This is a genomic window from Streptomyces sp. CWNU-52B (assembly GCF_047444975.1).
Lineage (GTDB): Bacteria > Actinomycetota > Actinomycetes > Streptomycetales > Streptomycetaceae > Streptomyces.
Map to the genome: position 1 here is coordinate 57,672 of NZ_JBLFJV010000019.1, position 115,343 is coordinate 173,014.

General features: G+C 70.6%; 96 protein-coding genes, 2 tRNA genes, 3 pseudogenes and 1 riboswitch (1 of these 102 only partly in view). Of the genes and pseudogenes, 54 read left to right on the forward strand and 47 right to left on the reverse strand.

The window, feature by feature from the left end; all coding sequences use genetic code 11:
• Positions 1-780 carry the 3' portion of an SDR family oxidoreductase gene (locus tag ACLVWQ_RS18105; RefSeq protein ID WP_414109856.1) on the forward strand. It extends 123 nt beyond the left edge of the window, so 780 of the gene's 903 nt are visible here — the last part of the coding sequence; the start codon falls outside the window, past its left edge; it ends in the stop codon at positions 778-780.
• Between the two features lie 81 nt (positions 781-861).
• Positions 862-1,113, forward strand: a complete 252-nt coding sequence (locus ACLVWQ_RS18110; RefSeq protein WP_414109857.1) for a hypothetical protein — start codon at positions 862-864, stop codon at positions 1,111-1,113.
• Positions 1,114-1,338: 225 nt separating this feature from the next.
• Here ACLVWQ_RS18110 and ACLVWQ_RS18115 read toward each other — a convergent pair whose 3' ends face one another.
• Positions 1,339-4,638, reverse strand: coding sequence for a S41 family peptidase (locus ACLVWQ_RS18115; RefSeq protein WP_414110374.1), 3,300 nt, complete (start codon positions 4,636-4,638; stop codon positions 1,339-1,341).
• Positions 4,639-4,916: 278 nt separating this feature from the next.
• Here ACLVWQ_RS18115 and ACLVWQ_RS18120 point away from each other — a divergent pair, with 278 nt between their 5' ends.
• Both ACLVWQ_RS18120 and ACLVWQ_RS18125 read left to right on the forward strand, forming a co-directional pair.
• Positions 4,917-5,507 carry a TetR/AcrR family transcriptional regulator gene (locus tag ACLVWQ_RS18120; protein ID WP_414109859.1) on the forward strand — a complete coding sequence of 197 codons (591 nt, stop codon included), beginning with the start codon at positions 4,917-4,919 and terminating at the stop codon, positions 5,505-5,507.
• A 199-nt stretch (positions 5,508-5,706) separates the two neighbouring features.
• Entirely contained in the window at positions 5,707-7,965 is a 2,259-nt protein-coding gene (locus ACLVWQ_RS18125) for an MMPL family transporter (RefSeq protein WP_414109860.1), read from the forward strand.
• Between the two features lie 351 nt (positions 7,966-8,316).
• On the opposite strand, the gene ACLVWQ_RS18130 is transcribed toward ACLVWQ_RS18125, so the two are convergent.
• Positions 8,317-9,276, reverse strand: coding sequence for a hypothetical protein (locus ACLVWQ_RS18130; RefSeq protein ID WP_414109861.1), 960 nt, complete (start codon positions 9,274-9,276; stop codon positions 8,317-8,319).
• A gap of 4 nt (positions 9,277-9,280) precedes the next feature.
• Positions 9,281-10,390 carry an NlpC/P60 family protein gene (locus ACLVWQ_RS18135; protein ID WP_414109862.1) on the reverse strand — a complete coding sequence of 370 codons (1,110 nt, stop codon included), beginning with the start codon at positions 10,388-10,390 and terminating at the stop codon, positions 9,281-9,283.
• 294 nt (positions 10,391-10,684) lie between these two features.
• Between ACLVWQ_RS18135 and ACLVWQ_RS18140 the strand changes: the two genes are divergently transcribed.
• The 5 genes from ACLVWQ_RS18140 to ACLVWQ_RS18160 all read left to right on the forward strand — a co-directional run bounded on the left by ACLVWQ_RS18140 (position 10,685) and on the right by ACLVWQ_RS18160 (position 15,201).
• Entirely contained in the window at positions 10,685-11,242 is a 558-nt protein-coding gene (locus ACLVWQ_RS18140; RefSeq protein ID WP_414109864.1) for a YbaK/EbsC family protein, read from the forward strand.
• Entirely contained in the window at positions 11,239-12,084 is an 846-nt protein-coding gene (locus ACLVWQ_RS18145; RefSeq protein ID WP_414109865.1) for an EamA family transporter, read from the forward strand. Before ACLVWQ_RS18140 ends, ACLVWQ_RS18145 begins: the two co-directional genes overlap by 4 nt.
• Before the next feature lie 126 nt (positions 12,085-12,210).
• Entirely contained in the window at positions 12,211-12,975 is a 765-nt protein-coding gene (locus ACLVWQ_RS18150) for a hypothetical protein (protein WP_414109866.1), read from the forward strand.
• A gap of 46 nt (positions 12,976-13,021) precedes the next feature.
• Positions 13,022-14,095, forward strand: a complete 1,074-nt coding sequence (locus ACLVWQ_RS18155; protein ID WP_414109867.1) for a helix-turn-helix domain-containing protein — start codon at positions 13,022-13,024, stop codon at positions 14,093-14,095.
• 152 nt (positions 14,096-14,247) lie between these two features.
• Positions 14,248-15,201, forward strand: a complete 954-nt coding sequence (locus tag ACLVWQ_RS18160) for a phosphotransferase family protein (RefSeq protein WP_414109869.1) — start codon at positions 14,248-14,250, stop codon at positions 15,199-15,201.
• A gap of 92 nt (positions 15,202-15,293) precedes the next feature.
• Here ACLVWQ_RS18160 and ACLVWQ_RS18165 read toward each other — a convergent pair whose 3' ends face one another.
• Entirely contained in the window at positions 15,294-16,019 is a 726-nt protein-coding gene (locus ACLVWQ_RS18165) for a dienelactone hydrolase family protein (RefSeq protein ID WP_414109871.1), read from the reverse strand.
• Positions 16,020-16,460: 441 nt separating this feature from the next.
• Here ACLVWQ_RS18165 and ACLVWQ_RS18170 point away from each other — a divergent pair, with 441 nt between their 5' ends.
• Complete coding sequence (locus ACLVWQ_RS18170) at positions 16,461-17,015, forward strand: DUF3592 domain-containing protein (RefSeq protein ID WP_414109872.1); 555 nt, start codon at positions 16,461-16,463, stop codon at positions 17,013-17,015.
• On the opposite strand, the gene ACLVWQ_RS18175 is transcribed toward ACLVWQ_RS18170, so the two are convergent.
• From ACLVWQ_RS18175 to ACLVWQ_RS18190, 4 genes and pseudogenes are all read right to left on the reverse strand, one after another.
• Positions 17,012-18,217 carry a serine hydrolase domain-containing protein gene (locus tag ACLVWQ_RS18175; RefSeq protein WP_414110375.1) on the reverse strand — a complete coding sequence of 402 codons (1,206 nt, stop codon included), beginning with the start codon at positions 18,215-18,217 and terminating at the stop codon, positions 17,012-17,014. The two genes, ACLVWQ_RS18170 and ACLVWQ_RS18175, sit on opposite strands and share 4 nt — an antisense overlap.
• 46 nt (positions 18,218-18,263) lie before the next feature.
• The gene (locus tag ACLVWQ_RS18180; protein ID WP_414109874.1) at positions 18,264-19,049 is read right to left on the reverse strand and encodes an energy-coupling factor ABC transporter ATP-binding protein; all 786 of its coding nucleotides are present in this window, start codon (positions 19,047-19,049) and stop codon (positions 18,264-18,266) included.
• Positions 19,037-19,798: a cobalt ECF transporter T component CbiQ gene (cbiQ, locus tag ACLVWQ_RS18185; RefSeq protein WP_414109876.1), complete on the reverse strand. Its 762-nt coding sequence runs from the start codon at positions 19,796-19,798 to the stop codon at positions 19,037-19,039. Before cbiQ ends, ACLVWQ_RS18180 begins: the two co-directional genes overlap by 13 nt.
• Positions 19,799-19,830: 32 nt before the next feature.
• A pseudogene (locus ACLVWQ_RS18190) lies at positions 19,831-20,922 on the reverse strand (energy-coupling factor ABC transporter permease); the annotation flags it as partial.
• Positions 20,923-21,141: 219 nt separating this feature from the next.
• Between ACLVWQ_RS18190 and ACLVWQ_RS18195 the strand changes: the two are divergent.
• Positions 21,142-21,483: an SsgA family sporulation/cell division regulator gene (locus tag ACLVWQ_RS18195; RefSeq protein WP_414109878.1), complete on the forward strand. Its 342-nt coding sequence runs from the start codon at positions 21,142-21,144 to the stop codon at positions 21,481-21,483.
• A 14-nt stretch (positions 21,484-21,497) separates the two neighbouring features.
• On the opposite strand, the gene ACLVWQ_RS18200 is transcribed toward ACLVWQ_RS18195, so the two are convergent.
• The 11 genes from ACLVWQ_RS18200 to ACLVWQ_RS18250 form a co-directional block, all read right to left on the reverse strand.
• Positions 21,498-23,243 (reverse strand): penicillin-binding transpeptidase domain-containing protein, encoded by a 1,746-nt coding sequence (locus ACLVWQ_RS18200; protein ID WP_414109879.1) that lies wholly within the window; start codon positions 23,241-23,243, stop codon positions 21,498-21,500.
• Positions 23,244-23,337: 94 nt separating this feature from the next.
• A complete protein-coding gene (locus ACLVWQ_RS18205; RefSeq protein ID WP_414109880.1) occupies positions 23,338-24,972 on the reverse strand; it encodes a penicillin-binding transpeptidase domain-containing protein in 1,635 nt (544 codons plus the stop codon).
• A 161-nt stretch (positions 24,973-25,133) separates the two neighbouring features.
• A complete protein-coding gene (locus ACLVWQ_RS18210) occupies positions 25,134-25,610 on the reverse strand; it encodes a nuclear transport factor 2 family protein (RefSeq protein ID WP_414109881.1) in 477 nt (158 codons plus the stop codon).
• A gap of 98 nt (positions 25,611-25,708) precedes the next feature.
• The gene (locus ACLVWQ_RS18215; RefSeq protein WP_414109882.1) at positions 25,709-26,803 is read right to left on the reverse strand and encodes an alpha/beta hydrolase; all 1,095 of its coding nucleotides are present in this window, start codon (positions 26,801-26,803) and stop codon (positions 25,709-25,711) included.
• Between the two features lie 140 nt (positions 26,804-26,943).
• Positions 26,944-28,080 (reverse strand): ATP-grasp peptide maturase system methyltransferase, encoded by a 1,137-nt coding sequence (gene tgmC, locus ACLVWQ_RS18220; RefSeq protein ID WP_414109883.1) that lies wholly within the window; start codon positions 28,078-28,080, stop codon positions 26,944-26,946.
• Entirely contained in the window at positions 28,077-29,021 is a 945-nt protein-coding gene (gene tgmB, locus ACLVWQ_RS18225) for an ATP-grasp ribosomal peptide maturase (protein ID WP_414110376.1), read from the reverse strand. The genes tgmC and tgmB overlap by 4 nt, the downstream gene beginning before the upstream one ends.
• Before the next feature lie 17 nt (positions 29,022-29,038).
• Positions 29,039-29,713 (reverse strand): putative ATP-grasp-modified RiPP, encoded by a 675-nt coding sequence (locus tag ACLVWQ_RS18230; protein WP_414109884.1) that lies wholly within the window; start codon positions 29,711-29,713, stop codon positions 29,039-29,041.
• Positions 29,714-29,810: 97 nt separating this feature from the next.
• Positions 29,811-31,001 (reverse strand): helix-turn-helix domain-containing protein, encoded by a 1,191-nt coding sequence (locus tag ACLVWQ_RS18235; protein WP_414109885.1) that lies wholly within the window; start codon positions 30,999-31,001, stop codon positions 29,811-29,813.
• Positions 31,002-31,112: 111 nt separating this feature from the next.
• A complete protein-coding gene (locus ACLVWQ_RS18240) occupies positions 31,113-31,754 on the reverse strand; it encodes an HAD family hydrolase (RefSeq protein ID WP_414109887.1) in 642 nt (213 codons plus the stop codon).
• Between the two features lie 744 nt (positions 31,755-32,498).
• Positions 32,499-33,743, reverse strand: coding sequence for a transcriptional regulator (locus ACLVWQ_RS18245; RefSeq protein WP_414109888.1), 1,245 nt, complete (start codon positions 33,741-33,743; stop codon positions 32,499-32,501).
• A gap of 393 nt (positions 33,744-34,136) precedes the next feature.
• Entirely contained in the window at positions 34,137-35,879 is a 1,743-nt protein-coding gene (locus ACLVWQ_RS18250) for a dolichyl-phosphate-mannose--protein mannosyltransferase (RefSeq protein ID WP_414109890.1), read from the reverse strand.
• A gap of 61 nt (positions 35,880-35,940) precedes the next feature.
• Between ACLVWQ_RS18250 and rsmI the strand changes: the two genes are divergently transcribed.
• The 8 genes from rsmI to ACLVWQ_RS18290 all read left to right on the forward strand — a co-directional run bounded on the left by rsmI (position 35,941) and on the right by ACLVWQ_RS18290 (position 46,711).
• Positions 35,941-36,855 carry a 16S rRNA (cytidine(1402)-2'-O)-methyltransferase gene (gene rsmI, locus ACLVWQ_RS18255; protein WP_414109891.1) on the forward strand — a complete coding sequence of 305 codons (915 nt, stop codon included), beginning with the start codon at positions 35,941-35,943 and terminating at the stop codon, positions 36,853-36,855.
• Positions 36,856-37,125: 270 nt separating this feature from the next.
• Positions 37,126-37,584, forward strand: a complete 459-nt coding sequence (locus ACLVWQ_RS18260) for a hypothetical protein (protein WP_414109893.1) — start codon at positions 37,126-37,128, stop codon at positions 37,582-37,584.
• 33 nt (positions 37,585-37,617) lie between these two features.
• A complete protein-coding gene (locus ACLVWQ_RS18265; protein ID WP_414109894.1) occupies positions 37,618-38,487 on the forward strand; it encodes a TatD family hydrolase in 870 nt (289 codons plus the stop codon).
• Positions 38,488-38,625: 138 nt separating this feature from the next.
• The gene (locus ACLVWQ_RS18270) at positions 38,626-40,227 is read left to right on the forward strand and encodes a ubiquitin-like domain-containing protein (protein WP_414109895.1); all 1,602 of its coding nucleotides are present in this window, start codon (positions 38,626-38,628) and stop codon (positions 40,225-40,227) included.
• Between the two features lie 375 nt (positions 40,228-40,602).
• Entirely contained in the window at positions 40,603-41,532 is a 930-nt protein-coding gene (gene rsmA / locus ACLVWQ_RS18275) for a 16S rRNA (adenine(1518)-N(6)/adenine(1519)-N(6))-dimethyltransferase RsmA (RefSeq protein WP_414109896.1), read from the forward strand.
• Positions 41,529-42,422: a 4-(cytidine 5'-diphospho)-2-C-methyl-D-erythritol kinase gene (locus ACLVWQ_RS18280; RefSeq protein WP_414109897.1), complete on the forward strand. Its 894-nt coding sequence runs from the start codon at positions 41,529-41,531 to the stop codon at positions 42,420-42,422. The genes rsmA and ACLVWQ_RS18280 overlap by 4 nt, the downstream gene beginning before the upstream one ends.
• 420 nt (positions 42,423-42,842) lie before the next feature.
• On the forward strand, positions 42,843-44,657 hold the full coding sequence (locus tag ACLVWQ_RS18285; protein WP_414109898.1) for an ABC-F family ATP-binding cassette domain-containing protein: 1,815 nt from the start codon (positions 42,843-42,845) through the stop codon (positions 44,655-44,657).
• Between the two features lie 212 nt (positions 44,658-44,869).
• On the forward strand, positions 44,870-46,711 hold the full coding sequence (locus ACLVWQ_RS18290; RefSeq protein ID WP_414109900.1) for a PQQ-binding-like beta-propeller repeat protein: 1,842 nt from the start codon (positions 44,870-44,872) through the stop codon (positions 46,709-46,711).
• Between the two features lie 37 nt (positions 46,712-46,748).
• Here the strand turns inward: ACLVWQ_RS18290 and ACLVWQ_RS18295 are convergent, their stop codons facing one another.
• Positions 46,749-46,874: a hypothetical protein gene (locus ACLVWQ_RS18295; protein ID WP_414109901.1), complete on the reverse strand. Its 126-nt coding sequence runs from the start codon at positions 46,872-46,874 to the stop codon at positions 46,749-46,751.
• A 3-nt stretch (positions 46,875-46,877) separates the two neighbouring features.
• On the opposite strand from ACLVWQ_RS18295, the gene ACLVWQ_RS18300 reads away from it, so the two are divergent.
• Together ACLVWQ_RS18300 and ACLVWQ_RS18305 are read left to right on the forward strand one after the other, a co-directional pair.
• Complete coding sequence (locus tag ACLVWQ_RS18300; RefSeq protein WP_414109902.1) at positions 46,878-48,716, forward strand: PQQ-binding-like beta-propeller repeat protein; 1,839 nt, start codon at positions 46,878-46,880, stop codon at positions 48,714-48,716.
• A 275-nt stretch (positions 48,717-48,991) separates the two neighbouring features.
• Positions 48,992-49,699, forward strand: a complete 708-nt coding sequence (locus tag ACLVWQ_RS18305) for a helix-turn-helix transcriptional regulator (RefSeq protein WP_414109903.1) — start codon at positions 48,992-48,994, stop codon at positions 49,697-49,699.
• Positions 49,700-49,723: 24 nt separating this feature from the next.
• Here ACLVWQ_RS18305 and ACLVWQ_RS18310 read toward each other — a convergent pair whose 3' ends face one another.
• From ACLVWQ_RS18310 to ACLVWQ_RS18325, 4 genes are all read right to left on the reverse strand, one after another.
• Positions 49,724-49,882 carry a hypothetical protein gene (locus ACLVWQ_RS18310; protein WP_414109904.1) on the reverse strand — a complete coding sequence of 53 codons (159 nt, stop codon included), beginning with the start codon at positions 49,880-49,882 and terminating at the stop codon, positions 49,724-49,726.
• 19 nt (positions 49,883-49,901) lie between these two features.
• Positions 49,902-50,114 (reverse strand): hypothetical protein, encoded by a 213-nt coding sequence (locus tag ACLVWQ_RS18315; protein WP_414109905.1) that lies wholly within the window; start codon positions 50,112-50,114, stop codon positions 49,902-49,904.
• A 46-nt stretch (positions 50,115-50,160) separates the two neighbouring features.
• Positions 50,161-50,529, reverse strand: coding sequence for a hypothetical protein (locus tag ACLVWQ_RS18320; RefSeq protein ID WP_414109906.1), 369 nt, complete (start codon positions 50,527-50,529; stop codon positions 50,161-50,163).
• Between the two features lie 69 nt (positions 50,530-50,598).
• Positions 50,599-52,302, reverse strand: a complete 1,704-nt coding sequence (locus tag ACLVWQ_RS18325; protein WP_414109908.1) for a sodium:solute symporter family protein — start codon at positions 52,300-52,302, stop codon at positions 50,599-50,601.
• Here ACLVWQ_RS18325 and ACLVWQ_RS18330 point away from each other — a divergent pair.
• The 4 genes from ACLVWQ_RS18330 to galK are packed head-to-tail and all read left to right on the forward strand — an operon-like array spanning position 52,301 to position 55,696.
• A complete protein-coding gene (locus ACLVWQ_RS18330) occupies positions 52,301-52,477 on the forward strand; it encodes a hypothetical protein (protein ID WP_414109909.1) in 177 nt (58 codons plus the stop codon). The genes ACLVWQ_RS18325 and ACLVWQ_RS18330 overlap by 2 nt on opposite strands.
• On the forward strand, positions 52,474-53,535 hold the full coding sequence (galT, locus tag ACLVWQ_RS18335) for a galactose-1-phosphate uridylyltransferase (protein ID WP_414109910.1): 1,062 nt from the start codon (positions 52,474-52,476) through the stop codon (positions 53,533-53,535). The genes ACLVWQ_RS18330 and galT overlap by 4 nt, the downstream gene beginning before the upstream one ends.
• Positions 53,532-54,521, forward strand: a complete 990-nt coding sequence (galE, locus tag ACLVWQ_RS18340; RefSeq protein ID WP_414109912.1) for a UDP-glucose 4-epimerase GalE — start codon at positions 53,532-53,534, stop codon at positions 54,519-54,521. The genes galT and galE overlap by 4 nt, the downstream gene beginning before the upstream one ends.
• Positions 54,521-55,696 (forward strand): galactokinase, encoded by a 1,176-nt coding sequence (galK, locus tag ACLVWQ_RS18345; RefSeq protein WP_414109913.1) that lies wholly within the window; start codon positions 54,521-54,523, stop codon positions 55,694-55,696. Before galE ends, galK begins: the two co-directional genes overlap by 1 nt.
• Before the next feature lie 214 nt (positions 55,697-55,910).
• Here galK and ACLVWQ_RS18350 read toward each other — a convergent pair whose 3' ends face one another.
• Complete coding sequence (locus ACLVWQ_RS18350; protein WP_414110377.1) at positions 55,911-56,366, reverse strand: GNAT family N-acetyltransferase; 456 nt, start codon at positions 56,364-56,366, stop codon at positions 55,911-55,913.
• A gap of 258 nt (positions 56,367-56,624) precedes the next feature.
• On the opposite strand from ACLVWQ_RS18350, the gene ACLVWQ_RS18355 reads away from it, so the two are divergent.
• Positions 56,625-57,392 carry a LuxR C-terminal-related transcriptional regulator gene (locus ACLVWQ_RS18355; protein WP_414109914.1) on the forward strand — a complete coding sequence of 256 codons (768 nt, stop codon included), beginning with the start codon at positions 56,625-56,627 and terminating at the stop codon, positions 57,390-57,392.
• Here the strand turns inward: ACLVWQ_RS18355 and ACLVWQ_RS18360 are convergent.
• Positions 57,351-57,848 (reverse strand): MarR family winged helix-turn-helix transcriptional regulator, encoded by a 498-nt coding sequence (locus ACLVWQ_RS18360; protein WP_414109915.1) that lies wholly within the window; start codon positions 57,846-57,848, stop codon positions 57,351-57,353. The two genes, ACLVWQ_RS18355 and ACLVWQ_RS18360, sit on opposite strands and share 42 nt — an antisense overlap.
• A 144-nt stretch (positions 57,849-57,992) precedes the next feature.
• On the opposite strand from ACLVWQ_RS18360, the gene ACLVWQ_RS18365 reads away from it, so the two are divergent.
• A complete protein-coding gene (locus ACLVWQ_RS18365) occupies positions 57,993-58,811 on the forward strand; it encodes a trans-aconitate 2-methyltransferase (protein WP_414109916.1) in 819 nt (272 codons plus the stop codon).
• 4 nt (positions 58,812-58,815) lie between these two features.
• Positions 58,816-59,172: pseudogene (locus ACLVWQ_RS18370) on the forward strand (VOC family protein); the annotation flags it as partial.
• Between the two features lie 85 nt (positions 59,173-59,257).
• On the opposite strand, the gene ACLVWQ_RS18375 reads toward ACLVWQ_RS18370, so the two are convergent.
• From ACLVWQ_RS18375 to ACLVWQ_RS18405, 7 genes are read right to left on the reverse strand one after another with little or no spacing between them, the layout of a single operon-like run.
• On the reverse strand, positions 59,258-59,542 hold the full coding sequence (locus ACLVWQ_RS18375) for a hypothetical protein (protein ID WP_414109918.1): 285 nt from the start codon (positions 59,540-59,542) through the stop codon (positions 59,258-59,260).
• Positions 59,543-59,965 carry a hypothetical protein gene (locus ACLVWQ_RS18380; RefSeq protein WP_414109919.1) on the reverse strand — a complete coding sequence of 141 codons (423 nt, stop codon included), beginning with the start codon at positions 59,963-59,965 and terminating at the stop codon, positions 59,543-59,545.
• Positions 59,966-59,986: 21 nt separating this feature from the next.
• A complete protein-coding gene (locus ACLVWQ_RS18385; RefSeq protein WP_414109920.1) occupies positions 59,987-60,163 on the reverse strand; it encodes a hypothetical protein in 177 nt (58 codons plus the stop codon).
• 46 nt (positions 60,164-60,209) lie between these two features.
• Positions 60,210-60,461 (reverse strand): type II toxin-antitoxin system RelE family toxin, encoded by a 252-nt coding sequence (locus ACLVWQ_RS18390; RefSeq protein WP_414109921.1) that lies wholly within the window; start codon positions 60,459-60,461, stop codon positions 60,210-60,212.
• Positions 60,458-60,712, reverse strand: coding sequence for a type II toxin-antitoxin system Phd/YefM family antitoxin (locus ACLVWQ_RS18395; protein WP_414109922.1), 255 nt, complete (start codon positions 60,710-60,712; stop codon positions 60,458-60,460). Before ACLVWQ_RS18395 ends, ACLVWQ_RS18390 begins: the two co-directional genes overlap by 4 nt.
• Before the next feature lie 41 nt (positions 60,713-60,753).
• Positions 60,754-61,425 (reverse strand): TetR/AcrR family transcriptional regulator, encoded by a 672-nt coding sequence (locus ACLVWQ_RS18400; RefSeq protein ID WP_414109923.1) that lies wholly within the window; start codon positions 61,423-61,425, stop codon positions 60,754-60,756.
• Positions 61,422-62,435 (reverse strand): acyl-CoA desaturase, encoded by a 1,014-nt coding sequence (locus tag ACLVWQ_RS18405; protein ID WP_414109924.1) that lies wholly within the window; start codon positions 62,433-62,435, stop codon positions 61,422-61,424. The genes ACLVWQ_RS18400 and ACLVWQ_RS18405 overlap by 4 nt, the downstream gene beginning before the upstream one ends.
• A 319-nt stretch (positions 62,436-62,754) precedes the next feature.
• On the opposite strand from ACLVWQ_RS18405, the gene ppc reads away from it, so the two are divergent.
• Complete coding sequence (ppc, locus tag ACLVWQ_RS18410; protein ID WP_414109925.1) at positions 62,755-65,487, forward strand: phosphoenolpyruvate carboxylase; 2,733 nt, start codon at positions 62,755-62,757, stop codon at positions 65,485-65,487.
• Positions 65,488-65,592: 105 nt separating this feature from the next.
• Here ppc and ACLVWQ_RS18415 read toward each other — a convergent pair whose 3' ends face one another.
• The 7 genes from ACLVWQ_RS18415 to ACLVWQ_RS18445 form a co-directional block, all read right to left on the reverse strand.
• On the reverse strand, positions 65,593-66,123 hold the full coding sequence (locus ACLVWQ_RS18415) for a hypothetical protein (RefSeq protein ID WP_414109926.1): 531 nt from the start codon (positions 66,121-66,123) through the stop codon (positions 65,593-65,595).
• A gap of 117 nt (positions 66,124-66,240) precedes the next feature.
• The gene (pth, locus tag ACLVWQ_RS18420) at positions 66,241-66,864 is read right to left on the reverse strand and encodes an aminoacyl-tRNA hydrolase (protein WP_414109927.1); all 624 of its coding nucleotides are present in this window, start codon (positions 66,862-66,864) and stop codon (positions 66,241-66,243) included.
• Between the two features lie 123 nt (positions 66,865-66,987).
• Positions 66,988-67,572, reverse strand: coding sequence for a 50S ribosomal protein L25/general stress protein Ctc (locus tag ACLVWQ_RS18425; protein WP_414109928.1), 585 nt, complete (start codon positions 67,570-67,572; stop codon positions 66,988-66,990).
• Between the two features lie 183 nt (positions 67,573-67,755).
• The gene (locus tag ACLVWQ_RS18430; protein ID WP_414109929.1) at positions 67,756-68,727 is read right to left on the reverse strand and encodes a ribose-phosphate diphosphokinase; all 972 of its coding nucleotides are present in this window, start codon (positions 68,725-68,727) and stop codon (positions 67,756-67,758) included.
• Between the two features lie 121 nt (positions 68,728-68,848).
• Positions 68,849-70,342: a bifunctional UDP-N-acetylglucosamine diphosphorylase/glucosamine-1-phosphate N-acetyltransferase GlmU gene (gene glmU, locus ACLVWQ_RS18435; protein WP_414109930.1), complete on the reverse strand. Its 1,494-nt coding sequence runs from the start codon at positions 70,340-70,342 to the stop codon at positions 68,849-68,851.
• 116 nt (positions 70,343-70,458) lie between these two features.
• Positions 70,459-70,530 (reverse strand) — tRNA-Gln (locus ACLVWQ_RS18440).
• A gap of 14 nt (positions 70,531-70,544) precedes the next feature.
• Positions 70,545-71,420: a hypothetical protein gene (locus ACLVWQ_RS18445; RefSeq protein ID WP_414109931.1), complete on the reverse strand. Its 876-nt coding sequence runs from the start codon at positions 71,418-71,420 to the stop codon at positions 70,545-70,547.
• Positions 71,421-71,587: 167 nt separating this feature from the next.
• On the opposite strand from ACLVWQ_RS18445, the pseudogene ACLVWQ_RS18450 reads away from it, so the two are divergent.
• Positions 71,588-72,936 (forward strand): annotated as a pseudogene (locus ACLVWQ_RS18450) (sensor histidine kinase).
• A 61-nt stretch (positions 72,937-72,997) separates the two neighbouring features.
• Here the strand turns inward: ACLVWQ_RS18450 and ACLVWQ_RS18455 are convergent.
• Both ACLVWQ_RS18455 and ACLVWQ_RS18460 read right to left on the reverse strand, forming a co-directional pair.
• Entirely contained in the window at positions 72,998-73,504 is a 507-nt protein-coding gene (locus ACLVWQ_RS18455) for an SUKH-3 domain-containing protein (protein WP_414109932.1), read from the reverse strand.
• 104 nt (positions 73,505-73,608) lie between these two features.
• Positions 73,609-74,112, reverse strand: a complete 504-nt coding sequence (locus ACLVWQ_RS18460; RefSeq protein ID WP_414109933.1) for a YwqJ-related putative deaminase — start codon at positions 74,110-74,112, stop codon at positions 73,609-73,611.
• Positions 74,113-74,360: 248 nt separating this feature from the next.
• Between ACLVWQ_RS18460 and ACLVWQ_RS18465 the strand changes: the two genes are divergently transcribed.
• The 3 genes from ACLVWQ_RS18465 (at position 74,361) to ACLVWQ_RS18475 (ending at position 79,170) form a co-directional block, all read left to right on the forward strand.
• Positions 74,361-75,386, forward strand: a complete 1,026-nt coding sequence (locus ACLVWQ_RS18465; protein WP_414110378.1) for an SMI1/KNR4 family protein — start codon at positions 74,361-74,363, stop codon at positions 75,384-75,386.
• Positions 75,387-75,393: 7 nt separating this feature from the next.
• Positions 75,394-78,072: an SUKH-4 family immunity protein gene (locus ACLVWQ_RS18470; RefSeq protein WP_414109935.1), complete on the forward strand. Its 2,679-nt coding sequence runs from the start codon at positions 75,394-75,396 to the stop codon at positions 78,070-78,072.
• A gap of 207 nt (positions 78,073-78,279) precedes the next feature.
• Positions 78,280-79,170 carry a cellulose-binding protein gene (locus ACLVWQ_RS18475; protein WP_414109936.1) on the forward strand — a complete coding sequence of 297 codons (891 nt, stop codon included), beginning with the start codon at positions 78,280-78,282 and terminating at the stop codon, positions 79,168-79,170.
• A gap of 69 nt (positions 79,171-79,239) precedes the next feature.
• Here ACLVWQ_RS18475 and ACLVWQ_RS18480 read toward each other — a convergent pair whose 3' ends face one another.
• On the reverse strand, positions 79,240-80,394 hold the full coding sequence (locus ACLVWQ_RS18480; RefSeq protein WP_414109937.1) for a serine hydrolase domain-containing protein: 1,155 nt from the start codon (positions 80,392-80,394) through the stop codon (positions 79,240-79,242).
• Between the two features lie 157 nt (positions 80,395-80,551).
• Between ACLVWQ_RS18480 and ACLVWQ_RS18485 the strand changes: the two genes are divergently transcribed.
• Positions 80,552-81,244 carry a TetR/AcrR family transcriptional regulator gene (locus ACLVWQ_RS18485; protein ID WP_414109939.1) on the forward strand — a complete coding sequence of 231 codons (693 nt, stop codon included), beginning with the start codon at positions 80,552-80,554 and terminating at the stop codon, positions 81,242-81,244.
• Positions 81,245-81,275: 31 nt separating this feature from the next.
• On the opposite strand, the gene ACLVWQ_RS18490 is transcribed toward ACLVWQ_RS18485, so the two are convergent.
• Positions 81,276-82,766 carry an MFS transporter gene (locus ACLVWQ_RS18490; RefSeq protein ID WP_414110379.1) on the reverse strand — a complete coding sequence of 497 codons (1,491 nt, stop codon included), beginning with the start codon at positions 82,764-82,766 and terminating at the stop codon, positions 81,276-81,278.
• Positions 82,767-83,369: 603 nt separating this feature from the next.
• Here ACLVWQ_RS18490 and ACLVWQ_RS18495 point away from each other — a divergent pair.
• The 9 genes from ACLVWQ_RS18495 to ACLVWQ_RS18535 all read left to right on the forward strand — a co-directional run bounded on the left by ACLVWQ_RS18495 (position 83,370) and on the right by ACLVWQ_RS18535 (position 96,880).
• The gene (locus ACLVWQ_RS18495; protein ID WP_414109941.1) at positions 83,370-84,158 is read left to right on the forward strand and encodes an ABC transporter ATP-binding protein; all 789 of its coding nucleotides are present in this window, start codon (positions 83,370-83,372) and stop codon (positions 84,156-84,158) included.
• Positions 84,155-86,728, forward strand: coding sequence for an ABC transporter permease (locus tag ACLVWQ_RS18500; RefSeq protein ID WP_414109943.1), 2,574 nt, complete (start codon positions 84,155-84,157; stop codon positions 86,726-86,728). The genes ACLVWQ_RS18495 and ACLVWQ_RS18500 overlap by 4 nt, the downstream gene beginning before the upstream one ends.
• A gap of 416 nt (positions 86,729-87,144) precedes the next feature.
• Complete coding sequence (gene mfd, locus ACLVWQ_RS18505) at positions 87,145-90,699, forward strand: transcription-repair coupling factor (RefSeq protein WP_414109945.1); 3,555 nt, start codon at positions 87,145-87,147, stop codon at positions 90,697-90,699.
• A 404-nt stretch (positions 90,700-91,103) separates the two neighbouring features.
• Complete coding sequence (locus tag ACLVWQ_RS18510; protein WP_414109946.1) at positions 91,104-91,850, forward strand: HNH endonuclease family protein; 747 nt, start codon at positions 91,104-91,106, stop codon at positions 91,848-91,850.
• Between the two features lie 61 nt (positions 91,851-91,911).
• A complete protein-coding gene (locus tag ACLVWQ_RS18515; protein ID WP_414109948.1) occupies positions 91,912-92,691 on the forward strand; it encodes an N-acetyltransferase in 780 nt (259 codons plus the stop codon).
• Positions 92,692-92,907: 216 nt separating this feature from the next.
• A complete protein-coding gene (locus ACLVWQ_RS18520) occupies positions 92,908-93,531 on the forward strand; it encodes a hypothetical protein (RefSeq protein WP_414109949.1) in 624 nt (207 codons plus the stop codon).
• Positions 93,528-95,051 carry a protein kinase domain-containing protein gene (locus ACLVWQ_RS18525; RefSeq protein ID WP_414109951.1) on the forward strand — a complete coding sequence of 508 codons (1,524 nt, stop codon included), beginning with the start codon at positions 93,528-93,530 and terminating at the stop codon, positions 95,049-95,051. The genes ACLVWQ_RS18520 and ACLVWQ_RS18525 overlap by 4 nt, the downstream gene beginning before the upstream one ends.
• Before the next feature lie 175 nt (positions 95,052-95,226).
• Positions 95,227-95,874: a SurA N-terminal domain-containing protein gene (locus tag ACLVWQ_RS18530; RefSeq protein WP_414109953.1), complete on the forward strand. Its 648-nt coding sequence runs from the start codon at positions 95,227-95,229 to the stop codon at positions 95,872-95,874.
• Between the two features lie 19 nt (positions 95,875-95,893).
• Positions 95,894-96,880, forward strand: coding sequence for a nucleoside triphosphate pyrophosphohydrolase (locus ACLVWQ_RS18535; protein ID WP_414109954.1), 987 nt, complete (start codon positions 95,894-95,896; stop codon positions 96,878-96,880).
• Between the two features lie 125 nt (positions 96,881-97,005).
• Here ACLVWQ_RS18535 and ACLVWQ_RS18540 read toward each other — a convergent pair whose 3' ends face one another.
• Positions 97,006-98,259 carry a globin domain-containing protein gene (locus tag ACLVWQ_RS18540; protein ID WP_414109955.1) on the reverse strand — a complete coding sequence of 418 codons (1,254 nt, stop codon included), beginning with the start codon at positions 98,257-98,259 and terminating at the stop codon, positions 97,006-97,008.
• 170 nt (positions 98,260-98,429) lie between these two features.
• On the opposite strand from ACLVWQ_RS18540, the gene ACLVWQ_RS18545 reads away from it, so the two are divergent.
• From ACLVWQ_RS18545 to ACLVWQ_RS18585, 9 genes are all read left to right on the forward strand, one after another.
• Positions 98,430-99,725 (forward strand): cytochrome P450 family protein, encoded by a 1,296-nt coding sequence (locus tag ACLVWQ_RS18545; protein WP_414109956.1) that lies wholly within the window; start codon positions 98,430-98,432, stop codon positions 99,723-99,725.
• A gap of 200 nt (positions 99,726-99,925) precedes the next feature.
• Entirely contained in the window at positions 99,926-100,834 is a 909-nt protein-coding gene (locus ACLVWQ_RS18550; protein ID WP_414109957.1) for a transglycosylase family protein, read from the forward strand.
• A gap of 264 nt (positions 100,835-101,098) precedes the next feature.
• Positions 101,099-101,269, forward strand: a riboswitch (cyclic di-AMP (ydaO/yuaA leader).
• A gap of 4 nt (positions 101,270-101,273) precedes the next feature.
• Positions 101,274-101,990, forward strand: a complete 717-nt coding sequence (locus ACLVWQ_RS18555; RefSeq protein WP_414109958.1) for a transglycosylase family protein — start codon at positions 101,274-101,276, stop codon at positions 101,988-101,990.
• A gap of 402 nt (positions 101,991-102,392) precedes the next feature.
• Entirely contained in the window at positions 102,393-103,688 is a 1,296-nt protein-coding gene (gene eno, locus ACLVWQ_RS18560) for a phosphopyruvate hydratase (protein ID WP_414109959.1), read from the forward strand.
• Between the two features lie 242 nt (positions 103,689-103,930).
• Complete coding sequence (locus ACLVWQ_RS18565) at positions 103,931-104,407, forward strand: FtsB family cell division protein (protein WP_414109960.1); 477 nt, start codon at positions 103,931-103,933, stop codon at positions 104,405-104,407.
• Between the two features lie 43 nt (positions 104,408-104,450).
• Positions 104,451-104,987, forward strand: coding sequence for a DUF501 domain-containing protein (locus tag ACLVWQ_RS18570; RefSeq protein WP_414109961.1), 537 nt, complete (start codon positions 104,451-104,453; stop codon positions 104,985-104,987).
• A gap of 132 nt (positions 104,988-105,119) precedes the next feature.
• Complete coding sequence (locus ACLVWQ_RS18575; RefSeq protein ID WP_414109962.1) at positions 105,120-106,118, forward strand: exopolyphosphatase; 999 nt, start codon at positions 105,120-105,122, stop codon at positions 106,116-106,118.
• Between the two features lie 425 nt (positions 106,119-106,543).
• Complete coding sequence (locus ACLVWQ_RS18580; protein ID WP_414109963.1) at positions 106,544-107,929, forward strand: NAD(P)/FAD-dependent oxidoreductase; 1,386 nt, start codon at positions 106,544-106,546, stop codon at positions 107,927-107,929.
• Positions 107,930-108,308: 379 nt separating this feature from the next.
• Positions 108,309-109,598, forward strand: a complete 1,290-nt coding sequence (locus ACLVWQ_RS18585) for a class I SAM-dependent methyltransferase (RefSeq protein ID WP_414109965.1) — start codon at positions 108,309-108,311, stop codon at positions 109,596-109,598.
• A 162-nt stretch (positions 109,599-109,760) separates the two neighbouring features.
• Here ACLVWQ_RS18585 and ACLVWQ_RS18590 read toward each other — a convergent pair whose 3' ends face one another.
• A complete protein-coding gene (locus ACLVWQ_RS18590) occupies positions 109,761-112,289 on the reverse strand; it encodes an ABC transporter permease (RefSeq protein WP_414109966.1) in 2,529 nt (842 codons plus the stop codon).
• 414 nt (positions 112,290-112,703) lie between these two features.
• Positions 112,704-113,519 carry an ABC transporter ATP-binding protein gene (locus tag ACLVWQ_RS18595; protein ID WP_414110380.1) on the reverse strand — a complete coding sequence of 272 codons (816 nt, stop codon included), beginning with the start codon at positions 113,517-113,519 and terminating at the stop codon, positions 112,704-112,706.
• A gap of 342 nt (positions 113,520-113,861) precedes the next feature.
• Here ACLVWQ_RS18595 and ACLVWQ_RS18600 point away from each other — a divergent pair.
• Positions 113,862-113,944, forward strand: a tRNA-Leu gene (locus tag ACLVWQ_RS18600).
• A 198-nt stretch (positions 113,945-114,142) separates the two neighbouring features.
• A complete protein-coding gene (locus ACLVWQ_RS18605) occupies positions 114,143-115,318 on the forward strand; it encodes a 4-hydroxybenzoate 3-monooxygenase (RefSeq protein ID WP_414109968.1) in 1,176 nt (391 codons plus the stop codon).
• Positions 115,319-115,343 lie beyond the last annotated feature (25 nt).

Here is a 115,343-nt window from a genome sequence, read left to right on the forward strand (position 1 = left end):
CCCGAGGTGCTGAAGGACGTCAGCGAGCGGCTGCACGGCGAGAGCGGCCACTGGTACGCCGACGTCACCGACGAGGTGGCGATGGCCGAGGTCGCGCGGGAGGTGAAGGCGCGGTTCGGGAAGGTCGACATCGTCGTGGCCAACGCGGGGGTCGCCAGCGGCGGGCCGTTCGTGGACTCCGACCCGGGGGCCTGGCGGCGGGTCATCGAGGTGAACCTCATCGGGTCGGCCGTCACCGCCCGCGCCTTCCTGCCCGTGCTGATGGAGAGCCGCGGGTATCTGCTCCAGATCGCCTCGCTCGCCGCGATCACTCCGGCGCCGATGATGACCGCGTACTGCGCGTCCAAGTCGGGCGTCGAGGCGTACGCGCACAGTCTGCGGGCCGAGGTCGGGTACCGGGGCGTACGGGTCGGGGTCGGGTATCTGTCGTGGACCGACACCGACATGGTGCGCGGGACCGACAGCGACGACGTCATGCGGGAGTTGCGCGGCCGGCTGCCGTGGCCCACCAACAAGACGTATCCGCTGGGGCCGGCCGTCGACCGGATCGTGGCCGGGATCGAGCGGCGGTCCAGTCACGTGTACGGGCAGTGGTGGCTGCGCGGGATGCAGGGGGTGCGCGGGTACCTTCCCGCGCTCATCGGGGCGGTCGGGCAGCGGGAGATGCGGCGGTTCGCACCGCGGCTCGGAGGCATGACGAAGGGGCTCGTCGGGGCGGGTGGTGCGGCCGACGAGACGGAGCGCGCCGCGGGGCCGGACACGGCGCGTCACCGACCGTGACTGATCGAAATGCGCGAGATGTCCGTGCGTGTAACTCTGGTCGAGGCCCGATCCCCTCACCCAAAAACGGGAGTGAACCTCATGGCCATGAAGGACCAGTTCCAGGACAAGGCCGAAGAGCTGCAGCGGAACGCGAAGCAGAAGTTCGGTGAGCGCCGCGACCAGGAGAGCGAGCGCGGACAGCAGACGCCGGAGCGTGAGCGCCCCGAGCGTGAGCGTCCGGACAGCGACAGCGAGCGTCCGGAGCGTGGGCGTCCGGAGCGCACGCCCGACGAGTCGCAGCGGTCGCGTCGGGACGCTCCCCGTCCCGACCAGGACGACTTCGACGTCTGAGCCGACGCGCTGACGTGCTGACGCGCTGACGTTCTGGTGCTCGGCCTCGGCCGGCGCCGGCGTGGGGTGCCCCTTCTTCTCCGGGGCGCCCCACGCTTCTTTGCGTTGCCGCGTGTTGCCGCTTGTTCGCCGGGTGCCGGCCGGTGGGGGCTTGTCGCGCAGTTCCCCGCGCCCCTTACGGGGCGCCGGCTGTACGGGGCGTCAGCCGCGTGGGATGTCTGGAGGTCAGGAGCGGGGCGGCAGTGGCGGGCGGGACCGGTCGGGGAGGTCGTCGTAGGGGGGCGGGGTGGAGGCCGGGTGGCGGGCCAGGAGGTCCACGGCCAGCCGGATGGCGTCGTCCAGTTGGGCGTGGCGGCCCTCCGCCCAGTCCAGCGGGGTGCGCAGGATCTCCAGGTCCGGGGTGACGCCGTGGTTCTCCACCGACCAGCCGTACGTGTCGAACCAGGCGGCGTTCATCGGGACCGTGATCACCGAGCCGTCGCCCAGCCGGTGGCGGCCGGTCATGCCGACGACCCCGCCCCAGGTGCGCTGGCCCACCACGGGCCCCAGCTTGAGCAGTTTGAAGGCCGCCGTGATCATGTCGCCGTCGGACGAGGTCATCTCGTCGGCGAGGGCGACCACCGGTCCGCGCGGGGCGTTGGACGTGTACGACACCGGCTGCGCGTTGCGGGTCAGGTCCCAGCCCATGATCGTACGGGTGAGTTTCTCGATGACCAGCTCGCTGATGTGGCCGCCCGCGTTGCCGCGTACGTCGACGATGAGCGCGGGGCGGGACACCTCCATGCGCAGGTCGCGGTTGAACTGGGCCCAGCCCGAGCCGCCCATGTCGGGGATGTGCAGGTAGCCGCACCGGCCGCCGCTCAACTCCCGTACCACCTCGCGGCGTTTGGCCACCCAGTCCTGGTAGCGCAGCGGGCGCTCGTCGATCAGGGGGACCACCGCGACCCGGCGGGAACCCCGGCAGGAGCGGCCCTCGCCGTCCACCGGGACGAACGTCAGCTCCACCGTCGTGCCGCCCGCGCCCGCGAGCAGCGGGAACGGACCGGTGACCGGGTCCACGGGGCGGCCGTCCACATGGGTGAGCTCCGCGCCCTCACGGATGCCCGTACCGGCCAGCGGGGAGCGCGCCTTGGAGTCGGAGGAGTCACCGGGCAGGATGCGCTTGACGATCCAACCGTCGTCCCGGCGGACGAAGTTGACGCCGAGCAGGCCCTGGGGCCGCTGATAGTGCGGCGGGCCCTCGTTGCGCCGGGCGGCCGCGACGTACGCGTGCGAGGTGCCCAGTTCGCCCAGCACCTCGCGGAGCAGGTCCGCGAACTCGTCGGGGGACGCGACCCGTTCGACCAGCGGACGGTACTGGTCCAGGACGGCCGGCCAGTCGATGCCGCACATGCCGGGTTCCCAGAAGTAGGCGTGGATGAGGCGGCCCGCCTCGGCGTACGCCTGCCGCCATTCGGCGGCCGGGTCGACCTCGTGCAGGATGCGGCGCAGGTCGATCCAGACGGTCGAGTCGCTGTCGCCGGTCTCGGTGGACGGCACGGCCCGCAGCTCTCCCTCGTCGACCACGACGAGCCGGGTGCCGTCGCCGCTGAGCGCGAACCAGTCGAGGTGGTCGACGAGTTCGGACTTCTTCGCCTTGGCGAGGTTGAAGTACTCCAGGGTCGGCCGGCCGCTCATGTCGTCCGGGTTGGCGAACGTCTCGCCCAGCGCCCCCGAGATCGGCCAGCGCAGCCAGACGAGTCCGCCGCCCGCGACCGGGGACAGCGCCGAGTACTTGGAGGCGGTGACGGGGAACGGCGTCACCCGGCTCTCCAGGCCCTCGGTCTCGACGATGACCGTACCCGCCCGTCCCGCGCCCCCCTCGGTGGCGCCCGCCAGGGAGGCGCCCGGGTCCGGGTCGTCCGCGACCGGGTCCAGGCCGCCGGCCGCCGGGCGGCCCTCGGGGGTCAGCGCGAACGGGGACGGGGTCGCCGAGGACAGCGGTACGAGGTACGGGCGGCAGCCCAGCGGGAAGGACAGGTCGCCGGTGTGGACGTCGTACACCGGGTCGAAGCCGCGCCAGGAGAGGAAGGCGAGGAAGCGGCCGTCCCGGGTGAAGACCGGGTTCTCGTCCTCGAAGCGGCCGTTGGTGACGTCGACGATCGTGCGGGCGCCGGGCCCCTCGATCCGCGCCAGCTTGATCTGGCGCAGGGTGCGGCCGATGCCCGGATGCGACCAGGTCAGCCAGGCCCCGTCCGGGGAGAAGGCGAGGTCGCGCACCGGCCCGTTGACGGACCGGATGAGTTCGGTGACCTCGCCGTCGGGCTCCTCCGCCGCCACGGTGAGCAGGAGCAGCCGGCCGTCGTCCGAGGCGATCGCGAGCCGCTCGCCCTTCGGGTCGGAGACGAGTTCCAGGACGCGGCCCAGCCGCCCCGAGGCCAGCCGCCTCGGCTCCCGCTCGCCCGTCGCGCGCGGCAGATAGGCGATCTCGACGGCGTCCTCGCCGTCCGCGTCCGTCACGTACGCGACCTGTCCGCCGCTGCCGAGCATCTCCGGCAGCCGGACGCGGGCGCCCGGGGTGTCCGCGATGGTGCGCGCGGGACCGTCGCGGTGCGTGAGCCAGTACAGGCTGCCGCGTACGACGACGGCGCCGGCCCGGCCGGTCTCGTCCACGGAGATCCCGTCCACGTGCTGGGCGGCCGGCACCTGGTAGGGACGGCGTCCCGCGCGCGGCCCGCCCAGCCGTACGTCGAGCCGGCGGGGCCGCGAGCGCGGCGACAGGTCGTCGACGATCCACAGGTCGCCCGCGCACTGGTAGACGACACGGGCGCCGTCGCTCGACGCGTGCCGGGCGTAGAAGGCGTCGTGGTCGGTGTGGCGCCGCAGGTCCGAACCGTCGTGCAGACACGAGTACAGGTTGCCGATGCCCTCGTGGTCGGAGAGGAAGGCGATCCGGTCGCCGACGAACATGGGCGAGTCGAGATGCCCGTCGAGGTCGGCGAGGAGGCGCTGTCCGTGCAGCCAGAGCCGGCCGGTGGCGCCGCCGCGGTAGCGCTTCCAGGCGGCGGGCTCGTGCGGGGGCGTGCCGGTGAGCAGCAGGGTCTTGCGCTCGCAGCCGAAGTCCGCGACCGCGATGTCGGAGACCGGGCCCCACGGGAGCCGGCCGCCGGGGTCCCCGCTGACCGGCACGCTGTAGGCCCAGGTGAAGTACGAGAAGGGCTCGCCGTGGGAGGCGACGGCGAGGATGTCGCAGTTGCCCTCCGTGTCGGGCGGCGACCAGCCGCAGACCTGGGTGTCGGTGCTGCCCCAGTAGGTCAGCCGCCGGGCCGGGCCGCCGTCCACCGGCGCCAGCTGGATCTCCGGCACGAGACTGCGCCAGGTCGTGTACGCGAGGTGCCGCCCGTCGGGGGAGAAGCGCGGGTGGCTCACCTTCGTACGGTCGACGGTGAGCCGCCGGGCGCGCCCTGGCCCGTCGAGGGGGGCCACCCAGAGATCGTCCTCGGCCACGAAGCAGAGCCGGTCGCCGCTGAGGTGCGGGAACCGCAGATAGGCGCCGGAGTCGCCGCCGGCCGGATCGTGGGCGGCGCTCCCGTCCTCGTGCCGGTCCTCGTACTCGGCGTCGTTCTGGTCGTCCTTCGGGGTTCCGTACGTGTCGCTCACCTCCCCATGTTTTTCCGGGGGGCGGGGCCCGGCAACTCGTGGTGGCGGGGGAGCCGGGGAAACTGGTGACCCAGCACACGTACGAAACGGTTTCGTTTCGTTGACGCGCAGGGTATGTTTATGGCGTACGAGACAGTTTCGTTCGAGCGGAAGCGGTGAATGGGATGGCTGAGACAGCAACGACGCGTCGCAGCCGGATCAGTCCCGAGCGCGAGGCCGAGCTGTACGAGGCGGTGCTCGATCTGCTCCGCGAGGTCGGTTACGACGCCCTGACCATGGACGCCGTGGCGACCCGCACCCGGTCCAGCAAGGCCACCCTCTACCGCCAGTGGGGCGGCAAGGCCGAGCTCGTGGCGAGGGCGATCCGGCACCACAAGCCGGTCCATCTCGCCAACGTGGACACCGGTTCCCTGCGGGGCGACCTCCAGGCGCTGACGGCCCGCCAGGACGACTGCCAGATGGAACAGAGTTCCTCGCTGATGCGGGCTCTGAGCGCGGTGGTGCACTCGAACCCGGAGCTGCTGGCCGCCCTCCGGGAATGGCTGATCGAACCGGAACTGGCGGAGATGCGCCAGGTGGTGCAGCGTGCCGTCGACCGCGGTGAGGTCCGTGCGGACAACCCCGCGATCGACTACGTGCTGCACATGATCATCGGTGCCTTCGTGGCCCGGACGATGATCGACGACCAGCCACCGACCCAGGCCTTCGTGTCCTCGTACATCGACGCAGTGGTCCTCCCCGCCCTCGTCGCCTGACCCGCCTGCCCCGACCCGCTTTTCCGGCCCCGCCCCTTCCCTGAGGCGAGACCCTTCCGTACCTCCGCACGCCCGCGTGCACCCCTGCACCCCGGTACCTGACGCGACCGCTCACGTCGTCGGGCTGACACCCCCTGCCCTGATGCCCTGATGCCCTGTCCACCGACGGCATCACCGACCTGATCGGGAGTACGCCCTCGTGGCCACGTTCCTCTACAAACTCGGCCGAACGGCCTTCAGGCGACGGCACTTCGCCGTCCTGATCTGGATAGCGCTGCTGACACTCGCGGGAGTCGGAGCGGCCTCCGCGCCCGCCGCGGGCTCCACGTCCTTCTCCATCCCGGGCACCGAGGCCCAGAAGGCCTTCGACCTGCTGGAGCAGCGTTTCCCCGGCGCCAGCGCCGACGGAGCGACCGGGCGCATCGTGTTCAAGGCGCCCGAGGGCCAGAAGATGACGGACGCCGGCCACAAGGCGACCGTCGAGAAGACCGTCAGGACACTGGGCGACGGCTCCGAGGTCGTCTCCGTCACCGACCCGTTCACGACGAACGCGGTGAGCGAGGACGGGACGGTCGCCTACACGTCGGTGAAGTACGACGCCCCCGGAATGTCACTGGAGGACTCGACCAGGGCCGCCCTGGAGACGGCGGGCGACGACGCCCGGACCACCGGGCTGACCGTCGACGTCGGAGGGGACGCGCTGGAGGCCGGGGCCGACGTGGGCGGGGCGGGCGAGATCATCGGCCTCGCCCTCGCCGCGGTCGTCCTGGTCATCACGCTGGGCTCGCTGGTCGCGGCCGGACTGCCGCTGCTCACGGCGATCATCGGCGTCGGCATCGGTGTCTCCACCATCACCGCGCTGGCCAGCGCGTTCGACCTCGGCGACACCACGTCGACGCTCGCGCTGATGATCGGCCTCGCGGTCGGCATCGACTACGCGCTGTTCATCGTCTCCCGCTACCGGGCCGAGCTGGCCGAGGGCCGGGAGCCCGAGGAGGCGGCGGGCCGCGCCACCGGCACCGCGGGATCGGCGGTCGTCTTCGCCGGCCTCACGGTCGTCATCGCCCTGGCGGGCCTCGCGGTCGTCAACGTCCCGATGCTGACCAAGATGGGCCTCGCCGCGGCGGGCACGGTCGTGGTCGCCGTCCTCATCGCGCTGACGATGATCCCGGCGATGCTGGGCTACGCGGGCAAGAAGATCCGCCCGGCGAACGAGAAGCGCAAGGCACGGGGCCGGACCACCGGGTCCACGCCGTCACCGGTGTCCGAGCAGCCGACACGTTCGACGAGCCCGACGCGGCCGAACATGGGCACACGCTGGGCGAGCTTCGTCATCCGCCGCCCGGCCGCCGTACTGCTGCTGGGCGTGGTCGGCCTCGGCCTGATCGCGGTCCCGGCGACCCAGCTGGAACTGGGCCTGCCCGACGACGGCTCCCAGCCGACGTCCACGACGCAGCGCAGGGCCTACGACCTGCTGTCGGAGGGCTTCGGCCCCGGCTTCAACGGTCCCTTGCTGATCGTGGTCGACGCCCAGGACAGCGACGACCCGACGGCGGCCTTCGGCGACGTGGCCGACGGGATCAAGGGGCTCGACGGCGTCGTGACGGTCACCCCGCCGGCGTCCAACAAGGCCGGCGACACCGCGACGATCACCGTCATCCCGGACTCCAAGCCGTCCTCGGCGCAGACCGAGGACCTGGTGCACGCCATCCGTGGCCAGGGTGCCGACATCAAGGCCGGCACGGGCGCCGCCGTCCTGGTCACCGGCACCACCGCGATGAACATCGACTTCTCGCAGAAGCTCAACGACGCGCTGATCCCGTACCTGGCCCTGGTGGTCGGTCTCGCCTTCCTCCTCCTGATCGTGGTCTTCCGCTCGATCCTGGTCCCGCTGAAGGCGGCGCTCGGCTTCCTGCTGAGCGTGCTGGCCGCGCTCGGTGCCGTGGTCGCGGTCTTCCAGTGGGGCTGGCTGGCCGGACTGATCGGCGTGGAGGAGACGGGCCCGATCATGTCGATGATGCCGATCTTCATGGTGGGCGTGGTCTTCGGCCTCGCGATGGACTACGAGGTGTTCCTCGTGACCCGGATGCGGGAGGCGTACGTACACGGCGAGTCGCCGAGCCAGGCCGTGGTGACCGGTTTCCGGCACAGCGCCCGGGTCGTGGTCGCCGCGGCGATCATCATGATGGCGGTCTTCGGCGGCTTCATCGGGGCGAGCGACTCGATGATCAAGATGATCGGCTTCGGCCTGGCGATCGCCGTCTTCTTCGACGCCTTCGTGGTCCGCATGGCGATCGTCCCGGCGGTCCTGGCGCTGCTGGGCGAGAAGGCCTGGTGGCTCCCCAAGTGGCTGGACCGCGCCCTGCCGAACGTGGACGTGGAGGGCGAGGGCCTGCGAACCCTGGACGAGGCCCACGAGAGGAACCCGGACGAGGACAGGGAGTTGGTACGCGCCTGACGCGACGGCTCCGCTCGACGACGAGCCGGTAGGAACCCGGCCATGACCAGCCGGTGAGGGCTCCGTGGGGACGGGCGGCCCTCACCGGCTTCCTCTTGTGCCCACACGACCACGGCTAGATCGGCGCCCCACGGACGGAAGGGGCCGTGCCGGTACGTCGCAGTTCGCCGCGTAGCTTTTCCACACTGCCCCTGCCCTGGAAGCAAGGGGCAGTACGCCCGGCTGCGGCGAACTCGACGTACCGGCACGGCCCCGACCCGCTGCCGCCCGCCGCCGTTGCCGCCCGCCCCCCGGCCGTAGCTGTCCACCCCCGCCGCCGGACGCGACACCTGCGTGAGAGGGAGCGGCGGCCTACGAGGGGGACTCGGCAGCCCGACCGGGCCACCGGGTGAACCGCCGCATCCCTCGCCGCGCGGGCCTCAGGGGCACGTCCTCGGGAGCGAGCGACCCCTCACCCGCGGCCTGCCCGTGCCCGTGCCCTTGCCCCTGCACCTGCCCGGGAGGCAGCGCCGACATAGCGGTCGGAGCCGGCATGGACCGCACGCCCTGTTCGAGCCGGCTCCGCACGGTCCTGGCCATCGCCTGGTGAGCAGGCTCCAGCAGCAGCCCCTGCGAGGACAGCCGCTCCCACATGTGCAGCAACTCCTGCCCCCGGCTGGCGACCTGCCCCTCGTCGATCAGCCGCTGCCACGCCGCGGTGGCGCGCGCCACGTCGGGCGCCGCCCGGTCCAGGTCGGTACGGCAGCGGATGCGCGCGACGGTCAGCGCGAGGGTGATCGAGAGCGGGTAGTCGTTGCGCTGATACGCGATGTACGCCTCGATCGCCCGTGCCTCCAGCGACAGTTCGTCCTCCGCGCCCCTGCGCAGCGTCAGGTGCTCCCGCAGCGCGCTGGCGAGGACGAACGCCGCGTGCAGCTCGTCGTGCTGCGCGTGCCGGATGATGCGTTCGACGCGGGCGAGCGGCGGGAACGCCTCCTCCTCCGCGGCGGTGCGCTCCCGCCCGGGAGGCAGGTCGTCCTCGTCGGCGATGGTCCGGCTCGACCCGTCGGGGTACACCCGCAGCCGTGCCACCTGCATCACCGTGCGGTCGATGACGGTGGCCGCCACCGGCGCGCCCAGGGTGCGGGCGAACATGGCGACGGCGTCGAGGATCGCCTCGTTGGGCGGCCGCTTGCCGCCCATCTGCAGCAGGTGGCCGTTGACCACCGTCGACCCGTCCTCGGCCACGTAGGCGTCGAGCCGGACCAGCGGCGGTGCGCTGAGAACGGGCAGGTTCCTCGACGAGTCGCGAGGTGTCAGTGAGTGGGACATGTGCTCAGGCTCCGGGTCGGACGACACCGAGGATGGACATGGAGGCGGCCGGCGCGGTCGTTATCGTGCGTCCGGGCCGCGGGGCGTGAACGATCTGCCCGCCTCCGATGTACATGCCCACGTGGGTGGCGTCGTTGAAATAGATGATCAGGTCCCCGGGCCGCGCGGACGACAGGCTGACCCGGGTCAGTCCCTGCCACTGCGCCTGCGAGGTACGGGGTATGGGGTGTCCGGCCTGTGCCCAGGCCACGGAGGTGAGTCCCGAGCAGTCGTACGCCGAGGGGCCCACGGCACCCCACCCGTACGGCTTGCCGATCTGCGCCATCGCGAAGCTGACGGCCTTCGCGGCGGCGCCGGTCGCGTTCGTGCCGCCGCCCGGACTGCCGCCGCTCCCGCCTCCACCGCTTCCGCCGCCGCCGGTCGAGGTCCCGCCGCCGGAGCCCGTCCACTGGGCCTCGGCTTCCTTGTTCCGGTCCTTCTCCAACTGGGCCAGCTCGGCGGCCTGGTCCTTTTCGAGGCCGGCCTCGATCTGCTCGGCCTTGCCGATCTTCCCCAGGATCTTCTTCTTCGCCTCGGCCTTGTCCGCGCGGCTGGTCCTCAGCTTGCGCAGTTCCGTCTCGGCGGTGTCGGTCTGCCGGCTCAGCTCCGCGCGGGCGGCTCGCTGGCTCTCGGAGACCTTGGCGATGCTCCGCAGGGCCTGGCGGGCCTGGGACGCCTCGTCCAGGGCCTGGTCGGGGTTGTCGCCGAGCAGCAACTGGATGCCGGTGGCGGCGAGATTGCCCCCGCGGTACTGCGTCCGGGCGGCCGCGCCCCCGAGTTCGTGCAGATCGTCGACGCGGTCCTCGGCGCGGTTCAGGCCCTTGCGGAGATTCGTCAGCCGCGTCTCCTGCTTGGTCGCCTTCTCGTCCGCCGCGTTGTACGCCTCGGTGGCGACCTCCGCCTGGCGGTACAGGCCGTCCAGCTCGGTGCGGATGTCCTCGATCGACTTGTCGTCCTGCGGGCCCGGTTCGCCCGGGGCTGCGTAACTCGGCCCTGATATGAGGGCGATGGAAAGGACAAGGGTTGCTATGGTGGCCCGACTCCGCAGTCGTCTGCCGCCGGTCGACACGGTCATCAGCTCCACTTTCCGAAGTCACGTGCAGGCGGCTCAGACGGACGACTCGCCCATCGCAGTCGCCACCGCGGTTCATGCGCAGGGCAGTTCACCAAACACACTACCTTCCTCCGAACGCATGACCCCTATGTCCTCAGGCGTGTCAACCTGCCCGCGCCCAACTCTTCTCCCGCCGTCCTCCCACAGGCCCACACGTGTCCGCCCCGTCGAACGTGAGGCGCTGCCGGCCGGGCAACTGCATGGTGCACGTAATCGGGATGTGCCCTCGGAAGGGGACCGGCTAGCGTGCCGTCCATGACGGCAGCCGAAGAACCGACGACATCCCCAGAGCGGACCGCGACCGCGAACCGGTCCGCGACCGAAGGACAGACCGCGGCCAACCCCCGCTTCGCCGAAGCGGTGCGGAACCTGGGTCTCGACGATCTCCTCCCGCGGGTCCGCCGCTTCCCGGACGCCACCCGCACCGCCGCGGAGGCCGCCGCCGCACTCGGCTGCGAGCTCAGCGAGATCTGCAAGTCCCTGATCTTCGCGGCGGACGGCGTGCCGGTCCTGGTCCTCATGGACGGTTCGTCCCGAGTGGACCTCGGACTCGTCCGGGACGCGCTGGGCGCCGGAAAGGTCACCAGGGCCAACGCCGATCTCGTACGGGAGACGACGGGGTACGCCATCGGCGGCGTCCCTCCCTTCGGACACCGCAGCAAGACCCGGGTGCTCGCCGACCTCTCCCTCCTGGACCACGACACCGTGTGGGCCGCGGCGGGCACCCCGTACGCCGTGTTCCCGATGGCACCCAGGACGCTGATCGACCACGCCGGCGGCACCCTGGTGGACGTCCGCGAACGGACCGCGTGACTCCGCTGGTCACGGCGGCCGTCCTGCTCGCGGCGGTCACGCACGCCGGCTGGAACGCGCTGGCCCACCACATCACCGACAAGCTGGTCGGCTTCACGCTGATAGCGGGCGGCGGAACGCTCATCGGGCTGGCCATGGCCCCGTTCGTACCGTTCCCGGCCGCCGGGGCCTGGAAGTACCTCCTCGTCTCGGCGGTCATCCACGTCGCGTACTACGTCCTGCTGATGCGGTCGTTCCGGCTGGGCGACTTCGGCCAGGCGTACCCGATAGCGCGCGGCACGGCGCCCCTGGTGGTGACCCTCCTTGCCGCCCTCTTCGCCCACGAGGTGCCCGACGGCTGGGCGGCCACCGGCGTCGCCGTGTCGTGCGCGGGGCTGACGGGGGTCGCGCTCTGGGGGCTGCGCGGGAAGCGGCCCCACTGGGCGGCGATCGGCGCGGCGCTCGCGACCGGCCTGACCATCGCGGCGTACACCGTCGTGGACGGCCTGGGCGTACGCGCCTCCGGCTCGTCCCTCGGGTACATCGCCTGGCTGATGGCGGTGGAGGGCATGGCGGTCCCGGCGTACGCGCTGTACCGCTGGCGCGGCCGACTCCTCACCGTCCTGCGCCCGTTCGCCCCGGTGGGCCTCCTCGGCGCCGCGCTGTCCGTCGCCGCGTACGGCCTGGTCCTGTGGGCCCAGACGAGAGCGGACCTGGCACCGGTGGCGGCGCTGCGGGAGTCGTCGATCATCGTGGGCGCGGCCATCGGAGCGGTGTTCTTCAAGGAGAAGTTCGGGGCACCGCGCATCGCGGCGGCGGGCCTGCTGGTGGTCGGGATCGGCCTGATGCTGCACGCGGGTTAGCGACTTAGCGGGGGCTGATGCCCGATCGTGATCCACGGGTGCGCAACCCCGTAGGGATCCCGCCGGTCGGAAAGGCGCCGGAGGACGAGTATCCGGCGCCTTTCGGTACGGAGAATCGGGGATCAAGTGGGGAAGAAGCTCTGGAGAGCCGTCGTGGCCGGTGGCGCGGCCGCGGTGTTCACCGGTGTGGCCGCGGTTCCGGCCGGCGCGGCCGAGGGCGGGGTCTCGTTCACCCGTGTCCAGGTGAACGGCGGCAAGCCGATCGTGATCGGTGTGTCGAAGGAGGTCGCGGTGCCGACCTCCTTCCGGATGACGACCACACGTAAGTGGAAGTGGCCGGCGGTGTTTCTCTACCGCGACAACGCGGACGACCGGCTGTGGCACGCCATCGAGACGAGCGACTGCAACAAGGTGAGTTCGGGCGTCTGCGATTTCGACGAGACGATGTTCTTCGACCCGAGCGAGTGGGACATGCGCAACAGCGAGGCCGGGGCCTGGAAGGTCGCGGCCGAGGTGTTCTTCCAGGACGACGGCGGCGACACCGACGACGAGGGCCTCACGGCCTACGTCAAGCGCAACTCCCGCCTGACCGTGAACGCCTCACCCGAGCCGGTGACCAAGGGCGCCACGATCACGGTGACCGGAAAGGTCACGCGGGCCAACTGGGAGACCAGGAAGTACGCCTCCTACGCGGACCGGCTGGTGAGCCTGCAGTTCAAGCCCACCGGAGCGACCGCCTACAGCACGGTGAAAAAGGTGTCCGCGAACGGCTCGGGCGCTCTCAGGACGACCGTGAAGGCGGCCAAGACGGGCACATGGCGCTGGGTGTACTACGGCAACACGACCACCGGGGCGTCGACTTCGGCCGGGGACAACGTCGTGGTGAGGTGATTTCGGGGGGCGCGGTCGCGGAAGACCCGTGTGGTTGACTACCCGCGTGCTGCACGAGTCCGTTCTGCGAACCCTGGATCTGCCGGTGGCCGACCGGTTCGAGGCGTGGACGCAGCGGCTGGGACACACCCACGCGCCCATGCGGCTGGCCAGTGACCGAGCGGCGGACTACCACGGGCACCAGCGTGTCATCGGGCTGGGCGACGTGACGGTGTGGCCGGCGACCTTCGACCACCTGGTCTTCAGCCGGACCCCGAAACTCGTCCGGCAGTCCGACCCCGAGGCCTTCCACCTCTCCCTGCTGCTGCGGGGAGAGGGGGAAGCCGCCTGGGGGAGGCAGCAGGCCGCCTACCGGATCCGCGACTTCCACGTCAACTGCTCGTCGCGTTCGTACGAGATAGTCACCGGACCCGACCCGGTCACCATCGTCGGGGTCGAGCTGCCGCGGGAACTGGTCGCGCTGCCCGCGGGCCGGGCCGACCGGGCGATCGGGCGCCGGATCTCGGGCCGCGAGGGCACCGGCGCGCTGCTGGCCCAGTTCCTCGTGCAACTGGCCTCGGACACCGGCTCGTACCGGCCCTCGGACGCACCCCGGCTGGGCACGGTCGTCGCCGACCTCGTCACCGCGGTCCTCGCCGGCACCGCGGACGACGACCTCCGGCTGCTGCCGGCGGAGACCCGTGAGCGGACACTGGTCCTGCGCGTGAAGGCTTTCGTGCAGCGGCACTTGAGCGACCCGGAGCTGACACCCGCCGGGATCGCCGCCGCGCACCACGTCTCGCGCAGCCATCTGTACCGCCTCTTCCGGACCGAGGGCATCTCCGTGGCCGCGTACGTGCGCGACCGGCGCCTGGCGAACGCCCGGCGCGATCTCACCGACCCGGCCCAGTGCGCGACGCCGGTCCACACCGTCGCCGCCCGCTGGGGCTTCCCCCGCGCCCCGGAGTTCTCACGGGCGTTCCGTGCCGCGTACGGCCTCCCGCCGGGCGAGTTCCGCCGCCAGGCACTGTCCCCGGACTCCGCGGACCCCGGGGCGGACCCGCGGCACGGTGGACGCTCCGCCAAGCAGACGCGGACGGACGGCCAACGACAGACCGGTCCCCGCCGACCATCCTTGTGACCACCCGACCGGGGGACGGGAACGGGGGACGGGGAGACGAAGGCGCGCCAGGCCCGCGGGGGAGCTCTGGCGCGCCTTCGCCCACCACCTCCGCCCACCACCTCCGGCGAAATGCTTTGCGCGGGCCGTCGTCCGGATGCTGAGGTGGCGCGGTGACCGATCGTGATGAGGCTGCCGCCGTTCGACCGTCGACCTCGGCCTGGGTGAGTCGGCATCTGGAGGCCGGCGAACGGATCGTCGGCGTCGAGGCGTTGCACGGCGGCACCACCGCCGAGATGCGCAGGCTGACCGTCGGCAGGCGGGGCGGTGGCCTTCGGCGCCTGGTGCTGCGGAGCTTCGTCGACGTGGAGCACGCCGAGGACTCGCTGAACCGGGAGGCCGACGCGCTGACCCTGCTCACGGCGACCGACGTGCCGGCTCCCCGCCTGGTCGCGGTCGATCAGACCGCCGCGCGGTGCGAGTACCCCTCGCTCCTGATGACGCATCTGGCGGGCCGGACGGTCCTCGACGACGAAGGAGTGGCGGCGCGCGTGCCCGTGCTGGCCCGTCAGCTCGTGGCGATCCACGCGGTGCGGCCCGCCGAGCGGCCCCGGGCGTATGTGGCGTTGACGACCGCCGACACCGTCGTGGTCCCGAAGGGCGCCGACACGGCGGCATGGGCCGCGGCGATCGACGTGATCCGCAGGCCCGCGCCGCCCTACGAAGGACGTTTCCTGCACCGGGACTTCCACCCCGGCAACGTGCTGTTCGACGTGCCGTCCGCACAGCCCGAAGGCGCCCGGATCACCGGCGTCGTCGACTGGGCGGCGGCCTCCTGGGGCCCGGCGGATCTCGATGTGGCGCACTGCTCCACCAATCTCGCGCTGCTGCACGGACCGGCCTGGGGCCCGCGGTTCGCCGAGGCGTACGAGGAGGCCGGCGGGGTGCTCGCGGCGGCCGCGGGCGAGCGGCTGTACTGGCAGGTGCGGGACGGGCTGGCGTTCTCGGAAGAGGTGCGGGCGGTGTCGCGGCCATGGCGGGAGGCCGGGCGGACGGAGCTGACGACGCGAGCCGTGGAGGAGCGGCTGGACGCCTATGTCACCGCCCTGATGGACACGCTGGGCTGAGCGGACGAGCCCGACCTGACCCGGTCCGGTCCGGGGCGCGGGCGCGGCGGCGAACCGTCGGTGCCCGCGCCCCGGTGTGCGGCTGCCCGGCCCTACTTCAGGTGGCGGTCGAAGAACCGGCACCCGTCTTCCAGCTCGAACGACGGGGTGCCGGTGTGGCCGCCCAGGTTGGCGTGCAGCGTCTTCTCCTTGCTGCCGAAGGCGTCGAAGAGGTCCAGGGCCCGTTGCCGCGGGTTCCCCTGGTCGTCCCACTGCAGCAGGAACAGCAGCGGAACGCTGACCTGCCGGGCCTCCTCGCGCTGGGCGCGGGGCACGTAACCCCCGGCGAAGAAGCCCGCGGCGGCGATGCGTGGCTCGGTCACCGCCAGACGGATGCCGAGGGCGGCCCATCCGCCGGAGTACCCGACCGGGCCGCCGGTCTCCGGCAGTTCGAGGAGGGCGTCCAGGGCGGTCCGCCAGTCCGGGGCCGCCTTCTCGACCAGCGGGCCGATGAAGGACTCGAAGATCTCGTCGACCGGCTCGCCGGCCCGCATCGCCCGCCGGAGTTCGGCACGGGTCTGCTCGTCGGCGGCGGAACGGGGCCTGTCACCGCACCCGGCGGCGTCGATGGAGGCCACCGCGTAGCCGCGCGCCGCGGTGTACCGGGCCCGCGCCACCAGCCGGGGTTCCGCCTTGGGCAGGCCGTTGTTGTGGGCCATCAGGACCAGCGGGGCCGGTTCGGCGGAGTCGGGTGTCCACAGGGTGCCGGGGATCTCGCCGAGGGTGAATTCGCGTTCGAGGACGCCGTCGTCGAGGCGCTGCTCGGAGGTGAAGTGCATGGTCGTGCCTTTCGGGAGGGCTCAGAGCGGCGCTCCCGGACGACCTATCGCCCGACCGTGACCCCGGAGGGGAGCACCCATGTCGATACTGCGACTGCGTTCACGGGTACCACCTCCTCGTTCTCTCGCACGGCCTCCGGAAAGGTAGCAGCGGCCGCCGAGGCCCGCCAACGGATTTCTGCGGCCCCGGTCGCTCCCGGCTGCCGGTTGCCGGTGCCGGGCAGCCCGGACGGCCCGATGTGTCCGTACTCGGACCTGATGCGGGCATCCCGCGGTATTTACCCTGGTCGGCAACCGAACGGTACGGGACCTGAACAGGACCTGAGCGGAACAGGACCTGAGCGGAACAGGACCTGAGCGGAACAGGACCTGAGCGGAACAGGACCTGAGCGGAACAGGACCTGAGCGGAACAGGACCTGAGCGGAAAAGGACGGAGCCTGATGGCACGCGACGAGGACGGCGGACCGAGCGCGGGCGCGCCCAGCGTCTACCAGCTGGCCGCCGCGCCGACGACCCTGTCGCCGCGCGCGGCGGTGGCGTTGTCGTGGGTGATCGCGCTGCTGCTCGGGGCGCTGTCGGGGCTCGTGATGTTTCCCGCGGCCCAGCATCTGCGCTCGCTCGCGGACGGCGAGCGCGCGCAGGCGACGCTGACCCGGAGCGGCTCGTGCATGGCCGGGAACTGCCAGATCACGTTCGAGGCGGGAGGGCGGACCGTCGTGGCGGATCTGCCGGTGGGCAGCGGCGGCGGGAAGAACGGGGTCGGGACCGAGTGGACGGTGCGGTATCAGGCGGACGACCCGCGGACAGCCGCCCGTGAACAGGACGTCGGGGGCGGCGGCGCCATCGTGCTCGCGACGCTGTCCGGAGTGTTCGCGCTCCTCTTCCTGGCGTTGGGGATCTGGATGCCCTTCTACCACAGGGCGAGGCGGCGGCGTGCGGCCGACGACCCGGCCGGCCAGGAGGGCTCGGCCGGCCACGACCGCCCCGCGGGCTAGACCGGAAGTGCCGACCGCAGCGCCCGTACCAGTGCCTGCGCACGCGGATCCGCCGTCACCGTCTTGCGGAAGCCGTTCGTCACATAGCCGAAGGCGATGCCCGACTCCGGGTCGGCGAAGCCCAGGGAGCCGCCGCGGCCCGGGTGGCCGAAGGAGCCGGTGGCCAGGAACGGCGAGGCCGAGCCGTGGAGCATGTACCCGAGGCCGAACCGGGTGTTGATCACCAGGACCCGGTCAGGACCCGCCGACTCCTCGGCGCGCGCCGCCGCCAGCGTCCGCGCGGTGAACAGGCGCGTCCCGCCGTCCACTTCGCCGATCAGGGACGCGTAGAAGCGGGCCAGCCCGTCCGCCGTCGCGATGCCGTTCGTCGCGGGGAGCGCCGCCGCCCGGTAGGCCGGGTCGTTCTGGTCCGGGAACGGGGTGATCGCGGCGAACGCCCGGCGCGTGAGCGAGTCCGGGTCGTCGTACGCCTCGGCGACCGACCGCTTCGGCCGCGCCCGCAGACCGCCCCCGCCGCCGTCCCGCTCCGGCGTCTCGACGCGGCCCACCGTGCCCACCCGGCCCGCCTCGCCGGCCGGCAGCCCGACCCACAGGTCCGCGCCCACCGGCCCGGCGATCTCCTCGGCGATCCACTCACCGATACCGCGGCCCGTGACGCGCCGCAGCAGCTCAGCGACCAGCCAGCCGTACGTCAGCGCGTGATAGCCGTGATCGGTGCCTGGCTCCCACACGGGGGCCTGGCGGGCGACGGCCTCGGCGCCGCGCAGCGGGTCGAGCGACTCCCGCGGGGTCAACGGCCGGTCCAGGACGGGCAGTCCGGCCCGGTGTGCGAGCACCTGCCCGACCAGCACCCGCTCCTTGCCCGCCGCCTTGAACTCCGGCCAGTACTCGCCCACCGGGGCGGCCAGGTCCAGCTCTCCGCGCTGGTGGAGGAGAAGGAGGGCCGCCGCGGCGATCCCCTTGGTCGCCGAGCGCACGATCTGGGCCGTCCCGCGCTCCCAGGGAGCCGGTTCCGCTGCCCCTGCTCCTGCCTCAGCCGTACCGCCGTCGACGTTCTTCGTACCCGCCCACAGGTCGACGACCTTGTGCCCGTCCCGGTACACGGTGACCGCCGCGCCCCGTTCCCCCAGCGTCTCGAAGTTGCGTACGAACGCCGCCCTGACCGGCTCGAAGCCCTCGCCCACCGTGCCGCTCACGTTCACGTCGTCCACGTCGTTCACGTCCGCGCTCCTCGCCGCTCCTGTTACGTCAGGCGCCCATTGTCACCGAGCGCGGATCGAAGCCGAACGGCAGCTCCAGGCGGTGCTCCCGCATCAGCGCGTCGTCGGAGAGCAGCGCGCCCGTCCTCCCGTCCGCCGCGATCACGCCCTCGCTGAGGATCAGGGCACGGGGGCACAGTTCGAGGGCGTACGGCAGGTCGTGCGTGACCATGAGCACGGTCACGTCCAACGAGCGCAGGATGTCGGCGAGTTCACGCCGCGAGGCGGGGTCGAGGTTGGACGACGGCTCGTCGAGGACGAGGATCTCCGGCTCCATCGCCAGGACCGTCGCGACGGCCACCCGGCGCCGCTGGCCGTAGGAGAGGTGGTGCGGCGGGCGGTCGGCGAACTCCTCCATGCCGACCCGCTCCAGCGCCGTGCGTACGCGTTCGGCCAGCTCGGCGCCCTTCAGACCGGCGGAGGCGGGGCCGAAGGCCACGTCCTCGCGCACGCTCGGCATGAAGAGCTGGTCGTCCGGGTCCTGGAAGACGATGCCGACCTTGCGCCGGATCTCCGCCATGTGCTTCTTGCCGACGGGCAGCCCGGCGACCGTCACCGTCCCGGCGCCGCCGGTCAGGATGCCGTTGAGGTGGAGCACGAGGGTCGTCTTGCCCGCGCCGTTCGGACCGAGCAGGGCCACCCGCTCGCCGCGGGCGACGGCGAAGTCCACGCCGAACAGGGCCTGATGCCCGTCGGGGTAGGCGAAGGCCAGCCCGGCCACTTCGAGGGACGGCGGCGGGGACGAGAGGGAGGAGGGTGAGGTCACAGGGTCCATCCCAGCAGACAGACGACGAGCGCGGCGCACGGGAGGGCGAAGGCGTACGACCACTGGGCCCGGGACGCGGTCACGTCGTCGATGACCGGCATCGAGCCCGTGTACCCCCGGCTCACCATGGCGAGGTGCACCCGCTCCCCGCGCTCGTAGGAGCGGATGAAGAGCGCGCCGGCCGACTTGGCGAGGACGCCCCAGGAGCGGACGCCGCGGGCCTCGAAACCGCGTGACTCCCGCGCGATCCGCATCCGCCGCATCTCGTCCGTGATGACGTCCCCGTACCGGATCATGAAGGACGCGATCTGTACGAGGAGGGGTGGCAGCCGTAGCCGCTGGAGCCCGAGCAGCAGCTCGCGCAGTTCCGTCGTGGAGGCGAGCAGCACGGACGCGGCGACGCCCAGGGTGCCCTTGGCCAGCACGTTCCAGGCGCCCCACAGGCCGTTCACGCTCAGGGACAGGCCGAGTACGTCGACCCGCTCGCCCTGCGCCACGAACGGCATCAGCACGGCGAAGGCCACGAACGGCACCTCGATCAGCAGCCGCTTCAGTACGAAGCCGGCCGGGACGCGGGCCGCGTACGCCACGGTGGCCAGCAGCAGCGCGTACAGGCCGAACGCCCACATCGCCTCGCGCGGCGTCGACACGACGACGAGCACGAAGGCGAAGACGGCGGCGAGTTTGGTGTGCGGCGGCAGGGCGTGCACGGGCGAGTGCCCGTGCCGGTAGAGCCTGTGGGCGTGGCCCGCTCCCATGTCAGATCCCCATGTCGGATGTCAGCCCCATGTCAGACGGATTCCCCGAGCTGCGAGGACGAGGGCCCGCTGCCGGACGCGGACTCCGGCGTACGGCGCCTGCGGACGCTCCAGAAGACGCCCGTGCCCGCGACGATGGTGACCCCCACGCCGATCACGCCCGCGAGGCCGCCGGAGATCCGGCCGTCGGTGATGCCCTCGACGCCGTAGTCGGCGAGCGGGGAGCCGGCGGCGTCGTGGTCCTCGGCCTTGGCGTCGATGCCCTTGTCGGAGGCGACCTTCTCCAGGCCGTCGGGGTTCGCCGAGGCGTAGAAGCTGACGAAGCCGGCCAGGACGAGGGAGGTGGCCAGGCCCACCAGCCAGACCGTGCGGTGGGAGCGCGCGGCGACCGGGACGGGCCGGGCGGCGGGCTCGGTGGCGGGTCCGGCGGCCGGGGTGTCGACCAGTTCGCCGCCGATGCGCAGCTTCAGCGGTGTGGTCAGGCCGCGGGCCCCGTACACGAGGTCCGGTCGTACGGCGATGACGGCGCCGACCGTGAGGGCGGTGATCGCGGCCTCGCCGATGCCGATGAGGACGTGCACGCCGACCATCGCGGTGAAGACCTGCCCCAGGGGGACGTCCGTGGTGCCGCCGACCGCGTAGATGAGGGTGAAGGCCACGGCGGCGGCTGGGACGGAGATCACAGCCGCGATGAACGCCGAGACGGTAATGGATCGACGCTTGCGGGGCAGAAGTTTCACCAGGCCGCGGAAGACGGCGTAGGCCACGACCGTGGTGACGACCGCCATGTTCGTGATGTTCACGCCCAGCGCGGTGAGGCCGCCGTCGGCGAAGAGGATGCCCTGCATGAGGAGCACGACCGAGACGCACAGGACCCCGGTGAAGGGGCCCACGAGTATCGCGGCCAGTGCGCCTCCGAGTAGATGTCCGCTGGTCCCGGCCGCGACCGGGAAGTTCAGCATCTGCACGGCGAAGATGAAGGCGGCGACCAGTCCCGCGAGCGGGGCGGTGCGTTCGTCCAGTTCACGGCGTGCGCCGCGCAGGCTCACCGTGACCGCCGAGGCGGCCACGACTCCGGCGGCGACGGAGACGGGAGCGTTGATGAATCCGTCGGGCACGTGCATGGAGGGCTCCGCTTCCGGGGGCAGGCCGGCTGGCTGTGACCGTTCGATGATAGTGGCCTAATGCGAATCGGTTGCAAGAGCGAGACGGTCTCGAACAATCCGGGAGTGCGCCGACCGGACATGGGGCGCATAGCGGAAAATATGCGACATTAGAGAAGAATCGGTTCGAAAAGCAGTGTGAAGAGCGGTTCGAAAAACGGTTCAAAGAGGGAGCTGTCGATGTCCGCCGTTGAGCAGTGCGCGCGCGCCCACATCGTGACGGACGAGGCGCAGGATCCGCCCGCCGTTCCGGTGGTCCTCCGCTACGACCCGGAGGCCGACCCGCCCAGGGTGCACATCACGCTGCCCGGCCACCACGAGTGGGTGTTCGCCCGTGACCTGCTCGAACAGGGGCTGCGGGCACCGGCCGCCGCCGGTGACGTACGCATCTGGCCCTGCGGCCGGGTCCAGGCCGTCATGGAGTTCCACTCGGCGAAGGGTGTGGCGGTCGTGCAGTTCGACACGAAGACGCTGATCCGCTTCCTGCGCCGGACGTACACGGCCGCTCCCGTACCCCACTGACGGGCTCCGGCCGGTCAGCTGCCCGCCTTCAGCAGCGCCGCCACGATCGGGCCCGCGGTGTCGCCGCCGTGGCCGCCCTGCTGGACCACGCCCGCGGCCGCCAGGTCGCCCTTCCAGGCCGTGAACCAGCCGTTGGGCTTCTTCTGGTTGTCGACCTCCGCGGAGCCGGTCTTGGCGCCGAAGTCGGGGCCGAGCCCCGCCATCGCCTCGGCGGCCGTACCGGCCGCGGCCGTGTACTGGAGCAGCTCCTTGAGCTGCGACTGGGTCGAGGCGGACAGCGAGCGGGACGCCTTCGCGAGGGTGCGGTCGTCGACGTCGGGGGAGACCAGGTAGGGCTGGTGGAACGTGCCCGTCTTGGCCGTGGCGACGACCGACGCCATGTTCAGCGGGTTCATCCGCACGCCGCCCTGGCCGATCAGCGAGGCCGCCATCTGGGCCTGCGACTGCACCGGCACCGAGCCGTCGAAGGTCGGCACCCCGATGGCCCAGTTGTCCCTGCCGAGGCCGAACACCTGCTGGGCCTGCTTGGTCAGGTCGTCGTCGCTCAGCTCCTTGGCCTGGCTGATGAAGGCCGTGTTGCAGGAACGCGCGAAGCTCGCCTTGAACGTGCCGCCCTTGATCTGGAACTTGTCGTCGTTCTGGAACTTCCAGCCGCCGTACGTCGAGTACTTGGGGCAGGGGTGCTCCTCGTTCACCGACGCGAGTCCCTTGTCGATCAGCAGCGAGGCCGTGATGATCTTCATCGTCGAGCCGGGGGCCAGGGAGCCCTGGAACGCGGTGTTGAAGCCGTGCCCCGAGTTCGCGACGGCCAGGATCTCGCCGGTCGACGGCCGCATGATCACGGCCGACGCCTTGGACTTCGAGGCCACCTCCTTCTCGGCGGTCGCCTGGAGGGCCGGGCTGAGCGTCGTACGCACCGTGCCCGGCGTGCCCTTGCTCAGCTCCAGCAGGGTCTTGTCGGGGTTCTTGTCGGCGTCCGCGGACTTGGTGCTGTTCTTGCCGTCCTCGCCGCTCTTGCCCTTGCCGCCGTCGGAGTCCTCGGAGCCGGCGCGGATCACCCGCAGCTCCACGCCCGCCTTGCCGCCGGCCGTCTTGCCGAACTTCTCGCGCAGGCCGTCGAGGACCGTCCCCAGGGAGGGGTACGTGGCGGTGGTCAGCTCGCCGCCGTCCCGGTCCAGGGCCTTGACCGGGGGTGTCCCCGCCTCGCCGGTGACCAGCTTGTCGCCGTCCTCCAGGTCCGGGTGCACGACCGCCGCATGCCAGTCGACCAGCGGTTTCCCGTCCTTGGCGCGGCGCACGACGGTGAGCTCGGACTCGTACGCGAGGGGCTTGGTCAGGCCCTTGTACGTGACCGTGCCCTTGACGGAGAACGGCACGACGTCGCCGGTGCGCTTCTTGGCGGTGAGCGTCACGTCCTTGACGTACGCCTCCTTGCCGTAGCCGGTGAGCAGGGGGGCCGCCGCCGTGGTGTCGGTCGTCACGGACGAGGCCTTCCGCACGTTCCCGCTCTGCCAGGCCGTGAGGAACGCGGTGGCCGTGGACTTCACCTCGGCAGCCGAAAGCGGCCCGCTCTTCACGGACTCCTTCCCGGCGGCCGAGCCCTCGTCGGCGGCCGCCCCGCCGCCGAACAGCGCGTATCCGCCGAGTCCCGCACCGCCGACGACCACGGCGATCATCCCGCCGATGACGGCCGGCTTCGTCTTCGTCCCGGTCATCCTGCTCGACCTGCCGCGCTCAGGAGCGCGCCTTCTGTTCCCCACGGCTTCCGTTCCTTCGCTGCTACCTCGATGCCCTCGATGATTCTCTACGAGAACGCGAGTCCTGACTCTAGAGTCCCGCCCTGTGCGGTCGAGTTCAGCCACCTGTCCGTAGCACGGCTGCGACAATCGGCCCAGCCGCGTCCCCACCGTGACCGCCGGCCTCCGTCATGGCGGCGGCCGCGACGTCGCCCCGGAAACCGGTGAACCAGCTGTTGGACGTCTGCTGGCCGTCGACCTCCGCCGAGCCGGTCTTGGCGCCGATGTCACCGCCGAGCCCGGACATGGCCTGGGCGCCGGTGCCGCCGGTCGCGGTGAGCCGCATCATCTGCTTCAGCTGGGCGGCGGTGCCGCTCGGCAGGCCGCGGGCGCTCGCGAGCTGCCGGTCGTCGAGCTTCGGCGACACGAGGTAGGGCTGGCGGAACGTGCCGGTGATCGCGGTCGCCGTGACCGACGCCATGTTCAGCGGGTTCATCTGGACCTCGCCCTGGCCGATCGCGTTGGCCGCGCGGTTGGGGCCGCCGGAGGCGGGGACGCTCCCGTCGAAGGAGACGATGCCCGTCTTCCAGTCCTTGCCCAGACCGAACCGCTCCTGGGCCTCGGTGGTGAGCGACTCGTCCGTGAGGGGCTTCTCGTCGGAGCCGTCGATGAGCTTCACGAAGGCCGTGTTGCACGAGCGCATGAAGCTGTCGGCGAGCGTGGCGCCCTCATCGGGCTCCATACCCTTGAGGTTGTTGAACGTCTGGCTCTGCCAGGTCGCGCTCGGCGGACAGGGCGCGGGGCTGTTCATCGCGGTCACGCCGTTGTCGATGAACATCGCCGCGGTGACGATCTTCATCGTGGAGCCGGGGGCGGCCTTGCCCTGGAACGCCGCGTTGAAGTCGTCCTCGCGGTGGTTCGCGACCGCCAGCACCTCCCCGCTGCTCGGCTGCACGGCGACGACGGAGGACTCGGGGTACTGCTGGACCGCCCTCTCCGCGGCGGCCTGCGCGTTCGCGCTGAGCGTGGTGCGGAGCTTGCCCGCCTTGCCCTTGACGAGGGTCACCAGCGTGGTGTCTCCCGCGTTCTCGCTCTCGTGGTGGATCGCGAGTTCGACGCCGGGGGTGCCGCCCGCCTTGGCGCCGTACCGGTCGCGCAGGGTGTCGAGGACGGGGCCCAGTGACGGGTACTTCGCCTTGGTCAGGGCGTAGCCCCTCCGGTCCACCGTCTCGACGGGCGGGTTCGCCGCCTCGCCCGTGACCAGCGTGTCGCCGGTCCCCAGGTCCGGGTGCACGAGGGCCGGCCGCCAGTCGACCAGCGCCTTGCCCGTGGTCTTCCCGCGCACGACGCCCAGCTTGCCCTTGTACGCGAGAGGTTTGCTCGTGCCCTCGTACGTGACGGTGGCGGACACCGAGAAGTAGACGGTCGCGCCTGTCGTCCTGCTGGGAGTGATCTTCACCTTCGTGATGTGCGCCGGTCCCGCGTAGGCGGCCAGCAGGGTCTCGGCGGCGGTCGCGTTGTCGGTCAGCGCCGCGGCCGTGGTGGCGTCGCCCTTCTCCCAGGCGGCGAAGAACTTCTCCGAGGTCTCCTGGATCTCGTCGGCCGAGGGCGGCCCGGTCTTCGCGGCCTTGGTCTCAGCGGTGCCCCCGTCCCCGCTGACGGCGCTCACTATGTTGTAGGCGCCGTACCCCGCGCCCCCCACCATCACAGCGAACACCCCGCCGACAATGGCGGTCTTGGCCCCGTTGCGCATCGCGCGATCCCCTCCCCATGAACCGTCCCGAACGCACCCGAACACGTCCAGAACACGTCCAGAACATGTCACGGACGTCGTTCTGAACGCGTTCAGAACAGTGTCCCTGCGTCGCACTGTATGCGGGGAGAGTGACGGATGGGGGTGGTGTTCCCCGATCGTTAGGCGGCGCAGGCCTCGGCGATCGACAGGCTGTTCTCGTAGAGGTGGTGCCGGGTGATCCGGCCGTCCTCGACGGTGAGGCGCAGCGCGAACGGGCCCTCGAACGGCTTTCCCGTCGCCCGTACGGTGCCCGACAGGTGCCCCGTCAGGACGGCGTCGGTGCCGTCGACGAGGAGGACGTCGACGTGGGCGCGCGCGTCCTCGGCAACGGTGTGTTCCCTCAGCTCCGTGAACTGGGCGGCGCACTCGGCCGCGGTGGACCGGGGGCGGATCCACGGGACGGCGGGGTTCTCGGCGAGCAGCCAGTCGACGTCGTCGGCGAAGAGCGCGACGAGCCGCGCGGTGTCCCCGGCCGCCCGTGCGCCGAGGAACTCCCGTACGACGGACCGGGTGGCGTCGGCGACCGAACTCGCGGTGCTGTCTGTCGTACTGCTTGTCGTACTGCTTGCCGTGGTGACGGTGGACGTGACGGACATGGTGATCTCCTCGCTGCCGCGGCCGGACCCCGGCGGGGACCCCCGCCGACGCACCCGATCCTGCCGGGACGGGGGAGGCCGGTCGATTACCCCGGAGGTCATGCCGTGCCCGGGGCGGGGGAGGGGCCGGGGCCGGACCGCTGTTCCTCCCGGCGTCGGTGAGAGCGCCCGAGTACGCGGCGGAGCCACTCGGTCCGGGTGTGCCGGGCCTCGCGGGTGAGGGCGGCGGCCGGGGCGACGGAGTCGAAGCCGTGGAAGGCGCCGGGCCAGACATGCAGTTCGGCGTCACCTCCGGCACACCAGATCCCGTGCGCGTGGGCCACGTTCTCGTCCCGGAAGATCTCCGCCGAGCCGACGTCGATGTAGGTGGGCGGCAGCCCGCTCAGGTCGGTGGCGCGGGCGGGAGCGGCGTAGGGCGGGAGGTCGGGGGCGCCGCACCGGTCGCCGAGGTAGGCCTGCCAGGCGAGGGCGACCGAGGACCTGTCCCAGACCCCGGTGTCCGCCAGCTGGTGGGCGGAGGGGGTGTCGAGGCGGTCGTCGAGCATCGGGCACAGCAGGAACTGCCCGATCGGTGTCGGCCCGTCGCCCCGGTCCCGGTTGAGCAGGGTGAGGGCGGCCGCGAGCCCGCCGCCGGCGCTCTTGCCCCCGATGACCAGGCGCTCGCCGTCGATGCCCAGCTCGTCCGCGTGGCCGGCGGTCCACAGAAGCCCCGCGTGACAGTCCTCCAGGGCCCCCGGGTAGGGCGTCTCCGGCGCCAGCCGGTACTCCACGGACACGACGGCCAGACCGAGCGGGGCGGACCAGTCGCGCAGCACCTTCGGCAGCACGGACCAGGCGTTGCCCATGATCATCCCGCCGCCGTGCAGGTAGTACAGCACCGGCAGCGGCTCGGTGGCGTCGGCGGGCCGCGCGTACACCAGCGTGACGTCCGGACGCCCCTCACCACCCGGCACACTCAGCTCCTCCACGGCGAACCGCCCACCGGCCCGCAACACGTCCACGGCCGGCCGGGGCCTGCTCACGGCGTCCCGCGCACGCTGAGCACCGAGTCCCGCCGCGGTGAGCCGCCTGCCCGCCAGATCACCGAGGGCCGCCAGGGCGACGCCGAGTTCGGCGTCGAGCGGCGGGGCTGTCCGCGCGGCGACCGGTTCGGGGGCTGCTTCGGGGGCGGGGGAGCCCCAGAGTCCGGTCATGACGCACCGCCCTGGCAGGCGAGGAGGTGGACTCGGGCCACGCTGAGCCGCCGAGCCTTGTCGGGTACGGCTACTGCGCTGGATATCGATGTCGTGGAGGTCACGGACCCAGCTAACCAGGGGCAGGTTCTTGCACCTTGTCAGTTCGGCAATCGCCAACTCGGCCCTTCCGGATGCCCCAGCCAGACGACTTGGTCCAGGTCCGTGACGGTCATCCCGAACGATGTCTGGTCGGGCGAGCCCGCCTCTTGCCATGTCATCAGTGCGTCCTCGACCTGGTCCCACAGGTTCAGCGGCCCGTGCTGGTGGACGGCCCAGCCGCTTCCGTCGGGCTCTGTCCACGCCTGTGAGCCGGTGGCAGCGTCGAGGAGAATCACGTCATCACTCGTACGCATCAACTCCGCTGAGGGCGCGGCTAGTTGCGCCACGAAGTGCCCGGTCCACCGGTCGAGCAGAGTGGGACTCACCCGGGTGGGGCGGACCTTGCCCGGGTGCGGGAAGAAGTTGGGGTGGGGAGGGCGCTCGTGGGGGCGGGCGAGCATGTAGGAGACGGTGTCCCCGGTGAAGCGCCCGTGCGCGACTCCCTCGTTGTCGAGGGTGAGGCGGATCATGCCGGAGGCGAGCATCCAGCCACTGACGGTGGTGGTGATGCTGCCACCGTCGCGGAGCTGGAACAGCCATGAAGGAGGGATGCTGCGCACGGAACACGTGGCGATGATGGCGTCGTACTCGGCACCTTGCCTGTGGCCCTGGAGGCCGTCGCCGATGACGAGGTTCGGGTTGGCCCCCGCAGCACGGATGCGGTCGGCCGCAAGGGCCGCGAGACGTTCGTCGTACTCGATGGAACAGACGTTCTCGCCGCCCAGGCGGTGGGACAGGATCGTCGTGGAGTAGCCGGTCCCGGTGCCGATCTCCAGTACCTTGTCGCCGTCCTGGAGTTCGGCGAGCTCGATGGTCCTCATGACGAGGGAGGGCAGTGTGCTTGAGGAGGTCGGGTGCCCGGAGCGCGGGCCCGGAGAGTCGGCGGCGCCGATACCGTCCACCTGTGTGACCCAGGTGGTGTCCGAGTAGGCCAGGCGAAGCCACTCGTCCTCGCTGAGATCTTCGCGGCGTACGGGTTCCCACTGCGTCCCGTGTGGTCGGTAGAGCGTGGAGCCGAGGAAGAGTTCGCGGGGCACGTCCTCGACAGCGGCTCGCCATGCGGGGTCCGTCAGCCGGCCTTGGGCGGCCAGGGAGTCTGCGAGGCCCCGGCGAAGGGCAACGGCACTGGTAGTCATGGACCGTCCTGGTAGGGGTGCTGGAGTTCGTCGGCGATGGCTGCTGTGATGCGGTCTGTGAAGGGTGCGGGGAGCCAGGCGTACTGCCCGTTCGGATTGCACTCGTACCACCACCAGCGGCCGTCCGGATCGAGTCCGAAGTCGAACGCGCCGTAGGTGAGGCCGAAGGCGTTCATATAGGTTCCTACGCCTTTGGCGACGTCGGGCGGGGTGTCGAGCGGCGCGTAGGCGAGCTCGTCGTAGTGGCGGCGCCAGTCCAGGCCCGGAGAGCCGTCGATACGTACGGGAAACAGACGGTCGCCGACTGCGGTCAGACGGATGTCAGCCGTCTTGTTCACCCGCTGCTGGAACAGGTGCATGGTCTGTGTGACACCGGCCCCGATCGCCTGAGGCTCAACTTCCTCGACCCAGACGGTGAGCCCGTGCCCGTCGCGGTCGGAGTAGTCGGTATTGCGCAGCGGCTTGTAGATCACCGGACCGTAGTCGTGTGCGAACTGGCGCGCGCGTTCCGGATCGTTGGTGAGGAGCGTCGGGGGTACGCGGAGACCACTGCGTACAGCGGCGGCAAGCTGGGCGGGCTTGTACTCCGCGTCCCGGTTGCGCCAGGGGTGGTTGATGTAGCGCGCACCCGGTAGAGCGGCGAGAAGGCCACCCAGCCCGTAACGGGCCTGGTCCACGCACCAGCGGGCGTCCTGGGAACTCACCCCTTCAGGAGCGCTGTAAGGGCTGGGGCGCCGCCAGTACACCGAGCGCACTTGATCGAGTTCCGCCGCTCGGGTCGAGGTTCGTACACCGCCCACGAGGCCGACATCGCCCACGTACGCGTCAACGGTGACAGCAGCGGGGAAGTCGCCCGGGTCGAGTCGTACGACCGGAACCGACCGACGATTCAGCTCCTCGATGACCCCATCGGCGGTCGCGTCATCGAGCTGGGTGACCACAAGAACGGGTGACGCGTTCAATCGCTGTCTCCCTGCTGGTCCCCACGTTCATCGGGATTCCCGTCCAGGCTCGTCTTCGTCTTCGTCTCTTTCGACGTCTCGGACCTCTTGTGCCGATCCAATTCGGGGATGTCCAGCCCGTCCGGCCCCAGCCAACGCCCGATCTGCGTCTTCGGGTCCAGCACTACCAAGGCCGGAGCCAGAACCGCGCCATCAGGAAACGGCCGCATCCGGGTCAGGCCGAAGGGCACGGTGACCTGCTTGCTCACCAGGTCCTCTTCGTTCTTGTCGCTCTTTGTTGTCGTCGGTCCTGCTCGGCGCAGCTCCTTCTCGGAGTCCTTTGCGAGGAGGAGTGCCGTTGTGGCCCGCATAGGCATGGTGTCGAGCGGAAAGGGAGCGTTCACCGCCGCGGTCGCTCCACCCAGGGAGCGGGCGTTGGCTGCTGCTACACCCACGCTCAGCATCTTGGTGAGAGGTACGGGCCGGAGTCTGTCCGGGAGGGCGTCCCATTCGCGTCCGCCGTCGACCGGCCGCACCTGCACATACGGGCCGACGAAGCCCATGACTCTGCCGATCGCCTGTCGCTGGGTGTCCTCGACGGTGTCGCCGAGTCCGGGCTTGTACTGCGCCGTTGTCACGGGCTTTTCCCTACGCGCGCTCACGGTCGGCGCGAGGGCGAATGCTTCAGGCATTCCCGCTCCCATCTCTCTGTCGGACTCTGTCCGTAAGACAGACGATGGGGGCGAGCAAGGTCTACAAGTACCCCGGCAGGGGGTAGCCGGCTCCTCGTCAGGTGGCCGAGCACCACTGTGCGAAGTGGGTGAGGCTTTCCGATCCGGCGCGCTTCAACCGGCACAGGGTGGCGGCGTCGGCGCGGACCCACGGGTGCTCACGGGTGTGCTGCGGGGCAATCCGACGTGCGAGCTTCAGAGACTCGAAGGCCTGGTCCACGAGCCCTGACCACAGTTGGGCGCGGGCCAGCTCGATGTAGAAGCCGGAGTGCCGCTCGGCCGGCAGATCGGTCGGCGGCTTCCACTCGCGGGCGACAGCGAGGGCATGTCCGACGTGACCGGCTCCGAGACCGACCGCGACGGACACCTCGTGGACGCGGACGGAGTCCGGGCCGAACGAAGTGCCGCAGTAGACACCCTCGGCTACTTGTTCCGCGAGGGCGCGAGCCTCGGCGAGGTGGGTTCGTGCGGCGCCGGCGTCACATGCCCGGCCGGCGATGACCGCGGCCCGCATGTGGAGGGCGCCCCTCGCCGCAGCCTCGGATGCCGTGCTGGACGCGGGTGTGTCGTCGATGGCCCGTTCCAGAACCCGCAGTCCCGTGGCGTGAGCACGAGCTGCGAAGAACGTCTCCGTCCGTACGTAGGCCACGGCGGCGGTGAGCAGCGGGTCTTCGGCCTCGGGGGCGACCCATCGCATGAGTTCGACCAGCCGTGCGGACAGGTCGAGGGCGCCGAACTTGTAGGCCACGGCGTCCGCCGAGCGGTAGGCGTTGACCAGTAATCCAGCCAGTTCACGCCGCTCGTGGGCAGAGGCCGAGTGATAGGCGCGCGCGAGTTCGGCGAGCAGGTCGGGGAGTTCACGGGCCATGCGTGTGTACTGGGCGGCGAGGCGCCAGCGGACAGCCTCGGCGACGGTTGCGCGTAGGTTGCGGAGCGGGCGGACCGGGCCGTCTTCCGGGACGTCGTAGGCGGCCAACGCCGCGGAGAGCGAGGGCAGCGCGTCGTGGACGGCGGAATGCGTTGAGCGGCGGTCGGTGCGGAGCCGGGCCGGGTCGACGCCGAGGGCGGCCGCGATGGCTTCGAGGGTTGTGTCGGTCACGCCGCGCTCACCGCGCTCGATCTTGCGGATGGTGCCGAGGGCCACGCGAGCCGTATCTGCGAGTCGCTGCTGTGTCATCTTCGGGCGGACGACGCTGCGGTAGTAGGCGATGCGCCTGCCTACTCCACCGTGAGTGGACGGTGCGGACATGCGGGCTCCATTTCGGGGCGTCTGCTCCGGACGGTACCCATACCTGGACGCGGTGCGCGCGTGAACAGCGCGGCAAGTTCCGAACGAATTGGCGGCCTCTCGGGCCCGCCTTCAGCCTGCGACGATCGACGCGAGCTGAGTGAGGCTGTCGACCCGCCAGTCCGCTGCCGCCACCAACTCCGGGTCGTCCGCCCACAGGTGTCCCCAGGGGCCACGGCGGATATGCGCCGCCCATAGTCCGGCCGCCTTCGCGGGAAAGATGTCGTTGGCTGGGTGATCGCCGACGTACACCGTCTCGCCCGGCGTGGCCTGTGCCACCTCCAGCACGTGCTCGAAGAACTCCGGCTGCGGCTTGGCGACGCCCCAGTCGCCCGACGTCACGATCAGGTCCGCGGGCAGGTCCAGGGCACGTAGCAGTTCGCCCGCGCGCGAAGTCTGGTTGCCGGCGATGACGACGCGGATCCCGAGATTGCGAAGCTCGGACAGTGCGGGACGGACGTCGTCGTAGAGATCCGTCTCGTCGAGCACCTCGCCACGGCCTGCGGCCTCGCGCGCCCGGTACTCGGCGGAGAGGTCGATCCCAGGCCTGGCGAGGCGCACGGCATCGGCGTTGTCCCGGCCCTGGGCGACGACGGCACCGACGAGAGCGGAGAGAGTGTGGCGAGGAATGTCCAACCAGTCGGACCAGGAGTTCCAGTAACGGTCGTCGCGGGTGACGGTCTCGCCGACGTCTAGGACGATGGTCGCAATCACCCTGGGAAGCCTACGGCCTGCCGACAGGCAGCCCACTGATGACTACACGTCGCGAGCTCGTACACGTGAGTGGAAGCGTCCTGCCCAGGACTCTGACCCCCGACCGCTCTTGTGTGGACTGCGACCCCCTGTCGGGCCGTCGGAGGCGACCGACGACAGACCATTGACAACGACGATGGCGCGGCATTCTGCTGCGCCATCGTCGTGCAACTGCCTTGCCGCACTCACATATCCAGCCACCTCCGCGACCGCCACGAGTCGATCGGATCGCCTGGCCCGTGTTGGATCGTCCAGAAGTAGATGAAGTCTGGCAATGGGGCCTGTTGGGGCCCCGGCCGGGGGCATTTGCTTCTGGTCGGGGCCGGATCAGGCAGCTGGGGCCGGCTTTGGGGCGTGATCTTGAGGAGTGGACGCCCGGTAGAGGTGAAGATGAGTCGCTTCGTGACGACGTGGCCATCGGGCGTGTGCCACGAAAGTGTCACTCGGTCGGCTCGAACTCCTTCGAGTGGTTCCGGAGGGTAGCAATAGCCTTGGGTGACGGCACGTCCGCATACGAGCGCGGGTGCGGGCGTGGAGTGAGAACTCCACTACCTCGTGGGCGAAGGATCAGATGTCCAGATCGGGCCCCTGTGCGGTCTCTTTGAAGAATTCGCTTCGCAGCTTTGGGCTGTGTTGAAATCGATAGAGTAGGTAACGAATCAACTAGAGGGAAGCGCCCCTGGGGGGGGCAATGGCGCAGTGGAGTTACTGTTCCAACAGGAGGTTTCGATATTTAAGTGCGAGGTGTAGCAAGGCGGCGGCAATGGGGGCGACATTACTATTATTCAAAATATGTTGCACTTCTTCCTCTTCGAGGGGTAGGCCTTTGATTCCCGTTCCGTGTGAGCTGGCGATCAATTTGCCTTCGTCATTTTCGCTGACAATAGACGAAAATAGTTGATCAAATGTCGCCGAATTGAAGACCGCAACGGTTAGTAGGCACGGTACAAGATTAATTGGCTCCAATCCCATTCCGAAGCTCCAAACTCTTAGCCCCCCATCGGCTAGGGCTCGCTCGAAGTCGGAGTAGGGAGGATGGTCATAGTCAACTTCTATCCCATTTTCTCCAGTCGCCTCAGGGGCTCCCAGCATCTCTTCGTTATATTCGCGCATAATGTTTCGCCATATGCTGAAATCGTTGCGGTAGCTGAGTGGTGAAATGGAGGCGGGTTGGAACATTCCGCCGGGGATTACATGCAAGAGATCCTCGCCGATTGCCACCTTTCCGGCACTGCGATGGAGCAGGAAAAATGTGGATTTTCCGTCCGGTGTGTTTCTGATCGTCAGTGTGCCAATTGATGGCAGAACTGCACGATTTGTCAGCGAAAGGGGATCGCTCTTAAGTCGGGCTCGCAACGGTGCCCTTTTCCAGCCTGGTGTCGCGGTCGGGCTGTTTCGGTGCGCCAAAGCCAGCTCGTGTGTCAATGATTCACCCTGATCGATAACATCGAAGTACTGTCCTTTGCCGAAAGTGAGTTCAGGCCCAGCGGGGTTATTCCAATCTGTTTTAATCAGGCGGAATGTGAGTCTATTTTCGAACAAGGTGGGACGCATTAGGGTGCCTAGTGCGTCGGAGTAGCTTGCAAACCTTTTCCAGCGTGTTTGTTTTGGCAGTACGTGTTTTGACAGCCTCTTCAGATTTGAATCTTCGGGGGGATTGGAATTATCCCACATGATCTGTACCTTATTTAGGGGTACAGGGGTGACGGGTTGCATGGTCGCGTCAGATAGCAGATCGCTATTTTCGACTCTCTGGAGTGCTGGATTTGATGCGATATGCATATCGGCGGAGATTCTGGATAACTCCCCTAGATTCGTCCTCAGGGTCTTGCGTACATCACAGAATTCCTCCTGTGACTTTTTGACAGCGCCATCATCCAGAGCGCGCCACGCAAGGTAGCAGCCGATTACTCCAGCCATTGTGCCAACGACGGCAAGGGTGACTTCCATGGTGACTCCCTTGGGAGAGTTTGAGTCCCGCTTGACGTTAACGCATGATCTCATTCTGGTGAATGGCAGTTTGCGATTCTCGGGAAACTCTTCATCATGAGTCTTCCAAGGTCGCTTTGATCGATCGCTGAGTCGGTTCCGGAGGGCTAGTCGTTTACGCGATCAAGGAAGCGGAGTGCTTATGGTCGGTCCGTCGCAGGCGACGTGGCAAGGTACATCTGGATGAGGCGTGGATTACGCGAAGTGCGTGTCACTGCAGGTCAACAGTAGGAAGAGAGTCTGTTGGGTCCGCAGACTGCAAATCTCACGGGGCCGTCCGCGGGCGGTCAACGACAACGGCCGACAACGACTGAGAGGGCGCGGCAGCCCGCCGCGCCCTCTCGGCGCGCCCGGCTACACCCACGTATCCAGCCACATCCGCGACCGCCAGCTGTCGATCGGGATCGCGTTGCCCGTGTAGATCGGCCAGAAGTAGATGAAGTTCCAGGCGATCAGCAGGACCAGGACGCCTGTTGCCGCCGCGCCCACCACTCGGCGGCGTTCGGAGGAGCCCGGGGGGCCGAGCATCGCGCCGATCATCATCGTCACCGCCAGGCACAGGAACGGGAGGAAGACGACCGCGTAGAAGAAGAAGATCGTGCGTTCCTGGTAGAGGAACCACGGGAGGTAGCCGGCCAGGACGCCGCAGACGATCGCGCCCGCGCGCCAGTCCCGGCGGAAGAGCCAGCGCCACAGGACGTACAGGAGCGCGAACGCCGCCGCCCACCACAGGATCGGGGTGCCGAGGGCCAGGACCTCGCGGGCGCACTTCTCGCCCGCGTCCGTTGGACAGCCGTCCTTGCCGGGCAGCGGCGACTCGTAGAAGTACGAGACCGGGCGGCCGGTGACGATCCAGCTCCACGGGTTCGACTGGTACGTGTGCGGGGAGTGCAGGCCGACGTGGAAGTCGTACACCTGGGTCTCGTAGTGCCACAGGCTGCGCCACCAGTCGGGGAACAGCCACGACCAGTCGCTGCCGCGCCCGTCGGCCGTGGCCCAGTTGCGGTAGTAGCCGCCCTTGCCGTCCGTGCCGGACAGGAACCAGCCGGTCCACGACGCGAGGTACGTGACGACCGCCACCGGGACCGTGGACAGGAACGCCCAGCCCACGTCGTGCTTGAGCACCGCCACGTAGGGGCGCCGCGCGCCCGCCACCCGCCGTGAGCCGACGTTCCACAGGACCGTCATCAGGCCGAACGCGACGAGGATGTACAGGCCGTTCCACTTGGTGCCGATGGCCAGGCCGAGCATCAGCCCGGCCGCCAGACGCCAGGGGCGCAGGCCCAGACGGGTGTCCTGGGCGATGCGCGCGTCCGGGCGTACGATCCCGTCGTCGTCCGGTGGGAGCGCGGCAGCCAGGCGTTCGCGGGCCTTGTCGCGGTCGATCAGCAGACAGCCGAAGGCCGCGAGGACGAAGAACATCAGCACCTGGTCGAGCAGCGCGGTGCGGCTCATCACGAAGTGCAGGCCGTCCACCGCCATCAGCGCGCCCGCCAGGCACCCGAGGAACGTCGAGCGGAACAGCCGGCGCCCGATCCTGCACAGCATCAGCACGGACAGCGTGCCGAGCAGGGCCGTCATGAACCGCCAGCCGAACGGCGTGAGCCCGAACATCCACTCGCCGAGCCCGATGACGTACTTGCCGACCGGCGGATGCACGACGTACGCGGCGTCCGACGGGATCCTGATGTCGCCGCCGCTCTGCAGGATCACGTCGTTGGCGTTCTTGGCCCAGTTGACCTCGAACCCGCGGTGGATGAGCGCCCAGGCGTCCTTGGCGTAGTACGTCTCGTCGAATATCACCGCCTTCGGGCTGCCCAGGTTCCAGAACCTCATCAGGCCCGCCAGCAGCGTGATGAGCAGCGGGCCGCCCCACGCCGACCAGCGGACGATGCGTTCGGCGGCCTCCTGGCGGAGCCCGATCGCGGCCCACAGACGTGGGCTGGGCTCGGTGTACGCGGGCACGAGGCGGTCGCGGACGTCGTCTCTGGTTCCGGCCGCGTAGCCGAACCTGCGCAGCCGCTGCTGCCACGACGGCCGCTGCTCTTCGACGCCCTGTCCCTGCCGGGTGTCCGTGGAGGACGCGGTACTTGTCACCGCGCCATCGTAGGGAACAGGGCTGTGTGAGTCCCGCGGCCGCCCCTGCGAGGATGGAACCGTGACAGGAACCGATGGAACCGCGGCAGGAACCCTCGTACTCGCAGGAACGCCCATCGGGGACATCGCGGACGCGCCGCCCCGGCTGGCTGCGGAGCTGGCGAGGGCCGACGTCATCGCCGCCGAGGACACCAGACGGCTGCGGCGGCTGACCCAGGGCCTGGACGTGCAGCCGTCCGGGCGGGTCGTGTCGTACTTCGAGGGCAACGAGTCCGCGCGGACGCCCGAACTGGTCGAGGCGCTGGTGGGCGGCGCGCGCGTGCTGCTCGTGACGGACGCCGGGATGCCGTCCGTGTCGGACCCCGGGTACCGGCTGGTCGCCGCCGCCGTGGAGAAGGACATCAAGGTCACGGCCGTGCCCGGTCCGTCCGCCGTGCTCACCGCGCTCGCGCTGTCCGGGCTGCCCGTCGACCGGTTCTGCTTCGAGGGTTTCCTGCCGCGAAAGGCCGGCGAACGCCTGTCGCGGCTGCGGGAGGTCGAGGGCGAGCGGCGCACGCTCGTGTACTTCGAGGCGCCGCACCGGGTCGACGACACGCTCGCCGCGATGGCCGAGGTGTTCGGCACCGGCCGCCGGGCCGCCGTCTGCCGCGAGCTGACCAAGACGTACGAGGAGGTCAAGCGCGGCCCCCTGGGGGAACTCGCCGCCTGGGCCGCCGAAGGAGTACGCGGAGAGATCACCGTCGTCGTGGAGGGCGCCCCGGAGAAGGGCGCCGAGGACCTGGACCCCGAGGAGCTGGTGCGCCGGGTGCGGGTGCGGGAGGAGGCGGGGGAGCGGCGCAAGGAGGCGATCGCCGCGGTCGCCGCCGACGCGGGACGGCCCAAGCGGGAGGTCTTCGACGCGGTCGTGGCGGCGAAGAACGCCGCACGCACGACCCCGGCCCCGGCCCCGGGCTCGGGCTCGACCCCGACCCCGTGAGGGACCTCATGGGGACTTCATAGGGGTCCTGTGCGGGGCTCCACGGGGGGTGATGAGGGGGCGCACGATGGCATGAGGGAGCGCACGGACCCCATGCACAAGCAAAGGACCACCGTGAAAAGCAAAGCTCGGACCGTGTCCTGAGGACCATCCGACAAGGAACGGCCAAGACGCCTCCAACACTCGACAGGTCTGATGCTTATCAGCTGGTAGTGGCGTCCACTGGTAAAGGACGCACCCGTCCTCGTCCAGCGGACAAGAGGAGCTGGCATGAGTGAGATCGCAGGGCAGACCGGTGGGGCCACCGGCGGACCCGCACCCCGTACCGCGGCGGCCGACACGGTCCACGAGGCATATTCCTTCGCCTGCATGCGCTGCGGGCACGGCTGGGAGCAGTCGTACGAGATCGAGCACCACTTCGACGCGGAGGGCACCGCGTTCGTGACGTACGTGGCCGAGGGCCGGGTCGTGCCGTCGCCCCTGAGCCGGCCGGGCTGCGTGAACTGCGACGGCCACATCGTACGGATCATGCGGGCCGGCCAGGTGTCCTCGGTGCAGAACTCGATGCTCCGCCAGACACACCGGACCGCGACCGCCACGGCGACGACGACCGCCGTCCCCGCCACCGCGCCCGCCGCGTCGGCGGAGACCCGGACGGCGGCCAAGGCCGCCCACCACTGGCACCTCTCCGATCTGCTGCACCCGTTCCAGCACCGCAAGGCGGGGTGACTCCCCCGCGGCGGGACTTCGTAGGATCGGGGCATGCCCTCCAACGCCGAAGCCCCGCCGCTGCCGGACCCCCTGCGGGTGCCGGTGGCCGACTCGCACACCCATCTCGACATGCAGTCCGGCACGGTCGAGGAGGCCCTCGCCAAGGCCGCCTCGGTCGGTGTGACGACGGTCGTCCAGGTGGGCTGCGACGTACGGGGCTCGCGCTGGGCGGCCGAGACGGCGGCCGCGTACGACGCCGTCCACGCGACGGTCGCGCTCCACCCGAACGAGGCTCCGCGCATCGTGCACGGGGACCCCGACAACTGGTCGCGGCAGGAGGGCCGGGTGGCGGGCGGCGACGGCGCGCTGGACGAGGCGCTCGCCGAGATCGACCGGCTCGCCGCGCTCCCCCAGGTCAAGGGCGTCGGCGAGACCGGCCTCGACCACTTCCGCACCGGCCCCGAGGGTACGGCGGCCCAGGAACGGTCCTTCCGCGCCCACATCGAGATCGCCAAACGGCACGGCAAGGCGCTGGTCATCCACGACCGGGACGCCCACACCGACGTGTTGCGGATCCTGAAGGAGGAGGGCGCGCCCGAGCGGACCGTCTTCCACTGCTACTCCGGCGACGCGGCGATGGCGGAGATCTGCGCCCGCGCCGGCTACTACATGTCCTTCGCCGGGAACATGACCTTCAAGAACGCCCAGCCGCTGCGCGACGCCCTCGCGGTGGCGCCGCTCGAACTCGTCCTCGTCGAGACCGACGCGCCGTTCCTGACACCCGTGCCGTACCGCGGACGGCCCAACGCCCCCTATCTCGTTCCGGTGACGGTCCGTGCCATGGCCGCCGTGCGGGGCCTGGACGAGGACGCGCTGGCGGCGGCCGTCTCAGCGAACACCGCGCGCGCGTTCGACTACTGAGTCGTCACGGACCGTGTGCTTCCGGGGACCGGCCTGGGGTGTTCGGCGACACCGCGTAGTCGTGCTGCTTTGGAGAGTGACGGACGCTCCGCTAGGTTCTGTCCGCCTCTCTCCACCGGTCTTCTGGAGCGTGTCGTCGTGAGCAGTTCGCAGTACGAGACGTATGGCCCCACCGGCCAGACTGGCCCCGCGTACGGGCACCCCGAGCCGTACGGCCACGAGGGCCACGGATACCCGGACGCGTACCGGCCCGCGTACGAGCAGGAACACGAGCCCGCGTACGAGCACCGGCACGAGCCCGGCTACGAGCCCGGCTACGGGTACGAGTACGGGTACTACGGGTACGAGTGGGCCCAGGGACGTGAACCCGCGTACGAGCACGGGCGTGAGCCCGCCTACCACCCCGAACGCGAGTACGGGGGGTACGGGGAGTACGGGTACGGGCAGGGCCGGGAGCACCCCGGCGAGCCCTGGACCCCGGGTGGGCCGTGGGCCCCCGGCGATCCCTGGCCCTCCGGCACACCGACGCTCCCGCGGCAGGCGGTGCCGCTCGACCCGACCGCCGAACTGCCCTGGCCCACCGAGCCGCACCCGCCCGGCGGACGTGCCGAAGCCCGCAGGGCCGACCGGCGCCGCAGGAGCGCGGAACGGCCCGACGTACGCAAACTGCTCCCGCAGGCACTGGTCGTGGCGTTCCTCGCGGGCGGCACCTCCGCGTTCGTCGCCGACGACAAGGCGATCGAGCTGACCGTCGACGGCACGCCGCGCACGCTGCACACCTTCGCGGACGACGTGAGCGAACTCCTCGCCGACGAGGGCGTCAGGCTGGGGGATCACGACATGGTGTTCCCCGCCCCCGAAACCTCTCTGACCAGCGGTGAAGAGATCTCCGTGCGGTACGGGCGTCCCGTGCGCCTCACCCTCGACGGGCAGCGCAGCGAGCGGTGGACGACGGCCCGCACCGTCGAGGAGGCGCTGCGGGAGTTCGGGGTGCGGGTGGAGGGCGCGTACGTGTCGACGCCGCGCGCTCACCGGATCGGGCGGGCGGGGCTCGCGCTGGACGTCCGCACCGAGCGGACCGTGACGGTCATGGCGGACGGACGGGCGCGGAAGGTCCGCACGAACGCGGCGACGGTCCGCGAGGCCGTGGACGAGGCCGGGATCACGTTGCGCGGGCAGGACACCACGTCCGTGTCGCCCGACAGCTTCCCGCGCGACGGGCAGACGGTGACGGTCATGCGGATCGTCGGGATGAAGGAGATCAGGGAGGAGTCGATCCCCTTCGCGGTGGAGCGGGCCGAGGACCCGGAGCTGTTCCGGGGCACGGAGGTCGTGGAGCGGGCGGGGCAGCCTGGTCTGCGCCGCGTCACGTACGCGCTGCGGACGGTCAACGGTGTGCAGCAGAGGCCGCGCCGGCTGAGGACGGAGGTGGTGCACGGGCCGCGCACGCAGGTGGTGAGGGTGGGCACGAAGCCGCTTCCGCTGTCCGTGCGGGGTGCGGATCACTTGAACTGGGAGGGGCTTGCCCGGTGTGAGTCCGGTGGGCTGGCGGGGGCGGTGGATCCGTCCGGTACGTACGGGGGGCTCTACCAGTTCGACACGCGGACGTGGCAGAGCCTCGGTGGGGTGGGGAGGCCGCAGGAGGCGTCCGCGGCGGAGCAGACGTTCCGGGCGAAGAAGTTGTATGTGCGGCGGGGGGCGAGTCCTTGGCCGCACTGTGGTGGGCGGTTGCGTGGGTGACGGCGAGGGTGCGGTGGGGTGGGTGCGGGTCCGGTGGGGGCTGGTCGCGCAGTTCCCCGCGCCCCTTGAAGGCGGGGCTTCGCCCTCGCCTCCTGGGTTCGTTCGGTGGGTGCGGGTTCGGTGGGGGCTGGTCGCGCCGTTCCTCGCGCCCCTTGAACGCGGGGCTTCGCCCGCGCCTCTCCGGCTGTTCTGCGGGTGCGGGCCGTCTGTGGCTGGGCGCGCCGTTCCCCGCGCCCCTGAAAAGCGGGCTGCGCCCTGGCTTTTCGTTTTTCAGCCTGTCCGGCGTTTGAGGACGAGGCCGTTCAGGCCGATGCGGGGGGCTGGGGGCGGCAGCCCCCAGGGGTCCCATGGGTGCGCCACCCGTACCCTTGGGGCGTGAGTAGCCCCGCCTCCGACGCCCTCCTGGGCCCCGCCGACATCCGCGAACTCGCGGAAGCCCTCGGCGTACGGCCCACCAAGCAGCGCGGTCAGAACTTCGTCATCGACGCCAACACCGTGCGGCGCATCGTCAGGACCGCCGGCGTCCGCCCCGACGACGTGGTCGTCGAGGTCGGCCCCGGTCTCGGGTCCCTGACCCTGGGACTCCTGGAGGCGGCCGAGAGGGTCGTCGCCGTCGAGATCGACGACGCCCTCGCGGGCGCGCTGCCCGCCACGATCGCCGCCCGCATGCCGGCCCGCGCCGAGCGCTTCTCGCTCGTCCACCGCGACGCCATGCAGGTGACCGAGCTGCCGGGCCCCGCCCCGACGGCGCTCGTCGCGAACCTCCCGTACAACGTCGCCGTCCCGGTCCTGCTGCACATGCTCGACACCTTCCCCACCATCGAACGCACCCTCGTGATGGTGCAGGCGGAGGTCGCCGACCGGCTGGCCGCGCCGCCCGGCTCGAAGGTCTACGGCGTGCCGTCCGTGAAGGCGAACTGGCACGCCGAGGTCAAGCGGGCCGGCTCGATCGGCCGTAACGTCTTCTGGCCCGCGCCGAACGTGGACAGCGGGCTCGTCTCGCTGGTCCGCCGCGCGGAGCCGGTGAAGACGACCGCCTCCCAGCGCGAGGTCTTCGCCGTCGTGGACGCGGCCTTCGCCCAGCGCCGCAAGACCCTGCGGGCCGCGCTGTCCGGCTGGGCCGGCTCGGCGCCGGCCGCCGAGGCCGCGCTCGTCGCCGCGGGCGTCTCGCCGCAGGCGCGCGGCGAGTCGCTGACGGTGGAGGAGTTCGCGCGGATCGCGGAGTACGCGCCGGAGCGGGACACCCCGCCGAGGGGCACCCAGCCGACCAGGGGCCGGGCCCCTCGCCCGGAGGAGCAGCAGTGAGCGTGACGGTACGCGTCCCCGCCAAGGTCAACGTCCAGCTGGCGGTGGGCGGCGCCCGCCCCGACGGGTTCCACGACCTGGCCAACGTCTTCCTCGCGGTCGGCCTGTACGACGAGGTGACGGTGACCCCCGCCGAGTCCCTCCGGGTGACCTGCGAGGGGCCCGACGCGTCCCAGGTCCCGCTGGACCGTACGAACCTGGCGGCCAGGGCGGCGGAGAAGCTGGCCGCGCGGTACGGGCGCCGGGCCGACGTGCACATCCACATCGCCAAGGACATCCCCGTCGCCGGGGGCATGGCGGGCGGCTCCGCGGACGGCGCGGGCGCGCTGCTCGCCTGCGACGCCCTCTGGGGTACGGGGGCCTCGCGGGAGGAACTGCTCGACATCTGCGCCGAGCTGGGCAGCGACGTGCCGTTCAGCCTGGTCGGCGGGGCGGCGCTCGGTACCGGGCGGGGCGAGAAGCTGCGGGTCCTGGAGGTCGGGGGGACCTTCCACTGGGTGTTCGCCGTGGCCGACGGGGGGTTGTCGACGCCGGCGGTGTACGGGGAGTTCGACCGGCTCAACGAGGGCGTCGAGGTGCCGGAGCCGGTTGCCTCCGGGGTGCTGCTCGGGGCGTTGGCCGCGGGGGACGCCGTGGGGCTCGCCGGGGCGCTCTCCAACGACTTGCAGGCGGCTGCGGTGTCCTTGCGGCCGGCGTTGGCGGAGGTGCTGGCGGCGGGGACGGCTGCCGGGGCGCTGGCCGGGCTGGTGTCGGGGTCGGGGCCGACCACCGCGTTTCTCGTCCCGGACGAGGCGGGGGCGGTGAAGGTGGCTGACGCGCTGGTGGCGTCCGGGACGTGTCGCGCTGCGCGCGGGGCTGTGGGGCCTGTGCGTGGGGCGGTTGTGATCTGAGCGGGCCGGCTGATCGCTGAGTGTCGGGTGCGGGTGGGTGGGGGCTGGTCGCGCAGTTCCCCGCGCCCCTGAAAGCCAGGGGCTGCGCCTGCTGACCGGTGCGCGGCCCGGGAGTCGGAAGGTACAAGACTGCGCAGTTCCCCGCGCCCCTGAAAGCCAGGGGCTGCGCCTGCTGACCGGTGCGCGGCCCGGGAGTCGGAAGGCACAAGATTGCGCAGTTCCCCGCGCCCCTGAAAGCCGAAGGCCGGTGCCTGCTGGCCTGCGCGCTCGGGAGTCGGAAGGCACACGATTGCGCAGTTCCTCGCGCCCCTGAAAATCGAAGGCCGCGGCCGTTGTCGGGCCTTTCGGGGTGGGCGGAAGGATCACTCTTCCAGACGACTACCCTGGAAGGTCGATCGATCCCCCCTTCTCAGGAGTGCGATGGCCGTCAATCTGGTCAATGTCGAGGCAGTCAGCAAGGTGTACGGAACCCGTGCGCTGCTCGACGGAGTCTCCCTCGGCGTGTCCGAAGGGGACCGGATCGGGGTGGTCGGCCGGAACGGTGACGGCAAGACCACGCTGATCCGGATGCTCGCCAAGCTGGAGGAGGCCGACACCGGGCGCGTCACCCACTCGGGCGGCCTGCACGTCGGTGTGCTCACCCAGCACGACTCCCTCGACCCCGAGGCCACCGTCCGCCACGAGGTCATCCGGGACATGGCCGACCACGAGTGGGCGGGCAACGCCAAGATCAGGGACGTACTGACGGGCCTGTTCGGCGGGCTCGACCTGCCCGGCTTCCCGCAGGGCCTCGACACCGTGATCGGACCGCTCTCCGGCGGTGAGCGCCGGCGCATCGCGCTGGCCAAGCTGCTCATCGAGGAGCAGGACCTGATCGTCCTCGACGAGCCCACCAACCACCTGGACGTGGAAGGGATCTCCTGGCTCGCCAGGCATCTGCGCGAGCGCCGGTCCGCGCTCGTCTGCGTGACGCACGACCGGTGGTTCCTCGACCAGGTCTGCACCCGCATGTGGGACGTGCAGAAGGGCGACGTGTACGAGTACGAGGGCGGTTACACCGACTACGTCTTCGCGCGCGCCGAGCGGGAGCGCATCGCCGCCACCGAGGAGGTCAAGCGGCAGAACCTGGTCAGGAAGGAGCTGGCCTGGCTGCGCCGCGGCGCCCCGGCCCGTACGTCCAAGCCCCGGTTCCGCGTCGAGGCCGCCAACGAGCTGATCGCGGACGTGCCGCCGCCCCGGGACAGCAGCGAGCTGATGAAGTTCGCCTCGTCCCGGCTCGGCAAGACCGTCTTCGAGCTGGAGGACGTCACCGTGCAGGCCGGGCCCAAGGTGCTCCTCAAGCATCTGACCTGGCAGCTCGGTCCTGGCGACCGCATCGGTCTGGTCGGGGTGAACGGCTCGGGCAAGACCTCCCTCCTGCGCGCCATGACGGAGGCCGCCCGCTCCGACGGCGAGAAGCAGCCCGCCGGGGGCCGGGTCGTCACCGGCCGGACCGTCAAGCTGGCCTACCTCTCCCAGGAGGTCGCCGAGCTCGACCCGACGCTGCGGGTGCTCCAGGCCGTCCAGGCGGTCCGTGACCGGGTCGACCTCGGCAAGGGCCGTGAGATGACCGCGGGCCAGCTCTGCGAGACCTTCGGGTTCAACAAGGAGAAGCAGTGGACGCCCGTCGGCGACCTCTCCGGCGGTGAGCGCCGCCGGCTCCAGCTGCTGCGGCTGCTGATGGACGAGCCGAACGTCCTCTTCCTCGACGAGCCGACGAACGACCTCGACATCGAGACCCTCACCCAGCTGGAGGACCTCCTCGACGGCTGGCCCGGCTCCATGATCGTGATCTCCCACGACCGGTTCTTCATCGAGCGGACGACCGACCGGGTGTTCGCGCTGCTCGGCGACGCGACCCTGCGGATGCTGCCGCGCGGCATCGACGAGTACCTGGAGCGGCGGCACGCGATGGAGGCGGCGGCCGCGGCCGCGGCGCCGGTCTCCGTGGCCGAAAAGAGCGCCTCCTCCGCCGCCGCGTCCGCCAAGGACGGCCGCGCCGCGAAGAAGGAACTCCAGAAGATCGAGCGGCAGCTGGACAAGATCTCCGACAAGGAGAGCAAGCTCCACACGCAAATCGCAGATAACGCCACGGACTTCGGGAAAGTGGCGAAACTGGACAGCGAGCTACGTGAACTGGCCACCGAACGCGAGGAGTTGGAAATGCGCTGGCTGGAGCTCGCCGACGACGCGTGAAGAGCGGGTGAAGACGCATAACGAGGACGTCACGGGCCGGTCCTCCCTTGGGAACAGGGGAGAACCGGCCCGTTGTTCGAGGCCCTCAGGGTGATAGAAAGAGCCGTCTGAGAACACTCTCAGGCCGTTCGACAACCACTCTGAGTACATCGCCCGGTGCGGTGCGTACTGCAGGGCATGGCTAAAAATCAGTGAAGAGGGGGAACACGCTGATGACCCAGCCACCCAAGGAGCCGTCGCAGGGCGGGTTCGGAGCGCCGCAGGACCAACCACCGCAGGGTGGTGGTTTCGGCCCTCCGCCGGCCCAGCCGCCGTCGACCCCGCCGCCCCCGCAGGGCGCACCGAACACCCCGCCACCTCCGCAGGGCGCACCGCAGACCCCGCCGCCCGCGGCCGGCCCCGGTTACGGCTACCCGCAGCAGCAGGGCCCCTACGGTCAGCCGCCGCAGCAGCAACAGCCAGGACCGTACGGCCAGCAGCCGCCGCCGGGACCGTACGCCCAGCCGGGTCCGTACGGTCAGCCGCAGCAGCCGGGGCCCTACGGCCAGCAGCCCGGGTACGGCTACCCGCAGCAGCCGGGGTTCCCGGGCGGGCCCGGCACTCCGCCGGGCGGTGGCTCGAACAACCCCTTCAAGGGCAAGCCCGCCCTGGTCATCGGGGCGGCGCTGGCCGCGGTGCTGGTCATCGGCACCACCGTGTGGGCCGTCTCCGGCAGCGACGACGACAGCGACAAGAAGAAGCCCGTCGCCGAGAAGAGCCAGGACGCCAAGCCCAGCGGCTCGGACGCGCCGGTCGACCCCGGTGACGGCGAGGGCAGCGGTGACGCCGGCACGGACGACCTCAACGAGGGCCGCCAGGCGGGCGAGTCGAAGGTGCTCTGGTACAAGGAGGCGCCCGACGCCCCCGGTTCCGGCGCCGACGCCCCCGGCCTGTGGATCACCGACACGGTCGCCGTGAAGGCCGCGTACAAGCAGGTCTTCGGGTACGACGTCGCCGACGGCAAGGTCAGCTGGCCCGCGCTCACCTTCCCGCAGCCGATCTGTGCCGCGTCCACGCAGAAGACAGCCGACGACAAGGTCTTCGTGGCGTACAAGGAAGGCAGCAAGGACGGCGCCGAGTGCAACCAGCTCGTGCAGATCGACCTCGCCACCGGCAAGAAGGGCTGGACCGAGGAGATCCCGAAGGGTGAGCTGTTCGACAGCTCCCTCAGCCTGAGCCTGACCATCTCCGGGGACACGCTGATGGTCGGCCGTTCCCAGTCCGGCATCGGCTACGACACGGGCAGCGGCGACAAGCTCTTCGACAAGAAGAAGTACGACGACACCTGCTTCCCGGCGGCGTTCGCAGGCGGGAACAAGCTGCTCGCCGTGTCGTCCTGCGGCGCGGGCGGCGACAACGAGCACGACGAGGTGCAGGAGCTCGACCCGGCGACCGGCAAGGCCAAGTGGACCAAGAAGATCCCCAAGGGCTGGCGCGTCGACCGCGCGTACTCCGTCGATCCCGTCGTCCTGTACCTCACCAACAAGGACAAGAAGCAGTGGAACGTCACCACGCTGAAGAACGACGGCTCGGGCCGTTCGCAGCTCGACGTCGACGAGACGTTCGCGCCGCAGTGCGGCTGGGCGATCCTCTCGCGTGACCTCCAGGGCTGCGAGGGCGTGGCGGCCGACGCCAACACCCTCTACCTGCCGACCGAGGCGAAGAGCGGCGCCAACGAGATCGTCGCGGTCAGCCTGGAGAGCGGCAAGGAGAAGTGGCGCGTCAAGTCCCCGTCGGACAACTCGATGATGCCGCTCAAGCTGGACGGCACGGACCTCGTCGCGTACGTGCAGCCCTCGTACAGCGCGGCGGGACGGGTCGTCTCGATCCCGACCGGCGGCGGTGCGCACACGCCGACGACGCTGCTGCAGAACCCGCAGGGCGCGGCGGAGGTCGAGAACGGCTTCTTCTCGAAGGCCGTCGACTACGTGGACGGGCGCTTCTACCTCTCCACGACCCGGCTGAACGGCAGGGACGACTCGAAGGAGAAGCTGATGCTGGCCTACGGCAAGTGACCGGGCCCGCTTCGCCTCTCTCCGCGCCTCGCCGCCGTCACCTGTCGCCGGTACGGCCGGCGGCGCACGGCCACCCGTTCTTCGCCTCCTTCGTCTCCTTCGCTTCCTGCGCCTCCTTGGCTTCCTTCTTCTCCTTCGTCCCCTTCGCACGCGAGGTATCCACGCCATGAGCCAGCCGCCGCCCCCGCCCCCACCGCCCAACCAGCCGCCCCAGGGCGGCGGTTTCGGCGCCCCGCAGGACCCGCCGCCGGGCGGATTCGGCCCGCCGACACCGCCCGCGGGCCAGCCCGCCGGGCCCCCGCAGCCGGGCTACGGCTACCCGCAGACCCCGCCGCAGTCCCCCCAGACGCCGCCGCCCGCCGCGCCGCAGGGCCAGCCGCAGCAGCCGTACGGCTACCCGCAGGGCGCCCCGCAGGCACCGGCCCAGCCGGGCTACGGCTACCCGGGCCAGCCCCAGGCGCCGACCCAGCCCGGTTACGGCTACCCGGGGCAGCCGCAGCAGCCGTACGGCTATCCGCAGCCGCCCACCATGCCCATGCAGCCGCAGTCCCCGCAGGGCGGGGGGAAGTTCAACGCCCAGACGGCGATCATCGTCGCCGCCGTGGTGGTGATCGCGCTGATCGTCGGCGGCGGTGTCCTGTACGCGAACTCGTCGTCCGGCAAGGACGACAAGGACACCTCCGCGGGCTCCGGCGGCACCGAGGGCAAGGGCGGCGAGGACGGCGGCACGGGCACGGGCGGGGGCGGCGGCACCGAGAAGGTGCCGGCCGGCACCGACGCGAAGGTCCTCTTCCAGCTGCCCGCGCCCGAGGTCCCCAAGAAGGACGTCTGGAGCGTGGAGGGGTCCTGGCTGACGGACAAGGTGTACGCCAAGGCGGGCGTCCGCAAGGTCGTCGGCCATGACCCGGACACCGGCAAGGAGCTCTGGACCCTGCCGCTGACGGGCCTGACCTGCGCCGGTTCCCCCGAGGTCACCGAGGACGGGGTCGCCGTGGTGGTCGCGGAGGACGCCCCCCGCACCAAGGCGAACCCGTACCCGAGGTGCACCGAGGTCACGGCCTTCGACATGAACACCGGGAAGGCCCGCTGGACGAAGTCCGTGGCACCGGGCGGCGGTGAGAAGGCCCGGTTCAAGGAGGTCAGCATCACCGGCACCACGGTCGCGGCGGGCTCGGGACTCGACGGCGGCGCGGCCTTCGACATCAGCGACGGCAAGGTCCTGTGGCAGCCCAAGGTCGACACGTGCGAGGACGTCGGCTACGCGGGCGGCGAGCAGCTGGTCGCGGTCCGCAAGTGCGGTGACTACGGCAACGAGAAGTTCGAGGTCCAGCTGCTCGACCCGAAGTCGGGCACGGTCAAGTGGAGTTACAAGCTCCCCTCGGGCATCGACAACGCCAAGGTCATCTCCACCAAGCCGGTCGTCTTCGGCGTGGACTCCGGAGAGATCACCTCGTCCGGCGCGACCGACATCTTCTCGATGGACGAGAGCGGCAAGCTGCGTACGAAGATCACGCTGGAGGACGGCAAGTACGAGCACGACTGCGGTGTGAACAAGATCCACGACTGCAAGTCGGTCGCGGTCGGCAACGACAGGCTGTACGTGCCGACCAAGCAGCACGAGGGCGGGGAGAAGTACTCCCGCGTCAACGAGATCGTGTCCTTCTCGCTGGCCACGGGCAAGTCCACGAGTGACCGCGCCGACGCGGGCGAGGGCTACGAGATCTTCCCGATCCGGATGGACGGCACGAACATCCTCGCGTACAAGAGCGGCCCCTACGACAAGGGCTCCCAGGTCGTCACCATCGACAGCAAGACCCTCAAGGAGACCAAGCTCCTGGAGACCCCGGCCACCGACCAGGTCCGCAGCGCGATCAGCGGAATGGTGCCCAAGTCGTCGGAGATGCGCTACACCGCCGGCCGGCTCTTCATGGCCGAGGACTTGATCAGCGCGCCCTACTCGGCCGACGAGAAGGACTACACGGCGATCGGATTCGGCGCGAAGTAGCGCGGGACCGCGTGCGCGGCTCCGGCCGGTGCGCCGGTACGCCTGCCGGGCGTCCGCCCGTCGATCACGGCTCCGCCCCTGCTCAGGGGCGGAGCCGTGCCCGTACCCCCCATCGCTCGCGAATACGAGGATTTTCGGTAATCCGGGGCAGTTCTCTCCAGTAGGGGAAGCGCAACGTCGAACAAGCGTGTAGCTTCCGGGGGATGGAGAGCCGGGGGGCTCCGAGCCATGGGGTACCAGTAGGGATCCTTGGGGGGACTGGGGGGTTGGGCTCGATGGGAGTGCGGCTCATGGTGGTCGACGACCACCGATTGCTCGCCGAGGCGCTGGCCTCGGCCCTGAAGCTGCGCGGACACCGCGTGCTGGCCGCGGCGGCGCCTGCCGCGGGAGCGGCGGAGCTGGTGATCACGAGGGCGCCGGAGGTGTGCCTGATCGGCACGGCCACACCGGCCGAACCGGGCATGTTCGACCCGGTGGTGAAGATCAAGCGGGAGCGGCCGCAGGTCGCGGTGCTGGTCCTGGGACCGGTGCCCAATCCGCGCGGGATCGCCGCGGCGTTCGCCGCGGGTGCCTCCGGGTACGTACGGCACGACGAGCGGATAGAGGGTGTCGAGCGGGCCATCATGAAGGCTCGCGCGGGGGAGGCGGCGGTGGCGCCGCAGCTCCTCCAGGGTGCCTTCAGCGAACTGCTCAACCCGGCCGCGCAGCCCGACGACGAGGGACAGCGACTGCTCCAGATGCTGACGCCCCGGGAGGTGGAGGTGCTGGTCCGGGTCGCGGACGGCGAGGACACCCGGCTGATCGCGGCCGGCATGGGCATAGCCCCGAGCACGGCCCGCACCCACGTCCAGCGGGTCCTGATGAAGCTGGGCGTGGGCTCCCGCCTGGAGGCCGCCGCGCTGGCGGCCCGCACGGGCCTGCTGGACCGCGCGGGCCCGGTCCCACCGCACGCGACGCCGGAGCCCCAGGACCGACCCGGGTAAGGGCGCCGTCCACGGGGGGTGCTGTCATCTGGGCCGGGACTGGTGCTGGTGCTGGGACTGCCGGCTGCGGGAGTTCACTTCGGCGAGGAGGGGGCTCAGCGACTCGTCCGGGGTGAGGGCGCGGAGGTGACCGGGGTCGGCGTCCCAGGCGCGCCCGACGAGGCCGTGCGCGCTCCCGGTCACTCGGCGACCCCCTTCCTGATCACATCCGCGAGCAGCAGGGCGATGGAGGCCGAGCACACGCCCAGGTGGACGAGCGCGTACTGGGCACCGAACGCACCCCGTCCGGTGTCTCCAGCCGCACCGACACACCGGTCACCCCGGCGTCGCGCAACGCGTCGGCGTCCCGCTGCAAGCCGGTGGTCGTGTCTCGGTTGTGGCCGCGGCCGGTATGCGCGGTGCGGGTGATCGGCATGGACCAACCGTAGGAACGCGCGTACCGGGCCGCCATCCGGTGTGCCTCAGACCTGGGCCGGGGTTTCCCTCCGTTCGTCCGCCGGGGGCGGCGGTGCCGTGGGGCGCAGCAGCAGCCAGGCGAGGAAGAACAGGCCGAGGGCCAGCATGCCCAGGCCCGTCCAGAGGTTGATGTTGACGCCCTCCGCCTTGTCGATGTCGGCGTCGGACGCGGTGATCCCGGCGATCGTCACGATGATCCCGTAGATCACGAAGAGGCCGCCGATGATGCGGCGGATGTCGAAGAGCCGGGCCGCGGTGGCCGACTTGCCCTCCAGCTCCGTGACCTGGCGGTGGACGTCGTGCTCGGAGTGTCCGGTGTGTTCGGGGTGTTCGGGGCGTGCGGGGCGGTCGTGCTCGTCGTACTGGTGGGACATGGGGGATCAGTCCTCCGGTCGGCAGAAGCGGAAGTCGTCGGTACGAGTCGTCGTCGGCAGGGGGCGTCGTCAGAAGGAGAAGGGGATGTAGCAGAGCGCCGCCAGGACGACCGCGCCCCAGCCGAGCAGCGCCGGCCTGCGGTACCAGACGTCGTCGCCCGCGCCGGCCGGCTCCTCCATGCCGGGGGAGCTGGACCCGTACACCAGCCCCCGCAGCTCCTCCGCCGGCTTCGGCGCGGTGAAGAGGGAGACGGCGAACATGACGACCGCGCCGGCCACGAACCCGGCGATCGCCGAGACGAAGTTGGCGCCCTGGTCGGAGGGGATGGAGATGATGTCCTGCTTGTAGAGGACGAAGTAGTTGACCATCGCGGCCGTGGTGCCGGCCAGCAGTCCCCAGAAGCCCGACTTCACCGACGCGCGCTTCCAGAACATGCCGACGATGAAGACGACGAACATCGGCACGTTGAAGAAGGAGAACAGCGTCTGGAGGTAGCTCATGATGTTCGAGAAGGAGGAGGCGAGGAACGCCGTGCCGATCGACGCCAGCACGCCGACGGCCGTGATGAGGCGGCCGAAGCGCACGTAGTACGCGTCCTCCTCGTCCCGCTTCACGTACTTGCCCCAGATGTCGTTGGTGAAGACCGTGTTGAAGGACGAGATGTTGGCCGCCATGCCCGCCATGAAGGCCGCCAGCAGACCCGTCACCGCGATGCCCAGGACACCGTTGGGGAGCAGGTCCTCCATCAGGTACGGGATCGCGTCGTTGTACTGGAGGTCGGAGCCGGCCGTGCCGATCTTCGGGACGAGCACCGCCGCGACCAGGCCGGGGATCATCACCAGGAAGACGATGAAGATCTTCGGGAACGCGGCGATGAGCGGGGTGCGCTGGGCCGCGGACAGGTTCTTCGCGGACAGGGCGCGCTGCACCTCGGCGAAGTTGGTCGTCCAGTAGCCGAACGAGAGCACGAAACCGAGCCCGAGCACGATGGTCAGCCAGTTGGCGCCCAGCGGGTTGTCGCTGCCGATGCCGGTGCCGCCCCACGCGGTGGTGAAGTCACCGCCGTGGCCCGCCGTCAGCGAGTCGGTCAGACCGTCCCAGCCGCCGACCTTCTTCAGGCCGAGGATCGTGAGCGGGATGAGCGCGGCGAGGATGACGAAGAACTGCAGCACCTCGTTGTAGATCGCGGACGACAGACCACCGAGGGTGATGTACGCGAGCACGAAGGCGCCCGCGACGACGATCGACACCCACTCCGGCCAGCCGAGCAGCGCCTCGACGACGATGGCGAGCGCGTAGAGGTTCACGCCCGCGATGAGGACCGCGGCGAAGGCGAACAGCACGGAGCTGAGCAGGTGCGCCCCCCGGTCGAAGCGCAGCAGCAGGAACTCGGGGACCGATCTGACCTTCGAGCCGTAGTAGAAGGGCATCATCACCAGGCCCAGGAAGACCATGGCGGGGATGGCGCCGATCCAGTACCAGTGCACGGTGTAGACGCCGTACTGGGCGCTGTTGGCGGCCATGCCCAGGATCTCGGTCGCGCCGAGGTTGGCGGCGACGAAGGCCAGTCCGGTCACCCAGGCGGGCAGCGAACGCCCGGAGAGGAAGAAGTCGAGGCTGGTCCTCACCGAGCGGCGGGCGGCGAACCCGATGCCGAGCACGACGACGAAGTAGATCGCCAGGATCGTGTAGTCGAGCCAGTTGGTGGGGAGCCGCAGCTCCGCCGCCAGGTGCGTGGGCGGCGCGACGGTGGAAGGTGTGGGGGTCTGCATGGAGCGCTCACTTCACTTGGTGCTTTGTCCGGTGCTTTGTCTGGTGCTCTTTGCTTGGTGCTCTTTGTTTGTTTCTGGTGATGACGTGCGTGGGGAATTGTGGTTTGATGTGTTCGGTTCTGTTTATTGCTCTGTTGGTTGGTTTGATCGGGTAGTGATGGGGAGTCCGGCGTGAAGAAGACCTCGACCCGGCTGGCCGACGGTCGTGAGCTCATCTACTACGACTCGCGCGACGACACGGTGCGCGACGCGGTGGACCGGCGCCCACTGGACCGGACGGTCACCACATCGGAGGTACGGCACGACCCGCTGCTCGGTGACGCGGTGGCCGTCGCCTCGCACCGGCAGGGCCGCACCTACCACCCGCCGGCCGACGAATGCCCGCTGTGCCCCTCCGAGGGCGACCGGCTCAGCGAGATCCCCGACTCCTCGTACGACGTCGCGGTGTTCGAGAACCGCTTCCCGTCACTGGCCGGGGACGCCGGGCGCTGCGAGGTCGTCTGCTTCACCTCGGACCACGACGCGTCCTTCGCCCGGCTCACCGAGGAGCAGGTCGGCCTGGTCCTGGACGCGTGGACCGACCGCACCGCCGAGCTGTCCCACCTGCCCTCCGTGGAGCAGGTGTTCTGCTTCGAGAACCGCGGCGCGGAGATCGGCGTCACCCTCGGACACCCGCACGGGCAGATCTACGCGTACCCCTTCACCACACCCCGCACGGCCCTGATGCTCCGCTCGCTCGCGGCGCACAAGGAGGCCGCGGGCGGGGAGAACCTCTTCGACGCCGTGCTGGAGCGTGAACTCGCCGGCGAGCGGATCGTCCTGGAGACCGAGCACTGGGTGGCCTTCGTGCCGTACGCGGCGCACTGGCCGTACGAGGTGCACCTGTACCCGCGCCGTCGTGTGCCCGACCTGCTGGGCCTGGACGAGGGGGCGCGCACAGAGTTCCCCAAGGTCTATCTGGAACTGTTGAGGCGCTTCGACCGGATCTTCGGCGAAGGTGAGCCTCCGACGCCGTACATCTCGGCCTGGCACCAGGCGCCGTTCGGCACGCTGGAGGAGTTCGACGGTGTGGTGCGCGAGGACTTCGCCCTCCACCTCGAGCTTTTCACCATTCGCCGTACTTCCGGCAAGCTGAAGTTCCTCGCGGGTTCCGAGTCCGGCATGAGCGTGTTCATCAACGACGTGCCGCCGGAGGCCGCGGCCCAGCGACTGCGAGAGGTAGCGAGTCAATGAGTGGGAAGTACCTGGTCACCGGCGGTGCGGGTTATGTGGGCAGCGTGGTCGCGCAGCACCTGCTGGAGGCGGGCCACGAGGTGACCGTCCTCGACAACCTCTCCACCGGCTTCCGTGAGGGCGTCCCCGCGGGCGCCTCGTTCATCGAGGGCGACATCCGCGACGCCGCCAAGTGGCTGGACCCCTCCTTCGACGCGGTGCTCCACTTCGCCGCGTTCTCGCAGGTCGGCGAGTCGGTCGTGAAGCCCGAGAAGTACTGGGACAACAACGTCGGCGGCACGATGGCCCTGCTCGCGGCGATGCGCGCGGCGGACGTCCGCAGGCTGGTCTTCTCCTCCACGGCGGCGACGTACGGCGAGCCGGAGACCACCCCGATCGTCGAGTCCGCGCCGACGGCGCCCACGAACCCGTACGGCGCCTCGAAGCTCGCCGTCGACCACATGATCACGGGCGAGGCGGCGGCGCACGGGCTGGCCGCCGTCTCGCTGCGCTACTTCAACGTGGCGGGCGCGTACGGCACCTGCGGTGAGCGGCACGACCCCGAGTCGCATCTGATCCCGCTCGTCCTCCAGGTCGCCCAGGGCCGCCGCGACGCCATCTCGGTCTACGGCGACGACTACCCGACACCGGACGGCACCTGCGTACGCGACTACATCCACGTGGCCGACCTCGCCGAGGCCCACCTGCTGGCGGTCGCCGCCGCGCGGCCCGGCGAGCACCTGATCTGCAACCTGGGCAACGGCAACGGCTTCTCGGTCCGCGAGGTGATCGAGACCGTCCGCCGGGTGACCGGACACCCGATCCCCGAGGTCGCGGCCCCGCGCCGGGCGGGCGACCCGGCGACCCTGGTCGCCTCCGCCGCCACGGCCCGCGAACGGCTCGGCTGGAACCCGTCCCGCGCGGATCTCGCGGACATCGTCGCGGACGCATGGGAGTTCGCGCAGAACATCGCGGAGCAGAGCGCCGCGAAGGTGGAGGGGCACTAGTGGGGGCACAGCAGGAAGCCGGGCAGGCGGTTCAGCGGGTCCGGGACGGATTCGAGCGGTTGTACGGGACGGCCCCCGAGGGGATCTGGGCGGCTCCCGGCCGGGTCAACCTGATCGGTGAGTACACCGACTTCAACGAGGGCTTCGTCATGCCGCTCGCACTGCCGCACACGGCGGTCGCCGCGGTCTCGCGCCGCGACGACGGCGTACTGCGCCTGCACTCGGCCGACATCGAGGGCCCGGTCGTCGAACTGCACGTCGACACCCTGACGCCGCTGACGAACACCAGCTGGGCGGCGTATCTCGCAGGCGTCGTCTGGGTGCTGCGCGCGGCCGGGCACACCGTCACCGGCGCGGACATCCACCTCGCGTCGACCGTCCCGACGGGCGCGGGCCTGTCCTCCTCGGCGGCGCTCGAAGTCGTGACGGCCCTGGCCCTGAACGACCTGTTCGAGCTCGGCCTCACCGGGCCCGAGCTGGCGCGGATCGCGCAGCGGGCCGAGAACGACTTCGTGGGCGTGCCCTGCGGGATCATGGACCAGACGGCGTCCGCCTGCTCCACGGAGGGCCACGCCCTCCACCTCGACTGCCGTGACCTGTCGATCCGGCAGGTCCCCTTCGACCTGCCCTCCCAGGGACTGCAGCTCCTGGTGGTGGACAGCCGCGTCAAGCACGCGCTGGGCGACGGGGCGTACGCGGAGCGGCGGGAGGGCTGCGAGGAGGGCGCCCGGCAACTCGGCATCCCCTTCCTGCGGGACCTCCCGTACGAGGACCTCGACGCGGCGCTCGCCCGCCTCTCGGACGAGCGGGTACGCCGCTACGTACGCCATGTCGTGTCCGACGACCACCGGGTGGACGAGGTCATCGCGCTGCTCGACGCGGGGGACGTCCGCGGGATCGGCCCCGTCCTGACGGCCGGGCACGCCTCGCTCCGTGACGACCTGCGGATCTCCTGCCCGGAGCTGGACCTCGTCGTCACCACGGCCAACCAGGCGGGGGCGCTCGGCGCGCGGATGACGGGGGGCGGGTTCGGGGGCTCGGCGGTCGTCCTGGTCGAGACGGCGGACGCGGACACGGTGACGAAAGCGGTGACGGAGGCGTTCGCGACGGCGGGCTACACGGCACCACGGGTGTTTCCTGCGGTGCCTTCGGAGGGGGCGCGGCGGGTGGGGTGAGCGGGTGCGGGTCCGGTGGGGGCTGGTCGCGCAGTTCCCCGCGCCCCTGAAAAGCGGGGCTTCGCCCCGGCTTTTCAGCGCCGCCCGGCCGGGGGTTGGGTTTTTCAGCCCGTCCGGCGTTTGAGGACGAGCGCGTTCAGCGCGATGCGGGGGGCTGGGGGCGGAGCCCCCAGGGATGGGACGGGTAGGGGCGGCGGGGGCGAAAGAAGGCCGGTCAGGGCAGGCGCTTCGTCAGGGTGTACTCCGTGACCCCCGGCGGGTAGTCGGGGATCGCGCACACCACCTCGTACCCCTGCTTCCGGTAGAACTCGGGCGCCTGGAAGTCCCACGTCTCCAGGCGGGCGCCACGGCACCCCCGTGACGAACAAGCCAGATTTTCCGCCCGCGACAGCAGCAGCGAGCCGAGCCCGGCCCCCCGCTGCCGTTCGTCGACCCACAGATGGGCGACATGCAGCCACGTCGCCCACGTGTGCCCGACCAGCCCGCCCACCACCCCACCACCCGGCTCCACCGCCCAGACCTGGAGCGGACGTTCCCGTTCACCAGGCGTTCCGCGCAGAGAACGCAGCACGGGAGAGCCGGCGAAGTTGGCCTCCCGTAGCCGAGCCCGTAGGAATTGGCTACGTTCCTTGTCGACTTCTGTCTCAATACGAAACATACGGCTCACCATAAACGCGCTGGCCAATCAGTTCTGCAAATCACCTTCCGCTCCTGCCGCACGGCCTTACCCTGTTGAACAGCACCGGTGGGGGCCGGTGTTGATCAGGGGGCGAGACAGTCGGGTACGACGCCCGAAGTGGGGGTAAGCAGTCCAGCACGGCGGCGGCCGTGCGGCTGCGGCACCCCGTTTTCCGAGTCGACAGGAGGCTCGGGATCACCTCGGGCGCCGTACCTGCGCCGGTCCGTCCCCCGACCAGTGGGGGTTTCAGTGGTTCGCATCCGTGTTCTGGTCGTCGACGACCACCGTATCTTCGCCGAGTCGCTCGCCGCAGCCCTGGCTGCCGAGCCCGACGTCGACGTCTCCGCCGCAGGCAGCGGCCCGGCCGCACTGCGCTGCCTGGAGCGGGCGATAGCGGAAGGCCGCAGATTCGACGTGCTGCTCGTCGACGCCGACCTCGGCGGCAACGTACCGGGCGCCCGCCCGGCCGTGCCCGTGCACGACAACAACGAAGAAGGCCTGGTCGACGGCATCTCGCTGGTGGCGGGCGTCCGTTCGGGCCAGCCCGGTGTCCGTACCGTCGTGCTCGCCGAGAAGGACGATCCGCGCCGCGCGGCCCTCGCCCTGCAGGCCGGTGCCTCGGGCTGGGTCGCCAAGGACTGCTCGCTGTCCCGGCTGCTGACCGTCATCCGGGGCGTGCTCCGGGACGAGACGCATCTGCCGCCCGCCCTGCTCACCGGCGTGCTGCGCGAACTGACCGCGGCCCGCAAGCACCGCACCGAGAGCGAGCGGCTGGTGGAGTCGCTGACGCCGCGCGAGCGCGAGGTGCTGCGCTGCATGGTGGCCGGACTGGGGCGAAAAGCGGTCGCCGAGCGGCTGTTCCTCTCCCCGCACACGGTCCGCACCCATATGCAGAACGTGCTGGGGAAGCTGGGCGTGCACTCGACCCTCGCGGCCGTGGCGCTCGCCCGCCGCGCCGGCGTCGGCCCGGTCGACCTAACCGGGGATGTTGTCGAACGGGGCGGTCAACTGGCGTAGCAGGGCGGCGAGTTCACCACGCTGGGCACCGCTGAGCTCCGCGAGGATCGCCCGCTCCTGGTCGAGGAGCCCGGCGAGTGCCTGGTCGGCGCGGTCGCGGCCCTCCTCGGTGAGGCGCACGAGCACGCCGCGCCGGTCACTGGGGTCGGGCAGCCGCTCGACCAGGCTCTTCTTCGCGAGCCGGTCGATACGGTTCGTCATCGTGCCCGACGTGACGAGGGTCTGCGTGAGGAGCTGACCGGGGGAGAGCTGGTACGGGACTCCGGCGCGCCTCAGTGAGGTGAGCACGTCGAACTCCCACGGCTCCAGAGCGTGCTCGGCGAACGCTATCCGCCGTGCGCGGTCCAGATGCCGCGCCAGCCTGCTCACGCGGCTGAGTACCTCGAGTGGTTCCACGTCGAGGTCGGGGCGCTCCCGGCGCCATGCTGCGACCAGCCGATCGACCTCGTCCTCCATGGCGATCAGTGTAGTGGTTGTGTCGACATGAAGTCTCTTGATGTGGAGTCTCTTGACGTCAAGAGACTTTCGGTGTGAGGGTGGGTGCACGGCTCGTCGACGAGGTCGGCCGGGCCGCACCACGACGACCCGAGGAGGCCCCCGATGCCCGCCGCCACCACTCCCACCTGGGACCCGGGCCAGTACCTGCGGCACGCGGAGCACCGCGCCCGCCCCTTCGCCGAGCTGATCGGCCGGATCCCCTTCCTGCCCGGCGCCCCGGCCCGCATCGCCGACCTGGGCTGCGGACCCGGCAACGTCACCACCCGGCTCGCCGAGCGCTGGCCCGACGCGCACATCACGGGGTACGACAACTCCCCGGAGATGCTCGCCAGGGCCGAGACGCACGCGGGCCCCACGGCGGGCGGCGGCCGCCTCGACTTCGCTCACGCGGACCTCGCGGACTGGACGCCCACCGAGGCGTACGACCTGATCGTGTCGAACGCGGCGCTGCACTGGGTGCCCGGACACCTGGAGGCCTTCGGGCCCTGGCTCGACGCGGTGGCCCCGGGCGGCACGTTCGCCTTCCAGGTGCCGAACAACATCGACGCGCCGCTGCACGCCCTGATGCGCGAACTCGCCGCCTCCGCGCGCTGGAGGGGCCGCCTGGCCGGAGTCCTGCGGAGCGAGGACTCGGTGCACGCGCCGCTCGTCTACCTGGACCGGCTGGCGCGGCTCGGCTGTGAGGTGGATGTGTGGGAGACGACGTACATGCAGCTCCTGGCGGGCGAGGACCCCGTGCTCGACTGGTCGAAGGGCACCGGGATGCGGCCCGCGCTCACGGCTCTCGCCGACGACCCGGAGGCGGCGGACGCCTTCACGGTCGAATACCGGGACCTGCTGCGCACGGCCTACCCGACGGCCCCGTACGGCACGGTCCTGCCGTTCCGGCGGCTGTTCGCCGTGGCGAGGAAGGCCGGCTGACCGGATGCTCACCGCCGTCGACCACGTCCAGCTCGCCGCCCCGCCCGGGTCCGAGGACGCGCTGCGGGCGTACTACGTCGACGTCCTCGGCATGACCGAGGTCACCAAGCCGCCCGTCCTCGCCGCGCGCGGGGGCTGCTGGTTCCGGGCGGGCGGGGCGGTCCGGCTGCACCTGGGGATCGAGGAGGACTTCCGTCCCGCGAGGAAGGCGCACCCGGGCCTGCGGGTCACGGGTATCGAGGCGTACGCCGCCCGGCTCGCCGCCCATGGAGCGACGGTCACCTGGGACGACCTGCTTCCGGGCCACCGCCGCTTCTACTCGGAGGACCCGGTGGGCAACCGGCTGGAGTTCTTGAAGCCGTTGCCGATCTCCCGAGTCACACGCGGGCGTACCGGCCGTTTCCATGGCGTGCCAGCGTGCGGACACGCCACGGCTCCGTGGTGCGTCAGCGCCACTCGGGGAGGATGTTGCCCAGTTGCTTCAACAGGTCCCAGTTCTGCGGCTTCATTCGCGGATCGTCCCACTCCGCGCCGCGGGCCACCCAGTAGCCGCGGATCTCACGTACCTGGGACAGGTTGTCGTCGCCGATCCCCGACTCGGTGGCACAACAGGGGCAGATGACGTACCGCGGCGCACCGTACTCATCCCAGAGGGGTGTCTTCCCGTCGTCCAGCCCGCAGACACGACAAACCGTCTCCGCGGGGACCTTCATGTTCTCTTCGGGCTGCACTTACCGGATCTCCGTTCCGCGGCCAGGTTCCTTGAGCCAGTCTTCCAAGCTTCCCGTGTAGCCGTTGGGGTGGCCGGCGTTACGTGGCTGTGGCTTGTACATCGTCTGAGGGATCCCATCCGGCGTGAACGCGGACCATGTCTTGCTGCCGCTGTCGAACACCTCGACGGATCCGCCGTTCTGCTGGTAAACGCGGTAGCCAGGGACCGGCTGGCCGTTCTTGATGGCGCTGCGGCCCAGCGCGCTGTACCGATGGGCGAGTTGGACATACTCCGAAACCGAGGAGAGTTCGGGGAACTCCGCCTTATGCCTGGACCCGTAGTCGGCAGCGTTTTGGCTGTTCGAGAAGCCCTTTCTCGGGTTCGCGGTCCATACGTGTGGCACCTTGCCGTCGGCACGCATGGCCTTGGCGAACGCCTCCACCGCAGAAATGCCGGTCTTGCCTCACTTGCCGCCTGTGGCGCCCCAGCCGACGATCGGGATGGCTGCGGCGCAAGACAGGCTGGAATTGAGGGCGTCGCCCTCGACTCCGTACCAGCCGCAGTTCAGCAGGTCGAAGGCTTCGCCCGCCGAGGCGCGGGAGCGCGGCGCCACCCGGGTCAGGCCGTTCTTCACCGTCACGAACGACCTGGCGCTCGGGGCCCGCGACATCATGGAGCGGTAGCCCTCAGGGAGTGCGGCCCAGGTGGGTGACGAGGATGCGGATCACGGTGTCGTCGATGACGTAGAGGACGCGGTAGTCGCCGACGCGGAGGCGTCGGAGGTTGGGAGAACCGTAGGCGGTCGACCCTGCTGGACGAGGGTCGTGGGCCAGCTTGTCGACGGTGTCCAGGAGCAGGACGAGGCCGTTCGGATCCTCTTCGAGGAATCGGGCTGCGGAGTTGAGAGCGTGTGGCTCGAAGGTGATTTCGTAGGTCACTTCTGTTCGAGCCCCAGTCGCCTGCGTACCTCTGCCATGGGGATACCGGGCTCAACCGTTCCGGCGGCTTCACGTCGCTGATAGTCGGCGACCGCCAGCGCATCCTCCAGGTCCTCTATGACCTGAGGGGAGACGAGCAGCGCGGCCACGTGGCCGTGGTCCGTGAGGGCGATGGTCTCCCGGCCGTGGGCCGCCCGCCGGACCAGGTCGCCGAGCTGGGAACGGGCCGCGCTGATCGCAATCTCAGTCATGGCTATATAGATACCACAAGGTTGACCTTGTGGTTGGTTCGTTAATTCTTTCGGCGGCCTATCAGGCGCGGCTTCGCCTCCAGGCCGTCCAGGCCGTGCCACGCCAGGTTCACCAGATGGGCCGCCACCTCCGCCTTCTTCGGGCGGCGTACGTCCACCCACCACTGGCCGGTGAGCGCGACCATGCCGACCAGGGCCTGGGCGTACAGCGGGGCGAGCTTCGCGTCGAAGCCGCGGCGCTTGAACTCGCGGCCCAGGATGTCCTCCACCTGCGTGGCGATGTCCGAGATCAGCGACGCGAAACTGCCCGTGGACTGCGGGATCGGGGAGTCGCGGACCAGGATGCGGAAGCCGTCCGTGTACTCCTCGATGTAGTCCAGGAGGGCGAACGCCGCCTGTTCGCACAGCTCGCGGGGGTGGCCCGCGGTGAGGGAGCTCGTCACCCCGTCCAGGAGACGGCGCATCTCCCGGTCCACCACCACCGCGTACAGGCCCTCCTTGCCGCCGAAGTGCTCGTACACGACCGGCTTGGAGACACCGGCCTTCGCCGCGATCTCCTCCACCGACGTCGCCTCGAAACCCTTCGCGGCGAACAGCGTGCGGCCGATCTCCAGCAACTGGGCCCGCCGCTCCGCACCGGTCATCCGGGTGCGGCGGACGCGCCGCGGCTTTTCATTGCTGGGTGCGCTGGAGTCGGCCACGCCGTCAATCATGCCGCCTCGGCGGCCTTCGCCCTGCGTCGGGAGCCCTTCCCGTCCGGGTTGCGACGGGAATCGATACGCGAGCGTGACGGCCAGCGCACGTCGTACGCCCACCCGAACCGCTCGAACCAGCGGATCAGCCGGGCCGAGGAGTCCACCTGGCCGCGCTCCACACCGTGCCGGGCCGACGTCGGGTCCGCGTGGTGCAGGTTGTGCCAGGACTCGCCGCAGGACAGCACGGCCAGCCACCACACGTTCCCCGAGCGGTCACGCGACTTGAACGGGCGCTTGCCCACCGCGTGGCAGATCGAGTTGATCGACCAGGTGACGTGGTGCAGCAGCGCCACCCGCACCAGCGAGCCCCAGAAGAAGCCCGTGAACGCGCCCCACCAGGACATCGTCACCAGACCGCCGATCAGCGCGGGCAGCATCAGGGACAGGCCCGCCCACAGGAGGAACTGGCGCGAGATCGTGCGCAGCGCGTTGTCCTTGATCAGGTCCGGCGCGTACTTCTCCTGCGGCGTCTGCTCCTCATCGAACATCCATGCGATGTGTGCCCACCACAGGCCCTTCATCAGCGCCGGGACCGTCTCACCGAAACGCCACGGCGAATGCGGATCACCCTCCGCGTCGGAGAACTTGTGATGCTTGCGGTGATCCGCCACCCAGCGGACCAGCGGCCCCTCGACCGCCATCGAACCGGCGATCGCCAGCGCGATCCGCAACGGGCGCTTCGCCTTGAAGGCGCCGTGCGTGAAATACCGGTGGAAACCGATCGTGATGCCGTGGCAGCCCAGGTAGTAGAAGAACACCAGCAGACCCAGGTCCAGCCAGCTCACGCCCCAGCCCCAGGCCAGCGGCACGGACGCGAGAACGGCCAGGAACGGGACCGTGATGAAGAGGAGGAGAGTGATCTGCTCGATCGAACGCTTCTGCTCGCCGCCCAGCGTGGCGGAGGGGAATGAGGAGGAGTCGTCGTCGGGCGCCTTCGGGGCGTCATCGATCACATCGGAACTCGGCATGGGGCGTCCCCTGGGGAGTCGAGGAGTGTGAGTGTGGGCCGGTAACCGCACCCGCGTGGCCGGTAACCGCACCAGCGGATAGCCGGAAACAGTGCCTACGGTTCCGTAACCTACGGCATCGTAAGTATGACAGCGCGTTGCCCGGGGGCAAGAGCCCAAGAGACCGCGCCACCGGACGGACACCTATCCTTGGTCTCGTTCGGACAGCGCGGTCCGCTCTGTTCCATTCCCGTATGCCCAGCCGCCGACGCGGCGCACGCCGCCACGGGCCGACGGGTTCCCCTCCAGACGAGCTTCAACACTGCAAGGAGCCGCACCTGTGAGCAGTGCCGACGACCAGACCACGACAACCGGCAGTGAGCTGCGCGCCGACATCCGCCGCCTCGGAGACCTGCTCGGCGAGACCCTCGTACGGCAAGAGGGACCCGAGCTCCTCGAACTGGTCGAGAAGGTCCGCCGCCTCACCCGCGAGGACGGCGAAGCCGCCGCCGAACTGCTGCGCGGCACGGAACTGGAGACCGCGGCCAAACTGGTCCGCGCCTTCTCCACCTACTTCCACCTGGCCAACGTCACCGAACAGGTCCACCGCGGCCGCGAACTGCGCGCCCGCCGAGCAGCCGAAGGCGGACTCCTCGCCCGGACGGCCGACCGCCTCAAGGACGCCGACCCCGAACACCTGCGCGCCAGCGTCAAGAACCTCAACGTCCGCCCCGTCTTCACCGCACACCCCACCGAAGCGGCCAGACGCTCCGTCCTCAACAAGCTGCGCCGCATCGCCGCCCTGCTGGAGACCCCGGTCATCGAAGCCGACCGGCGCCGCTACGACACCCGTCTGGCCGAGAACATCGACCTCGTCTGGCAGACCGACGAGCTGCGCGTCGTACGCCCCGAACCCGCCGACGAGGCCCGCAACGCCATCTACTACCTCGACGAACTCCACGCGGGCGCCGTCGGAGACGTCCTGGAGGACCTCACCGCCGAACTCGAACGCGTCGGCGTCCAGCTCCCCGAAGAGACCCGCCCCCTCACCTTCGGCACCTGGATCGGCGGCGACCGCGACGGCAACCCCAACGTGACCCCCCAGGTCACCTGGGACGTCCTCATCCTCCAGCACGAACACGGCATCAACGACGCCCTGGAACTGATCGACGAACTCCGCGGCTTCCTCTCCAACTCCATCCGCTACACCGGCGCCACCGAGGAACTGCTCGCCTCCCTCCGGACCGACCTGGAACGGCTGCCCGAGATCAGCCCCCGCTACAAGCGCCTCAACGCCGAAGAGCCCTACCGCCTCAAGGCCACCTGCATCCGGCAGAAGCTGGAGAACACCAAGCAGCGCCTCGCCAAGGGCATCCCCCACGAGGACGGCCGCGACTACCTCGGCACCGCCGAACTGCTGCAGGACCTCACCCTCATCCAGACCTCCCTGCGCGCACACCGCGGCGCCCTCTTCGCCGACGGCCGCATGAACCGCACCATCCGCACCCTCGCCGCCTTCGGCCTCCAGCTCGCCACCATGGACGTACGCGAACACGCCGACGCCCACCACCACGCGCTCGGCCAGCTCTTCGACCGGCTCGGCGAGGAATCCTGGCGCTACGAGGACATGCCGCGCGAATACCGGCACAAGCTCCTCGCCAAGGAACTGCGCTCCCGCCGGCCCCTCGGCCCCACCCCCGCACCGCTCGACGCCGCCGGAGCGAAGACCCTCGGCGTCTTCGAGACCGTCAAGAGGGCACTCAAGGTCTTCGGACCCGAGGTCATCGAGTCCTACATCATCTCCATGTGCCAGGGCGCCGACGACGTCTTCGCCGCCGCCGTACTCGCCCGCGAGGCCGGACTCCTCGACCTGCACGCCGGCTGGGCCAAGATCGGCATCGTCCCCCTCCTGGAGACGACCGACGAACTCAAGGCCGCCGACACCATCCTCGAAGACATGCTCTCCGACCCGTCCTACCGACGGCTCGTGGCCCTGCGCGGAGACGTGCAGGAAGTCATGCTCGGCTACTCCGACTCCTCCAAGTTCGGCGGCATCACCACCTCCCAGTGGGAGATCCACCGCGCCCAGCGCCGACTGCGCGACGTCGCCCACCGCTACGGCGTACGCCTGCGCCTCTTCCACGGCCGCGGCGGCACCGTCGGCCGCGGCGGCGGCCCCTCCCACGACGCGATCCTCGCCCAGCCCTGGGGCACCCTCGAAGGTGAGATCAAGGTCACCGAACAGGGCGAGGTCATCTCCGACAAGTACCTCGTACCGTCCCTGGCCCGCGAGAACCTGGAACTGACCGTCGCGGCCACCCTCCAGGCCTCCGCCCTGCACACCGCACCCCGCCAGTCCGACGAGGCCCTCGCCCGCTGGGACGCCGCCATGGACGTCGTCTCCGACGCCGCCCACGCCGCCTACCGCGCCCTCGTCGAGGACCCCGACCTGCCGACGTACTTCCTCGCCTCCACACCGGTCGACCAGCTCGCCGACCTGCACCTGGGCTCACGGCCCTCCCGCCGCCCCGGCTCGGGCGTCTCGCTCGACGGACTGCGCGCCATCCCGTGGGTGTTCGGCTGGACCCAGTCACGGCAGATCGTCCCCGGCTGGTTCGGCGTCGGAGCCGGCCTCAAGGCACTGCGCGAAGCCGGCCTCGACAGCGTCCTGAACGAAATGCACGAACAGTGGCACTTCTTCCGCAACTTCATCTCCAACGTCGAGATGACCCTCGCCAAGACCGACCTGCGGATCGCCGGCCACTACGTCGACACCCTCGTCCCCGACGAGCTCAAGCACGTGTTCACCACCATCCAGGCCGAACACGAACTCACCGTCCGCGAAGTGCTGCGCATCACCGGCGAACCCGAACTCCTCGACGCCCACCCGGTCCTCAAGCAGACCTTCACCATCCGCGACGCCTACCTGGACCCCATCTCCTACCTCCAGGTGGCACTCCTCAAGCGCCAGCGCGACGCCGCGGCGGCCGGCTCCGAGGCCGACCCGCTGCTGTCCCGCGCCCTGCTCCTCACCGTCAACGGCGTCGCGGCGGGCCTGCGCAACACCGGCTGACCGGCCCGCGTACGACCGGCCCGCACAGCGCAGAAGGCGCCCGCGCGACCCGAACAGGGTCGTGCGGGCGCCTTCCGGCGTTCACGGAGGTACGCGGCCCCGGGATCAGAGCGCCAGGAACGCCGCCGTGACCAGCGCAAGACCCGCACCGCCCAGCACCCACCCCAGCCGGCTCAACCGCAGCCCACCCGCCACCACCACCGAGGCGAGCATCATCGCGCCGCCCAACGGCACCCACGCGTACAGCAGACCACCCGTGCCCGTACGGACCACGTCATCGGTACCCGGCTTCACGACAACCGTGTACGTACGGCCCTTGTCCACCGCCACATCACTGTCGAGAACCACCACATCCCGCGCCGTCGACCCCTCCGACACCGGCCGGTACGGACCCGTGCAGCGCCCCTCGGCACACTTGGTGACCGTCATCGTGCCGCGCTCACGCCCCTGGGCCAGCACCACGTGCTGGGCCGTCCCCCAGGAAGCCCACACACCCGCGATCAGGATCAGCACCGCGACCGTACCCATCGCCGCGAGCTGCCCGAACCGCAGCGCGGCGACCGAGCTCCGACGGGCTGGTTTCCGACCGGCCGGATTCCGATCAGCCGGATTCCGACGGGAGGCATGGGACGGCATGGCGGCGATCCTTGGCCATGCCCCCGCACCCGGTCAACTCGAACAGCGCTCAGGAAGCGACAAGTCCCGCATTGTGCGGACCTGTCGACCACCCCGACGACCACCGCACGACACCGCTCACGAGTTGTACGTCGACTGCGCCCGCTCCAGACCCTCGATCACCAGAGCCTCCGTCGCGTCCGCCGCGCGGTCCACGAAGTAGTCCAGCTCCTTGCGCTCCGCCGACCCGAAGTCCTTCAGAACGAAATCAGCCACCTGCATACGGCCCGGCGGCCGCCCGATACCGAAACGCACCCGGTGATAGTCGGGACCCATCGCCTTCGTCATCGACTTCAGACCGTTGTGACCGTTGTCGCCGCCGCCCAGCTTCAGCCGCAGCACCCCGTAGTCGATGTCCAGCTCGTCATGGACCGCCACGACGTTCGCCGTCGGCACCTTGTAGAAATCACGCAACGCCGTCACCGGGCCACCCGACAGGTTCATGTACGACATCGGCTTGGCCAGGATCACCCGGCGGTTCAGCGGACCCGGCGGCCCGATCCGCCCCTCGATCACCTGGGCCTGGGCCCGGCCCGCCCGCTTGAACTTCCCGCCGACCCGCCCCGCCAGCAGGTCCGCCACCATGAAACCCACGTTGTGCCGGTTCATGGCGTACTCGGGGCCGGGATTGCCGAGCCCCACGATCAGCCAGGGGGCACCCGGCTCCGACGATGCTTGCGAGGTCACGTCCGTTGCTCCCATGGGTCCTTGGCGTCCTTGGCGTCCTTGACCGGTCGTTCTCCGCCGGCAGTCCTCGACCGGCGGACACACACCGGCCGCCACCCCCGAAGGAGCGGCGGCCGGCGAACAGCGATCCGGTACGGATCAGGCCTCGGCGGCCTCGTCCGAAGCGTCGTCCGCGGGCTCCTCCGACTGCGCGGCCAGAACCTGCAGCACGACGGCGTCCTCGTCGGTGACCAGCGTCGTGCCCTCGGGCAGCGGGATGTCCTTCGCGAGGATGGCCGCACCGGCCTCCAGGCCCTCGATCGACACGGTGACCGACTCGGGGATGTGCGTCGCCTCGGCCTCGACCGTCAGCGTGCTCAGCACGTGCTCGAGCAGGAAGGAACCCGGAGCCAGGTCACCCTCGGTGTGCACGTACACCTCGACGCTGACCTTCTCGCCGCTCTTCACCAGCAGCAGGTCGACGTGCTCCAGGAAACCCTTGATGGCGTCACGCTGGACGGCCTTCGGGATCGCCAGCTGGGTCTTGCCCTCGATGTCCAGGGTCAGCAGGACGTTCGGGGTACGCAGCGCGAGCTGCAGCTGGTGACCCGGCAGCGTGATGTGGACCGGCTCGCCACCGTGCCCGTACACAACGGCGGGAACCTTGCTCTCACGGCGGATGCGGCGCGCGGCACCCTTGCCGAACTCGGTGCGGGTCTCGGCGGCGAGCTTGACCTCGGGCATAGTCACTCCTCGTAGAACAGGGGAAGCAGGGGAAGAAAGTCACCCGGCCACACCATCGGCCTGCTACGAAGAGCGCGTCGATAACGGACCGCCGCACCGAAACAGTGCGGCCTCCCTCGCCGAGCAACTGTCACAGCTTACGCGGCGGGGAGGCCGTACAAGAAATCGATCTACGCGGACCCGCTACTCGTCGAAGAGGCTGGTCACCGAACCGTCCTCGAAGACCTCACGCACCGCGTTCGCGATCGTCGGAGCGATCGACAACACCGTGATCTTGTCCAGCTCCAGCTCACCCGGGGTGGGCAAGGTGTCCGTGAAGATGAACTCACTGACCTTCGAGTTCATCAGCCGGTCCGCCGCCGGACCCGACAGCACACCGTGCGTCGCCGTCACGATGACGTCCTCCGCACCGTGCGCGAACAGCGCGTCCGCCGCGGCACAGATCGTGCCACCCGTGTCGATCATGTCGTCGACCAGGACACAGACCCGGCCCTCGACGTCACCGACGACCTCGTGCACCGTCACCTGGTTCGCGATGTCCTTGTCGCGCCGCTTGTGCACGATCGCCAGCGGCGCGCCCAGCCGGTCGCACCAGCGGTCCGCGACCCGCACCCGGCCGGCGTCCGGAGACACCACCGTGAGCTTCGAACGGTCCACCTTGTGGCCCACGTAGTCCGCGAGCAGCGGCAGCGCGAACAGATGATCCACCGGGCCGTCGAAGAAGCCCTGGATCTGGTCGGTGTGCAGATCGACCGTCAGGAGGCGGTCCGCACCGGCCGTCTTCAGCATGTCGGCGATCAGACGCGCCGAGATCGGTTCACGTCCACGGTGCTTCTTGTCCTGACGCGCGTAACCGTAGAACGGCATGATCACCGTGATGCTCCGGGCGGAAGCCCGCTTCAGAGCATCGATCATGATCAGCTGTTCCATGATCCATTTGTTGATCGGCGCCGTGTGGCTCTGAATCAGGAAGCAGTCGGCACCGCGGGCCGACTCCTCGTAGCGGACATAGATCTCGCCGTTCGCGAAGTCGAAGGCCTTCGTCGGGACGACCCCGACACCCAGCTGGTGGGCGACCTCCTCGGCAAGCTCGGGGTGGGCGCGGCCGGAGAAGAACATCATCTTCTTCTCGCCGGTCGTCTTGATCCCGGTCACAGCACTGTCTCCTCAGAGGTGTCTCAGCTGGATGTTGAGATGTGTTCTCGTGTGCGGTCTCAGCTGGATGTGCGGGTGTGCATCTATCACGGTACGCCGAGTGCGACCCGACCTTTTCCGGTCAGCTTTCGCCGGCCGCCTCGCGCGACGTCGCCTCGGCGGCCTTCGCGGCCGCGCTCCCCGGACGCTTACGGGCCACCCAGCCCTCGATATTCCGCTGCTGGCCACGGGCCACGGCCAGCGAACCGGGCGGCACATCCTTCGTGATCACGGACCCCGCTGCGGTGTACGCACCGTCCCCGATGGTGACAGGCGCCACAAACATGTTGTCCGAACCCGTCTTGCAGTGCGACCCCACCGTCGTGTGGTGCTTGGCCTCACCGTCGTAGTTCACGAAGACACTCGCCGCGCCGATGTTCGAGTACTCACCGATCGTCGCGTCCCCCACGTACGACAGATGCGGCACCTTCGTGCCCTCGCCGATCGTGGCGTTCTTCGTCTCCACATACGTACCCACCTTGGCCTTCAGGCCGAGACGGGTGCCGGGGCGGAGATACGCGTACGGGCCCACGTTCGCCTGGGGGCCGACCTCCGCGCCGTTCGCGACGGTGTTGTCGACCCGTGCGCCCGCGCCCACCCTGGTGTCGTTCAGGCGGGAGTTGGGGCCCACCTCGGCGCCCTCGGCCAGGTGCGTGGCGCCCTGGAGCTGGGTGCCCGGGTGCACGATCGCGTCCTGCTCGAAGGTGACGGTGACGTCGACCCAGGTCGAGGCCGGGTCGACGACGGTCACGCCCGCGAGCATCGCCCGCTCCAGCAGCCGGTCGTTGAGGATGCGGCGGGCCTGCGCCAGCTGTACGCGGTTGTTGATCCCGGCGATCTCACGGTGGTCGCCGGCCACGGCGGCGCCGACGCGGTGCCCGGCCTCGCGGAGGATGCCGAGGACGTCCGTGAGGTACTCCTCGCCCTGGCTGTTGTCGGTGCGGACCTTGCCGAGCGCGTCCGCGAGGAGCTGCCCGTCGAACGCGAAGACACCGGAGTTGATCTCACGGATCGCGCGCTGCGAGTCGGTGGCGTCCTTGTGCTCGACGATCGCCGTCACGGCGCCCGAGGCGCTGTCCCGGACGATCCGGCCGTATCCGGTGGCGTCCGGCACCTCGGCGGTGAGCACGGTGACCGCGTTGCCGTCGCCCGTGTGCGTCGCGGCGAGCCGCTGGAGGGTGGCGCCGGTGAGCAGGGGGGTGTCGCCGCAGACGACCACGACCGTGCCGTCGACGACGCCGCCCAGCTCCTCCAGGCCCATCCGCACGGCGTGCCCCGTGCCGTTCTGCTCGGCCTGCACGGCCGTGCGGACGCCCGGGGCGGTCTCGGCGAGGTGCGCGGTGACCTTCTCGCGGGCGTGGCCCACGACCACGATGAGCTTCTCGGGGTTCTCGGGGTCCAACTCGCTCGCCGCGGCGAGCACATGGCCGACGAGGGAACGGCCGCAGAGCTCGTGCAGGACCTTGGGTGTGGCCGACTTCATACGGGTGCCCTCACCCGCTGCGAGAACGACGACGGCTGCGAGTGGGGTCTCCCCTGCTCCGGAGCCGAGAGCTTGGGGAAGGTTGGCGCTCACGGATATGCCCTTCGGCTACTGGTGTCTGGGGTGCGGACATCCGCAGGATACCGGGACGTTTCAGGAGCGACATGAGAGCGGGCCCTGACAGGGATGTCAGGGCCCGAGCTGTGCAGCTCCGCCGGCTGGATTCGAACCAGCGTCTCAAGGCTCCAAAGGCCTGCGGGATGCCGCTACCCCACGGCGGATTGCTGCGCAAACCTTACCGGAGGAGGGGAGGGGCATGATCCCTGCCGGTGGAGTCCACCATCCCGGACCACCAGCCTTCGACACGGCGGTACAGCTCGGCCCCCTGCGATACGCGGACCACGAGGCAGCCCCGGTAGTTCTCGCCCACGTTCTTGCGGAGGGTCCTGGGGTTGTGCTTCTTGATGGTCGTCCTCTGGAACGCGCTGACGTCGACTCCGACCAGATCGGCCCAGTAGCGCTCGGCGCCGTCCACGTCGGCCGTCATGTGGATCATGACTCGGTACTGCAGACGTTCAGGCGTGACGCCCAGCAGGGTCAGCCACGCCAGGTAGAGCCGGATGACACCCGGGTCGCTGTTGACGAAGGTGACCGTCTCCCGCCGGGCGTACGGCTTGTCCTTCGAACCTTCGGCCCAGTACAGGGCGACTCCGGCCACGAACAGGTCCCGGCCGGTCATCGGGCCGATCTCGAGAGCGGCTGCCTCCTTCGTCCGCCTGCGTTCCTCGTCGCGTACCGCCAGTTCGTGCTCCCACCGTTTCTGTGCGGCCAGCTTCGCCTGTTCGACCGAGTCGCGGGGCTCCGGCTTCGGCAGGTCCCGTACCCATAGGGAGATCGAACTCTTCGAGCAGCCCAACTCGGCCTGGATGCGGTCGTAGGTCCAGCCCTGGAGGCGAAGCTCCCTCGCCTTCTTCCGCAGGTCGTCCTTGGCGCGGGGGCGCTTGGTCCACTCCGGTGGTGGCTCGCCTTTCACCAGTCGGTTGAGGATGTCGTTGTTGAAGATCTTCAGCTCGTCACGGATCCGCCGGAGGCTGTACCCCTCGCGGCGCAGGGCGATCGCCCGTTCCCGCAGCCCCTCGAAGTCCGCGTATTTTCTCTGCGCGTATGTCATAGGCATACCGTCCGGGCGGAATGCGGGCCTCCGGGGTCGAACGGTGGGCGATTCAGCAGTTCGAGGGATACCGGCCCGTTTCGCTTCTGTTCGATTACGTGGAGTGGTGTAGGCCAGTACGGGAAACTCACCGGAAAAGGGGCGGGCGGCGACCGTAGGCTGGAGGCATGACCACGACGGGGGAAGACCACACCTCGGCCTTGACCGGGCCGTGGTGGTGGGCGAGGTGGCGCAGCGCGGTGCTCGACGGGAGCCTCGCGGTGGTGTCGTCCGTGGAGTGCGCGGTGGAGGGGTTCCCGTTCGCGGACGCGGCGGGGGTCCCGGTGCCGGCGGGGATGTTGTTCGGGGCCGCGGCGGGGGCGATGCTGCTGTTCCGGCGGCGTTGGCCGATCGCTGTCGTGCTGGTGTCGATCGCGATCACACCGGCCCAGATGGGGTTCCTGATGGGGCTCGTCGGGCTGTACACGCTGGCGGCGTCCGAGTTGCCGCGGCGGATCATCGGGGCGCTCGCCGGCATGTCGATGCTGGGGATGCTCATCGTCACGTATGTGCGGGCGCACCAGGGGATGGTGCGGGGGGATGTGGCGCTGGGGGACTGGTTCGTGCCCTTCGTGTCGATCACGACGTCGCTGGGGATGACGGCGCCGCCGATTCTGCTCGGGTTGTACGTGGGGGCGCGGCGGCGGTTGATGGAGAGCCTGCGGGAGCGTGCGGACTCGCTGGAGCGGGAGTTGATGCTGCTGGCGGAGCGTGCGGAGGAGCGGGCGGAGTGGGCGCGTAACGAGGAGCGGACGCGGATCGCGCGGGAGATGCACGATGTGGTCGCGCACCGGGTGTCGTTGATGGTGGTGCACGCGGCGGCGTTGCAGGCGGTGGCGCGTAAGGATCCTGAGAAGGCTGTGAAGAACGCGTCGTTGGTGGGGGACATGGGGCGCCAGGCGTTGACCGAGTTGCGGGAGATGCTGGGGGTGCTGCGTACGGGGGACGGGTCGGCGAGGGCGGGGGCCGGGTTCGGGCCGGGGCAGGTGCAGGCGGTGCCGTTGGCGGCGGTGGGGGCGGCGGCCGCTGCGGCCGCCGCGGCGTCGCGGGTCGCCGAGGAGGAGGCGGCGGGGGANNNGGGCCGTGCCTTGATGATCTTGAGGAGTTGGTGGGGCAGTCGGCTGCCGCGGGGATGGTGGTGGATCTGTCGGTGGAGGGGAAGGCGCGGGCGTACGCGTCGGCGGTGGAGCAGACCGCTTATCGCGTGGTGCAGGAGGCGTTGACGAACGTCCACAAGCATGCGGCGGGGGCGAAGACGCGGGTGCGGCTGGCGCATCGGGGGGTGGAGATCGCGATGCAGGTGGAGAACGGTCCGCCGCCGGAGCCGGGGGCCGCGTCGGATGCCAGGCTGCCCAGTGGGGGGAATGGGCTGCTGGGGATGAAGGAGCGGGTCGTGGGGCTCGGCGGGGTGTTCGTGTCGGGGCCGACGGACGCGGGTGGGTTCCGGGTGTCGGCGGTCATTCCGGCCGGGGCGTGAACGTCCCTGAGCGTCCGTGAACGTCCCTGAGCGTCCGTGAACGTCAGGGGGCTGTGTCGGTTCAGCCGACGGTCAAGCGTACCGGTTCCCTGCCCGCGATGAGGGTGGTGAGGGCCTGGTCGATGTCGGCTCCGACGTACCAGTCGCCGGTGTGGTCGAGGGTGTAGACGCGCCCCATGGTGTCGATGGCCAGGAGGGCTCTGCTGTCGGTCTCCTCGCCGAGGGGGGCCACTTCGGTGTCCAGGGCTCTGCCGAGGTCGGCGAGGGTGCGGGCCATGTGGAGGCCGTGCAGGGGGTCCAGGTGCAGGGGCGAGGAGGCGATCTGCCGGCCGGCCTCGGCGGTGCTGAGGTGGAGCCCGCCGAACTCCGCCCAGGCTTCCACCGCGGCCGGGAACACGGCGTGGCGGTGCCCTGCGGTGGACTCGTGGTCGCGCAGGGTGTCGGCCCAGAATTCGGCTTGTTTTATGTCCCAGCGGCCCGGTCGCCAGCCGGCGGAGCGCAGTGCTGCGTCGACCTGGACGGAGAAGCGGGTGGTGGAGGTGGAGGCGGCGGTGCGTTCGGTGTGCATCTGCCTTCGCGATCGGTCCGGGCTGCCGGTGCGGGGTGGCGGGTTCGCGGCCGGCGGCTTCTGGTGGCGTCGGTGGCGCCTTGGTGGGGGTGGGAGGTGCGGGGTCAGTTCTCCTGGGTGGTCGGGTCGACGATGCGTACGCCGAAGTGGGCGCTGAGGGCGGTGCAGGCGCGGCAGGGTGGGGCGAAGCTGCCGTGGAGGGGGTCGCCGTCCTCGCGGATGCGGCGGGCGGTGAGTTTGGCCTGTTTGAGGGATCTGCGGGCCTCGCCGTTGGTCATGGGTTTTCGGGCGGCGCGTTTGGAGCGGGCTTCGTCGGCGGTGCCGAGGTGGCGGGAGATGAGGATGGCTTCGGCGCAGCGGCCGGTGAAGCGGTCGCGCTGGCTGCTGGTGAGGGTGTCGAGGAAGTCTCGTACGAGGGGGTGCAGGGGTGGTGGCTGGTCGCCGCGGCCGGCTGTGCCGGTGAGGGTGGCGCCTCGTACGGAGAGGGCGGCGGCGATGGTGGGCAGGATGCCGTCGCGGCGGTGGAGGAGGGCCGGGGCGGCGGGTGTCTCGGTGCTGCTCCAGCCGACTCGTGGATCTCCGGACGTACCTGTCTGCGTCGTGCTCATTGTCTCGTTCCTCCCCTTATTGCATCCCCCGGTGCTTGGACAGAGTGCCAAACTCCGGGGCCTGTGTGGAAGCTGAGGAGGTCCGACACGCGAGGTCTTCGTCGTACCGTCACGGCTCGATGACGGCAGGTCACGGAACCGGTGTGTGGTCGGCCGGTGCGGGGGAGGAGGCCCGGTGACCGGTGTCGTTCCACCGCATAGGCTGTCGGCATCCGCGATCCTTCAGAATGCCGCAGGGGGCAACCGCCATGACGACAGGTCGGCTCGGGCTGGGGGCACCTCCCGGCCGCCAGGCCGCGGGACAAGCCGCGCCGCCGAACGCGGCTTATGCCGGGCAGGTCGTGCACTTCCCGGATCCGGTTCGGGCGGCACGTCACCCGAGAGGGGTACGTATCGACGAGGTCGGGTATCCCGACTTCTCGTTCTATGCGCGTGCGGCTGCCGAGATCGCCGATCCGCCGGAGGGTTTCGGTGTCGACGAGTTGCGGTTGACCGATTATGTGTCGGCGAACGCCGCGCTGGCGGCGTCGGGGCATGAGCTGTGGGACACGATTCCGGCGGTGGCGACTCCGCACGGCTGGACGTGGCACCACGTGCCGCGTTCGCGTCGGCTGGAGCTGGTGCCGGTCGAGGTGAAGGCGCTGCTGCGGCATCACGGTGGGCTTGCCACGGCGGTGGTCGACCAGGGCAAGCGGGGTACGCGGCCGTTGCAGGAGACGCGGCCCGCGCACTTCGGGCTGCCGAAGGCGTCGGTCGCGGTGACCGAGCAGCAGGTGCTGGGGGTCGAGGAGGATCTCGGGTACCGGTTGCCGGGTGCGTACCGGTCGTTCCTGAAGGCTGCCGGTGGGTGTGCGCCGAGTGGGACCGCGTTGGACGCGGAGCTGGGGTTGTTGCTGGACCAGCCGTTCTTCACGGTGCGGGACGAGGCCGCCGTCAACGATCTCGTCTATGTGAACAAGTGCTTGCGGGACCATCTGACCAAGGACTACCTGGGTGTCGGGTTCGTGCAGGGCGGGCTGCTCGCGGTGAAGGTGAAGGGCGAGCGGGTCGGTTCGGTGTGGTTCTGCGCGTACGACGACGCCCGTGACCAGGACGCGTGGCCGCCCGCGGAGCGCGTGCAGCGGCTGCTGCTGCCCTGTGGTGACGACTTCGATCAGTTCCTGTCCCGGCTGGCGGGCAGTCCGCCGGAGCTGGAGACGGTGGCGAACCTGATGGTGGACGGTGGTTTCGCGCGGGCGGTGCCGGTGTCCGCCGTGTCTTCGGTGGGGGAGTGAGCGTCCGATGGTGACCTTCGCGCAGGCGCAGGAGCGCGCGGAAGAGTGGATCAACGGGGACCTGCCCGGTTATCAGCACCGTGAGGTGCGGGTGCGGGAGTTCGATCTCGGGTTCGTGGTGTGGGCGGAGGACCGGGCGGACGGTCCGCGTTCCGACGGTGGTGCCCAGCGGCTCGTCATCGCGCGGGACAGCGGGGACGCCACGTTGTGGCCGTCGCTGCCGGTGGGTGAGGTGATCCGCCGGTACGAGGAGGAGTACGGGCTGCCGGACCCGGTGTCCGACCAGGCGCCGGTGCCCCCCGCGCGGGTGGACCTCAACCAGACGTCGTTCCTGCTCACTCCGCCGGAGTGGCTGCAGGAGGCGGCGGACCGGATCGGGATCCCGGACCGCCGGGACGGTACGTCGGGCGGGGCGGGGACCGGTGCGGGCGCGGGGGCTGGTTCCCGGCCGGGCGCCGCCGCTGCCGCGGTTCCTCCGGCGGACGCCGCGCCTGGCGCGCACGGCGGTCCTGGGGGTCCTGGCGGGCCCGTGGGGCCGTTGCCCGAGACGTTGCCGGGGCCCGCGGCCGGCGCGCCCGCCGCTCCGGGCGGGGGGACGCCGTGGCCCGCGGCGGGCGGGGGCGTACCCGCTGCCGCGGATGTGCCTGCCGACGCGACTCCGTGGGCCGGGACGGACACGAACGCCGAGTCCGACGACCGTTCGGTGCCGCTGCCCGCGACGGTGTACGCGCCGCAGCTCCGCGATGTCGGCGACGGTGTCACGCCGCCGCCCCCGCCGCAGACGCCGCCGGAGGCCAGGACCAAGCTGATCTCGGGCGGCAGCCAGTTGCCGCGTACGAGTGCCGTGCCCGCGCTGGACGAGCAGCAGCCGCCGCAGCCGCAGTCCGGTCCGGGTGCGCAGGGCGGCCGGCCGTTGCCGCCCGGTGCCGGTGACATCGCCGACGCGGCGACCAGCAAGGCGCAGGCTCCGCCGCGTGGTGCGCGGGGTGCGGGTGCGGCCGGTACGCCGCCGCCTCCCGGGGCGCCCGGTACGCCGGGCGCGCGGCCGGGTGCTCCGGCCCCGGCCCCGGCTCCGGCGTCCGGCCCCGGTGCGCCGGGTGCCCCGGCCGGTGGGTACGTGCCGACGCAGCTCGTCTCACAGCTCGGCCCGGACGGGCCGGAGGGCCCCGGAGGCCCGGCGGGACCGTCAGGGCAGCCGGGTCAGCCGGGTCCGTCGGGCGGCCCCAGGGCTCCGCAGCCTCCGGGTGCTCCGGGCGCCCCCGGTGCCCCGCAGGGTCCCGGTGCTCCCCACGCTCCCGGTGGTACGCCCGCCGGTGGGGTCCATCACGCGGCGACCATGCTCGCCGGCCCCGCGGTCGGCGGCCCCGGTGCCCCCCCGCCGCCTCCGGGCGCCCCGGGTGCTCCCGGCGCGCCCGGTGCTCCCGGTGTGCCGAGTGCTCCGGGTGCTCCGGGTGGTACGCCGCCCGGTGGGGTCCATCACGCGGCGACCATGCTGTCCGGTCCGCCGGTCGGTGGTCCGGGGACGGCTCCGCCGCCGCCCCCCGCCCCGGGTCCGCCCGGGATGCCGCCCGGCGCCCCCGGTATGCCGCCGCCCGCCCCGCACCTGGCCGGTCAGCAGTCCTTCCCGGGGCAGGGGCCGTTCCCCGGTCAGCCGGTGCCGGGGCAGTCGTTGCCCGGACAGCCCCCTGCCTACGGTTACCCCCAGCAGGCCCAGCCCACGGTCGGCCCCGGCTACCAGGCGGTCCTGCGCTACCGCGCCCAGGACGGCAGCGAGCAGCAGCTGATCCGGCGGTCCGCGCCGGGCACCCCGCATCCGGAGTGGCAGATCCTGCACGAGCTGCGGGCTATGAACGTGCCGCCGCAGCAGGTTCTGGAGCTGCACACGGAGCTGGAGTCCTGTGAGCTGCCGGGCGCGTACTGCGCGCGGATGATCCGGGAGACCTGGCCGCAGGCGCGGATCACGAGCATCGCCTCGTACGGCACCGATCATGCGAGCCGCCAGCAGGGCATGGCTCAACTGCTCGCGCATCAGGGTGAGTTGCATCAGGTGGCGGACGGTCCGGCGCGGCCGGGTCCGGTGCGGGCGCCGTTGCCGCCGGTCCAGTCGGCGCCTCCGGTTCCGCCGGAGGCGATCGCGCAGGAGCTGGCGGGGGCGTTCGGTCCCGGGGTGTTCCGGTTCGACCAGGCGGCGGTGTCGCGGCAGGGGGTGCCGCCGATCGTGGCGCACACCCTGGTGGTGGCCGGGCTGCCCGTCGACATGAACCCGTTCTTCTGGGCGCAGGCCCAGCCGGGCCGTCCGGTGCCGACGCTCGCCGAACTGGCGCAGGAGCGCGGGGTGCAGCCGGCCGCGGACGCGGGCTCGTACCTCGTCATGGGCAGTGACTTCGGCAAGGCGGTCTGTGTCCAGTACGGGACCGCGAACATCGTGGCCGTGCCGGTGGAGGCGGGTCCCGGCGGTGCCGCCGTGCCGCCGCAGTTCGTCAACACGGGGCTGCCCGAGTTCGCGCGCAGTCTCGCGCTGCTGGGCCGGATGTGGCGGCTGCGGTTCGGGCTCAACCAGGAGCAGGCGGGGCGCTGGACCGTCGATTTCCAGGCGCAGTTGGCCGCGATCGATCCGGCGGCCCTCGGGTCGCCGGAGGGCTGGTGGTCGGTGCTGCTGGAGCAGATGTGGGACGGCTTGCTCTGACCTCGCGTCACTGAGTCCGGGCGACGGCGCCGGGCGAGAGGGCCGGGCCCGGTCGACCGACCGGGCCCGGCCCTTTTGCGCGGAGTGTCGTGGTGGGGGCCCTTCTGTCTGATCCGCCAAGATGTGCGGCACATCGTGATGTACGTCGTACGGCATGCGTCGTACGCCGTGGTCGCACGCAGGACACGCAGGAGAGGGGATTCGAGGATGGGCAACGCGTCGGTGTCGTCTCAGGGCTTCGAGGTCGTACGGGGGCGTGGTTACCGTCCCGAACAGGTCGACGCGTATGCCGCGACGCTCTCGGCGGGCCGGGACGCCGCGTGGGAGCGGGCCGCCCGGCTGACCGTGCTGGCCCGGGAGATGGAGGCCGAGGCGCTGCGGCTGGGCGAGGTCGTGACGGGTCTCGCGCCTCAGACGTACGAGACGCTGGGCGGCCGGGCCCGGCTCCTGTTCGAGCTGGGTGAGGAGGAGGCCGAGGCGGTGCGCGAGGGCGCGCGGCAGCAGGCGCTCGGGGTTGTGGAGGAGGCGCGGGCGGCGGCCGAGCGGGTGTCCGAGGCGGCGCGGGCGGACGCCGACGGGGTGCGCGGGGAGGCCGACGAGCGGGCCCGGTACCGGCTGCTGGCCGCGCAGGCCGAGGCCGACGAGATGCGGGTCTCCGCGCGGCGCGAGGTGAAGGAGGGACGCGGTGAGGCGCTGGCCGCGCTGCGCGAGACGCGGTGGCGCAGCGAGAGCCTGGTCGCGGAGCAGGAGAAGGAGCACGCCGAGCGCTGGGAGAGTGCCGTGCGTGAGGCCGACGAGCGGGAGGCGGTGTTCGAGGCGCGCCACGGTGAGCTCGTCGCGCGTGCCGAGGAGAGTGCGGCCGAGGCGGGGCGGGACCTGGCCGAGGCCCAGGAGTCGACCCGGCATCTCCTGGAGGACGCGGACGCCCGCGCCGCCGACCTGCTGACGAGGGCCAGGGCGCTGGAGGAGCGCCTCGCCCGTGAGACGGAGCGGGTCCTGCGCGAGCACAGCGAGGAGTGGGACGGCGTACAGGCGCACATGGACCACGTACGCAGCAGCCTGGCGGCGTTGACGGGACGGGAGGCGTCGGCGGAGTAGCGCCGCCCGCCCGCGTGTCGGCATCGCCCCGTCGGCCCCGTCCGCCCCGTCAGGACTGTCCGCCGTGCATCACTGTCCGCCGTGCATCGCCACGCGGTAGAGGGTCGCGAGTGCGGCGTCGATGGGGTGGGGCTGCGGCCTGCCGGAGGGGTCGAGTCCGTGCCACCTCTGGAGGTTCACCGCGACGGACATCTGCCGCCGGCCGTCGGCGCGGATCATGGTCAGCGTTCCGGCGCCCCAGACCGTGCCGCCGTGGCCCCAGAAGGTGTCTGGTCCGGGAGCCGGCCGGCCGGGGGTCTCCATCGGGTGCAGGCCGAGGCCGTACTCGATCGTCCTTCCCTCCTGCGAGACGACCGGGACCGTGCGCCGCATCTGCGCGAGGGACGACGGGCTGACGATCTCCCCGGCGAACAGCAGGGCGAAGAAGCGGTTGAGGTCCGCGACGGTCGATATCAGGGACGCCGAGGGGCCCACCCACGACATGTCGTAGACGGAGTAGTCGCGCGGCGGGTCGATCATGCCGAACCACGCCTCGTAGATCCGCGAGTGCGGCCCGTCGATGTGCGGTCCGGCGGGGAGTTCGGTGTCCCGGAGCCCGGCGCGCTCGATGACGTTCTCGGTGATGCACCGCTCGGCGGTGCTGCCGGTCACGTGTTCCAGTAGTTCGCACAGGAGCAGGTAGTTGGTGTTGGAGTACATGCCCGGAGTGCCGCCCGGGGTGTTGGCGGCGGGCGCGGCGACCCCCATCCCGATCAGCTCGGTGGGGTGGAACCGGGTGAACCGGTGGTCGTCCAGGCTCCGGGGCCCGGTCTCGGCGAGGGCGGGGAACGCTCTGAGGGACGGGTAGGCGTAGGGGAGGTACTCGGCGAGGCCGCTGGAGTGGTCGAGCAGCATCCGGACGGTGATCGCGGCGCCGCGTTCGCCGGGGACCAGCTTCGGAAGGTACCGGCCGATCGGTGCGTCGAGATCGATCCGGCCGCTCTCCGCCTGCTGCAGAATCGCTGCCGCGGTGAAGGTCTTGGTGACGCTGCCGACGCGGTGCCGCAGGCCGGCGGTGACGGGGCGCCGGGTGGTGACATCGGCGACCCCGGCGGCGCCCTGCCAGACCTGGTCGCCGTCCCGTACTTCGGCGAACAGGCCCGGCATCCCGGCGCGGTGGACGTTCTCGATGGCGGCGTCCAGTTCTGGGGGATTCAGCCCTGTGGGTTCCGTCGGGTTCCTCATGGTGTGTGTCCTCTCATGGTCCTTTTCGTAGGCCGTGTCGTATGCCGATGACGTGTGTACGCCCTGGGCCGAGCGCATGCCCTCATTATGCACGCGGTGCGTGCAACGCCAAGTGCATAGGTAGGCTGAAGCCGGACGACCCGACGAGAGGGGCGGAATGACAGGCCGAAGGCGCTGGTCGACCGAGGAGATCCTGGACACGGCGGCCGAGCTGTTGCGGACGGGCGACGCGGGGTCGTTCAGCGTGCGCAAGCTCGCCGCGACGCTGGGGACCGACTCCTCCAGCCTCTACCGGCACTTCCGCAGCAAGACCGAACTGCTGCGCGCGGTCGCCGACCGGATCCTCCTGACCGCCATGGACGGCCACCGGCCCGAGGGCGATTGGCGGCAGCGCATCACGGTCCTGGCCCTGCGGGTGCGGGAGGCGTTCGGCAGGCAGCCCCAGCTCGCCGCGGTCTGGGGGCGGTACGCGTCGAGCGGCACCGGTTCCCGGCTGGTCATGGAAGAGGTGCTGCAGGCCCTGCGTGCGTCGGGGCTGCCCGACGAGCAGATCCCGGCGCGCTACCACCGGATCGCGGTCCTCATCGCCGCCCTGATCGCCGCCGAGGCCGGGGGCAGCGCGCTCACCGCCGAGGAGCACGAGCAGGGCATGGAGCTGTTCCGCGTGGCGGTGCTCGGCGCCGACCCCGAACGGTTCCCCGCCCTGGCCCACTTCGGCCGGGACATCCGCCCGCTGGGAGCGGACCGCAGGGCCGCGTTCGAGGAGATCCTCGCGACCCAGCTCGCCGAGATCGAGCTGGCGATCGGCACGAGCCGGCCGCCGGACACCGGCCGGTCCCCGGGGCCCTGAGCCCTCGGGGGTCCGGAGTCCCCGGGGCTGCTCAGTCCCCGGGGCTCTTCAGTACGGGGAAGCGGCGCGGGGCCACGAACAGCAGGATCAGGAAGGCGGCCGCGGCCGCGCAGGCCGCGCCGAAGTAGACGGAGTGGACCGCCTCCGCGACCGCTCGGCGTACGTGTTCGGCGGGTGCGCCCGATTCGAGTGACGTGGTCACCGAGTCGAGGTCGCTCGCGCCGCCCAGCCGCGCGGCCAGTACGCCGTTGGCGACCGCCCCGAACACGGCGGCGCCGATGGTCTGGCCGCTCTGGCGGCAGAAGAGGACGGAGGCGGTGGCGGTGCCGCGTTCCGCCCAGTCGACGGACGACTGGACGCCGATCAGCAGGGGGAGTTGGAAGAGCCCGAGCGCGCCGCCGAGGAGGAACATCAGGGTGGTGGGCTGCCAGGCCTCGCCGGGATAGGGCAGGAACGGGAAGGCGAGCAGGATCAGCGTGGCCGTGCCGATGCCGAGCATCGCCGTGTTGCGGAAGCCGATACGGCGGTAGACGTGCTGGCTGAGGGCCGCCGACACCGGCCAGCTCAGCGTCCATACGGAGAGCACGAAGCCGGCGGTGACGGGGGCGAGGCCGAGCACCGCCTGCGCGTACGTCGGCAGGAAGACCGTCGGGGCGACCATGAGCAGGCCGAGCGCGCCGAGTGCCAGGTTCACGGCGGCGATGGTGCGCCGGCGCCAGACCCAGCCGGGGATGATCGGTTCGGCCGCCCGGCGTTCGACGAGTACGAGGACGGCGACGAGCCCGAGTCCCGTACAGAACAGGGCGATCGAGGGTGCCGAAAGCCACGGCCAGGCCACCCCGCCCTGCACCAGCGCCATGAGGAGCACGCCGCCGCAGGCGAAGACGGTGAGCGCGCCCGCCCAGTCGATGCGCGGCCGGCGGGCGGGGGCGGCCCGCTCCGGCTCGTGGAGGTGGCGGATCAGCAGCCAGAGGGCGACCGCGCCGAGCGGCAGGTTGATGAGGAAGATCCAGCGCCAGTCGGCGTACGCGGCGAGCACTCCGCCGAGTCCCGGGCCCGCGACCGCCGAGACGGCCCACACGGTGGACAGCTTGGCCTGGATCTTGGGGCGTTGTTCGAGGGGGTAGAGGTCGGCGGCCAGCGTCTGGACCGTGCCCTGGAGGGCGCCGCCGCCGAGGCCCTGGACGATCCGGAACGCGATCAGCGCGGCCATGTTCCAGGCGAGCGCGCAGAGCAGGGAGCCGAGGAGGAAGAGGATCGAGCCGGCGATCAGGATCGGCTTGCGGCCGAAGGTGTCGGAGAGCTTGCCGTAGACGGGCAGCGTGACGGTCACGGCGAGCAGATAGCCGGAGAACAGCCAGGAGAAGAGGGCGAAGCCGCCGAGGTCGCCGACGATCTGCGGGACGGCGGTCGACACGATGGTGGAGTCGAGCGCGGCCAGGCCCATGCAGAGCATGAGGGAGGCGACGACGGCCCGGCGCCCGCGCAGGGCCGGGGGACGGTCCGCCGTCGCCTTCCGTATGCCGGGCGATCCGGGGGACCCGGGTATGCCGGGCGTGCCGGGTGATGATCCGGGTGTGCCGGGTGTCGCGCTGTCCACCGGATGTCTCCCCTGTGTCCCGTGTATCTCGTGTGTCCGTGTGTCGTCCCGCGTCCCGGGGACGGATTCATTTCCCCTGCATCGTGCATCTACCTGCGTCGGACACTCTCCCACCTGGGCACCGTGGCACGGGAGGGCGCAATCGGGTGCGCCCGGAGGTGGAGGCAGCCCTGAGCGGGGCTCCACCGGTGGGTGGAGATCCCCTAGGGGAGCCTCAGTACTACGGCTCGGGGTGGTTTCGTACCGCCGGAGGACGAGACGGTGGGCGGGTCGTCCTTAACCTGGCTTTATGCCGCTGAGGGCGGTGTCCCGCACCTTCGGGGGTGGGGTTTACCCCAGCAGAAGACTGCGCTGGGCACCAGCGCGGTGCACCGCCCTCCGCAGCGAGACTGATGCCTGTCACCGCACGGCACGGGTGGGCGCCGCGGACCGCGGACGACGAACCGCAGACGACGAACCACGAACCACGAAGCACAGACCGCAGATCATCGCTGCCCTGGCAGCGACCGACTTAGGAGACATACCGTGACATCGGCTGTAACCATTCCCAGGCACGGGGGCACTGGAGAGCGTACGGCCGTTGCCGCGCGGGCACGGCAGGTCGTCAAGGCGTACGGGTCGGGGGAGACCCGTGTCGTCGCCCTGGACCACGTCGATGTGGACATCGCACGGGGGCAGTTCACCGCGATCATGGGCCCCTCGGGGTCCGGCAAGTCCACGCTGATGCACTGCCTCGCCGGGCTCGACACCGTCTCCGCCGGGCAGATCTTCCTGGACGAGACCGAGATCACCGGGCTCAAGGACAAGAAGCTCACGCAGCTGCGCCGGGACCGGATCGGCTTCATATTCCAGGCGTACAACCTGCTGCCGACGCTGAACGCCCTGGAGAACATCACGCTGCCGATGGACATCGCGGGGCGCAAGCCGAACAAGGGCTGGCTGGCGCAGGTCGTCGAGACCGTCGGGCTCTCCTCCCGGCTGAAGCACCGGCCCAACCAGCTCTCCGGCGGCCAGCAGCAGCGGGTCGCGGTGGCACGGGCACTGGCCGCGCGGCCCGAGATCATCTTCGGTGACGAGCCGACCGGGAACCTCGACTCCCGCGCCGGCGCGGAGGTACTGGGCTTCCTGCGCCGCTCGGTCGACGAGCTGGGCCAGACCATCGTGATGGTGACGCACGACCCGGTCGCCGCCTCCTACGCGGACCGCGTGCTGTACCTGGCCGACGGGCGGATCGTCGACGAGATGCACCGGCCGACCGCCGACGCCGTCCTCGACCGCATGAAGGACTTCGACGCCCGGGGGCGTACGTCATGACCGTCTTCAAGACCTCGATGCGCAACTTCTTCGCGCACAAGGGACGCATGGCCCTGTCGGCCGTGGCGGTCATGCTGTCGGTGGCCTTCGTCTGCGGCACCCTCGTCTTCACCGACACGATGAACACGACGTTCGACAAGCTCTTCTCGACGACGTCGTCCGACGTCACGGTCTCCCCCAAGGGGGCCTCGACCGACGACACCCCGCAGAACGGCAGGCCGGAGTCGCTGCCCGCGTCGCTCATCGACCGGACGCAGAAGGCCGAGGGCGTGAAGGCGGTGGAGGGCGCGGTCAGTTCGATGAACGTGACCGTCGTCGACAGCGACAACAAGAACATGGGGTCCAGCACCGGCGCCCCGACGATCGCGGGCAACTGGACGAAGAACGACCTGCGGGCGATGGAGATCACCTCCGGGCACGCCCCGCGCGGGCCCACCGAGGTGATGGTCGACGCCGACACCGCGGACAAGCACCACCTCAGGATGGGTGACGAGCTGCGGACCATCGCCGTCACCGGTGACTTCAAGGCGAAGATCGTCGGTATCGCCACCTTCAAGGTGACCAACCCCGGCGCGGCGATCGTCTACTTCGACACCGCCACCGCCCAGCGCGAACTGCTCGGCTCCACCGGCCGGTTCACCCAGATCAACGTCACGGCGGCCGCCGGTGTGAGCGACGAGCAGCTCAAGCGGCACGTCGCCACGACCCTCACGGGGACCGACGGGGCGTTCAAGGTCCAGACGCAGAAGGAGCTCTCGGACGAGAACCGCGAGGGCATCGGCGAGTTCATGGACGTCATCAAGTACGCCATGCTGGGCTTCGCCGGGATCGCCTTCCTCGTCGGCATCTTCCTCATCATCAACACCTTCTCGATGCTGGTCGCCCAGCGCACCCGGGAGATCGGCCTGATGCGGGCCATCGGCTCGTCCCGCAAGCAGGTCAACCGGTCCGTGCTGGTCGAGGCGCTGCTGCTCGGCGTCGTGGGCTCGGTCCTCGGTGTCGCCGCGGGCGTCGGTATCGCGATCGGCCTGATGAAGCTGATGTCGGCCGCCGGCATGAACCTCTCCACGGCCGACCTGACGGTGAAGACCGCGACCCCCGTGATCGGCCTGGTCCTCGGTGTCGTCGTCACCGTCCTCGCCGCCTATCTGCCGGCCCGCCGCGCCGGCAAGGTCTCCCCGATGGCCGCGCTGCGCGACGCCGGTACGCCGGCCGACGGCCGCGCCGGCTGGATCCGCGGCACGCTCGGCCTGCTCCTCACAGTCGCTGGCGGCGCCGCCCTCTTCACGGCGGCGGGCGCCGACAAGGCGAGCGACGGTTCGCTGATGCTGGGCGCCGGTGTGGTGCTCTCGCTGATCGGGTTCGTCGTCATCGGCCCGCTGCTCGCGGGCGGTGTGGTCCGGGTCATCAGCGCGGTCCTGCTGCGGGGCTTCGGTCCCGTCGGCCGCCTCGCCGAACGCAACGCGCTGCGCAACCCGCGCCGCACCGGTGCCACGGGCGCGGCCCTGATGATCGGCCTCGCGCTGGTCGCCTGCCTCTCCGTGGTCGGCTCCTCGATGGTGGCCTCCGCGACGGAGGAGCTCGACAAGTCGGTCGGCACGGACTTCATCGTGCAGGGCAACCAGCGGATCGTGCCGCAGGCCCAGAAGGCGATCGAGTCGACGCCGGGCCTGGCGCACGTCACCAACTACAAGATCGTCGAGGCCGAGCTGACCTCGCCGGACGGCAGGACGGAGAGCAGCGACGTCACGGCCGCGGACCCGACGTACACGAGTGACCTGAGCCGCGAGACGATCGCCGGTGACCTGTCGGCGGCGTACGGGAAGAACGCGATGTCGGTCGGCTCCGAGTACGCCAAGAAGCACGGCGTGCGGGTCGGCGACACGATGACCGTCGCCTTCAAGGGCGGCCGGAGCGCGAAGCTGAAGGTCGCGGCGGTCACGGACGACGACGTGGCCCTCGACAAGGGCTCGCGCTACCTGAACATCACCACGCTGGAGCAGTACGTCCCGGCCGACCAGATCCCGCCGAACGAGATCATGTTCGCCACGGCCGAGGAGGGCCACGAGAAGGCGGCGTACGCGGCTCTGAAGAAGGCCCTGGACCCGTACCCGCAGTACCAGGTCCGTGACCAGACCGACTACAAGCAGCAGCTGAAGGACCAGATCGGCCAGCTCCTGAACATGGTCTACGGTCTGCTGGCCCTCGCGATCATCGTGGCGGTCCTGGGCGTGGTGAACACCCTGGCGCTGTCGGTCGTCGAGCGGACCAGGGAGATCGGCCTGATGCGCGCGATCGGCCTCTCGCGGCGGCAGATGCGGCGCATGATCCGGCTGGAGTCGGTCGTCATCGCCCTCTTCGGAGCGCTGCTCGGCCTGGGCCTGGGCATGGGCTGGGGCGCGACCGCGCAGCGGCTCCTCGCGCTGGAGGGCCTGAAGGTCCTGGAGATTCCCTGGCCGACGATCATCGGGGTGTTCATCGGCTCGGCGTTCGTGGGGCTGTTCGCGGCGCTGGTGCCGGCGTTCAGGGCGGGCCGGATGAATGTCCTGAACGCGATCGCAACGGATTAGCTGCCGCTGGCTGAGCGGGTTGGGCCGGTTGAGCTGGTTGAGTGTCCACCACGTACGGGGGTCGTGGTGGGACGGTAGCCCGGTGTCGGCGAGTCTTCGGACTCGGCGGCGCCGGGCTGTCTGTCGTCTGCGGGCCGTCTGTGGCTGGTCGCGCAGTTCCCCGCGCCCCTGAAAAGCGGGCTGCGCCCTGCTTTTCGTCTTTCAGCCCGTCCGGCGTTTGAGGACGAGCGCGTTCAGCGCGATGCGGGGGTCTGGGGGCGGAGAAAGGGATGGTGTCCATACGCGCGGGCGGGGAGCATCCCGGCGTCGTACCCTGGACACCCCCGGCCCGTCAGACGTGTCGGGCCGTCGGCGTTGCCCCCGCCTCGCCGCCCCCGACCCCCGACACCCCCAGATTCTCGGACGGAAGCCTTTCCATGAGCCTGCACGGTCTGCTCGACGCCGTCGTCAAGGACGCCGCACTCACCGAAGCGGTGAAGGCCGCCGGCGACGGCAACCGCATGCACATCGACCTGGTCGGCCCGCCCGCGACCAGGCCGTTCGCGGTGGCGGCGCTGGCCAGGGAGGCAGGGCGCACGGTGCTCGCGGTCACGGCCACCGGCCGGGAGGCCGAGGACCTGGCGGCGGCCCTGCGCTCACTGCTGCCGGCCGACACCGTCGTGGAGTACCCCTCCTGGGAGACACTCCCGCACGAGCGCCTCTCCCCGCGCAGCGACACCGTCGGCCGCAGGCTCGCCGTCCTGCGCAGGCTCACCCACCCGCGGACCGACGACCCGGAGACGGGCCCGGTCTCCGTCGTGGTCGCCCCGGTCCGCTCGGTCCTCCAGCCCCAGGTCAAGGGCCTCGGCGACCTGGAACCGGTGGCCCTGAGGACCGGCCAGAGCGCCGACCTCGGCGACACCGTGGCGGCCCTGGCGGCAGCCGCGTACGCCAGGGTCGAGCTGGTGGAGAAGCGCGGCGAGTTCGCCGTACGGGGCGGGATCCTGGATGTCTTCCCGCCCACCGAGGAGCATCCGCTGCGCGTGGAGTTCTGGGGCGACGACGTCGAGGAGATCCGATACTTCAAGGTCGCCGACCAGCGGTCCCTGGAGGTCGCCGAGCACGGACTGTGGGCGCCGCCCTGCCGGGAACTGCTCCTCACGGACGACGTACGGGCGCGGGCGGCCACGCTCGCCGAGGAGCACCCCGAGCTGGGCGAGCTGCTCGGCAAGATCGCCGAGGGCATCGCGGTCGAGGGCATGGAGTCCCTCGCCCCGGTCCTCGTCGACGACATGGAACTGCTCGTGGACGTACTGCCCAAGGGCTCGATGGCCCTGGTCTGCGACCCGGAGCGGGTGCGCACGCGCGCGGCGGACCTGGTGGCGACCTCGCAGGAGTTCCTCCAGGCGTCCTGGGCGGCGACGGCCGGCGGCGGGGAGGCCCCGATCGACGTGGACGCGGCGTCCCTGTGGTCCATCGCGGACGTCCGGGAGCGGGCCCGTGAGCTGGACATGATGTGGTGGTCGGTGTCGCAGTTCGCGGCGGACGAGACGTTCACATCGGCCGCTGACGCGGCGGGGGACGCGGACACCCTGAAGCTCGGGATGCACGCGCCCGAGACCTACCGCGGCGACACCGCGAAGGCCCTCGCGGACACCAAGGGCTGGCTGGCGGACGGCTGGCGCACGGTGTTCGTCACCGAGGCGCACGGCCCCGCGGCCCGTACCGTCGAGGTGCTCGGCGGGGAGGGCATCGCGGCCCGCCTGGAGTCGGACCTCGGCACGCTGGCCCCTTCGGTGGTGCAGGTGGCGTGCGGCTCGATCGACTTCGGGTTCGTCGACCCGGCGCTGCGGCTCGCCGTGCTGACCGAGACCGACCTGACCGGGCAGAAGGCCGCGGGCAAGGACGGCGCGCGGATGCCGGCCCGCCGCCGCAAGACCATCGACCCGCTGACCCTGGAGACGGGCGACTACATCGTCCACGAGCAGCACGGCGTCGGCCGGTACATCGAGATGGTCCAGCGGACGGTGCAGGGCGCGACCCGCGAGTACCTCGTCGTCGAGTACGCGCCCGCCAAGCGCGGTCAGCCGGGCGACCGCCTGTACATCCCCACCGACCAGCTGGAGCAGATCACCAAGTACGTGGGCGGCGAGGCCCCGACGCTGCACCGGCTCGGCGGCGCCGACTGGACGAAGACCAAGGCGCGCGCCAAGAAGGCCGTCAAGGAGATCGCCGGGGACCTGATCAGGCTGTACTCGGCCCGGATGGCGGCCCCCGGGCACGCCTTCGGCGGTGACACGCCCTGGCAGCGCGAGCTGGAGGACGCGTTCCCGTACACGGAGACGCCCGACCAGCTCACGACGATCGCCGAGGTCAAGGACGACATGGAGAAGACGGTCCCGATGGACCGGCTGATCTGCGGCGACGTCGGTTACGGCAAGACGGAGATCGCGGTCCGCGCGGCCTTCAAGGCGGTGCAGGACGGCAAGCAGGTCGCCGTCCTCGTCCCCACCACGCTGCTGGTGCAGCAGCACTTCGGGACGTTCGGCGACCGTTACTCGCAGTTCCCGGTGAACGTACGGGCCCTGTCGCGCTTCCAGTCCGACACGGAGTCGAAGGCCACCCTTGAGGGCCTGCGGGAGGGCTCGGTGGACGTGGTGATCGGTACGCACCGGCTGTTCTCCACGGAGACCAGGTTCAAGGACCTGGGGCTCGTCATCGTCGACGAGGAGCAGCGTTTCGGCGTCGAGCACAAGGAGCAGCTGAAGAAGCTGCGCGCCAACGTGGACGTGCTGACGATGTCCGCCACGCCGATCCCGCGCACCCTGGAGATGGCGGTGACTGGGATCAGGGAGATGTCGACGATCACGACACCCCCGGAGGAGCGGCACCCGGTCCTGACCTTCGTCGGCCCGTACGAGGAGAAGCAGATCGGCGCCGCGATCCGCAGGGAGCTGCTGCGGGAGGGCCAGGTCTTCTACATCCACAACCGGGTCGAGTCGATCGACCGGGCCGCGGCGCGACTGCGGGAGATCGTGCCGGAGGCGCGGATCGCGACGGCCCACGGCCAGATGTCCGAACAGGCCCTGGAGCAGGTGGTCGTCGACTTCTGGGAGAAGAAGTTCGACGTCCTCGTCTCCACGACCATCGTCGAGTCGGGCATCGACATCGCGAACGCCAACACGCTGATCGTGGAGCGCGGCGACAACTTCGGCCTCTCCCAGCTGCACCAGCTGCGCGGCCGGGTGGGCCGCGGCCGTGAGCGCGGCTACGCGTACTTCCTGTACCCCCCGGAGAAGCCGCTGACGGAGACGGCCCACGAGCGCCTCGCGACCATCGCCCAGCACACGGAGATGGGCGCGGGCATGTACGTGGCGATGAAGGACCTGGAGATCCGCGGCGCGGGAAACCTGCTGGGCGGCGAGCAGTCGGGTCATATCGCGGGCGTCGGCTTCGACCTGTACGTACGCATGGTGGGCGAGGCGGTGGCGGACTACCGCGCCTCCATGGAGGGCGGTGTGGTGGAGGAGCCGCCGCTGGAGGTCAAGATCGAGCTCCCGGTCGACGCGCACGTCCCGCACGACTACGCGCCGGGCGAGCGGCTGCGCCTGCAGGCCTACCGCTCGATCGCCTCGGTCAACTCCGAGGACGACGTCAAGGCGGTACGCGAGGAACTCGTCGACCGGTACGGAAAGCTCCCCGAGCCGGTGGAGAACCTGCTCCTGGTGGCGGGGCTGCGGATGCTCGCGCGGGCGTGCGGGGTCGGTGAGGTCGTCCTCCAGGGCAACAACATCCGGTTCGCGCCGGTGGAGTTGAGGGAGTCCCAGGAACTGCGCCTGCAACGCCTCTACCCGGGAACAGTGATCAAACCGGCCGCCCACCAGGTACTGGTCCCCCGCCCCAAGACAGCAAGGGTCGGCGGAAAACCGCTGATCGGGAGGGACTTGCTGGCCTGGACGGGAGAGTTCCTGGCCTCGATCCTGGGTTCATAGAAACCCACTCGGAGGAGCCCCCGCCCCAAGGCCCTATGGGGCGCGGGGAACTGCGCGCCCAGCCACGACGCACCCGCAGGTAAGGAGCGGGGTCCTCGACGGCAGCAGCGTCGCGACCCCGTGCATCCGCGGCCCCGCCCCGCGACGGGACCGGCCGACTCGTCGAGCTGCTGGGCGAGTTCCGGGCAGCGGTCCTCGGCTCGGGACTGCTGCCGCCGGAGACGACACCGGAGACGGCACCAGGGACGGGGAAGGTGCGAGTCCGCGACGCCGCACCACCTCGGTCGCGCCGGTGGTGCGCCACTTGCCCGCCGAAGTACCTGTAAGTCCGTACTCCTGCTGTTCTTGTCCCAACTCCGGGCAAGTACGGTGAGGTCCAGGAAGACCGCCCGCTCAGGGCGGACATGGGCAGGCAAGAAGAGGGAGCGCCCGTGACGTTCTGGACCAGGGCCGCCGGCGTCGCGGCTCTGCTGCTCGCCGCGACCGGCTGTACCGCGGAGACGACGACCGGTTCCGCCGGACCCGAGGAACCGGCAGGTGCGGGCGGAGCCGCCCTCAGTGCCGTCGACTCACTGACCGTCAAGGGGAGGGCGCCGAAGACGGGATACGACCGGGACAAGTTCGGCACCCCCTGGGCGGACACCGACTCGAACGGCTGCGACACCCGCGACGACATACTCAAACGGGACCTGAAAGAGGTGAAGTTCAGCGGCGGTGAGTGCAGCGTGCGCACGGGCAGGCTCGACCCCGATCCGTACACCGACGAGCACGTCACCTTCGTCCGCGGCGGTCGCAGCGAGGTCGACATAGACCACCTCGTCGCGCTGTCGGACGCCTGGCAGAAGGGCGCCCAGAAGTGGGACCCGAGCAAGCGGATAGCTCTGGCCAACGACCCGCTGAACCTCCTCGCCGTCGACGCGGGACGCAACCGCAGCAAGGGTGACGGGGACACCGCGTCCTGGCTCCCGCCCAACAAGGCGTATCGCTGCGCGTATGTGGCCCGGCAGGTGGCCGTGAAGAAGAAGTACGAGCTGTGGGTCACCGACGCGGAGAAGACCGCGATGAAGAAGGTGCTGTCCACCTGCGCCGGGCAGAAGCTCCCCTCGGGCGGAACCTCGACGCGGGCGCCGAGCAGGTTCCACGCGAAGTGAACGGGCCGGGTCCGGGAGAAACCGGTTCCGCCGGAGCCGGGCCGGTGCCTACCGTGTCGGCATGGTGCTGAGAATCGCGAGCCTCGCCGAGCGGCCCGAGATGCACGGCCGGGTGACGGGAATGGCCGACACCTGGCCGGAGTTCCTGCGCAACGACCCCGTCGGCAACGCGCACTACGGCCGCATCGCCGAGGAGCTGCCGGAGTACGTGCTGTTCGCCGAGGACGAGAGCGGCGAGGTGGTCGCGCACGCGTACAGCGTGCCGTTCGCCCTCGGGAGCCAGTCGGACCAGGCGGGTCAGGCGGGTGTCGGGGGCGCGGGGCCTGGCGAGCTGCCCGCGCGGGGCTGGGACGAGGTGCTGGTGTGGGCGTTCGGGGACCGGCGTCGCGGCGTCACGCCCGACACGGTGAGCGCCATCTCGATCGTCGTCGCCCCGCCCGCCCAGGGCACCGGCCTGTCGGCCCGGATGCTTTCGGCGATGCGTGACAACGCGCGAGCGCGGGGCTTCGGCGAGGTCGTCGCTCCGGTGCGGCCGAGCGCGAAGCACCTGGAGCCGCGGACGCCGATGGCGGAGTACGCGTTCCGCACGCGCGACGACGGGCTGCCGCACGACCCGTGGCTGCGGGTGCACGTCCGGGCGGGCGCGCGCATCGAGGCGGTGGCCCCTGCGTCGATGACCGTCGCCGCATCGCTCGACGAGTGGCGGGAGTGGACCGGCCTGCCGTTCGACAAGGAGGGCCTGATCGAGGTGCCCGGCGCACTGGTGCCGGTGCACTGCGAACCGGCCCGCGGATACGCGGTGTACGTCGAGCCCAACGTGTGGGTACGGCACGTCCTTTGAGGGAGGCGCGGGCCCGGCGTACGGGTGAGGCACACCTGACAAAGCCACACCCCGCGGCCGCCACGGCGGGCGCTGCTCGGGCCGGGCCGTGCCGTCCGAGGCGGCGGCGGTGACCAGCACGACAACGGTTCGGTACAACCCTGGACCAGTTTGTCTCGTCGGCCTATACGCTCGGACTCCGTACTCGTACGTCCCATCAGGTCTCCAGGAGCAACCATGCAAGGCCACGGCCAGGCGCCGCCGGCGACGCCGCCACCCCCGACCGGGCTGCTGGTCCTGCTGCGCGTGCTCTTCGTGGTGATGTCCGTGTGCAGCTTCGGCCTGCTCGGCTGGGCGATGATGCTGCGCCTGGCGATCGTGACCCGCAAATCGCTCGACTGGGGCCTGTTCGTGGCCGTCTTCGCGGCCGAGTCCCTCGGTCTCGTCCTCATCGGCACCGAGCCCGGCGAGGAGATCCACACCCCGGGCGGCTGGACGGGCCTCGTCCTGCTCCTGGGCTCCCTCGTGCCCGCGATCGCGTACTACCTCGCCGCGGACGTCCGGCACTTCCACCACCTGCGGTACGCGCGGCCCGGATTCGCGCCGCACCAGCAGCCCTCGCCGCCCGCCTACGGCTACCCCCAGCGGTCGCCGTACGACACCACGGTGGTCCCGAACTCGCCGCTGCCGCCGATGGCCCCGACACCCCGGCCCGCCCCGCGGACCCCGCCCCCGAACTCGGCCCCGAACGCGACCCCGGCCCCGCCGCCGCAGCGCCCCGCGCCCGCCCGTATCGACCAGGTGCGCGCCGAGCTGGACGAGTTGAGCGACTATCTCCGCAGGAACGAGGACGGCAGATGACCGTGGCGTCGGGACGGGTGATCACCGGCCGCTACGAACTGTCCACGCTCATCGGTCAGGGCGGCATGGGCCAGGTGTGGACGGCGTACGACCAGCGCCTGGACCGGCGCGTCGCGGTCAAGCTGCTGCGGCCGGACAAGGTCGCGGGCCACGAGGCCGACGAACTGCGCCGCCGCTTCGTGCGCGAGTGCCGCGTCACCGCCCAGGTCGACCACCCCGGCCTGGTCACGGTCCACGACGCGGGCAGCGAGGACGAGGAGCTGTTCCTCGTCATGCAGTACGTCGACGGGGCCGACCTCTCCGACCACCTCGCCGAACACGGCCCCTACCCCTGGCAGTGGGCCGTCGCCGTCGCCGCGCAACTGTGCGCCGTGCTCTCCGCGGTGCACGCCGTGCCCATCGTCCACCGCGACCTCAAACCGCGGAACGTGATGATCAAGCAGGACGGCACGGTCACCGTCCTCGACCTCGGTGTCGCCTCCGTGATGGACACCGACACCACCCGCCTCACCCACACCGGCTCACCCATCGGGTCGCCCGCCTACATGGCCCCCGAACAGGCGATGGGCGGCGCGGTCGGCCCGTACACCGATCTGTACGCGCTCGGTGTGCTCCTGCACGAACTCCTCAGCGGGGACGTGCCGTTCTCCGGCTCCACCGCCCTCGGCGTGCTGCACCGCCACCTCTACGAGCCGCCCCTGCCGGTCCGCCGACTGCGCCCCGAGGTGCCCGAGGCCCTCGAAGCGCTCGTGCTGCGGCTGCTCGCCAAGGACCCGCAGCACCGCCCGGACTCCGCCCAGGAGACGTACGAGCAGCTGCTGCCGCTGCTCCCCGCGCGCGGCATACCCTCCGGCGGTCCCCTCGACCCCACCCGCCCCTTCCTGCGCCCGCACGCTCCCTGGCCGGACCGCGCCCGCACGCCCGCCACACAGCCACAGGCCGCGCCCACCGTCGAGAGACCCGATGTCGCGGCAGCGGTCGACGAGGTCAAGAGGCTCCTCGGCGAGGGCCGCATCACCCAGGCCGTCGACATACTCGGCCAGATCCTCCCGGCCGCCGCCGCCCAGCACGGCGAGCACTCACCGGTCGTCCGCACCCTGCGCAAGCAGTACGCGGCCACGCTGATGGACGACGGCCAGTACCGCCGCGCCCTGCCCGAACTGCGCCGCCTCGCCGACGAGCGGGCCACCGAGGCGGGCCGGGCCGACCCGCAGTCCCTGCGCTTTCGCTACGAGGCCGCCCAGTGCCTGGAACAGCTCGGCGAGCCCGCCGCCGCGCTCGGCGAGTACCGCGCGCTGCTGCCGTACTACGAGAACCAGTACGTCGCCCAGGACGCCGAACTCTCCTTCGAGGTACGCCGCCGCATCGGACATCTGCTCCTCGCCCTCGGCGACCGGGCCGCCGCCCACGACACGCTGGCCCGGCTCAAGTACGACGCCGAACGGCTGCGGGGCCCCGGCCATCCGCTGGTCTCGGAGATCGGCCGGACCCTCCACTGGCTGGGCCAGGTCCGCGGCTGACCGCGCACTCGTCGGCACTCCGACATGCGGCGTGTGGACGGATACGGCCCGGGGCGGTGCCCGAAGTCCGGGTGAATCGTTGGGTCGAATGGGTGGCCGAGAGCCGGTCCCCTGCCTACCATCGATCACCGCAAGACTTTGTGCACCGCCGCACAAGCTCCTACAGGAGGTCTCCTTGCACCGCCGCAGTCGCACCGCGTTCCTCCTCTCCGCCGCACTCGTCACCGCGGCCCCCCTCCTGACCGCCTGTGGCAGCGACGCGCATCCCGGTGCCGCAGCCGTCGTGGGCGACGACCGCATCACGGTCTCCCAGCTGGAGAACCGGGTGAACGAGGTACGGACCGCACAGCGCGCCGCCACCCAGGACGAGGCGCAGTACGAGCAGGCCATCGCCAAGTCCGGCGGCCTCACCCGCGACACCCTGCACGGCATGGTCCTGGACCGGGTGCTGCACCGGGCCGCCCAGGACGCGGACGTGACCGTCTCCCGCAAGGAGATCCAGCAGACCCGCACCGGTCTGGAGCAGCAGCTGGGCGGCGCGAAGGCGCTGGAGACGACCTGGCTCCAGAAGTACGGTGTCGCGCCCGAGCGGCTCGAAGACAACCTCCGCGTCCAGGTCGAGGCCCAGAAACTCGCCTCGGGACTGGGCACGGACACCAGCCAGCCGGCCTTCTGGAAGGCCCTGTCCGAGGCGTCCAAGAGGATGGGGGTCGACCTGAACCCCCGCTACGGTGCCTGGGACGTGGAGAAGAGCGGCCGCGTCGACGCCAAGCTGCCGTGGCTGCGCGAGGTGTCGGCGGCGGAGAGCCAACAGGCGATGTGACCGCCGTGATGTCAGTGGTGTGGGTTACGTTCGGTGTGTGAACGCATCCAGCCCCGGGCGCATCGTCCTGCTCACCACCAGCCACCGTGTCGCACCCGGACTCCTGTCCTGGCCCGCCTGGCAGGCGCTGCACGGCGCCGACCGTGTCCTGTGCGCGGACGGCGCCCACCCGCAGCTGCCGTATCTGCGCGAGGCGGGTGTCCGGGTCGACGAGGCCGCGCCCGGCGCCCAGGAGCTGGTCGACGCCTGCGCCGGCGGGCGCACCGTCGCCGTCGTCGCCACGGGTGAGGGCGAACCGCGCCTGACCGACGGGCTGTCCCGCCTGGCCGGCACGGGGCGGGTGCGGATGCCCGACCTGGAACTGCTCCCCGCGTCGTACGACCTCCCGGGCGCCCGCCTCCTGGACCTCGTCCAGGTCATGGACCGGATCCGCCTCGAATGCCCCTGGTCGTCCCAGCAGACCCACAAGGGCCTCGCCAAGTACGGCCTGGAGGAGGCGTACGAACTCGTCGAGGCCATCGAGGAGGGCGACCGGGACGAGCTGCGCGAGGAGCTCGGCGACGTACTGCTCCAGGTCGTCTTCCACTCCCGGATCGCCGAGGAGGGCAGCCCGGACGACGGGTCGGATGCCTTCTCCATCGACGACGTGGCCGCCGGCATCGTCACCAAGCTGATCCACCGCCACCCGCACGTGTTCGGTGACGAGAGCGCCTCCACGCCCGAGGAGGTCAAGGAGCACTGGCTGCGCACCAAGGCCGAGGAGAAGCAGCGGACGTCCGTCACGGAGGGCGTCCCGCTCGGTCAGCCCGGTCTCGCGCTGGCCGCCAAGCTGGCGTCCCGCGCCCACACGGCGGGCCTGGACGTCCCCCTGCCCCGCGGCGAGGGCGTCGGCTACGAACTGCTGGCGCTGGCCGTACGGGCCGAGGCGGCGGGAGTGGACCCGGAAGCGGCCCTGCGCTCGGCCGCGAGGGCCTACAGAGACGCGATAAGGGCGACCGAGACCTGACCGGCCTCCCGCGCCCCCTCAAGGGGCGCGGGGCTGTTTCGACGTGCGGCTCCGCCGCGTGGGCGGGGCCGGCCCCGACAGACCCGCAGGGAACGGCGCCGGCCCCGCACCGCCCGGCAGACCCCTCACCCCCGGGCAGCCGGATCGTGCCAGTGCGGGCGGGCCCGCCGCAGCAGCCACGCACCGGGCCCCAGCGCCCGCCCCCGGTCCTCACCGCCGCCCCCGCCGTCGTCCTCGTCGTCCTCGTCCCGGCCCGTGGCGGGGAGTTCGTCGAGGAACACCCGGCCCGGATCCGCCCCGAGACAGGGCAGCGCCGCCGAGATCTCCTCCACCAGCGCGGGCGGCCCCGCCAGATACACGTCGTGGCGCGCCCAGTTGGCCCGGTTGCCCAGCGCCGTGAGCAGCCGCTCGGTGGCCTGGGCCTTCGGGCGCCCCGGCGCGGGTGTGATCACGGTGATGTCCAGCTGGGGCAGCCGCGTGCACAACCGCGTGAACGCGGCCCGGTCGTAGAGATGGGGGAGGTCCCGGGCGACGACGAACAGCCGGGCCTCGTCGTACGGGCCGGGTTCGCACGCCAGTTGCTCCAGCAGCGCCTTCACCGGGGCCCAGCCGGTACCGGCCGAGATGAAGGTGAGGGGCCGCTCCACCGGCGTACGGAGGGTCAGCCGGCCGCCGGGACCGCCGAGCCGCAGGACGTCGCCCGCCCGGGTGTGCCGGACGAGTTCGGGGGACAGGACACCGTCCTCGACGAGGCTGACGTGCAGATCGAGGGTGTCGTCGGAGCGGGGCGCGTTGGCGACGGAGTACGGGCGCCAGACGCCGGGGACGCGCGGGCTGTTGACGCTCACGTACTGGCCCGGGAGATGGGGCAGGCGCCGGTGCGGCCGCAGGGTCAGTACGGTGAGGTCGTCCCCGTGCGGGGCGCGGCCGACGACCTCGGCGTCCCACCAGGACGGCTCGCCCTCGCTGTCCGCCTCGCGCGCGCCGTCCAGCATGGCGTCCGCGATCACTCCGTACGCCTCGCCCCAGGCCTTCTCCACCTCCACGGTCCACGCAGGACCCGACACGGCGGCGAACGCGGCGATCAGACTCTCCCCCACAGCCGTGTAGTGCTCGGGCCGCGCCAGATACTTCCGGTGGTCCCGCCCCAGGTGCCGCAGGTACTCGTGCAGCCCGGGACCTTCCAGCCGCCCCACGACGAGCGTCAGAGCGGCGAACAGGCGGTCCCGCTGGCGTTCCATGTCCTCGGGGAAGTCCAGCGGGAACAGGGCGCGGACATCGGGGTGGTGCCAGAAGAGGTGCGAGTAGAAGTACTTGAGCGCGAACTCGGCCCGCCTTTCGACGACCGCGAAACTGGTCCGGAGTATTTCGGGGTCCACGGGCGCGAATCTAGATAGCCGAAGAGCCGTACGGTCAAGGGATGGGTCATTTCCGGACGTCTGGGGTGAAGGGCCCAGGTCGGACAGGGGTGCGGCGGTCCCGGAAGGGCGACCGCGGGCCACGAGGACGCCGGTCGGGCCCGCGCCACCCCTCCCGATACCGTCGAGGAGTGACCGAAACACCCGCACAGCCGCCCGCGGCGCACCCCGCCCCCGAACTCTTCACCTGGGAGTTCGCCACCGATCCCTACCCGGCGTACGCCTGGCTGCGCGAGCACGCCCCCGTGCACCGCACGAAGCTGCCCAGCGGGGTGGAGGCCTGGCTGGTCACCCGGTACGCGGACGCCAAGCAGGCCCTGGCCGACGGCAGGCTCAGCAAGAACCCCGCGCACCACGACGAGCCCGCGCACGCCAAGGGCAAGACCGGCATCCCGGGGGAGCGCAACGCCGATCTGATGACGCATCTGCTCAACATCGACCCGCCGGACCACACCCGGCTGCGGCGGTTCGTCAGCAAGGCGTTCACCCCGCGGCGGGTGGCCGAATTCGCGCCCCGGGTCCAGGAGCTGGCGGACCAGCTGATCGACGGGTTCCTGGAGAAGGGGGAGGCCGACCTCATCCACGAGTTCGCCTTCCCGCTCCCCATCTACGCGATCTGCGACCTCCTCGGCGTCCCGCGCGAGGACCAGGACGACTTCCGCGACTGGGCCGGGATGATGATCCGGCACGGGGGAGGGCCCCGGGGCGGCGTCGCCCGGTCGGTCAAGAAGATGCGGCGCTATCTCGCCGAGCTGATCCACCGCAAGCGCGAGGAGCTCACGGAGGTGGCGGCGCCGGGCGAGGACCTCATCTCCGCGCTCATCCGGGCCTCGGACCACGGCGAGCACCTCACGGAGAACGAGGTCGCCGCGATGGCCTTCATCCTCCTGTTCGCCGGTTTCGAGACAACCGTCAACCTCATCGGCAACGGCACCTACGCCCTGCTCACCCACCCCGGGCAGCGGCGGCGGCTGGAGGCCTCCCTGGCGGCCGGCCGCACGGACCTCCTGGAGACCGGCGTGGAGGAACTGCTCCGCTACGACGGGCCCGTGGAACTGGCCACCTGGCGGTTCGCCACCGAAGCGCTCAGCATCGGCGGCCAGGACATCGCCCCCGGCGACCCCGTGCTCGTCGTGCTCGCGGCGGCCGACCGGGACCCCGAACGGTTCGAGGACCCGGACACCCTCGACCTCTCCCGCCGTGACAACCAACACCTCGGTTACGGCCACGGCATCCACTACTGCCTGGGCGCGCCGCTCGCCCGACTGGAGGGCCAGACCGCGCTGAACACCTTGCTGACGCGCCTCCCCGACCTTCAACTCGCGGGAGATTCGGCCGATTTGAGGTGGCGTGGCGGGCTCATCATGCGGGGATTGCGCACGCTTCCAGTGGAGTTCACCCCGGTTGCGAAGTCTGGCCCCAGGTAGCACCGACGCCGACGGAAGGTGAGGCTCCGTCAACTTTGTGATCTTCACGTTATCTGCGCTGCATCGACTTGTGACAAGAGTTCGAGTGCCTATACGTTCACCCATCAATGCGGCAGGTCTCACCCGTCGCAGCAGCCACGAGCACGGCTTTCCGCCGTGCCCCCGTGCGCATTCCTTGCTGTCACGCGAAAGGCAATCGCATGCTCTCCGGGAACGGCCGTCATCGTCGCCCCCGCCAGGCTCCGGCACTCATCGTCGCCGCGGGTGTGGCCGGATCGGCCATCGCGATCCCCCTGCTCGGCGCGACCGGTGCGAGTGCCGCCAGCGGCACGACCTGGGACGCGGTCGCCGAATGCGAGAGCGGCGGCTCGTGGAGCGCCGACCAGGGCAACGGACGCTTCGGCGGCCTCCAGATGACCCAGGAGACCTGGGAGTCGCACGGCGGCCTCGACTACGCGCCGAGCGCCGACCAGGCCAGCCGCTCGCAGCAGATAGCCGTCGCCGAGAAGGTCCTCGCGGACGAGGGCACCAGCGCCTGGCTGACGTGCGGTCTGGTGGCGGGTCTGACGCAGGACTCCGACTCCGCCGACGTCGACACGGGCCTCGCGGAGGGCACCGGCGACGCGTCGTCCGACTCGGCCGGCTCGTCCGGCTCGAAGGGGGACGACGGCGCGAAGTCCGACGACACGGACTCCGGCTCGGACTCCGCGGACGACTCCGGCTCGGGCTCGCACGGTCTGGACGGCTCGGCCGGCGGCGGCACGTCGAAGAGTGACGACTCGGGCAAGTCGACCCCGAAGGCCGAGGCTTCGGCCGAGGCGGAGGACGAGAGCGCCTCGGGCCGTCACCGCGGCACCGCCGACGAGGTCGACACCGCGCCCCGCGCGGACGACTACGCCGGCCGGCACGCCTCGCGCAGCGACAGCGCCTCGCGCGTCCTGGCCGACGAGGGCTTCTACGCGATCCGTTCCGGCGACAGCCTCTCGAGCATCGCCGACTCCCTCGGTGTCGAGGGCGGATGGAGCGAGCTCTACGCCGACAACAAGGACAGCATCGGCGCCGACCCGGACTTCATCATTCCCGGTCAGCGCATCGTCGTCGACAGCTGAACGGTGTCCGGCGCGCGTACCGGCCCCATGGCGGGCGGGCGCCGGGCGAGCGGCGAGCAAGTGGTGATCAAGCTGCCGAATCGGGCGAAAATCAGCGGTAGTTCGCGTTGAATGTCCGATTTGGCGAAGTGAGAGATGGATCTCAACGACCCTGATCGTCTTTGAAATTCGGCGGACCCCGTGTCTACGGTCGTGACCGCTCGCCATTGGTGAGCCCCGACGGTCGCACGCCGAATCCTGCCAACGGCCGTACGGGAACAGTCGTCGCGTAAAGCGCCGTAGGCAGGAGCGGGGGACCCAAGGTAAGTGCCGGACCCGGTCGTCGAGACCGGGCACGGCTTGGGGTTAAGCCGCGTGACAGCAGTGTCGCGCGGCCGGGCAACTCACTCGGCCCGAACCCGACAGCTCACCTCGCAGGCGTCGGTGAGGGGATCACTTCATGCTGCTTTCGAGCAAGGGCAAGCACCGTCGCCCGTCCAAGGCCGGCCGCATCGCCACGCTGGCCGGTGTCACCACCGCCGCCGTCGCCGTCCCGCTGATGGGCGCCTCGGGGGCCTCCGCCGCCTCCACCTCCGAGTGGGACACCGTCGCCCAGTGCGAGTCCGGCGGCAACTGGTCGATCAACACCGGCAACGGCTACTACGGCGGCCTGCAGTTCTCGTCCTCCACCTGGGCCGCGTACGGGGGCAACTCGTACGCCTCCACCGCCGACCAGGCCTCCAAGTCCCAGCAGATAGCCGTCGCCGAGAAGGTTCTCGCGAGCCAGGGCAAGGGTGCCTGGCCGAGCTGTGGCGTGGGCCTGTCCGGCGCCTCGACCGGTGGCGGCTCGGCTCCCTCGGACTCCGGCTCCTCGGACTCGGGCAGCTCCTCCGGCCAGAGCACCGCGCCGTCGCAGCAGCAGAACACGCAGCCCTCCGAGGAGCGTGCCTCGCGTTCCCAGGACCGCCCGGCGGCGAAGAAGACCGTCGAGACCCCGACCGGCAAGAAGGTCGAGAAGGGTGACGGCGAGTACAAGGTCGTCAAGGGGGACACCCTCAGCGAGATCGCCGAGAAGGAGAACGTCAAGGGCGGCTGGCAGAAGCTGTTCAAGCTGAACGACGACATCGTCGACGACGCCGACTTCATCTTCCCGGGCCAGCAGCTGCACCTCAGCTGACACCCGGCGGTCGCGTCACGTCACGTGGTGCCGGTCGAGGCCCTGGCCGCTCAGCCTCGGCCGGCAGGTCGGAGCGCGTCTTCGCCTCCGGTCCGCATCCGACTCGTGACTGAACCACAGGGCGCTCATATCCGTGTCCTTCATAGTGGAGGTCCGTGAGGGCCACCCCCGTCCCCCACGGGCCCCCGCTCCGGTGCGTCATCCCCCGTACGCGCCGGAGCGGGTTTTTTCGGTCCCGTCTTTGTTCCGTTCGGAAACAATTTCCTCTCGGTTCCAGCCAGGAGACGGTCAGGGGGCGGACGATCCCCGGCAGCCGGTTAGGCTCATCCCGCGGGCCCACCACAGGTCTGCGCCCAACCGGGCCTTCGGCCCGGCGTAGCTCGCGTCACATCCCAGAAGGAGATGCTCGTGCCGTCCATCGACGTCGTCGTAGCCCGGGAAATCCTGGACTCCCGAGGCAACCCCACGGTCGAGGTCGAGGTCGGCCTCGACGACGGCAGCACGGGTCGTGCCGCCGTTCCGTCCGGCGCCTCCACCGGTGCCTTCGAGGCCGTTGAGCTCCGTGACGGAGACCCCAACCGCTACCTCGGCAAGGGTGTCGAGAAGGCCGTCCTCGCCGTCATCGAGCAGATCGGCCCGGAGCTCGTCGGCTACGACGCCACCGAGCAGCGCCTCATCGACCAGGCGATGATCGACCTGGACGCCACCGACAACAAGGGCTCGCTCGGCGCCAACGCCATCCTCGGCGTATCGCTCGCCGTCGCCCACGCCGCCTCCGAGGCGTCGGACCTGCCCCTCTTCCGCTACCTGGGCGGACCGAACGCGCACCTGCTGCCGGTCCCGATGATGAACATCCTCAACGGTGGGTCGCACGCCGACTCCAACGTCGACATCCAGGAGTTCATGATCGCCCCGATCGGCGCGGAGTCCTTCTCCGAGGCCGTGCGCTGGGGCGCCGAGGTCTACCACACCCTCAAGAAGGTCCTGAAGAGCCGCGGCCTGTCCACCGGCCTCGGCGACGAGGGCGGCTTCGCCCCGAACCTCGACTCCAACCGCGCGGCCCTCGACCTCATCGTCGAGGCCATCAAGGAAGCCGGCTACACCCCCGGCGAGCAGGTCGCCCTCGCGCTGGACGTCGCCGCGTCCGAGTTCTACAAGGACGGCAAGTACGAGTTCGAGGGCAAGTCCCGCTCGGCCGCCGAGATGACCGAGTACTACGAGGAGCTCGTCGCCTCGTACCCGCTGGTCTCCATCGAGGACCCGCTGTACGAGGACGACTGGGCCGGCTGGAACGTCATCACCGAGAAGCTGGGCGACAAGGTCCAGATCGTCGGCGACGACCTCTTCGTCACCAACCCCGAGCGCCTCGCCCGCGGCATCGACGAGGGTTCCGCGAACGCCCTGCTCGTCAAGGTCAACCAGATCGGTTCGCTGACCGAGACCCTGGACGCCGTCGAGATGGCGCAGCGCAACGGCTTCAAGTGCATGATGTCCCACCGCTCCGGCGAGACCGAGGACGTCACCATCGCGGACCTCGCGGTCGCCGTGAACTGCGGCCAGATCAAGACCGGCGCCCCGGCCCGCTCGGACCGCGTCGCCAAGTACAACCAGCTGCTGCGCATCGAGGAGATCCTCGACGACGCGGCGGTGTACGCGGGCCGCAGCGCGTTCCCGCGGTTTCGCTCTGCGAACCAGTAGGCACAGCGCTCTGCGAACCAGTAGGCACAGCGCTCTGCGAACCAGTAGGCACGGCGCTCCGCGAACCAGTAGGCACAGCGCTCCGTGAACCAGTTGGCACAGCAAGGGCTGACATTCGTTTGAGCAGGGCTGACACCCTGTGAAGGAAGCGTCGTACGTACGTCCCCGTACCCGGTCCCGTACCGTGTGCGGGGACGTACGTACGTGAGGGCCCGGCTAGACCGGCTCGGGGAGGCGGGACCATGGCTGTGAAGGACCGGGACCGGTTCTCCACCGCGACCAGGATCAAGCTGCTCGGTGAGCAGACGGCGGCCCGTGTCTACCGCTCCCAGACCAAGCGGCAGGCCCGCCGTTCGCGGCTGACCGGCCGGGCCGCACTCCTCGCCCTGGTCCTGTGCTCGCTCGTGCTGGCTCTCGCCTATCCCATAAGGCAGTACGTCTCCCAGCGGGCCGAGGTCGCCGATCTGCAGCACCGGCGCGAGCAGGCCCGCGCGCGGGTCGAGGAGCTGCGCGACCTGAAGGCGCGGTGGCAGGACGACGCGTACGCCGAGCAGCGCATCCGGGAGCGGCTGCACTATGTGATGCCGGGCGAGACCGGCTACATCGTGATCGACCCCGACGCGGCGAAGAAGACACGTACGGACCGCACGGCGGCCGACCGGGCCTGGTACGCCAACGTCTGGGACGGGGTCGACAAGGCCGACGCCGCCGACCGGTGAACCGTCCCACCCACGACCGACGAGAAAGACACAGACCCAAGGCATGGAAACGCCCCCGCCGCCCACTCCCCGCACCGAGCCGACCGACGCTGACGTCGAGGCTTTCAAACAGCAGCTCGGGCGGCCGCCGCGCGGGCTGCGCGCGATCGCGCACCGCTGTCCGTGCGGTCAGCCGGATGTCGTCGAGACGGCTCCGCGCCTTCCCGACGGCACGCCGTTCCCGACGACGTACTACCTGACGTGCCCGCGTGCGGCCTCCGCGATCGGCACGCTGGAGGCGAACGGCGTCATGAAGGAGATGACGGAACGTCTCGCCACGGACCCCGAGCTGGCCGAGGCGTACCGGGCCGCCCATGAGGACTACATCGCCCGCCGTGACTCCATCGACGTGCTCGAAGGCTTCCCGAGCGCGGGCGGGATGCCGGACCGGGTGAAGTGCCTGCACGTCCTGGTGGCGCACTCCCTGGCGGCGGGTCCGGGGGTGAACCCGCTCGGCGACGAGGCGATCGCGATGCTTCCGGAGTGGTGGCGCAAGGGCGCGTGTGTGGTGCCGGGCGTGGATGCGCCCGTGGGTCTCTAGGGGCGCGGGGGACCGCGCAAGGGGGGATCGGGGGCGGAGCCCCCGAGGTGGGGACGGGAATGGGTAGGGGCGGCGGGGGCGAGAAAGCGCCTGGGGGCGGCCTCCCTGAACGATCGCAAGGAGACCACTGTCATGACTCGCGTCGCCGCCGTCGACTGCGGTACCAACTCGATCCGCCTGCTCGTGGCGGACGTGAACCCGAGCACGGGCGAACTCGTGGACCTGGACCGCCGGATGACGATCGTCCGGCTCGGCCAGGGCGTGGACCGCACGGGCCGCCTCGCCCCAGAGGCCCTGGAACGGACCTTCGCGGCCTGCCGCGAGTACGCCGAGGCCATCAAGGAGCACGGCGCCGAACGCACCCGCTTTGTGGCGACCTCGGCCTCCCGCGACGCCGAGAACCGGGACGACTTCGTCCGCGGTGTCCTCGACATCCTGGGGGTGGAGCCCGAGGTCGTCTCCGGCGAGCAGGAGGCCGAGTTCTCGTTCATGGGCGCCACGAAGGAGCTGACGGGCCGCGACGACCTCGCCAGGCCCTTCCTGGTGGTGGACATCGGCGGCGGCTCCACGGAGTTCGTCGTGGGCGACGACCACGTGCGGGCCGCCCGCTCGGTGGACATCGGCTGCGTACGGATGACGGAACGGCACCTCGTCCGGGACGGCGTGGCCGGCGACCCGCCGACCGAGGAGCAGGTGCGGGCGATCCGTGCCGACATCGAGGCGGCTCTCGACCTGGCCGAGGAGACCGTGCCGCTGCGTGCGGCGGGCACGCTCGTCGGACTGGCCGGATCGGTCACCACCGTCTCGGCGATCGCCCAGGGCCTCCTGGAGTACGACTCCGCCGCCATCCACCACTCCCGGGTCTCCTACGACCGCGTCCGCGAGATCACCGAGCGGCTGCTCACCGCCACGCACGCCGAGCGCGCGGCGATCCCCGCGATGCACCCGGGCCGCGTCGACGTCATCGGCGCCGGCGCCCTGGTGCTCCTCGCGATCATGGAGCGGACCGGCGCCCGGGAGGTCGTGGTGAGCGAGCACGACATCCTGGACGGGATCGCGTGGAAGGCCGCGGAAGAAGCAGTCGCGGCAGAGGCAGAGGCAGAGGCAGCGGAAGCCGAGCGAGCTCGCTGAACCGCGGCCTCGACTGAGCAGGTCGGCTGCCGTATGAGCGCCCTTCGCGGGCCTCGGGAGGGTCTGGAAACGGCCTCGCGCGCACCCCGGCGGAAAACTTCGTGAAGTTCTTCACAAGAGAATCGGCCCTGTTGAGGGAGGTTTTTGTCCTTCCGGGTCCGTCCGGGGGCTCGGAGGGGTCCCGGACATGATCAACAGGCTGTTTCGAGGGTGCTTCGTTCGTGTGAAGAAGGGGGTCGGTCCAGTGGCTCCGCGGGGCCGGAGTGGCAGCTCAGGCGGCATTGACAACGGGTCGCGCGGTGCGCTGGTTCCCTCATTGGATCATGACCTGGATCACGTGGGCGGGGCAGTGTAACAGAGGGCGGGTAGGAGCTTGTGAAGGGGCGCACGAGCTACCCCCCTGAGGCGGGTGGATACTCGATGGCATGAGCACCACGGAGCGTCCCAGGATCCTCGTAGTAGGCGGTGGGTACGTAGGCCTGTACGCAGCTCGGCGCATCCTCAAGAAGATGCGCTACGGCGAGGCGACCGTCACGGTCGTCGACCCCCGGTCGTACATGACCTACCAGCCCTTCCTCCCCGAAGCAGCCGCCGGCAGCATTTCGCCTCGGCACGTCGTCGTCCCGCTGCGACGCGTGCTGCCCAAGGCGGAAGTCCTCACCGGCCGGGTCACCACCATCGACCAGGACCGCAAGGTCGCCACCGTCGCGCCCCTCGTGGGTGAGGCGTACGAGCTGCCCTTCGACTACCTCGTCATCGCGATGGGCGCGGTCTCCCGCACCTTCCCGATCCCCGGCCTCGCCGAGCAGGGCATCGGCATGAAGGGCATCGAGGAGGCCATCGGCCTGCGCAACCACGTCCTCGAGCAGCTCGACAAGGCCGACTCCACGACCGACGAGGATGTCCGCCGCAAGGCGCTGACCTTCGTCTTCGTCGGCGGTGGCTTCGCGGGTGCGGAGACCATCGGCGAGGTCGAGGACATGGCCAGGGACGCGTCGAAGTACTACAACAACGTCTCCCGCGAGGACATGCGCTTCGTCCTCGTCGACGCCGCGGACAAGATCCTTCCCGAGGTCGGCCCCAAGCTCGGCCTGTACGGCAAGGAGCACCTCGAAGGACGTGGGGTCGAGGTCTACCTCTCCACCTCCATGGACTCCTGCGTCGACGGCCACGTGGTCCTGAAGAACGGCCTGGAGGTCGACTCCAGCACGATCGTGTGGACGGCCGGCGTCAAGCCCAACCCGGTGCTCTCCCGCTTCGGTCTGCCGCTCGGCCCCCGTGGTCACGTGGACACCCGGACCACCCTCCAGGTGCAGGGCGCGGACTACATCTGGGCCGCCGGCGACAACGCCCAGGTCCCGGACCTCGTCGGCCGCAAGGCCGGCAACGAGAACGCCTGGTGCCCGCCGAACGCCCAGCACGCGCTGCGTCAGGCGCGGGTCCTCGGCGACAACGTCATCTCCGGTATGCGGGGCTTCCCGCAGAAGGAGTACAGCCACGCCAACAAGGGTGCGGTCGCCGGTCTCGGCCTGCACAAGGGCGTCGCGATGATCGTCATGGGCAAGATGAAGATCAAGGTCAAGGGCCGGCTGGCCTGGTACATGCACCGTGGCTACCACGGTCTGGCCATGCCCACCTGGAACCGGAAGATCCGGGTCTTCGCCGACTGGACGCTGGCCGTGTTCCTCAAGCGTGAGGTCGTCTCCCTCGGCGCGATGGAGACCCCGCGCGAGGAGTTCTACGAGGCGGCGAAGCCGGCGCCCGCTCCGGCCGCCGTCGCCAAGACGGAGGAGAAGGCCAAGGCCTCCTGACCCTCGGTCACGGCCTGTCCGCCCGCTCCGCCTGTTCTGTTCGCTCTGCCTGAAGGGCCTTCCGCCATCCGTGGTGCGGGGGGCCCTTTTTGGCGTTTGCTTTTGTCCCCGCCGCCCTTACCCTTCCCGTCACTGCTCGCGGGTCGCGCCCCCGGACCCCGCTCCTCGAACGTCCGTCCCGCGTTTGAGGACGAGGCCGTTCGGGCCGATATGGGATCTGGGGCGTAGCCCTCAGAAACGGGACGCCGACCTCTCGGATTACGTGGTGGCTGCATGTATTTTGCTGAGACATGACATTTCAGCGGGACTGCGCCGTGGGTTCGTCGGTGTTTACGTGGTGTTGGAGTTTGTGGGATCTCTCGTCACGGAGGTGTGCGCCATGCAGGACGCGGCGCTTCGGCTCAAAGGGCTGATGGAACAGCTGCTGGGAGCCCCGATCCCGGTACGGATCCGGGCCTGGGACGGTTCGGAAGCGGGACCGCCGGGCACCCCGGTGCTCGTCGTACGGAACCGGCGGGCCCTGCGCCGACTTCTGTGGAAGCCGGGCGAGTTGGGCCTGGCACGGGCCTGGGTCTCCGGTGACCTCACGGTCGACGGGGACCTCTACGCCGCGCTGGACGCGGTAGCGGAGATGGTCTGGGAGCGCGGCGAGGACGCCAGGACCCTGGGCGAGGCCCTACGGGATCCCGACGTACGGGCCGGGGTGCTCGGGCTCGTCCGGATGGCCGGGTCGCTCCTGCCGCCCGCCCCGCCCCGCGAGGAGGTGCGCAGACACCCCCATCTGCACACCAAGCGCAGCGACCGGCAGGCGATCAGCCACCACTACGACGTCGGCAACGACTTCTACGAGATGGTCCTCGGCCCGTCCATGGTCTACTCCTGCGCCTACTGGGAGTCCCCGGACGGCACCCTGGAGGACGCCCAGCGCGACAAGCTCGGACTCATCGCCCGCAAGCTGGACCTGAAGCCGGGGATGCGGCTGCTCGACGTCGGCTGCGGCTGGGGCTCGATGGCCATCCACGCGGCCCGCGAGCACGGGGTGAGCGTCGTCGGCGTGACGCTGTCCCAGGAGCAGGCCGCGTACGCCCGTAAGCGCGTCGCGGAAGAAGGGCTCACCGACCGGGTCGAGATCCGCGTCCAGGACTACCGGGACGTCGTCGACGGGCCGTACGACGCGATCTCCTCCATCGGGATGGCCGAGCACGTCGGCAGCGAACGGTATCTGGAGTACGCGCGCGATCTGTTCGCCCTCCTGAAGCCGGGCGGCCGGCTCCTGAACCACCAGATCGGTCGCCGGCCGTGGCGCGACGAAGCGGCCTACGAGATCGACGAGTTCATCGACGCGTACGTCTTCCCCGACGGGGAGCTCGCGCCGATCGGCGATACCGTGGGGCAGTTGGAGAGCGCCGGGTTCGAGGTCCGTGACGTCGAGTCCATCCGGGAGCACTACGCGCTCACGCTGCGCCGCTGGGTGGCCAACCTGGAGGCGCAGTGGCCGAGCGCCGTCCGCCTCACCAGCCCCGGACGGGCCCGCGTCTGGCGGCTCTACATGGCCGCCTCGGCGCTGGCCTTCGAGCGCAACCGCATCGGCGTCAACCAGGTACTGGCGGTGCGGACGCCCGGGGGCGGGGCCTCGGGGATGCCTCTGCGGGCTCGGACCTGGAACTGACCGGATCTGATCCGACTTGTCCTGATCTGATCTGAACGGTCAGGGTGGCTGAGGCTTGGTCGAGTGGTTCCGGCCGGTTACGCGAATGGGCCCCGTTCCTGGTGGAACGGGGCCCATCGCGTGGGGAACCACATCGGGTGAGGGACTACATCGGGTGGCGGGCTACTCCGACTTGATCGCCGACAGCATGTTCAGACGCGCCGCCCGCCGGGCAGGCCACAGCGCCGCCAGGATGCCGACCAGCGCCGCCAGGACCAGGAAGACCGCCATCCGGTCCCACGGCAGCACCAGCTCGTACGTCGGCATGCCGCCTGACGCCAGCTCACCGACGGCCCAGCCGAAGAACACGCCGAGGCCCACGCCGAGCACCCCGCCGAACAGCGAGATGACCAGGGACTCCAGCCGGACCATCCGCTTGATCCCCTTGCGGTCCAGGCCGATCGCGCGGAGCATGCCGATCTCCTGCGAACGCTCGAAGACGGACATGGCGAGGGTGTTGATGACACCGAGGACCGCGACGACGACAGCCATCGCCAGCAGCCCGTACAGCATGTTCAGCATCAGCGTGAACAGCTTCGCGATGTCGTTGGAGACGTCCTGCTTGTCCTGGACCTTGACGGCCGGGTTGTCGCCGAGCGCCTTCTCCAGCCTGTCCTTGGCCGCGTCGGACGGGCCGCCGGAGGTCTTCAGCAGGACCTGCGCGTCGCCCGGGTCCACCTGGTTCCGGGCGAGGGTTCCGACGTCGACCAGGATGCCCCTGACCAGATCGTTGCCCTCGTAGACACCGGAGACCGTCAGCTGGTGCTTCTTGCCGTCCTCGTACGACACCGAGAACGTCGAACCGGCCTTCCAGCCGTGGTCCTCGGCGGTGTCCTCGTCCACGGCCGCCCGGGTGCTGCTCACCTTGAAGGAGCCGTCGGTGACCGACAGATCGGTCAGGTCGCCGAACGCGGAACCCTTCACACCGGTCACGTAGTCGGTCTCGCCCTCGATGCGGGCGGGGGCGTCGCGCATGGGGCTGATGGCGGTGACGCCGTCGGTCCCGGCGAGCTTCTTCTCCACGTCAGGCGAGAGGTTGTTGAAGTTCGCCATCGAGACCACGTAGTCCGCCTTCAGCGAGGACGTGGCCATCTTGTCGATCCCCTTCTGGAAGCTGCCCGCGATCACCGTCATACCGGTGATCAGGGTCAGGCCGATCATCAGGGCGGACGCGGTGGCCGCGGTGCGGCGGGGGTTGCGTACGGAGTTCTGGCGGGCCAGCTTGCCCGAGACGCCGAAGATGCGCAGGACCGGGGCGGCGCTCGCGATCAGCGGGCGGGAGAGCAGCGGCGTGAGGATGAAGACGCCGATGATCAGCAGGACCGCGCCCAAGCCCATCGGGGCCTGGCCGTCCTTGCTGCTCATCGTCGTGGCGGCGAGGACGACGGCGACGCCCGCCGCCGCGAACAGCGCGCCGAGGGTGTTGCGCAGCACCAGCGACTTGGTGGTCGCCTGGGCGTGCACGCTGCTCATCGCCGCGACGGGGGAGATCTTCGCGGCGCGGCGGCCCGGGAGCCAGGCGGCCAGCATCGTGATCAGGATGCCGACGGCGAACGACGTGCCGACCGTGCCCGGGGTGACGACCAGGGGGCCGGCCGGGACCGCGGCGTCCAGCGTGCCCATGAGGGCGCGCAGGCCCGCGCCGATGCCGATGCCGGCGAGCAGGCCGGTGACGGCGGCGACCGCGCCGACCAGGAAGGCTTCGAGGAGCACCGAGCGGGTGACCTGCCTGCGGGAGGCGCCGACGGCGCGCAGCAGGGCGAGTTCCTTGGTGCGCTGGGCGACCAGCATGGTGAAGGTGTTGGCGATGATGAACGTGCCGACGAACAGGGCGATGCCGGCGAAGACCAGCAGGCCGGTCTTGAGGCCGGACATCTCCGCCTCGATCATGGCGGCCTGCTCGTCGGCGAGTTCCTGGCCGGTCGTGGTGAAGGTGGTGTCCGCGGGGAGGACCTTTTCGAGGTTCGCCCGGAGGGTGGCCTGGGTGGTGCCCGGGGCCGCCTTCACGTCGATCTCGTCGTACGCGCCGGTCCGGTGGAAGAGGTGTTGTGCGGTGGGTGTGTCGAAGACGGCGAGGCTGCCGCCGGCGGCGACGTTGCCGTCGTTCGTGGTGAAGATCGCGGCGATGGTGGGGGTGAGGACCGGGCCGTCGATGGAGAGCCGTACGGTGTCGCCGACGTTGTAGCCGGCGCGCCTGGCCGTCTCGGCGTCGATGGCCACCTCGTCGGGGCCGGACGGGGCCTTGCCGCTCTCGAGGGGGTAACGGGGGTCCTTGTCGCCCCAGTAGTTGCCGCCCTGCGACTGGAAGCCGCCGCCGACCAGCTTGCCGTCCCTGTCCGCGATGGCGGTGAAGCCGCTGATCACGCCGATGGCGGACTCGGCGCCTGGGGCCTTGGCGGCCTTCTCCAGCTGCGCCTGGGTCAGTTCGGGGTCCTCGCCGAACTCGTCGGTCTCCTCTTCGGAGAATGTCGGCTGGACGGCGACGTCGACCTGGTCGAAGCCCTTCGACGAACTCTTCTGGTACGCGTCCGAGATGGTGTTGGTGAAGACCAGGGTGCCGGAGACGAACGCCACGCCCAGCATCACGGCGAGCACGGTCATCAGGAGCCTGGCCTTGTGCGCTAGCACGTTGCGCAGGGCGGTTCGGAGCATTGTCTTCTCAGTCCAGGTGGAGTGGGTGGCGGGCGAGGGTGGGGGGATGGCGAGGGCGAAGGGTGAGGGCGAGGGGTGGGGCGCGCGTGTGTCGGGGCGGGGGCGGGCCGGGGGGTGTCCGTCCTCGGTCCGGCGCGGAATCGGGGGCCTTCAGAACGTGCGGCGGTCGACGCGCCGTCCGCTGCGGGCGGACACCCCCCGACCCGCCCCCTCGCGCCCGTCGCCGGCTGCGGACCGCGTCCCCTCGGGCGCGAGACTGCCTGCGGACCGTGCCCCGTCGGGTTCGAGAGGGTCTGCGGGCCCGGTGCCCTCGGGGTGGCGCGAGTCGCGCCCCGTAAGGGGCGCGGGGAACTGCGCGCTCAGCCCCCTGCGGCCCGCAGGTGTGTGCCGGGCTTCCGAGGCCGGCGGCGTCGCCTAACTCGTGCGGCCCTTGGAGTCGAACTGCTTCATGCGGTCCAGGACCGCGTCCGCCGTCGGGGTGAGGACCTCGTCCACCAGGCGGCCGTCGGCCAGGAAGATCACGCGGTCCGCGTACGCCGCGGCCACCGGGTCGTGGGTGACCATGACGACGGTCTGCCCCATCTCCCGTACGGAGTTGCGGAGGAAGCCCAGTACCTCCGCACCCGAGCGCGAGTCCAGGTTTCCGGTGGGCTCGTCGCCGAAGATGATGTCCGGGCGGGACGCCAGCGCACGCGCCACCGCGACGCGCTGCTGCTGGCCGCCGGAGAGTTCGGACGGGCGGTGGGAGAGCCGGTCGGCCAGGCCCACCATCTGGATCACCCTGTTCAGCCACTCCTTGTCCGGCTTGCGGCCGGCGATGTCCATCGGGAGGGTGATGTTCTCCAGGGCGGTGAGGGTCGGCAGGAGGTTGAACGCCTGGAAGATGAAGCCGATCTTGTCGCGGCGCAACTTGGTGAGCTGCTTGTCCTTGAGGGAGCCGAGTTCAATCTCGCCGATGCGGACCGAGCCGGAGGAGAAGGTGTCGAGGCCCGCGACGCAGTGCATCAGCGTGGACTTGCCGGAGCCGGAGGGGCCCATGATCGCGGTGAACTCGGCCTGCCGGAAGTCGACGGAGACATGGTCCAGAGCAACCACCTGTGTCTCCCCCTGTCCGTAGACCTTCGACAGATCCGTGGCACGGGCGGCCACGGCGGTGGTCCGGTCAGCGAAGGTGGTGGTCACGGGAGGGTGCTCCTTGTCGGTACGACGACGAGTGGACGACAGTCCCATCGTCGACGCCGAGCCCCGCGGTGTAGTCACCCTCTGTTCTGGTTCCGGGGGCAGACTTCGGTTGGACGCCGCGGCGTCCCGTCATACCTGGGGATGACAACCGACCTGAGGGGGAAGAGGCGACGGTTCGTCAGGTTTCGCTCGTTCGGGCGGTGAAATCACGTCATTCCCTGGGCGCCGTCCAGCGTCCGCCGGAAGGCACCTGGCATGTGCTGATGGCGCATACCGTGGGCTGATGCACCCTCAGACGTCAATAAAATAAGACAACATCGGTCCACCCTCCCGCTGTTCGGGGGATCTGTCCCGATAGGCTCGGAACACTCGAAGCGGAGCCCATGGCCTGCCCGGATGGTGGAATGCAGACACGGCGAGCTTAAACCTCGCTGCCCTTCGCGGGCGTACCGGTTCAAGTCCGGTTCCGGGCACCTCCGACATTTCAGCCTCTCCTGGCATATCCCGGTGAAGGGTGCATTCCCCGTCGAGGGACTTTCGATGTGTGGGTGTTGACGGCGTTGACAGTGAGTTCCGTCCGGCGGAGACTCGCGTGCGGGAAATGGTGAATTAAAGTTCACCTGACGAACGATGCGCTCGTCGGAGCCGTGGGAGCGCGAAGGGGCGTGTCGATGCGTACCACCGTCGGGATCATCGGGGCCGGACCGGCCGGACTGCTGTTGGCGAGACTGCTGCACAACGCCGGGATCGACTCCGTCGTACTGGAGAGCAGGGACCGGGCGTACGTGGAGCAGCGGCAGCGCGCCGGGATCCTGGAGCAGGGGACCGTGGACGTGCTGCGGGCCGCCGGCGCCGGTGAGCGCATGGACCGTGAGGGGCTGCGCCACGACGGGATCGAGCTGCGCTTCGCGCGTCGGCGCCACCGGATCGACTTCCCCGCCCTCACCGGGGGGCGGTCCGTGATGGTCTACGCCCAGACCGAGGTGTGCAAGGACCTCATCGCGCTGCAGCTCAAGGAGGGCGGGCCGCTCCTCTTCGGGGCGGAGGCCCTGGCCGTCGAGGGGCCCGGCACCGACAGCCCCCGGGTGCGCTTCCGGCGCGAGGGGCGCGAGGAGGTTCTGGAGTGCTCGTACGTCGTCGGGTGCGACGGTTCCTGGGGTGTGGCCCGCCGGGCGATCCCCGAGGAGCTCACCAGGGTCTTCGAGCGGACCTATCCCTTCGGGTGGCTGGGGATCCTCGCCGATGTGCCCCCGTCGCACGACGAGCTCGTCTACGCCCGTCATGAGCGCGGTTTCGCCCTGCTGTCCATGCGCTCGCCGGTCGTCTCGCGGCTCTACCTCCAGGTGCCCGAGGGCACGGACGCCGAGGCGTGGAGCGACACGGAGATCTGGGACGAGCTGGAGCGGCGGTTCGAGACGGACGACGGGTGGCGGCTGCGGAGGGGAGCCATCACCTCGAAGTCCGTCACGCCCATGCGCAGCCAGGTGCACGAGCCGATGCGGCACGGACGGCTCTTCCTGGCCGGGGACGCCGCCCATATCGTGCCGCCGACCGGCGCCAAGGGGCTGAACCTCGCGGTGGGCGACGTCGTGACCTTCGCGCGGGCCCTGGTGCGGCAGCGGGACACCGGGTCCGGCGACCTGCTCGACTCCTACTCCGAGGACTGCCTGCGGCGGGTGTGGCAGGCCGAGCGGTTCTCGTACGAGATGACGACGATGCTGCACCGCGCGCCCGGCGCGACGCCCTTCGAGGACCGGATCCAGCTCGCGAGGCTGGAGCGGCTGGCCTCCTCGCGCGCCGCCGAGCAGGATCTCGCCGAGGGGTACACGGGCTTCGCCCTGGAGTGAGCCCGGAGTGGACGCCCAGGCGGAC

Bases quoted from the DNA above. Each gene is read 5' to 3' on its own strand.
- ACLVWQ_RS18525 (WP_414109951.1), top strand. From the start codon at position 93,528: ATGACCGTGGCGTCGGGACGGGTGATCACCGGCCGCTACGAACTGTCC.
- ACLVWQ_RS18395 (WP_414109922.1), bottom strand. From the start codon at position 60,712: ATGACTGAGATTGCGATCAGCGCGGCCCGTTCCCAGCTCGGCGACCTG.
- ACLVWQ_RS18590 (WP_414109966.1), bottom strand. From the start codon at position 112,289: ATGCTCCGAACCGCCCTGCGCAACGTGCTAGCGCACAAGGCCAGGCTC.
- ACLVWQ_RS18415 (WP_414109926.1), bottom strand. From the start codon at position 66,123: ATGCCGTCCCATGCCTCCCGTCGGAATCCGGCTGATCGGAATCCGGCC.
- ACLVWQ_RS18555 (WP_414109958.1), top strand. From the start codon at position 101,274: ATGCTGCTTTCGAGCAAGGGCAAGCACCGTCGCCCGTCCAAGGCCGGC.
- ACLVWQ_RS18480 (WP_414109937.1), bottom strand. From the start codon at position 80,394: ATGAGGAACCCGACGGAACCCACAGGGCTGAATCCCCCAGAACTGGAC.
- ACLVWQ_RS18550 (WP_414109957.1), top strand. From the start codon at position 99,926: ATGCTCTCCGGGAACGGCCGTCATCGTCGCCCCCGCCAGGCTCCGGCA.
- ACLVWQ_RS18245 (WP_414109888.1), bottom strand. From the start codon at position 33,743: ATGGAAGTCACCCTTGCCGTCGTTGGCACAATGGCTGGAGTAATCGGC.
- ACLVWQ_RS18475 (WP_414109936.1), top strand. From the start codon at position 78,280: ATGGGCAACGCGTCGGTGTCGTCTCAGGGCTTCGAGGTCGTACGGGGG.
- ACLVWQ_RS18235 (WP_414109885.1), bottom strand. From the start codon at position 31,001: ATGTCCGCACCGTCCACTCACGGTGGAGTAGGCAGGCGCATCGCCTAC.
- mfd (WP_414109945.1), top strand. From the start codon at position 87,145: ATGAGCCTGCACGGTCTGCTCGACGCCGTCGTCAAGGACGCCGCACTC.
- ACLVWQ_RS18120 (WP_414109859.1), top strand. From the start codon at position 4,917: ATGGCTGAGACAGCAACGACGCGTCGCAGCCGGATCAGTCCCGAGCGC.
- ACLVWQ_RS18315 (WP_414109905.1), bottom strand. From the start codon at position 50,114: ATGCCGATCACCCGCACCGCGCATACCGGCCGCGGCCACAACCGAGAC.
- ACLVWQ_RS18330 (WP_414109909.1), top strand. From the start codon at position 52,301: ATGGAGCGCTCACTTCACTTGGTGCTTTGTCCGGTGCTTTGTCTGGTG.
- ACLVWQ_RS18405 (WP_414109924.1), bottom strand. From the start codon at position 62,435: ATGCCGAGTTCCGATGTGATCGATGACGCCCCGAAGGCGCCCGACGAC.
- ACLVWQ_RS18445 (WP_414109931.1), bottom strand. From the start codon at position 71,420: ATGACATACGCGCAGAGAAAATACGCGGACTTCGAGGGGCTGCGGGAA.
- ACLVWQ_RS18465 (WP_414110378.1), top strand. From the start codon at position 74,361: ATGACGACAGGTCGGCTCGGGCTGGGGGCACCTCCCGGCCGCCAGGCC.
- ACLVWQ_RS18285 (WP_414109898.1), top strand. From the start codon at position 42,843: ATGGCCGTCAATCTGGTCAATGTCGAGGCAGTCAGCAAGGTGTACGGA.
- ACLVWQ_RS18365 (WP_414109916.1), top strand. From the start codon at position 57,993: ATGCCCGCCGCCACCACTCCCACCTGGGACCCGGGCCAGTACCTGCGG.
- ACLVWQ_RS18260 (WP_414109893.1), top strand. From the start codon at position 37,126: ATGAGTGAGATCGCAGGGCAGACCGGTGGGGCCACCGGCGGACCCGCA.
- ACLVWQ_RS18485 (WP_414109939.1), top strand. From the start codon at position 80,552: ATGACAGGCCGAAGGCGCTGGTCGACCGAGGAGATCCTGGACACGGCG.
- ACLVWQ_RS18170 (WP_414109872.1), top strand. From the start codon at position 16,461: ATGGCACGCGACGAGGACGGCGGACCGAGCGCGGGCGCGCCCAGCGTC.
- ACLVWQ_RS18360 (WP_414109915.1), bottom strand. From the start codon at position 57,848: ATGGAGGACGAGGTCGATCGGCTGGTCGCAGCATGGCGCCGGGAGCGC.
- ACLVWQ_RS18135 (WP_414109862.1), bottom strand. From the start codon at position 10,390: ATGACCGTGTCGACCGGCGGCAGACGACTGCGGAGTCGGGCCACCATA.
- ACLVWQ_RS18325 (WP_414109908.1), bottom strand. From the start codon at position 52,302: ATGCAGACCCCCACACCTTCCACCGTCGCGCCGCCCACGCACCTGGCG.
- ACLVWQ_RS18500 (WP_414109943.1), top strand. From the start codon at position 84,155: ATGACCGTCTTCAAGACCTCGATGCGCAACTTCTTCGCGCACAAGGGA.
- ACLVWQ_RS18130 (WP_414109861.1), bottom strand. From the start codon at position 9,276: ATGTCCCACTCACTGACACCTCGCGACTCGTCGAGGAACCTGCCCGTT.
- ACLVWQ_RS18455 (WP_414109932.1), bottom strand. From the start codon at position 73,504: ATGCACACCGAACGCACCGCCGCCTCCACCTCCACCACCCGCTTCTCC.
- pth (WP_414109927.1), bottom strand. From the start codon at position 66,864: ATGGGAGCAACGGACGTGACCTCGCAAGCATCGTCGGAGCCGGGTGCC.
- ACLVWQ_RS18165 (WP_414109871.1), bottom strand. From the start codon at position 16,019: ATGCACTTCACCTCCGAGCAGCGCCTCGACGACGGCGTCCTCGAACGC.
- ACLVWQ_RS18515 (WP_414109948.1), top strand. From the start codon at position 91,912: ATGGTGCTGAGAATCGCGAGCCTCGCCGAGCGGCCCGAGATGCACGGC.
- ACLVWQ_RS18400 (WP_414109923.1), bottom strand. From the start codon at position 61,425: ATGATTGACGGCGTGGCCGACTCCAGCGCACCCAGCAATGAAAAGCCG.
- ACLVWQ_RS18575 (WP_414109962.1), top strand. From the start codon at position 105,120: ATGACTCGCGTCGCCGCCGTCGACTGCGGTACCAACTCGATCCGCCTG.
- cbiQ (WP_414109876.1), bottom strand. From the start codon at position 19,798: ATGGGAGCGGGCCACGCCCACAGGCTCTACCGGCACGGGCACTCGCCC.
- eno (WP_414109959.1), top strand. From the start codon at position 102,393: ATGCTCGTGCCGTCCATCGACGTCGTCGTAGCCCGGGAAATCCTGGAC.
- ACLVWQ_RS18180 (WP_414109874.1), bottom strand. From the start codon at position 19,049: ATGGACCCTGTGACCTCACCCTCCTCCCTCTCGTCCCCGCCGCCGTCC.
- ACLVWQ_RS18205 (WP_414109880.1), bottom strand. From the start codon at position 24,972: ATGCGCAACGGGGCCAAGACCGCCATTGTCGGCGGGGTGTTCGCTGTG.
- ACLVWQ_RS18510 (WP_414109946.1), top strand. From the start codon at position 91,104: ATGGGCAGGCAAGAAGAGGGAGCGCCCGTGACGTTCTGGACCAGGGCC.
- ACLVWQ_RS18290 (WP_414109900.1), top strand. From the start codon at position 44,870: ATGACCCAGCCACCCAAGGAGCCGTCGCAGGGCGGGTTCGGAGCGCCG.
- ACLVWQ_RS18580 (WP_414109963.1), top strand. From the start codon at position 106,544: ATGAGCACCACGGAGCGTCCCAGGATCCTCGTAGTAGGCGGTGGGTAC.
- ACLVWQ_RS18605 (WP_414109968.1), top strand. From the start codon at position 114,143: ATGCGTACCACCGTCGGGATCATCGGGGCCGGACCGGCCGGACTGCTG.
- ACLVWQ_RS18470 (WP_414109935.1), top strand. From the start codon at position 75,394: ATGGTGACCTTCGCGCAGGCGCAGGAGCGCGCGGAAGAGTGGATCAAC.
- ACLVWQ_RS18520 (WP_414109949.1), top strand. From the start codon at position 92,908: ATGCAAGGCCACGGCCAGGCGCCGCCGGCGACGCCGCCACCCCCGACC.
- ACLVWQ_RS18350 (WP_414110377.1), bottom strand. From the start codon at position 56,366: ATGGTGAGCCGTATGTTTCGTATTGAGACAGAAGTCGACAAGGAACGT.
- ACLVWQ_RS18565 (WP_414109960.1), top strand. From the start codon at position 103,931: ATGGCTGTGAAGGACCGGGACCGGTTCTCCACCGCGACCAGGATCAAG.
- galE (WP_414109912.1), top strand. From the start codon at position 53,532: ATGAGTGGGAAGTACCTGGTCACCGGCGGTGCGGGTTATGTGGGCAGC.
- ACLVWQ_RS18425 (WP_414109928.1), bottom strand. From the start codon at position 67,572: ATGCCCGAGGTCAAGCTCGCCGCCGAGACCCGCACCGAGTTCGGCAAG.
- ACLVWQ_RS18110 (WP_414109857.1), top strand. From the start codon at position 862: ATGGCCATGAAGGACCAGTTCCAGGACAAGGCCGAAGAGCTGCAGCGG.
- ACLVWQ_RS18585 (WP_414109965.1), top strand. From the start codon at position 108,309: ATGCAGGACGCGGCGCTTCGGCTCAAAGGGCTGATGGAACAGCTGCTG.
- ACLVWQ_RS18300 (WP_414109902.1), top strand. From the start codon at position 46,878: ATGAGCCAGCCGCCGCCCCCGCCCCCACCGCCCAACCAGCCGCCCCAG.
- ACLVWQ_RS18460 (WP_414109933.1), bottom strand. From the start codon at position 74,112: ATGAGCACGACGCAGACAGGTACGTCCGGAGATCCACGAGTCGGCTGG.
- ACLVWQ_RS18320 (WP_414109906.1), bottom strand. From the start codon at position 50,529: ATGTCCCACCAGTACGACGAGCACGACCGCCCCGCACGCCCCGAACAC.
- ACLVWQ_RS18230 (WP_414109884.1), bottom strand. From the start codon at position 29,713: ATGCCTGAAGCATTCGCCCTCGCGCCGACCGTGAGCGCGCGTAGGGAA.
- ACLVWQ_RS18595 (WP_414110380.1), bottom strand. From the start codon at position 113,519: ATGGGACTGTCGTCCACTCGTCGTCGTACCGACAAGGAGCACCCTCCC.
- ACLVWQ_RS18210 (WP_414109881.1), bottom strand. From the start codon at position 25,610: ATGTCCGTCACGTCCACCGTCACCACGGCAAGCAGTACGACAAGCAGT.
- tgmC (WP_414109883.1), bottom strand. From the start codon at position 28,080: ATGACTACCAGTGCCGTTGCCCTTCGCCGGGGCCTCGCAGACTCCCTG.
- ACLVWQ_RS18305 (WP_414109903.1), top strand. From the start codon at position 48,992: ATGGGAGTGCGGCTCATGGTGGTCGACGACCACCGATTGCTCGCCGAG.
- ACLVWQ_RS18265 (WP_414109894.1), top strand. From the start codon at position 37,618: ATGCCCTCCAACGCCGAAGCCCCGCCGCTGCCGGACCCCCTGCGGGTG.
- ACLVWQ_RS18195 (WP_414109878.1), top strand. From the start codon at position 21,142: ATGTCCGCCGTTGAGCAGTGCGCGCGCGCCCACATCGTGACGGACGAG.
- ACLVWQ_RS18140 (WP_414109864.1), top strand. From the start codon at position 10,685: ATGACGGCAGCCGAAGAACCGACGACATCCCCAGAGCGGACCGCGACC.
- ACLVWQ_RS18570 (WP_414109961.1), top strand. From the start codon at position 104,451: ATGGAAACGCCCCCGCCGCCCACTCCCCGCACCGAGCCGACCGACGCT.
- ACLVWQ_RS18215 (WP_414109882.1), bottom strand. From the start codon at position 26,803: ATGACCGGACTCTGGGGCTCCCCCGCCCCCGAAGCAGCCCCCGAACCG.